Source organism: Aquimarina discodermiae (assembly GCF_040786235.1).
Lineage (GTDB): Bacteria > Bacteroidota > Bacteroidia > Flavobacteriales > Flavobacteriaceae > Aquimarina.
Window position 1 is genome coordinate 1 of record NZ_JBFMKP010000013.1, and the last position, 115,343, is coordinate 115,343.

At 32.8% G+C, this 115,343-nt stretch carries 95 protein-coding genes, 2 tRNA genes and 2 pseudogenes (1 of these 99 running past the window's edge); 40 read left to right on the forward strand and 59 right to left on the reverse strand.

Features of this window, described 5'->3' with window-relative positions; all coding sequences use genetic code 11:
* Positions 1-681 precede the first annotated feature (681 nt).
* A complete protein-coding gene (locus ABW636_RS09650; RefSeq protein ID WP_367589768.1) occupies positions 682-1,293 on the forward strand; it encodes a DEAD/DEAH box helicase in 612 nt (203 codons plus the stop codon).
* A 39-nt stretch (positions 1,294-1,332) separates the two neighbouring features.
* The gene (gene thiE, locus ABW636_RS09655; protein WP_367589769.1) at positions 1,333-1,983 is read left to right on the forward strand and encodes a thiamine phosphate synthase; all 651 of its coding nucleotides are present in this window, start codon (positions 1,333-1,335) and stop codon (positions 1,981-1,983) included.
* Positions 1,984-2,142: 159 nt separating this feature from the next.
* On the opposite strand, the gene ABW636_RS09660 is transcribed toward thiE, so the two are convergent.
* From ABW636_RS09660 to ABW636_RS09800, 29 genes are all read right to left on the reverse strand, one after another.
* On the reverse strand, positions 2,143-2,901 hold the full coding sequence (locus ABW636_RS09660; RefSeq protein WP_367589770.1) for a DUF481 domain-containing protein: 759 nt from the start codon (positions 2,899-2,901) through the stop codon (positions 2,143-2,145).
* A 117-nt stretch (positions 2,902-3,018) separates the two neighbouring features.
* Positions 3,019-3,276 carry a hypothetical protein gene (locus tag ABW636_RS09665; RefSeq protein ID WP_367589771.1) on the reverse strand — a complete coding sequence of 86 codons (258 nt, stop codon included), beginning with the start codon at positions 3,274-3,276 and terminating at the stop codon, positions 3,019-3,021.
* A gap of 14 nt (positions 3,277-3,290) precedes the next feature.
* Positions 3,291-4,736: a nicotinate phosphoribosyltransferase gene (locus ABW636_RS09670; protein WP_367589772.1), complete on the reverse strand. Its 1,446-nt coding sequence runs from the start codon at positions 4,734-4,736 to the stop codon at positions 3,291-3,293.
* Positions 4,737-4,840: 104 nt separating this feature from the next.
* On the reverse strand, positions 4,841-5,821 hold the full coding sequence (locus ABW636_RS09675) for a hypothetical protein (protein WP_367589773.1): 981 nt from the start codon (positions 5,819-5,821) through the stop codon (positions 4,841-4,843).
* Between the two features lie 222 nt (positions 5,822-6,043).
* The gene (locus tag ABW636_RS09680; RefSeq protein ID WP_367589774.1) at positions 6,044-6,772 is read right to left on the reverse strand and encodes a metallophosphoesterase family protein; all 729 of its coding nucleotides are present in this window, start codon (positions 6,770-6,772) and stop codon (positions 6,044-6,046) included.
* Between the two features lie 3 nt (positions 6,773-6,775).
* A complete protein-coding gene (locus ABW636_RS09685; protein WP_367589775.1) occupies positions 6,776-7,687 on the reverse strand; it encodes an ADP-ribosylglycohydrolase family protein in 912 nt (303 codons plus the stop codon).
* The gene (locus ABW636_RS09690) at positions 7,684-8,226 is read right to left on the reverse strand and encodes an RNA 2'-phosphotransferase (protein WP_367589776.1); all 543 of its coding nucleotides are present in this window, start codon (positions 8,224-8,226) and stop codon (positions 7,684-7,686) included. The genes ABW636_RS09685 and ABW636_RS09690 overlap by 4 nt, the downstream gene beginning before the upstream one ends.
* 145 nt (positions 8,227-8,371) lie before the next feature.
* Complete coding sequence (locus tag ABW636_RS09695; protein ID WP_367589777.1) at positions 8,372-8,830, reverse strand: O-acetyl-ADP-ribose deacetylase; 459 nt, start codon at positions 8,828-8,830, stop codon at positions 8,372-8,374.
* Between the two features lie 3 nt (positions 8,831-8,833).
* Positions 8,834-9,310, reverse strand: coding sequence for a macro domain-containing protein (locus ABW636_RS09700; protein ID WP_367589778.1), 477 nt, complete (start codon positions 9,308-9,310; stop codon positions 8,834-8,836).
* Entirely contained in the window at positions 9,307-9,852 is a 546-nt protein-coding gene (gene ybiA / locus ABW636_RS09705) for a riboflavin biosynthesis intermediates N-glycosidase (RefSeq protein ID WP_367589779.1), read from the reverse strand. The genes ABW636_RS09700 and ybiA overlap by 4 nt, the downstream gene beginning before the upstream one ends.
* Positions 9,849-10,796 (reverse strand): ADP-ribosylglycohydrolase family protein, encoded by a 948-nt coding sequence (locus ABW636_RS09710; protein WP_367589780.1) that lies wholly within the window; start codon positions 10,794-10,796, stop codon positions 9,849-9,851. The genes ybiA and ABW636_RS09710 overlap by 4 nt, the downstream gene beginning before the upstream one ends.
* Entirely contained in the window at positions 10,793-11,254 is a 462-nt protein-coding gene (locus ABW636_RS09715) for a nucleoside 2-deoxyribosyltransferase domain-containing protein (protein WP_367589781.1), read from the reverse strand. The genes ABW636_RS09710 and ABW636_RS09715 overlap by 4 nt, the downstream gene beginning before the upstream one ends.
* On the reverse strand, positions 11,251-12,072 hold the full coding sequence (gene prs / locus ABW636_RS09720; protein WP_367589782.1) for a ribose-phosphate diphosphokinase: 822 nt from the start codon (positions 12,070-12,072) through the stop codon (positions 11,251-11,253). The genes ABW636_RS09715 and prs overlap by 4 nt, the downstream gene beginning before the upstream one ends.
* Before the next feature lie 112 nt (positions 12,073-12,184).
* Entirely contained in the window at positions 12,185-12,865 is a 681-nt protein-coding gene (locus ABW636_RS09725; protein ID WP_367589783.1) for an NUDIX hydrolase, read from the reverse strand.
* 105 nt (positions 12,866-12,970) lie between these two features.
* Positions 12,971-14,071, reverse strand: coding sequence for a slipin family protein (locus ABW636_RS09730; RefSeq protein WP_367589784.1), 1,101 nt, complete (start codon positions 14,069-14,071; stop codon positions 12,971-12,973).
* Positions 14,072-14,501: 430 nt separating this feature from the next.
* Complete coding sequence (locus ABW636_RS09735) at positions 14,502-14,711, reverse strand: hypothetical protein (protein ID WP_367589785.1); 210 nt, start codon at positions 14,709-14,711, stop codon at positions 14,502-14,504.
* A 279-nt stretch (positions 14,712-14,990) separates the two neighbouring features.
* On the reverse strand, positions 14,991-15,182 hold the full coding sequence (locus ABW636_RS09740) for a hypothetical protein (protein ID WP_367589786.1): 192 nt from the start codon (positions 15,180-15,182) through the stop codon (positions 14,991-14,993).
* A gap of 254 nt (positions 15,183-15,436) precedes the next feature.
* Positions 15,437-15,613: a hypothetical protein gene (locus tag ABW636_RS09745; RefSeq protein ID WP_367589787.1), complete on the reverse strand. Its 177-nt coding sequence runs from the start codon at positions 15,611-15,613 to the stop codon at positions 15,437-15,439.
* Between the two features lie 205 nt (positions 15,614-15,818).
* Positions 15,819-15,902, reverse strand: a tRNA-Tyr gene (locus tag ABW636_RS09750).
* Positions 15,903-15,908: 6 nt separating this feature from the next.
* Positions 15,909-15,981, reverse strand: a tRNA-Cys gene (locus ABW636_RS09755).
* 1,021 nt (positions 15,982-17,002) lie between these two features.
* Positions 17,003-17,530: a tetratricopeptide repeat protein gene (locus tag ABW636_RS09760; protein WP_367589788.1), complete on the reverse strand. Its 528-nt coding sequence runs from the start codon at positions 17,528-17,530 to the stop codon at positions 17,003-17,005.
* A complete protein-coding gene (gene prfH / locus ABW636_RS09765; RefSeq protein WP_367589789.1) occupies positions 17,511-18,230 on the reverse strand; it encodes a peptide chain release factor H in 720 nt (239 codons plus the stop codon). Before prfH ends, ABW636_RS09760 begins: the two co-directional genes overlap by 20 nt.
* Positions 18,227-18,817: a hypothetical protein gene (locus ABW636_RS09770; protein ID WP_367589790.1), complete on the reverse strand. Its 591-nt coding sequence runs from the start codon at positions 18,815-18,817 to the stop codon at positions 18,227-18,229. The genes prfH and ABW636_RS09770 overlap by 4 nt, the downstream gene beginning before the upstream one ends.
* 16 nt (positions 18,818-18,833) lie before the next feature.
* The gene (locus tag ABW636_RS09775; protein ID WP_367589791.1) at positions 18,834-20,225 is read right to left on the reverse strand and encodes an RtcB family protein; all 1,392 of its coding nucleotides are present in this window, start codon (positions 20,223-20,225) and stop codon (positions 18,834-18,836) included.
* A gap of 856 nt (positions 20,226-21,081) precedes the next feature.
* Positions 21,082-22,470 (reverse strand): RtcB family protein, encoded by a 1,389-nt coding sequence (locus ABW636_RS09780; protein ID WP_367589792.1) that lies wholly within the window; start codon positions 22,468-22,470, stop codon positions 21,082-21,084.
* Positions 22,471-22,587: 117 nt separating this feature from the next.
* Positions 22,588-23,646: a nucleotidyltransferase domain-containing protein gene (locus ABW636_RS09785; RefSeq protein WP_367589793.1), complete on the reverse strand. Its 1,059-nt coding sequence runs from the start codon at positions 23,644-23,646 to the stop codon at positions 22,588-22,590.
* Between the two features lie 53 nt (positions 23,647-23,699).
* A complete protein-coding gene (locus ABW636_RS09790) occupies positions 23,700-24,434 on the reverse strand; it encodes a nucleotidyltransferase domain-containing protein (protein WP_367589794.1) in 735 nt (244 codons plus the stop codon).
* A gap of 85 nt (positions 24,435-24,519) precedes the next feature.
* Positions 24,520-26,973, reverse strand: coding sequence for a M48 family metalloprotease (locus tag ABW636_RS09795; protein ID WP_367589795.1), 2,454 nt, complete (start codon positions 26,971-26,973; stop codon positions 24,520-24,522).
* A 94-nt stretch (positions 26,974-27,067) separates the two neighbouring features.
* On the reverse strand, positions 27,068-27,364 hold the full coding sequence (locus ABW636_RS09800) for a hypothetical protein (RefSeq protein WP_367589796.1): 297 nt from the start codon (positions 27,362-27,364) through the stop codon (positions 27,068-27,070).
* 133 nt (positions 27,365-27,497) lie between these two features.
* Between ABW636_RS09800 and ABW636_RS09805 the strand changes: the two are divergent.
* A pseudogene (locus ABW636_RS09805) lies at positions 27,498-27,770 on the forward strand (helix-turn-helix transcriptional regulator); the annotation flags it as partial.
* Here ABW636_RS09805 and ABW636_RS09810 read toward each other — a convergent pair.
* The 12 genes and pseudogenes from ABW636_RS09810 to ychF all read right to left on the reverse strand — a co-directional run bounded on the left by ABW636_RS09810 (position 27,741) and on the right by ychF (position 43,083).
* A pseudogene (locus tag ABW636_RS09810) lies at positions 27,741-27,947 on the reverse strand (DUF1826 domain-containing protein). The pseudogenes ABW636_RS09805 and ABW636_RS09810 overlap by 30 nt on opposite strands.
* Positions 27,929-28,210, reverse strand: a complete 282-nt coding sequence (locus tag ABW636_RS09815) for a hypothetical protein (RefSeq protein WP_367589797.1) — start codon at positions 28,208-28,210, stop codon at positions 27,929-27,931. The pseudogene ABW636_RS09810 and the gene ABW636_RS09815 overlap by 19 nt, the downstream one beginning before the upstream one ends.
* 476 nt (positions 28,211-28,686) lie before the next feature.
* Entirely contained in the window at positions 28,687-29,262 is a 576-nt protein-coding gene (locus ABW636_RS09820; protein WP_367589798.1) for a hypothetical protein, read from the reverse strand.
* Positions 29,249-29,503 carry a hypothetical protein gene (locus ABW636_RS09825; RefSeq protein WP_367589799.1) on the reverse strand — a complete coding sequence of 85 codons (255 nt, stop codon included), beginning with the start codon at positions 29,501-29,503 and terminating at the stop codon, positions 29,249-29,251. The genes ABW636_RS09820 and ABW636_RS09825 overlap by 14 nt, the downstream gene beginning before the upstream one ends.
* Positions 29,504-29,555: 52 nt before the next feature.
* Positions 29,556-30,422, reverse strand: a complete 867-nt coding sequence (locus ABW636_RS09830; RefSeq protein ID WP_367589800.1) for an AraC family transcriptional regulator — start codon at positions 30,420-30,422, stop codon at positions 29,556-29,558.
* Positions 30,423-30,517: 95 nt separating this feature from the next.
* On the reverse strand, positions 30,518-31,240 hold the full coding sequence (locus tag ABW636_RS09835) for a mechanosensitive ion channel family protein (RefSeq protein WP_367589801.1): 723 nt from the start codon (positions 31,238-31,240) through the stop codon (positions 30,518-30,520).
* 161 nt (positions 31,241-31,401) lie between these two features.
* Complete coding sequence (locus ABW636_RS09840) at positions 31,402-34,077, reverse strand: DNA gyrase/topoisomerase IV subunit A (protein WP_367589802.1); 2,676 nt, start codon at positions 34,075-34,077, stop codon at positions 31,402-31,404.
* A gap of 43 nt (positions 34,078-34,120) precedes the next feature.
* Entirely contained in the window at positions 34,121-35,986 is a 1,866-nt protein-coding gene (locus tag ABW636_RS09845) for a DNA topoisomerase IV subunit B (protein WP_367589803.1), read from the reverse strand.
* 271 nt (positions 35,987-36,257) lie between these two features.
* Positions 36,258-38,135, reverse strand: a complete 1,878-nt coding sequence (locus ABW636_RS09850) for a M61 family metallopeptidase (RefSeq protein ID WP_367589804.1) — start codon at positions 38,133-38,135, stop codon at positions 36,258-36,260.
* Between the two features lie 335 nt (positions 38,136-38,470).
* Positions 38,471-40,546: a tetratricopeptide repeat-containing hybrid sensor histidine kinase/response regulator gene (locus ABW636_RS09855; protein WP_367589805.1), complete on the reverse strand. Its 2,076-nt coding sequence runs from the start codon at positions 40,544-40,546 to the stop codon at positions 38,471-38,473.
* A 440-nt stretch (positions 40,547-40,986) separates the two neighbouring features.
* A complete protein-coding gene (locus ABW636_RS09860) occupies positions 40,987-41,874 on the reverse strand; it encodes a DMT family transporter (protein WP_367589806.1) in 888 nt (295 codons plus the stop codon).
* Between the two features lie 114 nt (positions 41,875-41,988).
* Complete coding sequence (gene ychF / locus ABW636_RS09865; protein WP_367589807.1) at positions 41,989-43,083, reverse strand: redox-regulated ATPase YchF; 1,095 nt, start codon at positions 43,081-43,083, stop codon at positions 41,989-41,991.
* Between the two features lie 235 nt (positions 43,084-43,318).
* Between ychF and ABW636_RS09870 the strand changes: the two genes are divergently transcribed.
* The 4 genes from ABW636_RS09870 (at position 43,319) to ABW636_RS09885 (ending at position 48,619) form a co-directional block, all read left to right on the forward strand.
* Complete coding sequence (locus tag ABW636_RS09870; RefSeq protein ID WP_367589808.1) at positions 43,319-43,834, forward strand: hypothetical protein; 516 nt, start codon at positions 43,319-43,321, stop codon at positions 43,832-43,834.
* Between the two features lie 152 nt (positions 43,835-43,986).
* The gene (locus ABW636_RS09875; protein ID WP_367589809.1) at positions 43,987-46,920 is read left to right on the forward strand and encodes a TonB-dependent receptor; all 2,934 of its coding nucleotides are present in this window, start codon (positions 43,987-43,989) and stop codon (positions 46,918-46,920) included.
* A gap of 173 nt (positions 46,921-47,093) precedes the next feature.
* The gene (locus ABW636_RS09880; RefSeq protein WP_367589810.1) at positions 47,094-48,332 is read left to right on the forward strand and encodes a mechanosensitive ion channel family protein; all 1,239 of its coding nucleotides are present in this window, start codon (positions 47,094-47,096) and stop codon (positions 48,330-48,332) included.
* A 14-nt stretch (positions 48,333-48,346) separates the two neighbouring features.
* Positions 48,347-48,619 (forward strand): DUF3817 domain-containing protein, encoded by a 273-nt coding sequence (locus tag ABW636_RS09885; protein ID WP_367589811.1) that lies wholly within the window; start codon positions 48,347-48,349, stop codon positions 48,617-48,619.
* A gap of 15 nt (positions 48,620-48,634) precedes the next feature.
* Here the strand turns inward: ABW636_RS09885 and ABW636_RS09890 are convergent, their stop codons facing one another.
* A complete protein-coding gene (locus ABW636_RS09890) occupies positions 48,635-50,680 on the reverse strand; it encodes an HD family phosphohydrolase (protein WP_367589812.1) in 2,046 nt (681 codons plus the stop codon).
* A gap of 355 nt (positions 50,681-51,035) precedes the next feature.
* Here ABW636_RS09890 and ABW636_RS09895 point away from each other — a divergent pair, with 355 nt between their 5' ends.
* The 7 genes from ABW636_RS09895 to ABW636_RS09925 all read left to right on the forward strand — a co-directional run bounded on the left by ABW636_RS09895 (position 51,036) and on the right by ABW636_RS09925 (position 56,820).
* Positions 51,036-51,761 (forward strand): tail fiber protein, encoded by a 726-nt coding sequence (locus ABW636_RS09895; protein ID WP_367589813.1) that lies wholly within the window; start codon positions 51,036-51,038, stop codon positions 51,759-51,761.
* 362 nt (positions 51,762-52,123) lie between these two features.
* Positions 52,124-53,302, forward strand: a complete 1,179-nt coding sequence (locus ABW636_RS09900) for an acetyl-CoA C-acyltransferase (protein WP_367589814.1) — start codon at positions 52,124-52,126, stop codon at positions 53,300-53,302.
* A 99-nt stretch (positions 53,303-53,401) separates the two neighbouring features.
* Positions 53,402-54,154, forward strand: coding sequence for a C40 family peptidase (locus tag ABW636_RS09905; protein WP_367589815.1), 753 nt, complete (start codon positions 53,402-53,404; stop codon positions 54,152-54,154).
* A gap of 17 nt (positions 54,155-54,171) precedes the next feature.
* A complete protein-coding gene (locus tag ABW636_RS09910; protein ID WP_367589816.1) occupies positions 54,172-54,696 on the forward strand; it encodes a GNAT family N-acetyltransferase in 525 nt (174 codons plus the stop codon).
* A 77-nt stretch (positions 54,697-54,773) separates the two neighbouring features.
* Positions 54,774-55,355, forward strand: coding sequence for a TetR/AcrR family transcriptional regulator (locus ABW636_RS09915; protein ID WP_367589817.1), 582 nt, complete (start codon positions 54,774-54,776; stop codon positions 55,353-55,355).
* 55 nt (positions 55,356-55,410) lie between these two features.
* Entirely contained in the window at positions 55,411-56,160 is a 750-nt protein-coding gene (locus ABW636_RS09920; protein WP_367589818.1) for an SDR family NAD(P)-dependent oxidoreductase, read from the forward strand.
* 237 nt (positions 56,161-56,397) lie between these two features.
* Entirely contained in the window at positions 56,398-56,820 is a 423-nt protein-coding gene (locus ABW636_RS09925; protein ID WP_367589819.1) for a DUF2147 domain-containing protein, read from the forward strand.
* Positions 56,821-56,969: 149 nt separating this feature from the next.
* Here ABW636_RS09925 and ABW636_RS09930 read toward each other — a convergent pair whose 3' ends face one another.
* The gene (locus ABW636_RS09930) at positions 56,970-58,079 is read right to left on the reverse strand and encodes a linear amide C-N hydrolase (protein ID WP_367589820.1); all 1,110 of its coding nucleotides are present in this window, start codon (positions 58,077-58,079) and stop codon (positions 56,970-56,972) included.
* Between the two features lie 340 nt (positions 58,080-58,419).
* Between ABW636_RS09930 and ABW636_RS09935 the strand changes: the two genes are divergently transcribed.
* Positions 58,420-59,121 (forward strand): DUF4386 domain-containing protein, encoded by a 702-nt coding sequence (locus ABW636_RS09935; RefSeq protein ID WP_367589821.1) that lies wholly within the window; start codon positions 58,420-58,422, stop codon positions 59,119-59,121.
* A gap of 67 nt (positions 59,122-59,188) precedes the next feature.
* Here the strand turns inward: ABW636_RS09935 and ABW636_RS09940 are convergent, their stop codons facing one another.
* Positions 59,189-60,439 carry a cystathionine gamma-synthase family protein gene (locus tag ABW636_RS09940; protein WP_367589822.1) on the reverse strand — a complete coding sequence of 417 codons (1,251 nt, stop codon included), beginning with the start codon at positions 60,437-60,439 and terminating at the stop codon, positions 59,189-59,191.
* Positions 60,440-60,636: 197 nt separating this feature from the next.
* Between ABW636_RS09940 and ABW636_RS09945 the strand changes: the two genes are divergently transcribed.
* Positions 60,637-61,092 (forward strand): Lrp/AsnC family transcriptional regulator, encoded by a 456-nt coding sequence (locus ABW636_RS09945; protein WP_367589823.1) that lies wholly within the window; start codon positions 60,637-60,639, stop codon positions 61,090-61,092.
* Between the two features lie 18 nt (positions 61,093-61,110).
* Here ABW636_RS09945 and ABW636_RS09950 read toward each other — a convergent pair whose 3' ends face one another.
* Together ABW636_RS09950 and holA are read right to left on the reverse strand one after the other, a co-directional pair.
* Entirely contained in the window at positions 61,111-61,653 is a 543-nt protein-coding gene (locus tag ABW636_RS09950) for a GNAT family N-acetyltransferase (RefSeq protein ID WP_367589824.1), read from the reverse strand.
* Positions 61,654-61,731: 78 nt separating this feature from the next.
* The gene (holA, locus tag ABW636_RS09955; RefSeq protein WP_367589825.1) at positions 61,732-62,736 is read right to left on the reverse strand and encodes a DNA polymerase III subunit delta; all 1,005 of its coding nucleotides are present in this window, start codon (positions 62,734-62,736) and stop codon (positions 61,732-61,734) included.
* A gap of 26 nt (positions 62,737-62,762) precedes the next feature.
* Between holA and ABW636_RS09960 the strand changes: the two genes are divergently transcribed.
* The 4 genes from ABW636_RS09960 (at position 62,763) to ABW636_RS09975 (ending at position 67,473) form a co-directional block, all read left to right on the forward strand.
* Positions 62,763-63,215: a type I restriction enzyme HsdR N-terminal domain-containing protein gene (locus tag ABW636_RS09960; protein WP_367589826.1), complete on the forward strand. Its 453-nt coding sequence runs from the start codon at positions 62,763-62,765 to the stop codon at positions 63,213-63,215.
* A gap of 84 nt (positions 63,216-63,299) precedes the next feature.
* On the forward strand, positions 63,300-64,292 hold the full coding sequence (locus ABW636_RS09965; RefSeq protein WP_367589827.1) for a glycosyltransferase family 2 protein: 993 nt from the start codon (positions 63,300-63,302) through the stop codon (positions 64,290-64,292).
* Positions 64,293-64,394: 102 nt separating this feature from the next.
* Positions 64,395-65,261, forward strand: a complete 867-nt coding sequence (locus ABW636_RS09970; protein WP_367589828.1) for an OmpA family protein — start codon at positions 64,395-64,397, stop codon at positions 65,259-65,261.
* Positions 65,262-65,382: 121 nt separating this feature from the next.
* Entirely contained in the window at positions 65,383-67,473 is a 2,091-nt protein-coding gene (locus tag ABW636_RS09975) for a DUF5723 family protein (protein ID WP_367589829.1), read from the forward strand.
* Positions 67,474-67,553: 80 nt separating this feature from the next.
* Here the strand turns inward: ABW636_RS09975 and ABW636_RS09980 are convergent, their stop codons facing one another.
* Together ABW636_RS09980 and ABW636_RS09985 are read right to left on the reverse strand one after the other, a co-directional pair.
* A complete protein-coding gene (locus tag ABW636_RS09980; RefSeq protein WP_367589830.1) occupies positions 67,554-68,174 on the reverse strand; it encodes an L-threonylcarbamoyladenylate synthase in 621 nt (206 codons plus the stop codon).
* An 18-nt stretch (positions 68,175-68,192) separates the two neighbouring features.
* Positions 68,193-70,520, reverse strand: a complete 2,328-nt coding sequence (locus tag ABW636_RS09985) for an ATP-dependent helicase (RefSeq protein WP_367589831.1) — start codon at positions 70,518-70,520, stop codon at positions 68,193-68,195.
* A 324-nt stretch (positions 70,521-70,844) separates the two neighbouring features.
* On the opposite strand from ABW636_RS09985, the gene ABW636_RS09990 reads away from it, so the two are divergent.
* From ABW636_RS09990 to ABW636_RS10010, 5 genes are all read left to right on the forward strand, one after another.
* Complete coding sequence (locus tag ABW636_RS09990; RefSeq protein WP_367589832.1) at positions 70,845-71,132, forward strand: hypothetical protein; 288 nt, start codon at positions 70,845-70,847, stop codon at positions 71,130-71,132.
* Positions 71,133-71,347: 215 nt separating this feature from the next.
* Positions 71,348-73,996 (forward strand): Ig-like domain-containing protein, encoded by a 2,649-nt coding sequence (locus ABW636_RS09995; protein ID WP_367589833.1) that lies wholly within the window; start codon positions 71,348-71,350, stop codon positions 73,994-73,996.
* A 202-nt stretch (positions 73,997-74,198) separates the two neighbouring features.
* Positions 74,199-75,491, forward strand: a complete 1,293-nt coding sequence (locus tag ABW636_RS10000) for an amidohydrolase (protein WP_367589834.1) — start codon at positions 74,199-74,201, stop codon at positions 75,489-75,491.
* 18 nt (positions 75,492-75,509) lie between these two features.
* Positions 75,510-77,078, forward strand: a complete 1,569-nt coding sequence (locus tag ABW636_RS10005; RefSeq protein ID WP_367589835.1) for an FMN-binding glutamate synthase family protein — start codon at positions 75,510-75,512, stop codon at positions 77,076-77,078.
* Between the two features lie 27 nt (positions 77,079-77,105).
* Complete coding sequence (locus ABW636_RS10010) at positions 77,106-77,624, forward strand: DUF7935 family protein (protein WP_367589836.1); 519 nt, start codon at positions 77,106-77,108, stop codon at positions 77,622-77,624.
* A 104-nt stretch (positions 77,625-77,728) separates the two neighbouring features.
* Here ABW636_RS10010 and ABW636_RS10015 read toward each other — a convergent pair whose 3' ends face one another.
* The 3 genes from ABW636_RS10015 to ABW636_RS10025 form a co-directional block, all read right to left on the reverse strand.
* A complete protein-coding gene (locus ABW636_RS10015; protein WP_367589837.1) occupies positions 77,729-81,547 on the reverse strand; it encodes a S8 family serine peptidase in 3,819 nt (1,272 codons plus the stop codon).
* A gap of 79 nt (positions 81,548-81,626) precedes the next feature.
* A complete protein-coding gene (locus ABW636_RS10020) occupies positions 81,627-85,193 on the reverse strand; it encodes a S8 family serine peptidase (protein ID WP_367589838.1) in 3,567 nt (1,188 codons plus the stop codon).
* A 305-nt stretch (positions 85,194-85,498) separates the two neighbouring features.
* Entirely contained in the window at positions 85,499-88,765 is a 3,267-nt protein-coding gene (locus ABW636_RS10025) for a S8 family serine peptidase (protein WP_367589839.1), read from the reverse strand.
* A gap of 186 nt (positions 88,766-88,951) precedes the next feature.
* On the opposite strand from ABW636_RS10025, the gene ABW636_RS10030 reads away from it, so the two are divergent.
* From ABW636_RS10030 to ABW636_RS10050, 5 genes are all read left to right on the forward strand, one after another.
* Entirely contained in the window at positions 88,952-89,548 is a 597-nt protein-coding gene (locus tag ABW636_RS10030; protein ID WP_367589840.1) for a pseudouridine synthase, read from the forward strand.
* Between the two features lie 278 nt (positions 89,549-89,826).
* Positions 89,827-90,195, forward strand: coding sequence for a hypothetical protein (locus ABW636_RS10035; RefSeq protein WP_367589841.1), 369 nt, complete (start codon positions 89,827-89,829; stop codon positions 90,193-90,195).
* Positions 90,196-90,275: 80 nt separating this feature from the next.
* On the forward strand, positions 90,276-90,935 hold the full coding sequence (locus tag ABW636_RS10040) for a hypothetical protein (RefSeq protein WP_367589842.1): 660 nt from the start codon (positions 90,276-90,278) through the stop codon (positions 90,933-90,935).
* Positions 90,932-91,873 carry an HTTM domain-containing protein gene (locus ABW636_RS10045; RefSeq protein WP_367589844.1) on the forward strand — a complete coding sequence of 314 codons (942 nt, stop codon included), beginning with the start codon at positions 90,932-90,934 and terminating at the stop codon, positions 91,871-91,873. Before ABW636_RS10040 ends, ABW636_RS10045 begins: the two co-directional genes overlap by 4 nt.
* Entirely contained in the window at positions 91,870-93,015 is a 1,146-nt protein-coding gene (locus ABW636_RS10050; protein WP_367589845.1) for a serine hydrolase domain-containing protein, read from the forward strand. The genes ABW636_RS10045 and ABW636_RS10050 overlap by 4 nt, the downstream gene beginning before the upstream one ends.
* Positions 93,016-93,035: 20 nt before the next feature.
* On the opposite strand, the gene ABW636_RS10055 is transcribed toward ABW636_RS10050, so the two are convergent.
* Genes ABW636_RS10055 through ABW636_RS10065 form a run of 3 tightly spaced genes read right to left on the reverse strand, consistent with a single transcriptional unit; the run spans position 93,036 to position 95,647 of the window.
* Positions 93,036-93,728 carry an HAD family hydrolase gene (locus ABW636_RS10055; protein WP_367589846.1) on the reverse strand — a complete coding sequence of 231 codons (693 nt, stop codon included), beginning with the start codon at positions 93,726-93,728 and terminating at the stop codon, positions 93,036-93,038.
* Positions 93,729-95,420 (reverse strand): energy-dependent translational throttle protein EttA, encoded by a 1,692-nt coding sequence (gene ettA, locus ABW636_RS10060; protein WP_367589847.1) that lies wholly within the window; start codon positions 95,418-95,420, stop codon positions 93,729-93,731.
* Positions 95,421-95,470: 50 nt separating this feature from the next.
* A complete protein-coding gene (locus ABW636_RS10065) occupies positions 95,471-95,647 on the reverse strand; it encodes a CAL67264 family membrane protein (protein ID WP_229809227.1) in 177 nt (58 codons plus the stop codon).
* Positions 95,648-96,054: 407 nt separating this feature from the next.
* Here ABW636_RS10065 and ABW636_RS10070 point away from each other — a divergent pair, with 407 nt between their 5' ends.
* Positions 96,055-97,683 (forward strand): acyl-CoA carboxylase subunit beta, encoded by a 1,629-nt coding sequence (locus ABW636_RS10070; protein ID WP_367589848.1) that lies wholly within the window; start codon positions 96,055-96,057, stop codon positions 97,681-97,683.
* Between the two features lie 6 nt (positions 97,684-97,689).
* On the opposite strand, the gene ABW636_RS10075 is transcribed toward ABW636_RS10070, so the two are convergent.
* From ABW636_RS10075 to ABW636_RS10090, 4 genes are all read right to left on the reverse strand, one after another.
* Positions 97,690-98,613 (reverse strand): patatin-like phospholipase family protein, encoded by a 924-nt coding sequence (locus ABW636_RS10075; RefSeq protein WP_367589886.1) that lies wholly within the window; start codon positions 98,611-98,613, stop codon positions 97,690-97,692.
* Between the two features lies 1 nt (position 98,614).
* On the reverse strand, positions 98,615-99,508 hold the full coding sequence (locus ABW636_RS10080; protein ID WP_367589849.1) for a patatin-like phospholipase family protein: 894 nt from the start codon (positions 99,506-99,508) through the stop codon (positions 98,615-98,617).
* 8 nt (positions 99,509-99,516) lie between these two features.
* On the reverse strand, positions 99,517-101,625 hold the full coding sequence (locus tag ABW636_RS10085) for a M1 family metallopeptidase (RefSeq protein ID WP_367589850.1): 2,109 nt from the start codon (positions 101,623-101,625) through the stop codon (positions 99,517-99,519).
* Positions 101,626-101,788: 163 nt separating this feature from the next.
* Positions 101,789-104,914 carry a fibronectin type III domain-containing protein gene (locus ABW636_RS10090; protein WP_367589851.1) on the reverse strand — a complete coding sequence of 1,042 codons (3,126 nt, stop codon included), beginning with the start codon at positions 104,912-104,914 and terminating at the stop codon, positions 101,789-101,791.
* A 201-nt stretch (positions 104,915-105,115) separates the two neighbouring features.
* Here ABW636_RS10090 and recG point away from each other — a divergent pair, with 201 nt between their 5' ends.
* The 8 genes from recG (at position 105,116) to ABW636_RS10130 (ending at position 112,326) form a co-directional block, all read left to right on the forward strand.
* Positions 105,116-107,218 carry an ATP-dependent DNA helicase RecG gene (recG, locus tag ABW636_RS10095; RefSeq protein ID WP_367589852.1) on the forward strand — a complete coding sequence of 701 codons (2,103 nt, stop codon included), beginning with the start codon at positions 105,116-105,118 and terminating at the stop codon, positions 107,216-107,218.
* Positions 107,219-107,283: 65 nt separating this feature from the next.
* Entirely contained in the window at positions 107,284-108,330 is a 1,047-nt protein-coding gene (locus tag ABW636_RS10100) for an adenylate/guanylate cyclase domain-containing protein (protein WP_367589853.1), read from the forward strand.
* A 344-nt stretch (positions 108,331-108,674) separates the two neighbouring features.
* Positions 108,675-109,169: a hypothetical protein gene (locus ABW636_RS10105; RefSeq protein WP_367589854.1), complete on the forward strand. Its 495-nt coding sequence runs from the start codon at positions 108,675-108,677 to the stop codon at positions 109,167-109,169.
* A 132-nt stretch (positions 109,170-109,301) separates the two neighbouring features.
* On the forward strand, positions 109,302-109,712 hold the full coding sequence (locus ABW636_RS10110; protein WP_367589855.1) for a hypothetical protein: 411 nt from the start codon (positions 109,302-109,304) through the stop codon (positions 109,710-109,712).
* A 12-nt stretch (positions 109,713-109,724) separates the two neighbouring features.
* The gene (locus tag ABW636_RS10115; protein WP_367589856.1) at positions 109,725-110,414 is read left to right on the forward strand and encodes a DUF4386 domain-containing protein; all 690 of its coding nucleotides are present in this window, start codon (positions 109,725-109,727) and stop codon (positions 110,412-110,414) included.
* A gap of 129 nt (positions 110,415-110,543) precedes the next feature.
* On the forward strand, positions 110,544-111,014 hold the full coding sequence (locus ABW636_RS10120; RefSeq protein ID WP_367589857.1) for a hypothetical protein: 471 nt from the start codon (positions 110,544-110,546) through the stop codon (positions 111,012-111,014).
* 280 nt (positions 111,015-111,294) lie between these two features.
* Entirely contained in the window at positions 111,295-111,852 is a 558-nt protein-coding gene (locus tag ABW636_RS10125) for a hypothetical protein (RefSeq protein WP_367589858.1), read from the forward strand.
* Positions 111,853-111,918: 66 nt separating this feature from the next.
* The gene (locus ABW636_RS10130) at positions 111,919-112,326 is read left to right on the forward strand and encodes a GNAT family N-acetyltransferase (protein WP_367589859.1); all 408 of its coding nucleotides are present in this window, start codon (positions 111,919-111,921) and stop codon (positions 112,324-112,326) included.
* A gap of 105 nt (positions 112,327-112,431) precedes the next feature.
* Here the strand turns inward: ABW636_RS10130 and katG are convergent, their stop codons facing one another.
* Complete coding sequence (gene katG / locus ABW636_RS10135; protein WP_367589860.1) at positions 112,432-114,657, reverse strand: catalase/peroxidase HPI; 2,226 nt, start codon at positions 114,655-114,657, stop codon at positions 112,432-112,434.
* 302 nt (positions 114,658-114,959) lie between these two features.
* On the opposite strand from katG, the gene ABW636_RS10140 reads away from it, so the two are divergent.
* Positions 114,960-115,343, forward strand: partial view of a sigma-70 family RNA polymerase sigma factor gene (locus tag ABW636_RS10140; RefSeq protein ID WP_367589861.1) — the 5' portion only. Its footprint extends 174 nt past the window's final position; only the first 384 of its 558 coding nucleotides appear in the window; its start codon is at positions 114,960-114,962; the stop codon falls past the right edge of the window.

A 115,343-nucleotide genomic window follows, 5' to 3' on the forward strand; every position in this document is an offset into this window, starting at 1 on the left:
GATTTAACCGAAGAAATCACAGAGTATCAATACTCGATAAAATAGTAGAGCGATGTGTAATGCATCAGCCTGTTACTATCAAACAAGTAAAAACCATTGCGAACTAAATGGGTAACCCTATTGTTTAATTGTTATTGTTTTCATCTCATTTCTTTTTCATCGTTAGAAATTCAATGAGTCTATTGGTAAAAAACCATACCATTAGAAATGCTAAACATTCTAAAGTAAAACTTCCAAATTTGAAAAATAGTTCTGTAAAACAGATAGAAAAAGTAAGACTTCCTCCTATTCTGGTTATAGTTTGAACACTCGCTATGCCTGGAAAAAACTTTTTTAAATAATTCATCTAATACAGTATTTTGGTTACTATTTGAAGTTGCATCTAGATATTCGTATCCAGATTGAGTGACTAAATTAGACTATGTATTACTTCAACACAATAGGTTTTGCCCCCATTTGTCATAAGTGTTTTGACTACTATATTTAGAGTGATTTACCGATGTATAAAAAAGAGAATATTGAGATTTCACCTTTTCTTTCTCTTCTTATATTATATACAATTTGCGAATAAAAATTTCGCATAAAAAATCAAATACTCTATTCTCTACATATTCCATTTCTAGGTGGTATATTTGGACATTAGTATAAATCGTGCGCTAAGTAATCATCTCCTTAATCATTATGCCTTTTAAAAAGTTACACCCTCATATACAAGAGAAGCTAGAGTACAAAGAAATAACGACACCTACTCCTTTTCAGAGCAAGAGTATTCCTGTAATAAAAAGTGGTGCTAATATTTATTGCACAGCTGCAAAAGATAGTGGTAAAACAACTACACTCATACTTACAACCTTACAAAAACTAAAATGTGAGGCAATAGGAAATGCTCCAAGGGCCGTAGTTTTAGTAGAAAATAAGGAAAGAGCTATGGAGTTATACGATGCTTTTTTATCGTATACAAGACATACTTCGTTACGAGTATATGTAGGGTATGAACAACTTCATGTCGATGTTCAAAAATCAGAAATTTTTATGGGTATAGATATATTTATTTCTACGCCCAAATCAATGAATAAATTGTTTTTATTAAATGGAGTAAGCATCTCTGAATTAAAGATATTCAGTATAGACGATGCAGAGTTTCTAATCCATAATCTAACATATACTGCTCTTATTTCGATTACACAAAGTATTAAAAAATGTCAGTTTATACTATATTCAGAAAAAATGCATCCAAAATTAGAACGCTTTAAGTCTTATTTTATGGAATACTCTAAAACAATTAATATATAGATATTACTGGATTTATAATCTATAATAAATTAATAGAACGTGATAATACCTAAACTGCATTATATCTCTCAAGGAAGTTCTCCAAAAGAACATATAGAAAATATCCAAAAAGCGTGTACATCTGGTTCAGAATTAGTGCAATTACGTTTAAAAGATATTTCAGAAAAGAAAATCTTAAAGTTAGCCAAAGAGGCTAGAGAAATTACTGCTCATTTTCAAACCAGGCTAATTATTAATGATCATTATAAAATAGCAAAAGAGATCAAAGCAGATGGAGTACATTTAGGAAAAACGGACTCCTGCCCTACTATCGCTAGAAAATATTTATATACCTGGCAAATTATTGGGGGAACGGCAAATACTTTGGAAGATTGCGAAGCATTAATCGCTAAAGAAATCGATTATATTGGCTTAGGCCCCTTTAGATTCACAACTACCAAAGATAATCTAAGTCCGGTTTTAGGTGTACATGGTTATACTGCAATTATGGCCTCTTTGCAAACCAAAACACCAATTATCGGTATTGGAGGCATTACTATAGAAGATGTTACAAACATATTAGAAACGGGTATTTCTGGAATTGCTGTTTCCGGAGAAATTACCCGTAACTTTAATAATATTAAAACTTTTCATCAATTATTAAAGGCATCCTCTACAGAAGAACAACGCCATACATTTGATAAATCTTAGATCGTAGGGTATTGATAAGATGTTTATACTGTGATTAGTAAATCAACCAAAATTCTATAAAGATCAATCAATTTTATTGTAATATCTTGTTTCCGATTGTATCGTTATATATCATTAATATCAAATAATTCTAACTTTTTACTCCTGTACATCTATTTCTTAGTTAAAAGAATAGGTTAATCCATTCGTTATTTTGTATTGTTCTTTAGGAACTTCTAGAGCAGGCATTGCATCATAGAGATAAGTAAACCCTAAATTAAAAGCTAGATTCTTGAATATATTTATGACCACCGAGGTATCATTAGACAACCTATAATCTTCAAAATCTCTATAGAGCGGTTGGTAGTACGTGGTACTAACAATGGCAATATCGTTTTTAGGAAATAAACTGAAGGATACGTAGGTGCTATTGCGAAAATCTCGATGAATTACATCTTCTAGGTTATTATTAATTCTTTCATATTCGAACATGGACAATATTCCCATAAAAAAATTATAATCATCAGATTTTGAAACTTTAAAACGAACTCCTGTACCTAATAAACCTCTAAACTCTATGGCAGAAATTTCATCATATTGGCTTTGAGCAAATGCTTCAAGTGCAAAACGATTACTAAACCTATAATTATATCGTATATGCTGTGTCCCTTTGCTTACCAATTTACTATTATTACTCTCTTTAAAATTGATATCGTTTACTACAAGTACTAAGTTTTTTTCGTACAAATATTGTATGTGAACTTTATTTTTAAAATTGAAAATTCTGTTTTTGTTCTTGGTTAGGTCAAATGATAAATTCGCATAACCAGACCAACGAGAAGTATCACTTACTTTACGAATAGATTCTACGTTTACTATTTGCGCATTGACGTTATAATCAACTAATGCCAGAAGTAAAATAAAAATTATTTTTTTCAAAATTCAAATCCAAAATTTATTGGGCGAATTTACTGCTTTAATAATTAAACTTAAATTATATTCGATAGCGAATTACAAAATAAAACAACAAAATTGAGATAGTTTTTTATACAATAATTATAAAACCTTGGCTTTACTATTTTCATTATAAAATCCAAAAACAAATACAACCGAATTAGCATAAACAAAACTTTCTAAATTATGATCATACTTAATCGGTGCATTAAGTTTTTTCATGACTCCAATTACTCGATACAATTTGGTTCTAGAAATTCCTAATCGCGAAGCAAAATATTCCAGCGAACCTGTTGCTTGCAATCGAATCAATTGATCTACTCGCTCAATAATTTCAATATGCTTGATAATAATATTCACTTTAAGTTTGACTTTTAACTAAGTAATCGTTTTCTGATTTGATTTAAATTATCATCAACAATCAATTTACCATCTACAAAAATCGTTTGCAAAAGTCCCTTACTTTCTTCTTCTTTAGAAACTTGATCTTTAAAATTGATTTGCTCATTTTCATTGAATAATTGGATTAAACCTTTTGCAGATTTCTTTGTCCCATCGTCGGTTATTGGGTCTTTAAAAATCTCACGACCCTCACCTTTAATTTCTACGTAAGTAGCTTTCATAGCAAATCCAAAAGTATCTCTTGTATTGTATTGATAGGTAAAGCTTCCTATACCTAATACAATATTTGTAGAGGCAAACCCTTTTTGCTTTAAACGCTCACAGATTTGTGTAGCTCTTTCGATAGTAATACTATCTCCGTAAATAGCACCTATTTTGGGGTTCAAAACCTTATACCCCTGGCTATTTACCGTTCCTCCAAACTCATCCCAAAGAAGTTCAATTACTCCTTTTGCTATTGTGAGGTTTTCATGTTCACATCCACATATGATATCTACCGGATCTCCAGAGTCAGGTCTAATTACCAGCTTACCTTCACGCTGTAATATTTCTTCTTTTAATATGGGTAAATATTCTGTTAACACTTTCCATAAATCCCATGTATCAGACACCACCGATAATATTCCTGTAGGATACGTTTCTAATAACCTTCTAAAAGTCCCTATTTCATCATCTTTACTACCTGCACACATTACACTGTGTTCTGTAGCATTGACACTACCAATAACCAATTCTTTGGTTACATCTGCATTATAATATGTTTCATAAGCTTTAGCCACCGGAAGTGTATCACTACCAGAAAAAGCCAACGCATGCCCCATTCCGCTTAATATAGAAGATTCGGTTCCAGACATTCCTCTCATAGAAAAGTCATGTCCTTGCCAGTTCACAAATTCTAGGTTGTTTTGATCTGTTTCTAAAGCATATTGTGAGAGTATTTTTCTATATTGTTTGGCGATAGTAGCAGAAGTACAGGGTTGCCAAATGATAGTAGATAATAATGTTTCCAGATAATTTGTCAACCAAAAGAATTCTGGTTTGGTATTAACCAAAGTAAACATAGGTACTCTTATGGGTACTTCGGTTCCTTCTGGTAACGCTTTTATTTCTATCGGTAAATATCCTAAGTCGTGTAAAGCTTCTATATGTGTAATATCATAATCTACCCCCAAATAATTGTCAACATATTTTTTGTATTCTGAAACTACTGTTTGTTTAGGTTGATTAAAGAAATCTTGATTAAATCGCTTAATTAAATACTCTTTAACGAAGTATTGAAGTCCAAAAAACACTACGCTATCTACTCCTTCTACTCTGCTCTTTCTTGGTGTCCAGTTAGAGTATACTAATGTTGTACCTTCTGGGTATTGTTCTTTGTGGCCTAATTTGTATCCGTCTGTTAGCAATAATGGGTTCATACAATATTATTTTGCGTTATTTATACACAAAAATAATTCAATTTTACAACATGCACAAATAATAGGAGATTTATGTTTCTAATGTGACCACCTTCACTTCAATATTACCTATCATACTTTTCTTCCAAATAACTCTTAATTATATTCTGAAACTCTTTGATTTGTACTTTTTTCTTTTCGCTAATTTTACCCTCTTCAATACTTACATAATAACCATTACCCAAATTTTCGAAAAAACGTATCCCTTCTTTAGGATATCCATTATCGTTTGTAATAAGATATCCCAATAATATAAAGCTAACAGGTTGTATTTGATTTTTAGTAACCTCCGGTTCTTCTTTATTGTCCTTTAAAAATTTAGTAAAAACTTCTAAAGTGGTATTTACACTGTATATATCCAGTTTACTAAAAATATTAAACAACTCTTGGTGTTCTTCATATAATGAATAATTTGATTCATCTAGAACTTGGTATGAAGATCCTTTAAATATCTCATTTTCTTTATACAATCTTATGGTACTATTAGAAGGAAATACCGATTCATTATGACTAACATTTTGTGCTCGAACCAAAACCGTATCCATCTGCTGAAGCTCTGCAGTAATTAAATTATTTTTTAAAAATACCTTAATAACAGCATCTTTATCTTGTAGGGATTCAATTTCGAATTCTTCTTGGTTTAGTACAACAGTGATTCTATTGTAATAGTGTACCCCAAAAAAATCTATATAAAAACCTTTATATTGACCATTATCAAATTGCTCACCAATAATCTTATTTTTGGAATAATTATATTTTACTCCACTAAATATATAATCATCTTTATAGATTGATTTAATATTTAATTTTAATCGATTGTGATCATCAAAATTATTAGTAAGCATTTGTAAAACATCTGAAGAGTAATTATATTTCTTTATTCCTTTTTCATAATAATCCACAGTAAAAAATTCTACATTTTCCTTTTTAAAATAACCATTATATGGTTTATCATCTTTATAAATCCCAGTGTAAAAATCTTTTGGAGATTCATTTATTATATATGAATTATCTGTTATTGTTGTATTATTTTCTTGTGCCTGCATAAAATTATAATTGAAAATCCCCATAATAAAGCATACTAAAACTTTACATAGAAATATATTACTAGAAAGTAGGTTCATGCTTTTATAAAATTTTAACCGATTACATTAGTTTTCCAAAAAACTAAATTACAAATATTTATTTCTATCTACCTCACTGTTTTCAGGTATACTTCATAGAATAATTCGAGAATTCTATAGATAAGAATTAAGCATTCAATACTATTAGTTTCTACCTTTTTCGGTGGGATATAATGAAGGTAATGGATCACTCTGCCAAAATTCCTTAGTATCAATATCCATAATAGTTAACTTACCTTTGAAACCCGCACCGGTATCCATATTCCAAAGCTTATAAGCTTTCATAGGAGTAATTTGATTATAATTTGTAGTTGGAGTATGACCTATATAAATCTCTGAATAATGTACGAATCTTTTTGGGAGGTTATTTTTTAAGTCTTCTTTATATACTTTTTCGGCAAGGAGAGCTGCTTCCCATAGTGTACGATCCCAATAGTAATTGGACTCATATTCTTCTCTACCAACTCCATGCATTGATGTAAACCCGGCATGTACAAACAATCTATTTTTATTATCGATGTAATAATCTTTTAGATCATTGAAAAAGTCTTTATGAGTATCTTTTGTTAAAAATCTCGATTTTATATAACTATCTATGGTTTCCTGCCCTCCATGTGCCAACCAAACCGGGTTTGTAGCTCCCTTGTTCAACCATAACCCACACCAAAGGTCATGGTTTCCTCTTATGAAGATACATTTATTGGATAGTGAGAGCTCTATCAATTTTTCTATAGTTTCGGATGACTCACTCCACCCATCTACATAATCTCCTAAGAAAATTAGTGTGTCTTCTGGCATTACATTAGCTCTTTCTAATACTTGAAGTAAAGCTTTATATCCCCCATGCATATCTCCTATAACTAGTGTTCTCATGATTTACAATTTATTTCCTAGCTTTTCTACATTCGTTCTAATCCACGGGTACTCTTCTAATGATCTTAACTGATCTAATAAGTTTTTAGGTATATTATCAATACCTATATAAGATCCTACAATATGACCTGTCATAGAACAGTTTGTATCTGTATCTCCTCCACTTTGTAGTAACTCATCAAAAATAGAATTAATAAGCTTTTCTTTAATTTTATTTGCTGCAAAGATTGCTAATGGGACAGAATTAACAACATATCCATCGTTTCCATATTTACTAGTTACTTCGGATATAGTAATAGTATCCGGAAGGTCATTTAACTCTATAATTCTATCTCTTACTCTGGAATCTGGTAAGTCTTTTATTATTAATTTCATAAGACTTATGCCGACACTCCAATCACCTTGAATAATATATTTTATAGCCATTATGATAGAAAGTGCTCCAACATAAGCCTCTATATTTTTGTGTGTTATAGAACAGATTTCTTCGATTCTTTCTCTTGTAATATGATCAAAAAAAGCAAGTGGAGCAACTCTCATAGCAGCTCCATTTCCTGCAGCATATTCTCCTCTTCTCCCAACTTGACTCCAGTGTCCCCCTACTTGTAGTTCTTGTAATGCCTTTAAAGTAGAGCCTCCTAACCCACGTATTTTTCCACTTGAAAACAGTGTAACAAAATATTTGGTTAATATATTTGGATTAAGGTCTTTATCTTCATAGATAGCTTGACAAGTAGCTATAGTTAATTGGGTATCATCCGTTATAATCCATTTTGGTTCTTCTTTTTTAGGTTTTCCAAAAGGGTAATAGACGTTATCATCAGGCATTGCAAGATTCTCATATCCACTTCCCTTGGCATCCCCTATGGCTCCCAAATAAATAGCTCCTAAGAATCTGTCCTTTTTAGATATCATTTAAACTCAATATATTCTGGTAAAACATGATCTGTTAACCATACTTTATTATCAGACTGAAAGAACTGAATACCATTGGTATGCATATCTCCTGATTTAACCTTAAGAATTATAGGTTTTCCTCTTCTTGCTCCAACTTTAATGGCAGTTTCTATTTCTTCGCTAAGATGCACATGATGCCTACTCATTTTAAGCAATCCCTTTTCTTTTATGGCATCTATGAATTTTACAACGGTACCATGATATAAAAACTCGGGAGGCTCCTTAGGGCTATACCCCAAATCTATTTCTATAGAATGTCCTTGATTAGCTCGTATACTAGTATAATCTTCATTAAAAGCGAATCGCTTTTTATCATTTGTAGCCACTATTTCTCTTAACAAGTTAATTTCCAAATTAGGTTGATACTTTTTTGATTTTGAAATTAGTTCCTGAACATTCGCCCAACCATTTTTATCTAATTGCAATCCTATTTTATCAGGGTTATGCCTTAGAACAAGGCTTAAAAATTTACTTATGCTTTTATAATTTGTTTTCATCTGTTTATTTAATTGTTTTAGAAGACACATGGAACCGCCAATAATCATGTTGCTGTTTATCTAAAGTCATGTTATGGCTTGTTTCATTTTTCTTTTAATAATTTGTGATAGATGTTATAGTTCTCTTTATCAAAACAAACAAATATTATTTCTTGTAGTTTATTAGCTTAGCATCTATAAAACTTCTCACCGTTTGTATAGCAATTTTGGCCGCCAATTCTTTTGGAAATCTATAAATTCCTGTACTAATATTGGGGAATGCTATTGTTTTAATTTCATTTTCTATAGCAATCTCTAAAGAGTTTTTATAACACCTTGCTAGCAATTGTTCCTTTTCTATACCTCCATGATTCCAAACAGGGCCAACGGTATGTATTACGAATTGACTGGGTAAATTACCAGCGGTTGTAATTATAGCTTCTCCAACTTTACACTTTCCTTGTTTTGCAACAATAGCTCTACAGCCTTCTAAAATTGAAGCACCTCCTTTACGATGAATAACACCGTCTACTCCACTTCCTCCTAACAAAGATGAATTTGCTGCATTGACAATAGCATCTACTTCTATAGTTGTAATATCGGCTTGAATTACTTTTAGGTTCATTTTTTATTCAAAATCGTATACAAAGACATCTAGGTCTTTTTGCATTAGTGTTTCTTTAATAATAGGTTCTATCTTATCCCATTTTCCACCAGCTAATCCACAACCAATTCTAGGCATATGTATACTTGCTTCAAGCTTTTTAGCCTCGATAGCTATATTTTTTAAACACCTTCTAACAGCTTCATAACGAATAGGAACTCCATTGCTACCCATTTTCATTCCTTGCTGTGCAATCATGTTACCAACATAAATATAATCTGTAACCTGAATCAATTGAGTTGCTCCCAGTTCAAAGTTGTTCTTTGCTCGGTTTCGATGCCACTCTCTATAAGATTTTTCAGGTTGCGGCCACCTTTTGGATATGGCTAAGACAAAACCTTTTCCCCAACCACCAAGATTATTACATACATGAACGATAATCTTTATTCCTTTAGTCTGAGGAACTGTAGCATCTCCTTTTAAATATTTGATTTCTTTCATTTTAATTCATCCCTCACCTCCATTAAAACAAAACCTAATAGATTCTGTCCTCTCCACAAGTTTGGGTTTTGTGCTTTTTCATTATCCTGGCTCATTCCTATTCCCCAGATTCGATCTCTTGGACTAGCTTCTACCAAAACTCTTTTCTTAGTATTTAACAAGAACTCCTTTAAATCTTGATGTTGAGAAAATTTATGTAAGTTGCCTTGTTTAACAATTTCATACTTGTGTTGGTCCCATATCACTGGATCAAAGTTTTTTACTTTTCTACCGAATTGTTTTGCTTCCATGAGATGGTTACATGCAATTATTTGCTCAAAAACCTCATTATCGTCGAAGATTCTTGCTTTTTCTGCCATCATCCAATGTTCTGCAGTTTTATAAAGTATACCTTCAACTTCAAAAGCAGATTTCCACCATTGGCTGAAACAATTTTTACCAATACTTCCATCTTTATTAGGAGTATGGCCCCAGAAAAAAAGATACTTTATACTTTTCCCTTTATTAAATTGTTCTTGTGTATGTTGTAATGAATATTTCATTGTAAACTATTCTTAAATCGCTCGATTAATACTGCTATATCTTCAAATCGAACTAATTGTTGTTTCCAGTTTTCTGGAATATCCTGGTAACCAAAATATAATCCTGCCAAACCTCCAGAAATTGCAGCAGTAGTATCTGTATCCTCTCCTAAATTTATAGCTTTAAGTACAGTTTCAGAATAGGAATCTGAGTTTAATAAACACCAAAAAGAGGCTTCTAATGATCTTAACACATATCCGGTTCCTTTTATGTTAAATCGATCTTGTTTAGCAATATCTTCTTCTAAAATTCTTCCAAAAAGCTGAATCTCTTTTGGATTAAATTTATGTTGAACGGTAAAATCTAAAATTGGTTTCTTAATGGTTAAATAAGCATCAGATTTATCTTTTCCCTTTAATAATTGTAACACATATTCAACATAAATAAAACATGAAAAGACAGATCTTAAATGACCATGTGTAATAGAGGATACTCTTTTAATAACATCGTATCTTATATTTATATCCATTTCATCCTTTAGATAATATACCAAAGGTAAAATTCTCATTAAGGAACCATTACCATTAGAATATTCATCTAATCCTCCACACAAATCCGGGGTCATACCTCTTTTAAACTGATATATCGCATCTTTGGTAGTAATACCAATATCAAATACATATCCTCTTGGAGTCCATAAGTTATTGTAAAACCAATCTGCAAATTTTGAAGCTATATCATTAAGATTATATCCATTGCAAAGACTATCCATTAAACAAAAAGTTAATGAGCTATCATCAGACCAAGTTCCTTCGGGTTGATTATGTGTCCCATAACCAATCATATCTCTAGCAGGTTTTTTATCCATTTGGTTTCGATCTAAAAACTCATAAGGAACGCCCAATGCGTCGCCAACAACTAACCCAAATATTCCTCCTTTTATCTGATCTAAAACTGTTCTCATTTTATTTTCTTTCTAATTTCATTTACTAAATCCTCTAATTCTTCTACTTGCTCTATCCTATACCGTTCACAAACAATATCTACATTTCCTTTTCTCCAAAAACCATCTGGACAACAAACAATTAGTTTTTGGCTCTTGGCAAATAAGCCTAATTCTAATAATGATATTGGAGACTTTGTAGATACATCAAAGTACATAACAATGATATCTGATCTCTCTAATGCTTCTAACTCCCAATTTACTTGTTCATTAAACTGTGGAGAATCAATATCTTGTTTCCAACTTTTATCCCAGCTATTCCTTCTGGGGTTCACTAGGACAACCTCTTCATTAGATAAACTTTCTATAATCCTATCTTGCCAATTTTGCGCAGTACCCCCTGCTATACTACCCGCCAGAAAAACACTTGTTCTATGATCAAAAACTAAACTTTCCGGAGCTTTAATAATTGTACTCACCTTACTTCTATTTGGGTTATTCTTTCATCATTTATATCTCTAAAAGAGTTGGTTGTAAAAACATGATTAAATGCTTCTGATAACTTCTCTATTCCGTTACTAAAAATCCCATGGCTAATAACTAAACTTAATTTGCCAGCATTTTTTTTCTTTAAAGCTTCAGCTAAACCTAAAAAAGTTCCTCCGCCATCACATATATCGTCTACAATTACACAATGTTTGCCTTTTAAATCTTCTTCGTATACTCTAAAACCAGATAATTGCCCTGTTTTAACGTCTCTTCTCTTAGAACATTCAATTACTTCTACTCCACCTAAAAATTCTGATACTTTGTAAATCTTCTTCAAAGCTCCTCCGTCTGGTGCAACTAATACTATTTCTTCATTTAAAGTTTGCAAACATTGTTGCACAAACTCATAATTCTGAATCACCTTTACATTATTCAATAATGCTGGAGTAACTTCAGAATGTGGGTCAAAAACAGTTACTCTATTATAGTTTTGAGCATTAATAATGTCTGCATAGACTTTTACACTTAAAGATTCTCCCGAAACCATCAACCTATCTTGTCTTGCCGCGGGAAAATATGGGATAAAAGCATTGATAACCTTTACATCCATTCTACGTAAAGCATCAGTCGCAATCAACAATAAGCCTAAGTCATTGAAGGACTTTATACGATGTGTAATAGTTACTGAGTCTTCGATATGCTGCTCTTTTATTTTAATATGAGGTTCTCCTCCATTAAAAACAAAAGCTTCAAAATCAATTGACTTATCATATGGAGTAAAAAACGGATCTAAATGTAAATACTGCATTATTGTGTTATTTTTACGCAAATTTAGGTTTCAAGAATCACACTACCAAATATTTTGCGTAAAAATTACAATATATTAATATACAACCTCTAACCAGGTTTGTTAAAGTTTACTATTTAATATCAAAAAGAAAGCCATCCTTTTGATGTTTGAAGTATTGTTTTTTATTGAATTTGAATAGATTAGCAGGCCTTCCCCTACCTTCGGATACTTTTTCATCCAACTCCTCAAGGATATCAAAACTAAGAATTTTTTTTCTGAAATTTCTTCTATCTATTTCTTTTTCAAGAATAGTCATATAGAGTTTTTCGAGCTCAGAAAACAAAAACTTATCATCCAGAAGATCAAAACCTATTGGTTCATACGTTAATTTATTACGTAGTCTTTGTTTTGCTTTTTCTAAGATTGTCTTATGATCAAATGCAAGATCTGGAAGTTTTTGAATATCAAACCAAGCCACATCATTTGCATCTGTATCTGCTTTAATATGGTGATGTTCTGGTTTTACTAGTGCAAAATAACTTACACTAATGACTCTATTTCTTGGGTCTCTATTAGGTTCTCCAAAAGAGTATAACTGTTCCATATAATCAACAGTCACATTGGTCTCTTCTTTTAATTCTCGTTCTACAGCTTGTTCCAAGCTTTCATTTTCCAAAACCAATCCACCAGGTAATGCCCAGGAATCTTTAAAAGGAGCTATATCCCTTTTGATTAATAATACATTAAGTGATTTGTCCTTATATCCAAAGACAACTGCATCTACTGCTACTTTAATTTTTTGGCTTATCATATATACAAAATTATGAATTTGGAGTTTAATATATAGTCAATTCGTATATATTATGCTTCAATAAAAATGCACCAGTCATAAAAACTGATGCATTCTAATGTACACCTACCTATTCACAGAGAATATGTCTTTTAATTGTTTGATCATACCACCGTCACCAGAGACACTAATCTCACCAATCTTATCGGCAATTTTCTCTACATACTCCATTTCTTTAAGTTTGTAAAGCATTTCGTTCTCTTCCATAAGTTTAGCTGTATTTAGCAAACTACGGGTATAGGCTGTCTCTTCACGACGAGTGATACTATTAGCCTGAGCTTTCTTTTGCGCTACCAGTACTTGGTTCATGATTTCTTTCATATCCCCTGGTAAAATAATATCTCTAATACCACAATTCAATACTCGTACACCTAGTTTTGTAGATTGATTTTTAACATTTTCAAGTACCGAACTCGCAATACTTTCTTTATGCTCTAATAGCTCATCTAATGTGTAGTTTCCTACGAAAATTCTCAAGACTAACTGCATAGCGATATACAATTGCTTTTCATAGTCCTTATTATCCAATAAAGCCTTTTCTATATCAATAACTTTATACTGTGTATAGAAGTTAATACGTACTCCCGCTTTATCTTTAGTTAATAGTTCTTGGCCCGCAATTTCTAATTGTAATTGACGTAGATCTGCTTTGGCAATCTTTATCGAGGTATCATTTCGCCAAAAACGATAGGTCCCGCTTTCCAAAGTTTTTGTATACACATCGTCTACAATCAATACTGCTTTTTCATACGCAGCTACTTCAAAAGCTCTGATATACTTGGTCAATGCGTAGTTACTAAACAGGGTTTTATCAATTTTTTCGGTGATATAGATTTTGGTTAAATCCACACGGGTGAATTTGTAATCTTTTAAGCTATTCCAAAGTGTATAACGACCTGAGCCAAATACGCTTTTAAAATTTCCGTTTTCATACACCAAAACAACCTCATTATCCTTTACTTCAATCACGTGTAACATGGCTTCTAACTCTTTGTCTTGTAGTAAGATTTCTAGTGCTACTGGTGTTGCAAATGGCTTGGTAAGATCATGCTGTATTACCTTTTCATTAAATCCTAACCAATGGATTCCTTTGGTAATTACACGATTGTAATCTCCTTTTTTGAAAACCAAACCTACTTTTCCCGCATTAATTCTTACTCTTTTCATTTGTTCTTTTTACTTTTTTAATTAAACATTTAGTTAGATGACAATTTCTGTAACGGAGACTTTGCCTACTTCAATCCAGAACTACGGGTATGGTACTGTCTCAAAGTATATTTTGGACGTGGCCTCTTTTTCGTTTACACTTCAAAGAAGTCGGGCTATTCGCTGCATCTTTTAACCTTAGTGCCTTCGAGAACCTCAGGCTACCATCTATAAAAGGATATGCCTGTCCTAAGTTTGTCGAAGGACTGCTATCCCTCACGTAATTTTAGTTCTTTAAAAAAACGGTGAAGACAAATCATCTTTCCTGTACGGAACTATTGGTTTGCTATGCTATCCATAACTAGTTTTAAGAAATGAGATAAAAGCGTATAGCATCTTCATATAATGATATACTTCTAAAACCTGAATTCTAAAAAGTAGTTATTGCTAATCATAGCGCTACCCATATTTCAAGGTACATTCGAGACTGTCGGTATAGCAAATATGCCATAACAACTGATCTGCCATCACAGTTTTTGTCATATTTAATAGCATGACCTACCATGGCTAGTTTTAAAAGATAACCAAGCTTTGTAAAAGAGGCATTTTCAGTGCCTGTTTCGCTAGAGCCTAAATCTAGTGCGTCTACCAATTTCGCCATATCCATAGGATAGTGGGACTCGAACCCACAGGAAACAATCTATTACTCTAACCAAACTGAGCTACAATAGCCATAAAGATTTACTTTATGCTAAAGACGGGATTCGAACCCGTGACCTATAGAATCACGACTATTTTTGGTGATAGTCAAACCTTCAAGTCAAGTTGAATATGAAGTGATAATACAAACGTTGTAATACCTCATACAATGGTGTTATACAGAAACACACAACAAGACTTACTTGATATTGTCGTTCTGGTGAAGACCAGTTTTTTTTATTTAAAGTATTTCATTTGGAAAAGTTTTTACTATTTCTGCTTCCCCTTCTATTTCAAAAATATCGACACAGCATCCACATCCTTTGTTTTCAGAAATAAATACCAATAGATGACGATATTTATCAATCCAATTATAGAGAATATCTTGATTGTTTCTTTCTACAATTACAATAAACTCTTTTCTTTTTATCATCTTAATTATTATTTATACCCTGCTACCTTACATTTCTCCCTTACCCATTGGTAGCAGGGCACTGTTCCAAACCCTAATCTCTCCCAAAAATTGGGTTTGTTTTAATCCACATTGTGGAGTTTAATTCTCAGAGGCTTGCCTCGAAATGTAAAAACTGTTTTTCCTCTGGATGCCTCGTGAACTTGCTCCGAGGTAGTTGACTTACACTACAAAGGTGAAATCATACTACGCATGTTTTTGCGTAATATGATTAATTATTTATAAAAAATTCGATGTATATCATTTTTACTTTTTACCCCTCCATAATCAGAAGGGTACAAAGCTTTGCTCATCGATTCGATATAGTTTGAAGCCCATTTTGATAACACTCTAGTAATCATACCCTTCAAGCTTTTCTTTTTTACTTTGGTAATAGTAAACTGTGTTTCCATAGTACTTCAATAAATTAGTTAAACATTTGTTTTAAAATTGCAGGAATAGCAAGACTTGAACTCACATCTCAATGTTCTATCCATTTGAACTATATTCCTATTTGTTGGTATTTATTGTACCGATCCCGCCAAAGCGGGATGAACATCCAAGAGACAGTTGGCTGTACTAGCTTTTTGTGCTACGGTACTTTGCTAATTAAAATTGTGGGAGGTATAGGAATCGAACCTATTCAGCCTTTCGGCAACAGATTTACAGTCTGCCCCAGCTCTCCAACTCTGGCGAACTCCCAAAAAGAGACAAGGACAGGATTCGAACCTGCAAAAAACGGTTTTGCAAACCGTAACCTTCACCTTTCAGCCACCTTGTCTTTTTTAATTCAGAATTCAAAATTCTGAATTGATTCTTGTGTTTGGTTTTCAATATGTCAATGAACTATATCCATAAAAAAAGGCGCCTTGTTCGGGCGCCTTCTTATATATCGATGGTTTTATAAGCTATATTCTTATAATCATCTTTTCTATAAAACAGACACCTTTTATGTTCACATCAGAACAATACACTCTTTGTTTGGTAAAGAGACGGCTTAGCATATGTTGTGAATAAATCGGTATCATTTTTATTGTTTTGTATTAATTATTATAAGGTAATCTTATTTATCTTTTTATGTTTCGATTGCTATGCAAAGATGAAAACATTTTTTTAATCTGCAAATATTTTTTTGATTTATTTTATTGATTATCAGTTAATTACATCTTAAGTTAGGGTATAGAGATTCCTGTCCGTTTTTCAACAGATTTTGGATTTTTTGGCAATCGTCTGTCTCCCTGATGCTTACTTTCCAATTATTAATTTTTATGTCCTAATTAACTTTTATACATTTTGATAAAAAATTATAAAAAAAAGCGTCCAATTTCTTGGACGCTTTAGGTTATATCTAGTTTTTGTTTTAAATCACTTCATAAAAATGCTTAAAAATAGCTACACAACGTCCCGTTTATAATGGATAATTTCTTCATCCATCGATAATCACACTGACAAAGCAGTGGTTTTGATGCGGTATGTATTCTTTTTTGTATCATTTTGTTATACAAATATCATTAGTTTTATAACTAAAATCCAAATTATATTTAGAATTACTAACTAATTTATATACATTCTAATAAGGAAATTTGATCATTAGAAATACCGCTGTTCCTAAACAATTATAACCCTATAGAATGTTTTATACCATTTACACTTTAAATCTACCGGAATAAAATGTTCTTTTTTTACCTCAGTTTCATATTAAAAATAAACCGTAGCCCTGCTATGCTTGATTTTTCTTCTTCACTGAAACAAAAAAATCTTAATTTTCTTTTCCAGTAAATTCAAAATATAAATGGTATTACTTATTTCTTCTTAGATTTTTTAGAAGTTTTATTCCTTGATTTCTTTTTATCAGGCATTTTACCCTTAATCCTGGATTTCTCTTCTTTCAATTCATTAATAAAATGATTGTTATACGTATTTTCTTTAGCTCGTTTTATGAACTTTAAAGCTTTTTTATATTTTTTTTTGTGTTCAAAAAGAACAGCTTTCTTAAGATACAATACCGCTTTATCTGTTCCTTTTAATGTCAATGCAAAGTCAACTAACTTTTCTGCTTCACTATAGTCCTCGTTCCATAACAAAACATTGACATACTTAGGATATACATCTACAGCATACATGTCTTGTGCTAGCGCTTGTTGAAAGTATTCTTTTGCTATTTCAAAATTTTTAAGTTGCTCTGCATAAACCTGTCCCATTAGGCCTAAGGCAATAGCATTATTTTCATCATATGACAAAGCATAATGTAAAGACTCCACAGTTTCTTCTAAATTATATGGGTATGCATCCAATGCCTGAAATAAATATTTATCTAATAGATTGCTCATTTTTATTTTTTAACTCGTTTTGCAAATCCTGTTTTAATTGATTTCGCTTGTTTTTGAAAGTTTTTACTTTTTTTACTTTTTTAAAGTCGGTGCCTTTAAATATTTTAATAGGATTTCCTCGTTGTACACTCAAATTATTTTCCCATTGGTCGGTTATTGATTGTTTAAGTTTGTTTAATTCACTTTCCAGCGCTTTTTCTTTTAATCGCTCTATAGCAATCTTTTTGTTTTGATGCTGAGATCTATTATCCATTACTACAACCATAGTTCCTGTAGGTTTATGAATTGCTCTTACTGCAGAATTCACTTTGTTTACATTTTGACCGCCAGGACCAGAACTTCGCATTGTTTGAAAAATGATCTCTTTTTCTGATATCGCTTTTAATTTAAAAGTTTCTAATTCGTAGATTCCTATAAACCAATTTTTTCGCTTATGATATTTACGAAAAGTTGATGTTCCGATCCATTGTATGGTACCTATCCAACAATTAGTGAAAGTTTCCAATTCCTTTCCTTTTAATTGAACTGTTACCGATTGCACCGTTCCATTTTCTGGGCCCGGTATTCTTTGAATAATAGAATAATCAAACCCTGCATTTTGTACTTCTGCTAAAAAATATTTAAGAACCTTGGCAACAACCCAACAACATTCTGTTGGGCCTCTACCCGCTGTTATTTGTAATGTTTTTTGATTCTTCATTTTTCCTTCATTTTCGAGATTAATTTCAATAATTCACCTCTATTTTTCTTGTCTTTTATAAATTGTGGAAGTTTATCTATTAGCATCATTCCGTAAGGTTCTATGGTACGTTGTCTTAATTTTGCAAAAACAAAATTTTCAAGGTATTCTAGGTGTTTATCATTTAATGCCCAAAATATATTTCCTCTAAATTCTTCAATAAACCAATAGAGGAATTCAACATTTTCCCCTTTTTGCATCCAATCATATACCGACTCAACTTTTGGAATATATCTAATCTTTTCCTTGCAGCCCTTACAAATTACCTCTACTTCTTTTTTGATTTTAACAGTAGGTGTTGATTTATAATGAATAACTTCTGGGCAAAACGGACAGTTTCTATTTACGTTATAGATAAATTTTTCAATTTCCTTTATTTCAACATAACAGTTATTGCATTGAAATTCATAACTATCACGATAAATTATTTGATCATCAAATTTTCTAAGCAACTGAGCTTTCTTATTACAATTAGGACAATGAACATTAATTATATCCTTGAAATAATCCAGCCATTTAATAGTTGATCTAAATCTATTTGTCTTCATTTTATTAATCTTTAATTTACTTGTCCATTCGAACAATTTTGGGAGTAAATGTTCCCAATACCTCTACCAATTCCTTTTGATTTGCCATAACTGTATTGATATCTTTGTATGCCATAGGTGCTTCATCAATTCCTCCTCCAATTAGTGAAACATCATTCGCTTTAAGTTGCTTTTTGACCTCACTTCTTGTTAAAGTTTCTTTACATTTTCTTCTTGAAAGTAAACGTCCTGCCCCATGGGATGCAGATTGTAAACTTCCTTCATTACCTAACCCTCTCACAATAAAACCTGGTGCAGTCATTGATCCTGGAATTATGCCCAATTCGCCTCTGGCAGCAGGAGTTGCTCCTTTTCTATGCACAATACATTCCTCTCCGTTCACTTCTTGTTTCCATGCAAAATTGTGATGGTTTTCAATTTTCGCTACTGGTTTTGATCCCAATAGCTTTGAAATTCGGGCATGAATATCATCATGGCATGCTTTTGCATAATCACCAGCTAGGTTCATTGCTAACCAATACTCCTGACCATCATGTGTATTCAAATCCAACCATGCCAGTTGTTGTACATGTTTTGGCAATGGACATTGTTTTGTCGCCAAATACGTATAGTGCTTTGCAATATTGGCACCTAACCCTCTGGACCCACTATGTGATAAGAGCCCTAAATACTCCCCTATTGGCAAACTCCATTCATTATCGGTTTCTGTAATAGATACAATTCCAAATTCTACAAAATGATTCCCTCCTCCAGAGGTTCCCAATTGTTTGTATGCTTTGTCTTTTAATCTTTTTACAAATGGAATCGTATGAAACTCATCTCGTTCAAAGATTTGGTGATCATGTTTTACTTTATGAGTCTCATACATTCCGAACTTGGTATGTTCTGAAAGTATATTCTCTAGTTGATGCTTCTTTCCTTTTAGATAAGAAACGGCTATCGGATATATCGTAAGACACATTCTACAACCGATATCTACTCCTACTCCATAAGGGATTACAGCATTTTTGGTAGCTAGAACTCCCCCTATAGGCAATCCATACCCAGTATGCGCATCTGGCATTAATGCTCCTTTGGTTGTAACCGGTAATTTTAAAGCATCAAACAACTGATACTTAGCCTGATCATCAATTTCATTCTCTCCATAAATTTGAAAAGGAGACCGAACAGTTTTTAAAGCATGTCTTTTTACTTCGACAGGATTTAATAGGCTCTCGGCAATCTTTCCCCAAATACCATCACCTTGATATGCTTCGGGGTTGAGTAACACTTTTTTGGCTTCTATTAATATTTGTTCTTTTTTAATTCGTTTATGATATCGATTAATATGACCCAAAGTCACATTAATACTATTGTTTTTCGGAAAGCCTAATTTGATCAAGTCTTTTCCGCTTAGTTTCTTTCCCATGATATTTAAAAATAGGGCGCTCCCTTTTTCTACTAGTGTTTCAAAAGGCTAGGCTTTTGGCTGTATCTTTTCTCAAACTCTTAAAAGCTTTAGAAAAGGATGACGTCTTAATCCTTAACGCAAATAATAAAGTTATAAATGATGAATTTCGTCTTTGAAATCTTCAATATCAATCTGATAAGCTTAGTATGACCGCTTATCATATGAAAACAGAAAATCCGAAACTTTTTGGGCTTCGGGCTTCTTTATATATCTAATGAAAGATTATTTATCGGTGAAGTCCCGAAGCATACTCATAATAAGACCTTGTCTTTTTGGAGGAGTAGTATGTAGCTTTATTAAAGTCATTGTACTTCGGTTTTATAGGTTATTAATTTTCTTTTTGCCTTTGACCACACTTCGATAAACTTAATGTGACACTCGGGTTAGCAATTGTTGTATTGCGGTGCAAATATGATACCTATTTTTCAATTACACAACAAAAAAAACAAATTAATTTGCTGAATACCAATGTATTATACATCAATTAGGGTAATAGAACCCCCCGTCCGTTGTTTTAACGGATATCGTTTTTTTTGTAATCAACTGTAGTTCTGAAATTTATCTTTCAAATGACATTTGATTTGATATAAGTAGATTTCTGAAAAAAGATCATAAAAAAAGCGTCCAATTTTATGGACGCTCTTGCTTTTTATATCTTATTATAGTTTTTCTACCTATATTCTTGATTTAAAAACAGCTTTTCAGCGTCCTTTTTATGTAAACTAAATAACATCATAGGTATTAAACTTATTTTTTTGGTTCTTAATTATATTGCAAATATGACATAATTATCCAATATTATCCAAATTTCCCATTACTTTCTTCTTCTCTTTCTTCGCCATGGGGCATTCTTTTGCCAGTCTCCAGCCATAATACAACCATAAGGCACTACTTCATCTATCACATTTCCTAGACCAAACTCATCCATTTGGTTTCTTACGGTTTCTGCATTTTTATATGCACTTGGTAATTCGGTAACATCGATTTCATTAGAAAAAAAGCGTATATCTAATCCTTGTGTTTCTTCATGAAATACTTCTTCATTGGTGCGACCCTCTTTAGTTCTTCTATGTTGTGTTCTACTCATATTACGCCCTGCTCCATGTGGTGCAAAGCCCAGATTATTTGTTGTAGTTTCTCCGTTAACAATCAATACAGGTTCAGACATATTTAAAGGGATCAATCTCGGTCCTGTAATATCTGGCATAAACTTAGGATCTAATGGAGTTGCTCCTTTGGCATGGTAGAACAGATCTTTATCCTTAAACACAAAATTATGCTCGTTCCAAAAACGATTTTGAGCTTTAATTTGCAAAGCTTCTAATGTTGCATTATGGATTACTTCGTGATTCAGTTTAGTCCATTTTCTTATGATTTGTAACGCTTCCCAATATATTTGTCCTTCTTCTGTATCAAAAGGAATCCATGCATTTTGTTTCAATGTTTCTGGTGATAATTCTTTTCTAAAACGTTCAGCAATTTTCATCCCCTTAGTATATAAGTTTGCTCCGGGACCTCTGGATCCATGATGAGTAATCATCATAGTATTTCCTGTTTTCTTGGATTTACCAACAAACAAAAAATGATTTCCATCTCCTTGAGTTCCTAGATGTGATCTTGCTGCCTGGATCATCTTTTTATTATTGAGCATATAATTGCCTTCAAAGTCTTTTAATAATTCCTCTGGAAATCTATACTGTGTATTTCTATCTCTTCCTCCAGGACCAAAATGCGTGTTTTGATGAGCAGCATCCAACACTTTTTTAGGATTCATTTTACCAAAATCTGTTAGCATTACAGAGCAACAAATATCTGCGCTATGCATCCCTGGGTGAATTGCATTTTTGGCAACTGCCACCCCTCCCACAGGTATAGTCCCATTAGGACCTGTAGGGCAGGCATCGGGCATAATCGCTCCGTTCACCAAGGTTGGAGTTTTCATCAATGTATTCATAGATGCTACTACAGATTTCACATTTGTTTCTTCTAACTCATTTTCGGCTTTGATGTTGATTGCAAAAGAAACGGCCTCTTTATGTAAATCGATAATTGGTGGCGATTTAAATTGTGCCAGATATGCATGCATCGCTTTTCCTTCTAATTGATTTGTATTAATATGATCGATGGCCTCTGGAAACCATTTTCCTGACTTGAAACCTAAATCGATTAGTGTTTTTCCCGTTATATTTATTTCTTTACTCATACTACTTTTTCTGAAGCTCTGCCGACTCCTCGTTCGACAGAGCAATTACTAAACCAATGTTATTTTTTTAATTCTTGTACAAATATTTAGCTTAACTACGTAATCTTTTTGCGTGGATTAAAATTTCTTATAAAATTCTTTCCTTATAATAACCAATAATTGATTAATTACATTTAGATTCGGACTGTCGATTAAATCAGATTGATCATAAAAAACTTCTAATTCTTCTTTGATTTTTTCTGCTTCATTAACAAGGTCATCATATTCAAAATTTCCATTTTTGATTTTTAATAAGTAATCTCGATCTATTCTTATAACATTTACCAACTCTTCTTTAGCAATTTCTTCAGCCATATGCAGTAATCGAAAAGTGTGCATCATATTTTTGGTATCATAATTCTTCCCATGTTCAACATTGTTTTTATATCGTTCTTCATTTCTTTTTTCAACCCAAGTCCAATATTCCTTATACTTTTTACAATATGATGAATACCCATCAACATTAAAGTAAAGTAAAGCTATAGGTACTTCTTCTTTTGGAACAGAACTTAAACATACCTCGTTGGCATTTTCTCGAGCTATACCTTGATATTCTTTATCTTCCTCATAAAATAGATTATAACAATCTTTCATATGAGGGATCTTTACCAATCCACAATTCCGTGCTTCAAGCTTTTTGACTTCAAGAAACTTTTTAAGTGCTAGAGATTGTTTTTCGGTTCTGACATAACAAAAATCCAAAACAGACCTCCTGTCTTTTTCCACCGGATTTACAATCTTTTTATTTAACCCTCTTGCTTTTTTGATTTGTGTATATGCATAATTTGCAAAAGTATTTTTACACAATTTAGACAGAAAATATTCTATTTTGATTTGATCAAAAATAGGGTCTTTATATAGTACGCAATCTTCGGGAACATTTAATAGTTCAAGAATATTAGGGTTATTTTTGGATAGTAGTTCTATAAATTTTCTAAGCTCATAGTACACAATATCGTTAGTTTCGTTATTTATTTGTCCCACATATTCTAATGAGTAGAATTGTTTTTTTGGCAATATAAAAACACCTCTTATATCGGTATCCGAATTAGCAGTAGCCAAACCATACGCTCGGCTTCCACTAATGCATTCAAATATTATTGATCCTGAAGCTTTAAGTTCTTCAATTGTTTTCATCAGTTTATTTTATTGTTTTTTAATGGTCAGATAGAATTCGCTAAAGAATCATTTCATCTTGTTATTTCCTTAAATAGAAAGTTATCTATTCTCTCACTATCCGGCTTTCCAGATGGTAAAGATTTGGCATATTTTTCATTAGTTGCTATAGTTTCTGAAGCAAAACTTATAACTTTTTCATTTCTAGAATGAAAATAACTTTCATCATTTTCAGATTTTATAGTCATCAAATTTTTGATTTCCTCTTCAATATCAATTGATACTAGAGACAACATTTCACTAAAAACTACTGGAGGTATGGTTTCATGCTCTACTATCCATTTACCTGCTAAAGCTGTTCTTAAAGCATAGAATAAATTTTTTAGTTTTATAGTTGAACCAGACAGCTTTTCTTCATATTTCTTGCTCATACTCAAATAATGATACATACTGGCAACTGGCGAAAAGCAATCCTTTGCTATACTTCTTAATTCATAAACTAAATCATTATCTCCTTTGTATAGTATGGGTGAAAATAGATGTTCTATGGCCGGAACATTTGATTTTTTAAGTAATCTAAGGCTTTTACGTAGTTCCCAACCTACCGCATCAAAATCTCCATCCAATATATCTATAGTATCTCTCTTTTCTGCAACGGTTAAATACCATTCTAATGAATGTGTATATAAAAAGCGTACATCATAATCACTATCTGGTGAAGCAAAACCCCAAGCTCTGCTTCCTGATTCACAAGCATAATTTATCTTTACATTACGGTCTTCTTCTATTTGTTTAAGCTTTGTTCTCATTTCTTTTTGAATTATAAAACAAAGGTTAAATCAATCTACGCAATATTTTTGCGTAGTTAAGTTAAAAAAAGAATTACAACATTTTTTAGCAATGCTTGAGATAAAAATTGAAAAGAGTTTTAATACGAATAATCATCTCCTGATATACAAATTCTCCTTGTTCATTTTGTTTAGAAAGGTAAGTATGTAGTCCACTTTTGTTGATTAGATTAGACGTAGTTTCAAAATCACTACCATTTTTTAGTAATGTAAGCAAACAACCACCAAGGTCGTTAGTAACCAATAAGCCTACTCGATCTGCAGATATTTCCATCAAACGTGAAGTAGCTAATAATTCACTTTCTTTATCCTCTGAAGTGAATTTATCGGTAATTTTTTCGCCATATTCTATTGCACTTTGTCCTTTTCCTACGACATTTGTGACCTTATCTACTCCAGAAAACAACTTGGTGTAATTTGTCATATCTATAAATTTACCAGCAAAACTACCCACGGTGCTCACCATAGGAAGTGCAACCAATAGAACACCTGCGGCACTCATACCTTTGTTCTTTGCTCCACGCCAAACATCTTTAGAAGTAAGTCTTGTGTGCCCAAAAAGAATATGAGTTAATTCTTGCGCAAGATTACATTTTAACTCATTTCTTGTAAAATAAAAAGGGGTATCTTTTTCTAAATGCGCTTTACCAAGAATTAAAAAATTTGGAGTAGCTTCTACTCCAATAATTCCTCTAGAAAAATCGCCATTACCTATATAACATTCGGGCATGTCCATTTGTAATTGACCTGCCAGTTCTTCTAAAACCTGATAGGCTTGTGGGTAATTTGTAGCAGATAGTTTTTCTGAAAAAGAGGTTACTTGTTTATAATCAGGAGGTGTTACCTGGGCTATAAGATTAGCAAAAGAATCTGTAAAGGTTTTGGCTTCTTTAAAACAATCTGGTACTACCAGATCAAAAAGTGTCTTTTTATTATATGTCGTGATTGTAGTATCATTGCTATTGGTCGTAAAAGTATTCCAAGTATCAGACATGAGTAATGAAAGTATTTCTTGTGCCTTTTTTGATTCGACTCCATTTGCAACTAACTGAGTCAATCGATCTGGAACCATGGGCTGTAATGTTGCCAGTTCTAATAACTCCTTTTTATTGGACTGCTTTAGACTTACTTTAATTTCTGATAGTTCTTCTAATAATCGAATTCGTAAAGGATTGCAATCCTCACCATTCAATACATCTGTTTTTGCATCCGAAATCAGTTCTAAAATACTGTCATCTTCAAGACTTTCTAATACATACTCATAAAAAGGTATCGCTTTTTTATATTGTTTGGTGTCTTTTAAATAAGTAAGATGTTGTATACGATATTGCAGAGCATTTTTTGGAAGATTCTTTTGATTGAGTACTCCGGCAATAGCTGCATCATAGAAAACATCAAGATTTTGTAGTTTGAAATTACTATTTTGAAAGGTTAATAACTGCAGAAAATTATATTGCTCTACTGGTAAAATATTCCAGCTTCTTAATACATTGAACAAAGTGTTTCCAAAAGTATTTGTGGTATACATACTATCCAGAAAATCTTGAGATATAAAAAGTTCTTTTGCGCATTGTTTTTTAGGAAACTGAAACACTAACATGGATTTTAGTGTTGTTGTAAGTTTGTCATCTTTAGACGTCTTAAGCTCGTACAGTTTTTTTATGTAATTGAGATGTGCCTCTTTACTATTATATTTATCAAAAAGTAAATCAGTATAAAGTTCTACTCTTTTTTCTGCTACTTCATTATACAAATGCTTGTAATAGGCAAATAAGGAATCGTTAAATAATTCTGTTTCAAAAGAAAATGATGATGCCGTAATCTCATCTTTTCCTATTTTTTCTTTAAAATCTAATGAGTTTCCAGTGACATCGTATATCGAAAAGGACTTGCCATCAGATTCAAAAATCAAATTTCTCATAGAAGTTAAAACAAAGTAGTATTGCTTTTTTTTGTGAACTTCAAAAAGAGAACTTTTTAGGTTGGTAATCCCAAGGCAGAGCAAGTATATTTCATTATTTTTAGTTTGCGCTAATAAATAATTTTTTTCTAATGCTGAAAGTGAAGTAATAAACTCCATTTTATTCTGCAAATGAAGTTCTAAAAAACTATCATCTAATCTTTCATTAATATATTTTAGTACATGCGCTACCAGTTTGGATTTGGTCTCAAAAAGATCAATATCTTTTACTTCTTTTGATGTGGCATGTTCATCTTCTTTTATTTGTTGATATTGTATGGTTATTTTATTGTCTGTAGCAATAAATTGAAATAAGTTATATTCTAATCTACCTTTTTTATCATCTTTTACAATGTCCGTCTGTACATAAATCTGATGCTGATCAACCCAGGTACGATATTCTCTTTTTGTATTTTTTTCAAGATATTCTATTATATATTCCTGAAATACAACACTTTGAAATTCACTATCGATATATACGATATAGGGATTTATTTCTTGTAACTGTTCTTCTGTTTTTCTTTTAAAGAAATTGCGCATTTTGGTTGATTTAAAACAGTTACAATATAATAATGTAAAGCAAAATATACTACGTCATATCAGAAAAAAAGGCATAAAAAAAGCGCTATTAGCGCTACTTTGATGGTAAAATTTTAATCACTTTACCATACACATTTTTTGTCCATCCATTTATTCGACCGTGATTGTTTCCAATCAATAAACCTCTTTTAGGATCTTTTCCTTTTACTAAATGAGTAAAACAATTTCCTCTCACCTTGCAGTATACAATATCCCCTTTTTCACAATCTTCCCAACTTATCGGATGTAAGATAACTGGTTGTTTGGATTTTAAAATAGGTAACATAGAATTACCAGGTTCTTTAGAAACTATACGTTCTCCACTTAGTAGCTTTTGAATTTTCCAATTCATTTTCATAGTATTTAAATTAAACATAAATTCAAAGACTACTAACTAGTAACAATAAATAATGAACTACTTTTATATGCTGCAAATATAGAAGGAATTACGATTTTTACAAAACATACTATCTTATAAATTGAATATGGCTCAGAATAAGAATGCACTTATACGCTATAAAACCATCGATAAATGCTTGCAAAACAACAATCGGCAATGGACACTTGATAATCTAATAGAAGCATGCTCTGATGCTTTGTATGAGTATGAAGGAAGAGATATTAATGTAAGTAAACGTACAGTACAACTGGATATCCAGATGATGCGAAGTGATAAATTGGGGTATAATGCACCTATCGAAGTTTATGATAAGAAGTACTATCGATATCTAGATGAAGACTACTCTATTACAGACATTTGTTGATCCAGAATAGAGACTTCCTTTTAAAATAGCCACATCACCAGTAGCTACTTGTTGTACTAGACTTTCGTCTAATACAATATCTTTATTAGACTTACCATTCATATAGGCTTTTCTATCGACTGCACAATCGGGTAATCATAATGTACCTGGACCTATATAGGTACATAGCATCCTGAGTTGATTAGTACCTGAGTGAAACCTAGGACAATATTGTTATCTACTGCGGCCAATATAATACGAAAAGAAGATGTTTTGGTAACTTGTCTAAATAGTTCTAAAAGACTCAGAACGTCTTCTGAAAATCCCTTTTGTTTGGGAATCACATTAGCAAAGTAATTACAAAGACAAGCAGTAATTTCTTCTTTCGTACCACTTGCCCTAAAATCGATTGATTGTTTGACTGCCTGAGTAAGTTCTATTTTCAATACTTCCATCTGGTGTTGATAGTCACTAGATTTTTTGTTTTCAAAGGTAAAAACGTCATCTTTTTCAGATTCTAAAATTTCTCCTTCCTGCTCAAAATTATTTTTGCATTTCCATAAATATTTAGTTTCTCTTGTTGGAATTTTATTTAAACTAAGTTGCTGATTACCAATATATTATTTTACTTCTCCAAGAAATCATGATGTTAATCCAGTACCAGTGGTAACAATATCGAATACGCTTTCTTTTTTTAAGTTTAGTAACAACTTGTGACTAAATTCTTTTTTAGAAAAACCTGCTTCTTTCATAGCTAATTACATTTCAATTTTTTTAATAGCATACAACAGTTTGTATAAGAGCAGTAGCGAGTTTTACACAAATCAGTCTTTCAGTTTTGAAATATACTTAATTTTAAAAAAATAATGGTTCAAGTCTGTTCTTAAGCGCTATTGCTTTTATACTTTGTTGTACAATTTATTCATAAACCTTAAAAATTAATACCAGCTTCAATAGCAAAACCTAAAGTACGATTTAGTGCCCTAGAATTAGATAGCTTACCTATTATTTTACCTCCTATAACAAGTCCAAAATCTGGAAAAGCAACATATAACAGTCCTGTATTAATATTACCTTCAATCAAAAAATTTGTGCTTTTCTCTCCTGTAATACGTTCAATTGCTTCCAATCCTGGCGAAACTCCAACCCCTAGATTAAAATAAAACCCACTCCCTAGATATTCATAGCCATCAAACCCCATACCTAAAGAATAAGTATCTATATTTTTAATATTTTTATTCTCTAAAAAATTTTTATCCATATTTGTTTTACCAAAACTTAAGGTTATTGGTATTTGAAACTCGTCAGTGTTTTTTTTAAACTCACGGTATTGCACTGACCAGCTATTGTAATATTTGCCAAAAGTATGTTGATAGGTAATCATATGCAATTGCTGCAAATCAGATTCAGATAAATCCAACTCAGGTATATTTTGAGCTGATAAGATCTGTGAAAATAATAGAAACAAGGCAGTGTAGCCGAAATTTATTGAATTAAGCAAAGTCATAAGGATTAATATTTTTTGTTAAGCCATAAACTACTTTGTCTTCTTCGCTTTGATGAGTGTCAAAAATTCTATCCCAAAGGTCATATCTTACTTTAGTTTTAAATAGTGGTTCTTTTCTATATCCGATGGTTTTTCCAAAATCTTGTCCTTGAAAATAATTTATAACTTCGGGCAATTTGTAAAAACCAACAATGCTCAAGAAGCCCAGATACCAATGCTTGTCAAATTTGTAATTTTTCATACTACAAAAGTAAGACTGGCTTTATACTGTTTGTTTGTCCGTTTTGGACAATTTACATTACGGGGATATAGATTTCTGTAATCAAATCTTTTTTGGCGATTTTCTCGTGGTGATTAACATAAAACTCCAAAATTGGCTTGTCGGCAAATTCTAAACAAACATTGGTTAACCAATTTTCATAGATACGATTGTAGGTGTTTTTCAACTCTTCGTTCGCACCTTTATGAATGAATTTGACGTATTTTTGGATTGTATGTGTTTTTGTTCGGCACAGATTTTCTATTGCAAAACTTAATGGCTTTCTAAGAATTAGAGCCACATTTGTTCTGCATCTAAAATCATCTGTAATTTCGTCATCATCTATCGTTTCCGAAAAAAATATACTTTCGTTTGAGAGTAGTTGCTTGTGCGTACAATACTCAATAAATGTGTCCCAAGTTTTTTCAATCGCTTTTAAATTTTGTGTATTGCCTTTGTGTTCTAAATAGAGTACATCAAATTTAGGAAGTGTTTCTATGGTAAATGGTAATGGTTTTATTCTGTTTTCGTCACTAATTTGTTCAATTGGTTTATGAATCTTGTTAGTGTTTTTTCTAAAAGCAATAGGCGAACAATCAAATTTATTCTTAAACGCCTTACTAAAAGAAGCTATATCAGAAAAACCGACGTTTATTGCGATATCAGAGACTTGTTCATTAGTATATTTTAAATATTCTGCCGACTTTTCTAATCGAATTCTTTTAATGTATTTACCAATTGTTTCGTGATGCAATGATTGAAAAATGCGATTTATGTTTCGATACGAATAATGACTTATTTCTTCAATTTTTTCGATTTTTATTTCGTCTTTGAAATTTTCATCTATGAAACTAACTAGATTACCATATCGTTCTATTTGTGTAATGCTTTTGGGGTTCATTTTAATGTTTTACAACAATTGGATAACACACATATATGTTATTCCTATTACACATAAAATATTCTTTTATAATTAGAAATATAATACAAATCTAACTATGAAGTTACCACCTTACGTTTTGGGATTGGCATTTCTACATTTTCCTCAAGAAAACGTTTATGTACTTTTTCTTTTAGTTTACATTTCATCCTAAACTCTTTAAAGGGTTCAGAAATCCAAACATACGCCCTAATATGAATATAAGATTCGTAAATATCAATTACTCTTACCTCTGCAGCATTATTATCATCATCTACAGTAGAATATTCTAATTTTTCTGCTTCTTCCAAAATAATTTTCCTTACTAAATCGATATCTGCATTTAGTCCTACTTTTAAATTATTAAAACTTAGTACTCTACTCTCTTCGATAGTATGATTTAGTATTGACTCTGTACTTATAATAGAATTGGGGATAATTAATCGTTTATTTTCAAAAGTATTAATAACCGTATGTCTTAGAGTAATATCTACCACAATACCTACTCTTTCTTTGTCTAATTTGATGTAATCCCCTATTCTAAAGGGTTTAAAAATTACAATAAATACTCCTGCAATTAAATTAGAAATTGCAGCTTGTGCCGCAAAACCAATAATAGCCGCCAAAATACCAGCTCCCGAAAAAATAAGTGTGGCCTGACGACGTAAAAAAGGAACAGTACCTATAATAACAATAAATGCAAGCAGAAAAAACACAAACTTTATAGAGTTCTTGGCAAATTTAAGACTGGTAACATTCGTACTTGCTATGGTTTGATTTTTATTTAAAAATAAAACCATTAGTTTTCTAAAAACCCAAGAAAACAACCAGCTAATAAACAATATGATAAAGCTATACAAGATAACCCCCTCTATGTCATTTACATCTATATATTTCCTAATAAAATCTGTCAATTGTTATAAATTTATAGTTTGACAATTAATTCTTAGGTAACCAAAAATCAAAACAAAGAAGTCTGCTCTCCATCACCATCCTCGTCCTCTGACTGTATATCGTTTGGATCAGACTCTTTCGTTACTGTCGGTTCTGTCGTATCTGTAGATACATTTTCTTCTTCTATAACTTCTATATCTTCTGTGGCAACGGGCTCTGGCTCTTCATAAGGAAGTGACTCCAGGATATTTACCTGTCTTACCTTATGAGTTGTTAATTGATTTCCTAACGCCTTAATTCCTTTTACCGCAATAAACTCTTCTAAATTAACTTCCTCATTTGGACGAGGGTCTTTTCCTCTAATCTTATTAAATACAATTTCTGCAATGGGTCTATAATCTGTAGAAATCACTTCTAAAAACGATTTTTGATGCTCTGTAATAAAAGTTTCTTCTCGATCGGGGTTTTCTATTAAAAAACGCTTTACATAATAGCGCTCCTTTTCTCCGTCCCAATATATAGCCGAAATGGGTTTTTTAGGGTTCCATTTTTCTAAAACAATCATATCAGAATTAAAATGCAGCGTCATTTCTGGTACTATTGTTTTTATAAACCCTTTCTGGCTAATAATTAACAAACGATCTTCTCCTCTAAACTCTCCTAACAACTCCCCTCTACCGTCTACATTAATACGTTGTACAGAATCGTCGAACCATATTTTACGAGGCTTTAAGGTAGAAACTCCTTGTTCTTTAAGTTCGATACGTTTAATATTATATTTGGTAACAATATTACCTTTTACGCCTCTTCCTTTTATCAGTAAATCTGCAAAATCAAGGTCGAATTTTAGTTTTTTAATACTTCCCGCTTGGCGTAATAAAATAGTAATCACTTCTGCTTCTCCATTAGGATTGGCAGAAAAATAAGAGACTTTAGACGATTTTTTTCCTTGTGTCAAATCGTATTCTTTATCTCTGGTAACACCGGTAACAGCAAATCGTTTTACATATGATGCTCCTCCTCTACCATCTTGATAAATCATATTATAAATGGTGCGTTTATCCTTCTTCTTGAAAACGGCAACATGAATTATTCCTTTCCCAACAAAGGTTTTGGAATCGACTTTTGTAATCATCATTTTACCATCTGTCGTAAAACAAATAATATCATCGATATCAGAGCAATCGGTAACGTACTCATCTCTACGCAATGATGTACCTACAAAACCTTCTTCTCTATTTACATATAGTTTTGTGTTTCGAATAACTACTTTGGTCGCTTCAATATCATCAAAAATCTTGATTTCTGTTTTGCGTTCTTTCCCTTTACCATAGGTAGTTTTTAATCTCTTAAAATAATCTATCGCATACGTTATGAGATTATCGAGATGATGTTTTACAGTAGCTATATCTTCTTCTAACGCTTCTATTTTTTGTTGCGCTTTATCTATATCAAACTTAGAAATACGTTTGATTCGTATTTCGGTAAGTCTTACAATATCTTCTTCTGTAACTTTTCTTTTAAGGTGTTTAATATGAGGTTGTAATCCTTTATCTATTGCGTCAATTACACCTTCCCAGGTATCTACTTCTTCTATATCCCTGTAGATTCTGTTTTCTATAAAAATTCGTTCTAAAGATGCAAAGTGCCATTGTTCTTGTAATTCATTTAATTGAATTTCAAGCTCCATCTTTAACAGCTCAACTGTATTATCTGTTGAGCGACGTAACATTTCTGAAACACCAATAAAATTAGGTTTGTTATCTTCTATCACACAGCCTAAAGGAGAGATCGATACTTCACAATTTGTAAAAGCATACAATGCATCTATGGTCTTATCAGGAGAAATCCCCGAAGGAAGATGCACCAAAATCTCTACAGTTGCAGCTGTATTATCTTCAATTTTCTTTATTTTGATCTTACCTTTATCATTGGCTTTAAGGATAGAATCTATTAAAGAAGTCGTTGTAGTAGAGTATGGTATCTCATTAATAATCAAAGTGTTTTTATCATATTGAGATATCTCAGCTCGTACTCTTACCTTTCCTCCTCTATTACCATCATTATAATTGGTTATATCAGCAATACCTGAAGTAGGAAAATCGGGTAAAATTGTAAATCGTTTCCCTTGTAAATGCTTTATTGAAGCATCTATAAGCTCTATAAAATTATGCGGAAGTATTTTGGTACTTAATCCAACTGCAATACCTTCTGCCCCTTGTGCAAGTAATAATGGAAACTTTACAGGAAGGTTTATAGGTTCTTTTTTTCTGCCATCATACGACAATTGCCAATCTGTAATCTTTGGATTGTATACTACATCTAGCGCAAATTTTGATAAACGAGCTTCTATATATCTTGATGCCGCCGCCCTATCTCCTGTAAGTATATTACCCCAGTTACCTTGCATATCGATCAACAATTCTTTTTGACCTACTTGCACCATTGCATCAGAAATACTAGCATCACCATGCGGGTGGTATTGCATGGTATGTCCTACAATATTGGCTACTTTATTATAACGCCCATCATCAAGATCCTTCATAGAATGAAGAATACGTCTTTGTACGGGTTTAAGACCATCTTCTATTGCCGGTACTGCCCGTTCTAGAATTACATAAGAAGCATAATCTAAAAACCAGTCTTTATACATACCGGTAACTTTGGTAATTACCTCTTGTGGCTGATGATTCTCTGAAGCCGAGTCGTGATGTAGTTCTTCGTTTTCGTTTTCCAAATCCATATAAAATTTATGGGCTTTTTAAGTTTTTGTTTAAACTTTTACTTTATAGATTATTATTTTCTTCTACCGTATCCAACTCTACCTTTAGATTATCGATAATAAACTCTTGTCGTTGTGGTGTATTTTTTCCCATATAAAAAGATAATAGCTCCTCTATAGACTTTTCTTTATCCAACATTACTGGGTCTAATCTTATATCATCACCAATAAAATGAACAAATTCATCTGGAGATATCTCACCAAGTCCCTTAAATCGAGTAATCTCTGGTTTTCCTGTCAATTTATTGATAGCGTCCTTTCGTTCTCTCTCAGAATAACAATAAATCGTTTCTTTTTTATTACGCACCCTAAATAAAGGGGTTTGTAATATATATAAATGCCCTTCTTTTATAACCTCTGGAAAAAACTGTAAAAAGAATGTAATTAATAGCAAACGAATATGCATCCCATCTACATCGGCATCTGTAGCAATGACAATATTATTATAACGTAAATCTTCTAAAGATTCTTCTATGTTCAATGCAGCTTGTAAAAGATTGAATTCTTCATTCTCATAAACAATCTTTTTGGTCATATTGTAACAATTAAGCGGTTTTCCTCGCAAACTAAATACCGCCTGAGTATTAACATCTCTTGATTTGGTTATAGAACCACTTGCAGAATCTCCCTCTGTGATAAACAAGGTACTCTCGAGGTTACGATCTTTTTTACTGTCTGATAAATGAATTCTACAATCTCTAAGCTTTTTATTATGTAAACTAGCTTTTTTTGCTCTTTCTTTGGCTAATTTTCGAATTCCCGATAAGTCCTTACGTTCTCGTTCTGCCTGTAGTATTTTACGTTGTAGACTCTCTGCTGTATCCGTATTTTTATGAAGAAAGTTATCTAGTTTTGTTTTTATAAAATCATTAATATAGGTACGTACCGTTGGCAACTCTCCCCCCATATCTGTGGACCCTAATTTTGTTTTTGTTTGACTTTCAAAAACCGGCTCCATTACTTTAATACTTATTGCAGATACTATCGATTTACGTACATCACTGGCTTCATAATTTTTGCCATAAAACTCTCGAATAGTTTTTACTATAGCCTCTCTAAAAGCTGCTTGATGGGTACCCCCTTGCGTGGTATGTTGTCCATTCACAAAAGAATGGTACTCTTCACTATATTGTGTTTTACTATGTGTAATGGCAATTTCTATATCATCTCCCTTAAGATGGATAATATTATACAGTCTATCTTCCTCATTAATATTATCAGAAAGTAAGTCTTTAAGTCCGTTCTCAGAAAAATATTTTTCACCATTAAAAATAATAGTCAACCCTGGATTTAAATACACATAATTTTTAAGCATTTTTGCAACGTACTCTGTTCGATACTTATAATGCTTAAAAATGGTATTATCTGGTACAAAGGATACCTTGGTACCTCTTCGTCTAGAAGTTTCATCTAAAGTTTCTTGATTAGTCAGGTTTCCTTTTTCGAATTCGGCAGAAGCAGATTTACCATCACGGGTAGATTCGACTCTAAAAAACGTAGACAAAGCATTAACGGCTTTGGTACCTACCCCGTTTAACCCTACAGATTTTTTAAACGCTCGAGAATCATATTTACCCCCTGTATTCATTTTTGAAACTACATCCACTACTTTGCCCAAAGGAATTCCTCGTCCATAGTCTCTAACAATCACTTTATCTCCTTGAATAGAAATCTCGATAGTTTTACCGGCCCCCATTACATATTCATCGATAGAGTTATCGAGTACTTCTTTCAATAAAATATAGATACCATCATCGGCAGAAGAACCATCTCCTAGTTTTCCGATATACATTCCGGGGCGCATTCGGATATGCTCTTTCCAATCGAGGGATCGTATATTATCTTCGGTATATTTGGTTTCCTTACTCATAAAATCTCGGGTAGAATGCTTGCTAATATAATATTTCGCTTACTAAATTGAAATAGGACCAACACAAAGTAATTAACAAATCTCTAACTTAATTTGTTGATTAATTAGAAATCAATAAATTACATCTATTTTCTTTATTTCTAAAACCAAAATATTATTCCTAATTGCAACTTTACTATAATATAAAAACTACCATCAAATGTATGTAATGGTAGTTTTTACTAGTAAATTATTTTTAACCAATTATTTAATACCCAATGATGTATTTTAATTAGCCTTTTAGCCATGCATTTCTAAGCTCTGTCTGTTTCTGGGTCGCTTTTTTATTTACCATCAATACTTTTGCCTGTGTAAATGATTGGGCAACCTTTGTTTTGATCACAATTTCTTCTCCTGCTCTATTTAGTTTAATCTCAAGGTCATCTCCTTCTTGCCACTGAAAAGTAGCTCCTAAAACATTATTAGCATTTTGGATGGTTAATTTTTCTCCATTTATCGCTACAATATCATCATTTGGTTTAACTCCATTATCTGCCCAAAAACTATTATCCAATACCAACTCATTAAAGAATATTGTTCCTTTTTCCTGATCCCCAGCTACAATCATTGCTCCAGAATTCTGAATATAATTGGTTCCTACTTTTTCTGAAGAGACTGAAAGCCCGACTTTTTCAAAGAATTTTTCATAAGATATGGGGGTTTTTCCTTCAACATGTGTTTTTAAGAAATCGCCGACAGAGGGATATGTCATTTCTGTAAGTTCATCTATCAATCTATCGTCTTCGAAAGGTTTGTTTTTACCGTATTTTAATGACAATTCTTTCATTAAAGACAAAATACCACGACTACCATTACTCTCTTCTCTCATTAAAATATCAATGCACATTCCTATCAACGCTCCTTTTTCATATACATTGATGTAATTAGAAGCATATGGTTGTTCCAAAATGTTTTCGCTCATTTCTGTAAAACTCATAGTATCATCATAACTTGCTGCTCCTCTTATTTTATCCATTATTTTATCATAAAAAGCTCTTTCTTCTACAATCTCCTGATTCACTTGAAAAAGAGTAGCAAAATACTCTGTAACTCCTTCATACATCCATAAGTGCTTAGAGAAAGTTGGCTCATTATAGTCAAAATAATGCACATCTTCAGAATGTACACTAAGGGGTGTGACTATATGAAAAAACTCATGAGACACAACATCAATCATTGATGATGCCAATGTTTCATCTGGCATTTGTTCTGGCAAAACCACTACGGTAGATGTATGGTGTTCTAATGCTCCATAACCAGTAGGTGAATTTTGTTCTCCTGATGCCAGGTATAAATAAATATCATACCGAGGTGTACTATCGATATCTCCCATATATGCCTTCTGCCCTTTCATCATTTTAAAAACCGTTTCCTTTATTTTGGTAGCAGTATGAACCTTGTTAGGAGAAAATACACTTAATACTATTTTGATATCTCCAACCATAAATTCTTCTACATCAAGATTACCATACATCATAGGGTTGTCGGTAATCTCAAAATATCGATTTGCAGCATATTTATCTATGGTAATAGCTCCATCTTTACGATTTTCAGAGCTAGTTTTTTGTAAAGCAGAAGTTCTTTTCATATTGCTGGGAGCAGCAACTTCTAATCTATATTGATTATTTTTTAATAAATCAAAATACCCTATAAACCCATGTAGGTTCAAAACAAAATTTTCGGGTTCTATATTGGTTCCTGATGGAGAAAATGGAGTTCCCAAATCCGAACCTTCTATGTCAAACGTATCATTAACCAAATAGTTTATTTTATCTAATTTCTGAGCATTAGGTATTACCCAAGTATTTTCATCTATTTTTTCAACTTTAAGTACATTTCCTTCGTAATCAATAGCTTTGAAATCATCTACAAATTTCCCAAAATCACTTACTGCATAGGTACCCTGAACAACTTTTGGCATATAGTACTTTATAGTATCGCTGGTAATTCGTCCTGGATTTATAACAACAGGAACTTTATCATTTTTTATCTGCATCAAATCGATAGATGCGTCTATTGGTAATGTTACTGCTAAATCATTAATTGTGTTTTTTGTACCACAACTCACTAATAATGCACCAATAAAGATTTTGGATACTATTCTTCTCATTCTATTTTTTTAACTATTTATTATTAAACCAAAAAACGCCTTCTGTTTTAGTTTTAGTATTGCAAATATACAATTTGAATGTACTTTATCTGTTTTTATTAATAATTTAGTATAACTCTATAGGCAATCCAATTTCTAATTAGCACCTACCCAACAAACAATCTTAACAAAATAAATAATATAAAATTAAGACGAATACTGTATCGGTTTATAGTAAACTTTTATAAAAGATAGGAGAAGGAAACAAACTGGTACATTAAACGCTATAAATGTAGCACCATATCTATACATAAACCCAACGAATTGTTATACAATCAATTATTTTATAACAATTCTTATACCAAATGTTTTGCAAGAATAGTTTTAAGATCGTTCTTATTAAGAGGTTTATTTATAATATCATTCATCCCAACGCTCATACATTCGGTTTCGACTTCGCTTAATTCTGAGGCTGTTAATGCAATTATTGGTGTCTCTTGATCGAACTCTCGTATTCTTCTTGTAGATTCCATACCATTAAGATACGGCATATTAAGGTCCATTAATACCAAATCGAACTCTTCCTTTTTAACCATTTGTAAAGCATTAAACCCGTTTTCTACAATAACACAATCATATCCTATTAAATGCAACAGGTTTTTAGTAACAATTTGATTTATCTTATTATCCTCTGCAACTAATATCTTTTTATATACACTGTTTATTGGATTATTAGTACTACTAATATCTTCATTATCTTTTTCATCAATGATCTCTAATTGTAAATCAAAATAAAAACGAGTACCTCTTCCTTCTTTATTATCTAGAAAAATATCGCTTTCCATCATTTTAAGTAGATTTTTCACAATAGAAAGCCCTAACCCTGTCCCTTCTGATTTATTAAATTCTCGTCCAATCTGAGAAAATTTTTCAAAGACAAATTCTTTTTTATCTTCAGGAATCCCAACTCCATCATCTTCTACTTCATACCGAATAGTAATAAATTCTTTATCTATTGAAAGAATTTTTATTCGAAGCCATATCTTTCCATTTTCAGTAAATTTTGATGAATTCCCTATAAGATTAATTAAAACTTCTGAAATTTTAAGCGAGTCCACGTTTAAAATATCCGGTAATTCATCGGGAATTTGAAGTATTAACTCATTATTTTTATTTTTTGCCTGATACTCGAAAGAATGCAGTAAGTTTTCTGAAAGTAATCGTAAATTGGTAGGTGTTTTTGCCAGTTTCTCGTTTTTAGATTCGATTTTACCAATTTTCAATACCTTATTGATAAGATCTAGTAAATAGTCTCCAGAAAACTTAAGTGATTTTAATAATTTCTCATGCTTTGATGTAATATCTTTATCCTCTAGTAACAATGTTGTGATTCCTACCACTCCATATAACGGAGTTCTCAACTCATGACTAACTGTAGAAATAAACTGTGACTTTACCTCTGTAAGCTTTTCTGCCTTTGATTTAGACAATAATAACTCTTCGTTCTTTTCTTTTAAAACTGCTGTTAGCTTTTTGTTAGAACGAAAACTAAAGTATAAAAAGATAAACGCTCCAAGCATACATAAAAAACCGATCCCAGAAATTAAATTTATAAGCTTACTATTTTTATTTAAAATTGCCTGATACTCCTTTTCTTTCTTAATATCTTCAAGTTCTTTTTTATAACCATCGATAATAAAATTCATTCTTGTAACTTCGATCAAATCTGCTTTCAACTCTAAATTCAGTTTTTGAACCGCAAGAATATCTTTATATGCTTTTCTGTAATCTCCCAGATTATCATACATTTTAGCTCTTGTTTCATGTATCGTTTTTGCTAATCTAGGTAACTTATTAGTTTTGGCAATTTTTAATGCTTCATCAAAATGTTTGTATACCTTTTCATATTCATTCTTACCTAAAAAATATCGAGCTTTTAAAAATTGAATTTCACAATTTGCATTTATATCTTCTCTTTTTACCTTAGAAAGTAATTCTTCTGACTTAACCAGATAGGGATATGCTTTATCAAACTTATTAAGGTCTAGGTATGACCATGCAAGATTAATTGTGGCTGGATGTTGATTATATTTTTCAAATTTTGACCCTAGTGCGAGTGATTTATTATAGTAATCAATCCCTGTTTCTTTATTTTCTGTTAAGTATACAGATATGTTACCAAGCCCATTATAAATGTATGCCGTTAATAATGAATCTCCATTTCGTTTTGCATATCTCAAAGATTCTTTATAATTTTTTTCAGCACTCTGGTAATCAGAAATTGATTCATAATTTGCAGCCATTATATAAAAGCCTTTACTTTTATAATAATCGCTATCCAATTCATTGGCATAATCAATCATCTTTATAGCATATTCCAGAGATTGTTTAACCTTATTTTCGTCAAACAACAAGCTTAATGATTTATTCATCAATACCTCTAAACTGTCATTAGTAACATTTTTTACATCTTTTTGCGATTGAACAAAAAATGAAAAAAACGCTATAAAACATATTGTAATACTAGTTTTATTTGAAAGAGCCCTTACCAAAAACAAAAATTATATTGTTTAATTATTAATTCAATTATACTTTTAAAAATAACATTTTAATTTTAAATGTACTTAAACAAAGGTTACAATTTGAGTCACATTAACTAATGATTCATTACATTCTTTAATCAAATTATATTATTATTATTCTTTTTTAGGTGTTCTACAGGCCTATTCTTATACATAGTAGAAACAGATATTGTAAGTCATATCCCTATTTTAACAACTTGTTGATCAAGTATGTTTATTGAATTTTTGTCTTCTTTAACCCAAAATTGTTCAGATTCATAAACTAAATAAATATCCAATGACAAATCATCTTATTTTTTTCTACTATAGTATATTCCAAAAATCACCACAAGTCCCCCAAAAACCTGTAATAAAGATAAACTCTCATCTAAAAAGAAATATGCTAATATTATTGTAGAAATAGGACCTATACTTGCTACTATCGAAAAATTAGAAGCCCCTAGTTTTTCGATAGCAGATGAAACCATGAAAGATGGTATAATTGTAGAAAACACTGCCATCAATAGTGCCAATATATAAACTTCGATAGGGTATGCTACTATATTGCCTCTATCCCAAATTAAATATTGAACTATAATACATAAAGAAGCTATAATCATTGCATACGAGGTAAATCGTACCGTACCAAATTTAGGAATAAGCCAACCACTACCAACAATATACATAGCATACGTCAAAGCACTTAGAAAAATTAAGAAACCACCAATAGCAAGATTAGAAGTTTTGAAATCAAGCTCTCCCCAAAAAGAAACAACCACTCCAAAATAGGTAATAATTATTGAAAAAATCTGTTTATTGGTAATATATTTTTTCAAAAATATTCTTGAAATAATCAGCACTAATGTAGGGTAAACAAATAAAATAATACGTTCTAGTCCTGCTTTGATAAACCGAAGTCCCAAAAAATCGAAGTAACTTGCCAGATAATATCCTATAAAACCAAAAAAAAGTAACCAAAGATAATCTGACGGATTAACTTTTAAGGATTTAGAAGGTTTTTTGATAAATGCTATTGCAATATAAAATGGTAGTGAGAATAGCATTCGAAACAATAACAAATGCTCTACACTTGCATGATATCTATATGCCAGCTTTACCATTACTGCTTTTGCAGAAAACAACACCACCCCTACTATAGCCAATATAATGCCGGATGTAACAACTCTGGAGCTTTGCATTAGAAAAAAACGATTATGACTACAATCATAAAAAAATAATTTATAAAACTTCCTATATTCAAAAAAACCTCTTAGAAACATCTAAGAGGTTTTGGGTATATATACTAATATATCTTATACATTAAATAAGAAATGCATAACATCTCCATCATTTACAACATATGTTTTTCCTTCTACTCCAAGCTTACCTGCTTCTTTTACTTTTGCTTCACTACCAAATTTTACAAAATCCTCATACTTAATAACTTCTGCCCTAATAAATCCTTTTTCAAAATCTGTATGAATTACTCCAGCTGCCTGCGGAGCTGTCGCTCCTATATTTATTGTCCAAGCTCTTACTTCTTTCGCCCCAGCAGTAAAATAAGTTTGCTGGTTTAACAGTTTATAAGCAGCACGAATCAGCACAGAAGAGCCTGGTTCTTCTAAGCCCATATCCTGCAAGAAAAGTTGTCTTTCTTCATAATCTTCTAGTTCTGTAATATCGGCTTCAGTACCTACAGCTAGTACAATAACTTCTGCATTTTCGCTAGCTACGGCCTCTTTTACTTTATTTACATATTCATTTCCATTTACAGCTGCGCCTTCATCAACATTGCAAACATACAAAACGGGCTTATCAGTAATAAACTGTAATGGTTTTACATAAGCTTCATGGTCATCTTCAGATACTACTATAGCTCTTATAGAAGTTCCTGCTTCAAGACCATCTTTTAATGCCAACAAAACCGATTCTTCCTTTTGTGCTTCCTTATTTCCTGTTTTGGCTGCCCTTTTTATTTTGTCTAATTTTTTTTCTAACGTTTCAAGGTCTTTTAACTGTAACTCTGTATCAATAGTTTCTTTATCTCTAATTGGATCTACAGAACCATCAACATGCACTATATTATCATTGTCAAAACATCGTAATACATGTATAATTGCATCAGTTTCTCTAATATTACCTAAAAACTGATTCCCAAGTCCCTCTCCTTTACTAGCTCCTTTTACGAGTCCGGCAATATCGACTATCTCTACGGTGGCGGGAAGTACACGTTCTGGATTTACTAATTCTTCTAATTTTTCTAATCGGGGGTCTGGTACATTTACCACACCTATATTAGGCTCTATAGTACAAAATGGAAAATTTGCACTTTGTGCTTTTGCATTTGATAAACAATTAAACAATGTTGATTTTCCAACATTAGGTAATCCTACGATTCCTGCTTTCATGTTATGTATATTATGATGATTAGAATATCTTATAATAAATATCCTAAATTTTAAGAGTGCAAAGATAACAGTATTCCTTATTAGTTAGCAAATACAAAGCCCTTAAGATGCAATTTTATACATTTTTTTAAGTAACATTACCCTCTACGATTCTTTGGGAACTATTTTTTAAGTTATAAATTTCTATTTATAATTTTTTATTTTTTTGTAATTTTAAGTACAAATAACAAGTCAAATGAAAAAAATTAAAACTTTAATTACTGTAGCATTAATGGTAGGTACTACAGTAAGTTACGCACAAACAGACCAAATTGAGGACAAAGAGAATTCATCAGAAGAAATTGTAACCAAAACTATAAGAATAAAAGGTGCAAACGGTGAAGAAAAAGTAATAAAAAAACAAGAGGTTATTACTAAAAAAAGTAAAATAAAGCTAAATCCCGATGATGACAGCAAAACCAATCAGGCAGCGGTGTACACAGACGAAGAAGTTTCGGTTCAAAAATCCATGGCAACTACAAACATGGGAACCTATACAATTACACCAGATACCAAAGGACATGTAATGACATTTTCTGACATTCCTGAAAAAAAAGCAAAAGTAAGACCACTTAGTAACAGTTATTATGTTGTTAATTTTGGAGATAAGGATAATTGTATCGGGCATTTTGACGCCGATAAAAACTTTGTTTTAGAAATGTATAATGAAACAATCGATCAGGTAATTGCTAAAGTATACAAGGCAAATTAACCTCTTGAATAGTATAAATAATAATGCGGAAAAACCAGGTTATTTAGCTTGGTTTTTTTATTGATAATTCAAAAAAACTGTTAAAAACAAATGAAAATAAGCGTGTTTTTAGATATATTGTAGGTCAAATCATCTTAAATTAAAACTATTATATGAAACAAATCACAATCATTTTATTCGGCTTATTCACCAATCTGTTCTTTGCACAGCAAACGGTCACAGGTGTAGTAAAAGACTCTGACGGTTCTCCTTTACCCGGGGTAAATATTATCGAAAAAGGAACTAATAATGGATCAACAACAGACTTTGATGGTAAATATAGTATTGAAGTAAATCCAGAAGGAACCTTAATTTTTAGCTATGTAGGTTTCAACACACAAGAAGTAGCGGTAGGATCACAACAAACTATAAACATAACTTTATCAAGCGGTTCAGAATTAGAAGAAATTATTCTGGTTGGTTCTAGGGCTTTACCAAGGAGTAACACTACCACTTCGCTTCCTGTTGATGTGCTACCAGCCAAAGAATTGGCATCTACGGGGCAAATAACATTCGACAAAGCATTACAATACAAAATACCTTCTTTTAACACGGTACAAACCCCTGTTAATGATGCTACCTCCTTATTAGATCCATATGAAATTAGAAATATGGGACCAAGTAGAACTTTGGTACTAATAAATGGTAAACGTAAAAATCTAAGTGCATTATTATATACACAAACCTCACCAGGAAGAGGTGAGACCGGCTCTGATATTTCGGCAATTCCTACCGACGCGATAAAACGGGTAGAAATATTAAGAGATGGAGCTTCTGCACAATATGGATCTGATGCTATTGCTGGTGTAATGAATATTATCTTAAAGGATAATACAGATGAAGGATCAGTAACATTAAGAACCGGAATAACTTCTGAAGGAGATGGAGAAACAATAGGTATAAGTCTTAATAATGGTGCAACTATCGGTGAAGACAAAGGCTTTTTTAATTATACGGTAGATTTTTCTAAGGTAAATCTTGCTAATCGCCCAGGTGATGTAGATGCACTTGGTGAGTTTTTAGATTTTGGTGGAACAAGAGTTGGAGAAAGACAGGAAGATATTAATGCTTTCCTGGCCAGGCATCCAGATGCAGGAAATATTAATGGATCTCCTGAAACATCTGCAGCAAAATTTTTGGTAAATGGAGGGTACGACATCAATGAGAATACAGAAGTATATGTTAACGCTGCTTATGTCTATAAAAAAGTGAATAGTTTCGCTAATTACAGAACCCCTTACTGGAGAGACATTCAAGATTTCCAATATTTGGGTAATTTTTTCCCTGGGGTTAATCCATTAAATACTGGAGTTACATATACAGATAATAATGGAAATACATTTAACGGTAACGGATATGACGGATATGTACCTACTTTTGAAGGTGACCTGAATGACTATAATGCTACCATTGGCTTTAAAACAGAGAAAAACGGATGGAATTATGATCTAAGTTATACTACCGGAGGTAATTCACAAGATTATACTGTAAATGACTCGCACAATCGTAATGCTGTTTTTGCTCCTAGTTTTGATGATACCAATGAAAATGGTGTTCCGGACCTTGGAGAAGAATTTATTCCTGTTGAATTGTATAGAGAAAATAGTCCTGTATCCTTTGATCCAGGAGGTACGGTATTTAGACACAGTGTAGGTAATATCGATGTTGCCAAACTGATTTCGGATCAAGTAAGTATAGGTTTTGGAGCAGAGTTTAGAACTGAAACTTTTGAAATTATTGAAGGAGATTTGGCCTCATACGATGGTGGTGGTGCCGATTCATTTGCGGGTAACAGACCTGAAAATTCTGGTAAATTTAATCGCTACAATTTTGGAGGTTATTTTGATATCTCTGCCGATATAACTGAAGATTTTCTGGTAAATGGTACCGTACGATTAGAAGATTATAGTGATTTTGGAGAAGCTTTTGTCTGGAAACTAAGTTCCCGATATAAATTTCTGGAGGATAAACTTACACTTAGAGCTTCTATATCTACTGGTTTTAGAGCTCCTACATTACACCAAATATATACACAAAGAGCACAATTTTCTTTTATTCCTGGTCAAGGAATCCAGGTTGGTGGATTAGTAAATAATGTTTCACCACAGGCAAGGTTATTAAATATTCCGCAACTTGATGCAGAAGAGTCGACCAATATTACCGTAGGTATTGGAGCAAAAATCAATAGAAATATCAATTTTACAATTGATTATTATAATATTGCTGTAGAAGATCGAATTGTACTAAGTACAGAAATAGGAGCTTCTGACACCGGAGGTACTCCGTTAGATCAAGTTTTAGAAGATAATGACTTGTCTGATGTAAGTTTCTTTGTGAATGCTATTGATACCAGAACATCCGGTATCGATGTCGTTGCTAATTATAAAAACATAGCGTTAGGTTCTGGAGAACTTGGCTTTAGTTTATCTGGTAATTATACCTTTCAAAATGAAAGAGATGGAGATGTAAAAAACCCTTCATTGGTAGCACAAGCCGGTCAATCTGTTGTTAATGATACACAAGAAGCATTATTCTTTACCTCCAGACCAGAGTATAAAGCAATTTTAGGTGCTAATTATGATATTGGTAAATTTAGTTTTTCATTAAACAATACCCTATTTGGTCCTACTAAATTTAATAACCAAGGTTTACAAGATGTAGAAACACTATTAGATGCTACTCCAGCAGCAGCAGACACAAATGGAAGCTCAGATCTAAGTGTTGAGTTTCTAACCAAAGTAGTGACCGATCTAGGTATTAATTATAATGCTACCGATAAAATAACGATAGCTTTAAATGTAAATAATATATTAAATGTATTACCAGAAAGAGAGTTTAAAGCACTAACAGCATCTGGTGAAAGAGTTTTAAATGGTGCAGTAACACCTGCAGGCTTAGCTAGTGGTATTCCAGCTGGTATATCTGTAGAAAAGATAGTAGATAACTTAATTACTTTTAATCAACGATATTCTCAAATGTCATATGATGGTTATCATTTTAGTCAATTAGGTACTTTGTTCAACTTATCATTGGTATATAAACTGTAATATAATAGTGAACTCTATATTTTAGAGTCAGCTTATTCATACTAATCACATCGCTTTGTTTATGTTAAACAAAGCGATGTTTTTTATAATTAACTTTTAATACAAAAAATCTTTTCCTTTATTTGCATGACTAATAAATATCACCGTTGATTATACTATTTACTATATAGCCGATGAAAGATTTAACTCGATTTTTCTATCATTTTTTTACCGCGAGAGGGTTTTCTGAAAATACTTCAGAATATTTAAATTTGAGTATAGGTATTGGAGTTCTTATTTTAATTCTTCTGGTTTTAGATCTGATACTTAAAAAAATATGTATTGCCATTTTTAAAAAGTACGCTTCTAAATCCAAAAATCTCTTTGATGACTATTTAGTAAAGAACAAAACCTTTGATTATATAGCACATATTGTTCCGTTATCTCTTACTATTTGGATTGTTCCGATGCTATTTTCTTCATTTCCTACTGCAGAAAAGTATTTAAAACCACTTTTTGATATAATGACCATTTTACTGGTTATATGGATATTAAGAAGTGTATTAAAAACCTGTAGAGATTTCTTAAAATCATTAGATTCATTTAAAGACAAACCTATAGACAGTTATGTTCAGGTTTTTATGATTTTTGTATGGTTTATAGGTGGGATTTTAATATTTTCTTCCCTTACAGGAAAATCAATATGGACATTTTTAACAGCTCTGGGAGCTATGTCTGCTGTGATTCTTTTAATTTTTAAAGATACTATACTAGGTTTTGTAGCAAGTATCCAGGTAGCGGTAAATGATACTGTAAGAATCGGAGACTGGATCACTATGGAAAAGTACGGTGCAGACGGTGATGTTATAGAAATCAACCTATCATCGGTAAAAGTTCAAAATTTCGACAAAACCATAACGACCATTCCTACTTACCATCTTACTTCTGAGTCGTTTAGAAACTGGAGAGGAATGATGGATTCTGGAGGAAGAAGAATTAAAAGGTCTTTATTATTGCAAACCACCAGTATTCAGTTTTTGTCTCATGAAGAAATTGAAAAAATAGCCGAAATAGAACTTATTCGTGATTATATCAAAAATGCTCAACAAGAGATTGATACTTTTAACAACTCTGAAAACATTAACAAAAACACTCTTATTAATGGAAGAAATCTAACAAACATGGGGGTTTTTAGGGTGTATGTAGAGTATTACTTAAAAAATCATCCTAATATCAATAAGGAAATGACAATTATGAGTCGTCAATTGGCTCCTACTTCACAAGGAATACCCTTAGAGATTTATGCCTTTAGTAATGATAAAGAATGGAATAATTATGAAAAAATAATGGCAGATATCTTTGATCACCTATTGTCTGCAGTTCCTTATTTCAAATTAAAAGTATTCGAATTAAACTATACATCAGAAAAGTAGAAAAATTTATATTTATGATCCCCACTTTTAGAATCATCAGTTACTTAGAAGGTATTTCATACCTACTTATTTTATTCGTAACCATGCCGTTAAAGTATATGTTCGAATCTCCAGAGCCAAATAAAATTATTGGGATGGCACATGGTTTTTTGTTTTTAATATACATCGTATTCGCTTTTCTTGTTAAACCAGAAAAAAAATGGGACAATAAGACTTTACTCATTGTATTGATTTGCTCTATTATTCCTTTCGGAACCTTCTGGATGGATAAAAAATACTTAAAGTAGTATTTGTTAGATGTATTACTCTGGATACTCAATCCTAAGATGGTAAATATTGGTTAATTTACGCTTAAACACTTTTTTTACTTGCTGTATTTCTTTAAAAGTAATATTAGAGTTTAAAAATTGACCGTTTTCCATTTGCTTATTGACAATTTTTTCGACAAAAGTATCGATCAAACTACTTGTTGGATTCTTAAGGCTTTTTGAAGCGGCTTCTACACTATCACTCATCATCAAAATAGCAGTTTCTTTTGAAAATGGTTTTGGTCCGGGATACTGAAAATCTTCTATGTTTACATGTTCATTATTTTCTTTTTCCTTGGTGTAAAAATAAAATACTGTACTTGTACCATGATGAGTTCTGATAAAATCTATAACCCTATCTGGTAAATTGTATTTTTTTGCTATTTCAATACCATGAATTACATGATTAATAATAATTTTTGCACTTTCTTTTGGAGATAATACATCATGAGCATTTCCAGAAGTAGATTGATTTTCTGTAAAATACGTAGGATTCACCATTTTACCAATATCATGATAAAGCGCCCCTACCCTAACTAGCATAGAGTTAGCTCCGATTTCGTTGGCAGCTGCTTCTGCAATATTAGCAACATTAAGAGAATGATGAAAAGTTCCAGGAGCTTTATTTGATAACTCTTTAAGTAAAACAGAGTTTGTATCACTTAATTCTAACAATGACACGTCAGATATCAAACCAAAGATTTTTTCATAAGCATAAATCAAAGGGTGTACGATAAGTGTCGCCAATCCACTAATTACAAACAAACTCACTGTTAGCCAATCTATCTTAGTGATTGTTCCTTCATGAATAATATGAAATGAAATATATGCTAAAATATAAATGCAAGTAATTTGCCCTACAGAAATAAATAAGTTTGCTCGTTTAAAAGATTCTGAAATAGTTAAAATCGTTACGATTCCTGCTATAATTTGCAAAAACATATATTCATAACTGTTAGGAACTACAAAACCTAATATAAGTACCGTAATCACATGTGTAAATAAACCTAATCTAGAATCAAAAAACGCCTTTAAAACCAATGGTAAAATACATAAGGGAACAGCATAAATATAATCTGATCTATATTTTACCACCAAGGTGGTAATCAATACCATAAAAAGAACATTAAAAAAAATAAAAGTTACCTGTGTATTATTGGCATATATATCGGGCCTGTACTTTCTGATAAATAATAATAACATCATTAAAGCGAGAGAAACTAAAAGACAATACCCAAAAACGATCCAATAGAAATTTTTATCGCTCCAGACTTGAGATTCATATTCTGCCTTAAGTGAGTTTAATATCTGTAAAGTATCTCCTTCTACTACTTCTCCTTTTGCAATGATCCTACTTCCTTTAGAAACTCCTCCTCGTGTTGTAAGTACTTTGGCCAGTTCTGTTTCTAACGTACTCTCTGTTAATTTTGTGTTTAATCGTACATTAGGCTTAATCAAGTCATAAAATAAAGCCACATAATTACTTTTAAACTTTACAAATTCACTCTTTTCTATTCGAGTATTAATAATTTTTGTTACTTCATTGGGAGTTAAAACCTGACCATAGGTTATAGCTTCTGCTGTATTTCCTTTATTAAGAAACAATTGTCTATCATCATCATAAGAATATATTTCCTGTAAAACTCCATACCGGTAAATATCATTTAACAATATTCTACCAAAAAGCAGCGCCTGATCATTAAAACTGGTTTCCTTTAAACTAGACAAATAGGTAGCGTAGGCATTATTATAAGACTCTTTGGCCGTATTCGCTACGATAGTATCATACTCAAAATAAGGTATTACGCTTTCTTTGATTTGATTTTTTTCGGACTCTATTTCTTCAGCCGTTTTGGCTATAGCAAAATCAAATGGGGCATATAAATTTTCATATTGCCACGGTTTACCTTTGCTAAATTCGTATTTAAATATTCCGCCTTTCGGAAACAAATAAACAATTAAAGCTGTAGTACATACAAAAAGGAAAATCCTGTAAAATGAGGATTGTTTACTATAAACTTTGTTAAAAAAACTTTTCACAAGTAAGGTTCTATTATTTAATCAAAAGTACTAAAAAATAAGTCAGAATAACTACCTGGAAATATTGAGTAGTCAATAACATCAACACAAACACACCAATAAACACTATCAAAAGTTCTTTATACCTTGTTAAAATAATAATATCAAATAAACCCTAAAAACAGACTAAAATACTTGTTCATTTCCCTTCGTTTTTCATTGTAAAAAATTTCCGTAACCATTACTATGCACCAATTTTACTGCTTCAAACGAGAAAAAAGCAACTTCGCATTTTTAGACTATTCTTATAATCTATTTGGTATTACTTTTTGAAAATAGGCTTCTGCCCTTTTTTATTTTTATAATCATAAAACTTTTGATAGCTTTAACATTACTTAGTGACAACATGAAAATGGATAAAAGTAAAGATACCTTAAAAGACTATTTTAAAACTGGTAAAAGACCTACACAAGAGCATTTTGCCGAATTGATTGATAGTATAAACTCACCTTTAATTGGAGAAATGAAACTACTTAGTTTTTCTAAAGTTCCGAAGGGATGGGCAAAATGTAATGGACAATTACTTGCCATAAATGAACATTCAATTTTATTTAGTTTAATTGGCACTAATTATGGAGGTGATGGCATTAACACATTTGCCTTACCAAATAACGCTTCTCAAAACTATGTAATTGCATTAGAAGGAAGGGTTCCTAACGTTTTGGATGAAGTTTCAGATGAAGCAAATGAAAATTATAATTTAGGACAGCTCACCACTACCGAAATATATAATGAGGTTGATAATGATGGATTTAATGAGTTTCGTTTTCGTTTATTCGATCAGCAAAACGAAGTTATTTTAAGTAGCAGCAAACGCTATTTATCAAAATCATCTGCTTTTGATGCACTTAAAAATGCTGTAAATTATTTTTTAAATGTTCCCGATAGCCTACAAATAAAACAGTCATCAAAAGGAAAGTGGTTTTTTAATATTGTAGATAATTCAACTAAAATTTTAGCCCGTCGAATTGAATATTTTGAAACAGAACAAGCGTGCAAGGAAGAAGTACTAAGAGTAAAAGAAATTTTAAAGAATGATTAAAAGGTTTCTTTAATAAAGTTACTGTCTAACATGTCAATTACACCTATCTATCTTGTTTACAGCAATAAATTCAAATATTCTTGATTGATTCGTAGATTATAGTACATATCTATACCAAAAATAACGAGGGTCAAATAATGATATAATTACTACGACAAAACATATAAAAGCACTCCTTTTAGAGTTTGCGGTTTATAAATAACGTAATTATCTGAATCCTAATAAAATCACAAAAAAAATGATTACAAGCTGCATAAAAGTAACTTTATAGGCAGAAATTCTTGTTAGTAACTTAGCTATGAAGATCCTTTAAAAATCACTAAATTCGCAAGACCACAAAACAATCGTAAAAAACAACAATAATGAGCAAAGAAGTAGTAATTGTATCTGCAGCACGTACCCCAATAGGAAGTTTTATGGGGAGTTTATCTACCATACCGGCAACTCAATTAGGAGCCATTGCCATCAAGGGTGCATTAGATAAAATCAATCTCGATCCAACGCTTGTACAAGAAGTATTTATGGGTAATGTTGTCCAAGCAGGAAATGGTCAGGCACCAGCAAGACAAGCTGCTTTGGGAGCAGGTATTAGTGATAACGTACCTTGTACTACAGTTAATAAAGTATGTGCTAGCGGAATGAAATCTGTGATTCACGCTGCACAGGCAATTGCTTTGGGAGATGTAGATATTGTTGTTGCAGGTGGTATGGAAAACATGAGTTTGATTCCGCATTATGTAAGATTAAGAGCTGGACATAAATTTGGACCACAAACGCTGGAGGATGGTATGCAAAAGGATGGTTTGGTAGATGTATATGATCAAAATGCTATGGGTACTTGCGCCGATCTTTGTGCTAAGGAACATAATTTTAGTAGAGAAGACCAAGATGCATATGCTATTCAATCATATGAACGATCTGCAAATGCATGGGCCAGTGGCAAATTTGATAATGAAGTAGTTCCTGTATCAGTACCCCAACGTCGAGGAGAACCTGTGGTAATTTCTGAAGACGAAGAATACAAAAATGTAAAGATGGAAAAAATCCCTGCTTTACGTCCTGCTTTTTCCAAAGACGGAACAGTTACAGCTGCCAATGCTTCTACTATAAACGACGGCGCAGGTGCAGTGGTGATGATGAGTACAGAAAAAGCAAAAGAACTAGGGCTTACTCCATTGGTTAAAATAAAAAGTTATGCCGATGCGGCTCAAGAACCCAAATGGTTCACCACTGCCCCAGCCAAAGCATTACCTAAAGCACTTGAAAAATCTGGAATTGATATTAAAGATGTGGATTTTTTCGAATTTAATGAGGCTTTCTCTGTGGTAGGTTTGGCTAATTTAAAAATACTTGGACTTACAGATACAAATACCAACGTTAATGGAGGTGCAGTTTCTCTTGGTCATCCACTAGGATGTTCTGGTGTTCGAATCCTTATTACTTTAATAAATGTATTAGAGCAAAACAACGCCAAAATAGGAGCTGCTGCTATTTGTAATGGAGGTGGTGGAGCATCAGCGATGGTTATTGAACGCTTGTAATAAAAATGTTGATTGCTAAATAAGTTTTTAGTGCATTCGTAATCTTTAATCACCCATTGTCCAACTACTGGTTTTATTACCTGATTTTATATATAATTCATGCAATACGGCATCTGCAATCTAAGCATTGTTCCTTTACGTCTAGAACCTCAAGATCCTAGTGAAATGGTATCTCAAGTTCTCTATGGAGAACATTTTAAAGTATTAGAAAAACGTAAAAAATGGAGTAGAATTCGTTTAGCTTTTGATCAGTACGAAGGTTGGATAGACAATAAACAATATAGCGAGATTACAGAAAATCAATACAAAGACTTTGATAAATCACCCCTTGATTTGGTGGGTGATATTGCAGAATTTGTAAGTTGTGAAAATAACCAACTAATGGTAGTTTCATTAGGAGCATCATTAAAAGCATTACATTATTTTAATCATCAATATGAAGGCTCTAGAATAACTCAAAAACTAGGGAAAAATAATATCATCAATACGGCACTTTTGTTTCTTAATGCTCCATATCTATGGGGTGGTAAAACTGTTTTTGGTATTGATTGCAGTGGTTTCACACAAATTGTTTATAAACTTAATGGCTACGCTATACTACGTGATGCATCCCAACAAGCTACCATGGGAGAACCTCTAAGCTTTATAGAAGAAAGTGAACCTGGTGACCTCGCATTTTTTGATAATGAAGAAGGAAGAATAACACATGTAGGCATCATGATGAAAGATAATTATGTGATACATGCACATGGTAAAGTACGTATTGATCGAATAGATCATACAGGTATATATAATGTTGAGAAACGTACGCACACTCATAAATTAAGAGTGATTAAACGAATAGCGCTGTAATGTAATAGGATTCTATAATGAAAACTAAGGTAAATATCATAACTGTGCAGCAAAGTGATAATCAAGCATTGTTAGATATTGGTTATAAAACTTTCTACGAATCGTTTGGACCGCCCATTAATAAGGAAGAAGATATCCAAGACTATTTGAACAACAACTTTACATTAGAAAAAATTAATAAAGAGTTACAAAATCCAAATTCTGAGTTTTATTTTGCCACTATAGATACTCAAATTGTAGGGTATCTCAAAGTAAATTATGCAAATGCGCAAACAGAAAATGTTGCAGGTAATACACTCGAAGTTGAACGAATCTATATCATCAAAGGATTAAGAGGCAAAAAAATTGGCTTATATCTTTTAGAAAAAGCTATATCTCTGGCCAAACAAAAATCAGCAGAACTTGTTTGGTTAGGAGTATGGAAAGAGAATACAAGAGCCATTAAATTCTATAAAAAAAATGGTTTTGTAACTTTTGATGAACATCAGTTTGTTTTAGGAACAAGCATACAAACAGATTTTATGATGAAATTAGAATTGTAAATCTAAAAATTTTATGATTTTAATAACAACAATAAAACACTATTTGTTTTATATTTGAAACAATCATTTCAGTTAAGATGCCAAAAACAGAAACATTTAATAGAGAACATGTGTTGGAGAAAGCAACAGAAGTATTCCATAAAAAAGGATATAATGGTACTTCTATGCAAGATTTGGTAGATGCCACATCTCTTAACAGGTCGAGTATTTATAATTCATTTGGTAATAAATTAAATATGTTTATCGAGGTGCTCTCCTATTATCAACAACTCAATAATAGTGATTTTAATCAAGGACTCTCTAAATCTTATAATGCAAGTGAGGCCATCAAAATTATTTTCAATATAAATCTATCAAGAATTTTAAATGATAATGATCGTAAAGGATGTTTGATTGTAAATTGTAAATCAGAAATGACCAATCAAGAACCATTAATTACTTCTTTTATGGAAAAACATCAAGATAGAATGGTCGCAGTGTTGGAGGATATAGTAAGTAAAGGACAAATGGAAAAAGTATTTAACGAAGAACAAACGGCTAACCAATATGCGTTGTATTTGTTTACTGCTATCCAGGGATTACAGATGACTGGAATTTTAAATAAGAGCAAAGAAGATCTTACTAACTTGATTAATACAATTCTTAAAGTCTTAGAATAATTTTTTTACTTAATAATGAAATGATCGTTTCAAATATAAATTTAAAAAATAGAAAATGAAAAAATTACAAAACAAAGTAGCCGTTATTACTGGAGCAAACAGTGGTATAGGCCTTGCAACCGCCAAATTATACCTAGAACAGGGTGCAAAAGTAGTTCTATCTGGTAGACGTCAGGAAGCTCTTGATGAAGTTAAAAAAAGCTTAGAAGGTGAATTTATTACGGTTAAAGCCGACGTTTCTATTGCAGAAGATAACAAAAAACTCATCGAAGAAGCCACCAAAGCCTTCGGGAAAATAGATATTTTATTTCTTAATGCCGGTATTGCCCCTTTGTCTCCTACCAATGAGATAACAGAAGAGCACTATGATACTGTCTTTAACACCAATGTAAAAGGCCCTATCCTGGCTACAAAAGAAGCACTGCCGCACATAAACGACGGAGGTACTATTGTATTTACCAACTCTATTGTTACACAAAAAGGGTTTGATGGTCTAGGTATTTACTCTGCTACAAAGGGAGCACTAAGAGCATATCAAAGAGTACTAACTTCTGAGGTAAAGTCAAGAAAAATACGTGTTAATTCTATTGCACCGGGCCCCATAGAAACTCCTATATATGATAAAATGAATCTTCCGCAAGATGTAGTAGAAGAAATGGGAAAAGGTTTTGCTCAACAAGTACCGTTAGCACGTTTTGGAACTGCCGAAGAAGTAGCCAAATCAGCACTATTTTTGGCATCAGACGACGCATCTTATATAAACGGAGTAGAATTAGAAGTAGATGGTGGATTAAGTCAGATATAGGATGATTCAATGAAAAATCAAACTATTAGCAAGAAAGTTAATAGTATTTAGTCAAATACCTTCTCATAAAATCATGTTTTTGAGAAGGTATTGTTATTTCAGTGGTATATTTCACATAAACTATTAACACATATAAAGCTCTTATTTACAAACGATTACCGTTATTTCTATCAATTTTCACTACTATTTATAATATTTTATTTATAATACTTACTTATAAATGACTATTTTACAAGAATGAAATGGTTCTTATTTATTGCATTTTCTTTGCTTATTGGTTATATATCAATCAGTCCTGAAACCTATATTGGAAAATGGCAAATCACAGGTGGATCTATTATTGAAATTTATAGAGATGGAGATACGTTCTACGGAAAAATATATAAACGCGCAAAAAAACCTTTATCAAATTTCAACGGTTTAGACAATAAAAATCCTATTAAAGAACTGAAAGGAAGGCCATTAGTAGGTATGAATGTTCTGGAAAATCTCAGTTTTAAAGATGGTGTTTTATCAGGAGGAACCATTTACAATGCCGATAGCGGTAAAAGTTATATAGTAAAAGTTTGGATCGATAGCGATGATATCAATATATGTTATATCAGAGCCTATAAAAGTATCTTGTTTAAAACTTTTACTGCCAAAAGGGTAATGCCATAATCTCTATAATTGAATAGAAAGATTCTACATTATACAATAGAGATTGTTTTAAACCTTGCGTAGTTATTATATTCAAGTCTTATTACAAAAGTCATTTGTATAACATAGAATTTGTTTTCTATTTCAATTTGTAATCATCTATTAATTTATTAGAAACTTGAATACTCGCTACTCTTCTTGGGTGAGGTATATTTTTTTGTCTCATTTATATTCCACTCGCCAGTAGAAATTGGTATGGAAACAATATCTGTAACTTCAAAATCTATTAAAGTTAGATCAAGTTTTTTCAATGCCTGATTATCAAATGTTTTATAATAATATACTAAATTGAGGTGATCTCGTAGTACCGACCATTGGGTATAATCCAAAATTCTATTGGAAGTTTCTTCGACTACAGTACCTAGAGGTACCTGGATATTCTGAATGATAACATCAGATAGGCTAATAGATTTTTGAATATCTTCTGGAGCATAGATTGATTCAACAAACTTGGTAGCTCTTACAAAGCGCGAAATAGCACTGGAATCAGCCGGAAGATCAAAAAGTCCTGGTAAATCATTTGGCTTTTTCTGATATACAGTCAAACTTTTATATTTATCCAGCTTTTTCAACATTTCAGGATATGCAGGTTCATTTGTCAATACACCATTAGGTACTTCATAAAAACTTGGACTACCATTAGTATATTCGACGACTAGTGCTGGACTATCTACATCAGAATCTATAAATATATAGTGTGCTGGGTAATTCATTAAAAACTTACTTGGACAAACTACATTAATTGTACTTAAAGTAGATTTAACTTCTGAAACAGTTGCACACATTCCTAGCACGTAACCAACTACATCCAAAAACATTAAATTATTCCCTGAAACAGACTCTTTTTGATATTGACTTCCAGATAACCATAAAGAAGCAGCAGATAGCCCCTTTTCATTTACCCCATCCAAAAATATTGGAGAAATACTTTCAACCTTAAAAGGAATTTCATTAAAAATACATGGACCAACATCTATAGCTGCAAAACCATATTTGTTTGTCCAATTAAGTGGTTTTTGAGGAAATAGCCTAAAATCCTCTTCAAGCTTTTCAATAAATGATGATCGTATTGGAAATTCTCTCTTTCTAGGATAAATAACCATATTAGGTTTTAGAGTAACTGGAAATGGTTTTGTTATTGTGCCAAAATCCATTGTTCTTGCCGATACTTTCTCTTGAAAATTCTCTCTACTTTGTTTTCTTAATAAGTTGGTACACATAATCTATTTTTGTTTGGTTTTATTCAGTTTATAGTAACCTGCTAAAATCTGAAAGGGGTAAGAGAAACAGGTATGGGATTCTCAAAAAACGGAAGGGTTTAGATAATTAACGTATGAATTATATTAAATATCTAACTTCAATAATCACACATTAAATTACTAATTTATTATGTTATACAAATACTTTTTGTATAAAATTAACTAAATCATAAGTGATAAAATTTTAAATCATAAGAGCATACTTACCTATTAAAATCCATTGCGAAGGCAACCTTTGGTTATATACAAACGTCTATTATACTAGACATCAAAAACAACTATACTAACCAAAACAAAACCAATGAAAAAAACTGCCATCATTATTGGGATATTATTCTTAATACAATTTGTTCTAGGAGTTCTTTTAAATCAATTTTTAATCGGGCCTATCACCTTTGACCCCGATTATCTTGTTATTGCATCTGTCAATACGTCGCAATTAATTATTGGTACTTTTATAAGTATACTAAGTGGCGCTTTAACTGTTTGGATTGCCGTCAAATTATTCCCTTTTTTTAAGCCATTCAGTCATACCTTAGCATTAGTATATGTTGGGTTCTCTGTTGTAAGCTTTACCGTTACCCTTATTGATATTGTAGGAGTATTATCTCTATTGTCTGTAAGCATAGAATATACCAACCCAGAAATGCAAAATGCCGATTTCTTAAAAACAATAGGAACTATATTTTACGCAATTCGAGTTTGGACTCATTACTTGGTTTTGCTGATTGCTGCATTAAACCTTACCGTATTTTATAGTGCTTTATTTATTTCTAAATTACTCCCTAGATTTATTTCAACCTGGGGTTTACTAGCCGTATCATTAATGTTAGCTGCGTTAATTTTAAACATTTTCGATGTGATAACTTTTGAAACCGAAATGATGTTATTCCTTCCGTTGGCTATAAATCAATTAGTTTTGATCGCATGGTTATTAATAAAAGGTTTTTCAGAGTCAAACAATTTTAATACTTCGCATACGACAAAACTGGATATACAATAAGAGTTTTTATCTACCAGAGATTGTTTTAACAATCTCTGGTAGATAAACGTATACAGCTATAAACTCTTTATACGTTGTTAAAAGCTTGTTCTATATCCCAAATTAAATCTTTAGTATGCTCTACTCCTATTGATAACCGAACCAATTGATCAGTGATATTCATTTGCGCTCGTTGTTTTTCATCTACTCCTGCATGAGTCATTGTTTTTGGATGTTCTGCCAAACTTTCTGTACTTCCCAAGCTAACAGCTAATTTCATCAATTTCAAGTTATTTAAAAATTTAAACGCTTCGGTTTCTCCTCCTATAATATCAAAAGAAACCATAGCTCCTGGTGCAGAACACTGTTTTTTATAAGTAGAATAGGCCTTAGTACCCTTCTCTAACACTCCCAGATAATAGACCTTTTTTACCTTAGGATGTTTCATTAAATAATCTGCTATTAATTGAGCATTACTAGTTTGCTGATCCATTCTAACTTTTAATGTCTCCAAGCTTCTAAGCATCAACCATGCCGTATGAGGGCTTACCATATTGCCCAAAAAAGTTCGTAATGTTTTTACACGTTGCATTAGTATTTCATCACCCAGAACCGCCCCTGCAATAAGATCACTATGTCCACCAATGTATTTTGTCGCAGAGTATACTACCAAATCTGCTCCACATTGTAAAGGGTGTTGCCAAAGTGGTCCCATATAGGTATTATCCACAGCTACCAATATTCTTTTCTCGTTTGTACTATATTGATTCGCAATCTGACTAAATTCTTCAATATCGACAATACAATTGGTTGGGTTTGCTGGTGTTTCTAGATAGATCATCGCTAATTGATCTGCATATCCAGAATCATCAATTAATTGAATTACTTCTTCTTTACTTTGATGCGGCATGATACCGATCGTATGAACCCCTATTTTATCCAAGAAATGTTGAATAAAATGGTCAGTCCCGCCATACAACGGATTACTATAAACCAATAGGTCTCCAGGTATAAGAAACTCTAATAATACAGTACTAATAGCAGACATACCACTTTCAAAAACAGCACAATCATCTGCTTTATCCCATAAACATAACCGATTTTCGAGAATTTCGAGATTAGGGTTATTTATTCTACTATAAATAAGCCCTAGTTCTTCTTTTGGTGATTTCTCTCGCAAACCATAAGCCAATTCGAAAAAAGCTTTCCCTTCTTCCGCTGTTTTAAAAACAAAAGTTGATGTTTGAAAAATTGGACATTTTATAGCTCCTTCAGATAGCTCGGGTTTATATCCATAAGTCATCATTAAACTTTCTGGATTAAAATCATGTATATTCATTTTGCAATTTTTTAATCAATTAATAATCAAGTAAAAACGCTCTTAATCAAAGCTTTACGCGTATTGTATAAAAATAAAATATAAAGAATATAAATCCAATTAAACATATATAATAAGAATAAAAAACTATTATATTAAAATTAATAGAATATTATCCTATTTTTATGCTTAAAAAATGAATAATTAAGGAAAATATTATGGACAAAATCGATAAAGAAATAGCACTTCTACTTCAAAAAGATGCCAAAATAACTATCAAAGAAATTGCAGAACGCTTAAATCTTACAACCACACCAATCTTTGAACGTGTAAAAAAACTAGAGAAAGAAGGATACATAAAGTCATATAAAGCAATACTGGATAGAAAAAAAATAGGATTACAACTTATGGTATTTTGCAATATTACCTTAGATCTTCATCAAACAGATTATTTAAAGAAATTTGAAAAAGATATACAACAATTTCGAGAGGTAGTAGAATGCTATCATATTGCAGGAATGTTTGATTATTTAGTAAAAATTTATATCAAGGATATGGAGCACTATCAATATTTTTTATCAAATAATCTAGCTTCGTTAGACAACATTTCTAAGGTACAAAGTTCCTTTGTTATGACAGAAGTAAAAGATTTTTCGTATGTTAAGATTCCGTAAAAAACACGATTAATCCATTTATCGGTTATCAAATAACGTATGAAAAGTTTGTCTTGTCATTTCATATCTATTTACTGATTGATAAAAATTAATCCAACCTGGGGTGGTCATATAATTTTTTATAAATGTAAACCCTACTTTCGGAAGTACTTTATTAGGTGCAGGATTTAAAGCATAAGGCTCGCAAATAAGTTTTTTAAGATTAAAGTTCCTAAAGTAAAAAGGAATTGTCTTTTTTAATAACGTTACTCCTACCCCTTTATTTCTTAGATTTTCTTTCCATAAATGTAAATGCATAGTGGCTGTTTCACCAAATACAATTTTATTGATATTAGAATGTCCTACCGCTTCATTATTTATTTCCCAAATTATGTAATAGAACTCCTTTACCTCTATAGACGTTTCAATTTCAAGTCGTATTTTTTCGATCCAATCTTTACGGCTCGGTAGCTTATTTTTGTCAGCTCCCATTCCTTTAAGAAAAAATGATGAAGCATTCCTAAAGTAATCTGCAATTACTTCGACATCCATTTGCTTCATTTCTCTAACCGAAACATTCATACTGCATCACTTTTTTAATTGATCATCAACATATTTACAGAATGCAACCCGTAAACAACTTATGTACAACAATATAAATTATCTCATGATCTTTACTAATAATTCTTTTAAAAGATCCCCTTGCGGCAGGTTTGCAGCTCCTACTCCTTTACTTTTTACATCAGCATCTCTAAGACATGCTATAATACTACTTACTTTTTTCATAGGATAATTACGAGCCGCTTCAGAATAATCTTTTACAAAATAAGGGTTTATCTTAAGCTCTGATGCCACATTTCTTTGTGACTTATCAGACAAACCATGATACTGCAGCACCTGAGAAAAAAAACTATATAATAAAGAAATAGTAACTACCAAAGGGTTATCCTTAGGGTTTTGGGTAAAATAGTTAATTATACGATGTGCTTTAATACTATCTCTGACACCTATTGCTTTGCGAAGTTCAAAATTATTAAACTCTTTACTGATTCCAATATTTTCTTCGATGTGATGAGCTGTAATTTGTGAACCTGAAGGAATGATTAATTTTAACTTTTCTAATTCATTATTAATTTTCCCTAAATCTGTTCCCAAAAATTCGACCAACATTTGAGACGCTTTTGGTTCTATTGCATATTTAGCTCCTGCCAATACTCTTTTGATCCAATCTGCTACCTGATTTTCGTACAACTTTTTACTTTCAAAAATCACCCCATTTTTCGATACCGCCTTATATAGTTTTTTTCTCTTATCGATTTTCTTATACTTATAACATACAACCAGTACGGTCGATGGTTGTGGGTTTTCTGCATAACTCACCAATTTCTCAATCGTTCTTGATAATTCCTGAGCTTCCTTTACAATCACCACTTGTTTATCGGCCATCATGGGAAAACGTTTTGCATTGGCGACAATATCATCAATACTTACATCTCTACCATAAAGAATCATTTGATTAAACCCTTTCTCCTCTTCTGCCAGTATATTTTTATCAATAAATTCTGAAATCCTATCAATGTAATACGGTTCTTCACCCATCAAGAAATAAATAGGCCTAATATTTCCGTTTTTAATATCGCTTACTATTTGTTTTACTTCATCCATTCAGAAAAAATCATCAAATTTGTGTTATGCAAAAGCTAAATTTTCCAGAGTATCGCTTTAGGTTCAAAAGTAGCGAAAATAAAGTTTCTATTTTTGACCGTATTCGTAAAAAATTCTTTATTCTCACGCCAGAAGAATGGGTAAGACAACATACATTACAGTATTTAATAGAAGAAAAAAAATATCCTGAAAGTTTAATTAATGTTGAAAAGCTAGTAAAGGTAAATGATCTTAATAAGCGATATGATATCATTATTTACAATCCTGACGGTAGTATTCATCTCATTGTAGAATGTAAATCTGCAAATGTCAAAATTACACAAGAAACATTTGATCAAATAGCCAGGTACAATCTCGCCCTGGATGCAGATTATTTAATGATTACCAATGGTATAAACCATTACTATTGCCAAATGAATTATACCGATAATTGCTACGTTTTCTTGAAAGACATACCTAATTATAAAAGGAATTATTAGACCTGATACTTTGACTGTTCTTTTTATAAAAATTATTTCTTTTACATTACTCTATTTCGAATCAAACTTCTTTACTTTGCAGCCGTGAACATTGCTATTGTCATATTAAACTGGAATGGAAAATCTCTGCTAGAGCAATTTATGCCTTCGGTGGTCAAATATTCTAAAGAAGCTACAGTATACCTTGCTGATAATGCATCGACAGATGATTCTATAGAATTTGTAAAATATACATTTCCCGAAGTAAAAATAGTTAAGAATGAAGTTAATGGTGGATATGCCAAAGGATATAATGATGCTTTGGAAAAAATTGATGCAGATGTTTACTGTTTATTAAATAGTGATGTTGAAGTTACACAAGATTGGTTAGTTCCTATAGAAGAAAAGTTTACTACAGATTCTAACATTGCAGCAATACAACCCAAAATTCTTGATTACAAAAAGAAAACTCATTTTGAATATGCAGGTGCAGCGGGTGGCTATATAGATCGATTGGGTTACCCGTACTGTAGAGGTAGGGTTTTTGATACACTAGAAAAGGATATGGGTCAATATGATGACACAACTACCATATTTTGGGCCAGTGGTGCTTGTTTGTTTATTAGAAAGCAAATATTTGAAGAAGTAGGAAAACTAGATGAAGATTTTTTTGCTCACCAGGAGGAAATCGATTTATGTTGGAGGATTTATAACCAGGGATATAAAATAGTATATACAGGTGCATCTGTTGTATATCATTTGGGTGGAGCGACACTACAAGTAATGAATCCGAAAAAAACATTTTTAAATTTTAGAAATAGTTTATTCCTCCTTCTCAAAAACGTGCCAGGAAATAGTGTATGGTTTTTATTATTTATGAGAATGATATTAGATGGCATCGCAGCTTTAAGATTTATTTTAAAAGGTAAATTTCTGCATTTCATCGCTATTTTTAATGCACATATGAGCTTTTACATGAAATTTGGACTTTTTATAAAAAAACGGAGAAATCTTTTTAGAAGAGGGAAATATTATTCCCTTTTTTCCGTTGTATGGCAATATTTCATTTTAAAACGAAAGCATTTTAATCAATTATAAAAAGGATATAATAAATTATTGTTAATGACCTTACAAAACGTCACATTTTTAATAATTTTGAGTTATATAACCACAAGAACAAAAGACTAAACAAATTTTCTGATGAAAAAAGTAATGATTATTGGGGCTTCTCTAGCAATTTTATTCTCTTCGTGTGTTTCACAAAAGAAATATGCCGAGCTAGAAGCCAAGAAAAAAGAAACTGAAGATTTATTAAACACTGCTACGGTTAAGCTAAATAGCTGTCTAGAAGAAAAAGCTAGCGCTAGTTCACAACTAAAAGTATTACAAGACCAGGTATCCAATTTAAAAAATCAAAATTCTGCTCTATTAAATAACGTAGGTAATTTAGCTACACTTTCTGCCAAAGAAGCCGAAAACTTAGAAAAATCTTTGGAAAGTATTAAAGAGAAAGATATGCAAATAAGAACGATGCAGGATGCTATCACCAAAAAAGATTCTGTAACACTTGCTTTGGTAACAAGCCTTAAAGGAGCACTGGGTAATCTAGCCGATGAAGATATCGAGATAAATGTAGAAAAAGGAGTTGTTTATGTATCTATTTCTGACAAATTACTTTTCAAGAGCGGAAGCTATAATGTTTCTCCTCGCGCAAGAGAAGTACTTGGTAAAGTTGCAAAAGTAGTTAATGACAAACCAGATATCGAGTTTTTGGTAGAAGGACATACAGATAATGTTCCTATCAAAAATAAGGTGCTATTAGATAACTGGGATCTAAGTGTAAAACGTGCCACTTCTGTTGTAAGAGTATTACAAAAAGACTTTAAAGTAGACCCTAAGCGCATGACAGCCGCTGGAAGAAGTTATTACATACCTGTTTCTGACAATAGTACCTCTGCAAATCGTGCTAAGAACAGAAGAACTAGAATTGTGGTTTTACCAAAATTAGATCAATTCTATAACATGATCGAAGATGGTATGAAAAAAGCCACTCAAGGAGGAAATTAAACACATTTCTCAAAAAAATTAGTGAAAAAGATCGCTTAAAAGCGATCTTTTTTTATTCCTTTTACTAAATCCTAAAATATACTATTATATTTACTCCTCTATAAAACCCTAAATAAAAAAAATGAAAAAAAATTTTACCTTATTACTTCTGTTAGTAGGTGCTTTATCTGCAGAAGCTCAATCCTATATTGGATTTTTAACCGATAACTATAGTGGTGTTCATAGCGTTATAAGTAATCCCGCAAATATTGTTGATTCAAGATTTAAATCTGATATTAATCTAGTAGGTGTCAGTGCTTTTGTTACCAATGATTATTATGCCGCTAAATTTGGAGATGCTATTAAAAGTGATTACGATTTTGAAGATGATGCAAAAACATTTGCTTTAGAAAGCAATAATATTCTAGGAAATGTAGATATCCTGGGACCATCGTTTATGTTTAACATTAATAGCAAAAACAGCATCGCCGTTTTTACAAGAGTCAGAGCATTTTATGCTGTTAATGATATCAATGGAGAATCTATAGAAAGGTTATTTGAAGATGATCTTAGTATTAATGGTAGTTTTTCTATTAATGAAGGAGATGCTGCAGTCAACGTTCATGGTTGGGCAGAATTTGGTGTATCGTATGGACGTGTATTGATGAACAAAGATCAACATTTCTTAAAAGGAGGTATTAGCATCAAATACTTACAAGGTCTTGGAAATGCCTATGCCCAAGGAGAAAATTTATCTATTGATTTTAGTCCAAATAATTTATTTACAGGTAATGGAATTGTTACAACCACTGGTGAAGTTGCCTATGGATACAGTGAAAATCTTGAAGAAGATCAAGATAATCTAGAATTGGTAAAAGGAGCTTCTGGTTTTGGAGCTGACTTAGGCTTTACTTATGAATGGAGACCTAAGCATGAAGAATATAAATTTACCAATAGTAAAGGAGAAACATATGATTTAAAAGATGTCAATAAATATAAATTAAAATTTGGATTGTCATTAACAGATATCGGATCAATATCATATGATGATGGTGTAGAGGAACGTTATAATTTTGATAATGTAATAAACGAAAATAGTTTTGAAAGCATTGAAGACCTTGATGATATTAGTAATTTCTATACTACCATAGCTACCGATGGAACTAGCAAAGCTGTTTTGCCAACTGCATTACACCTAAATGCAGATTGGAATATTAATCAGCTATTTTATGTAAACCTAAATACAGATATCGCCCTTACATCAAAAACAAAAGTTAATACCAGTAGCATAGCCAATGTGGTTTCCTTAACACCAAGGTTTGAAAGTAAATGGTTTAGTTTTTACTCTCCTTTAAGTATTGTGCAGTATAGTGGTTTTCAATGGGGGGCTGGGCTAAGAGTTGGACCTTTATATGTTGGATCAGGATCTATTATATCTGTATTAGTTAGTGATGAATCTAAAGCAGCAGATGCCTATGTAGGGCTTAAAGTACCAGTATATCAATCAAGACCCAAAGACAAAGATGGAGATGGTGTTTTAGATAAAGTTGATGAGTGCCCCGATACAAAAGGGCCAGAAGAAAACTATGGTTGCCCATGGCCAGATACCGATGGTGATACAGTACTAGACAAAGACGATCAATGTGTGGATGAAGCAGGAGAAGTCGAAAACAATGGTTGCCCATGGCCTGATACCGATGGTGATACGATTTTAGATAAAGATGATCAATGTCCAAATGAAGCTGGAGAAATAGGTAATAATGGTTGCCCTTGGCCAGATACCGATGGTGATGGAGTATTTGATAAAGATGATAATTGTCCTAATGAAGCAGGAACGGTTGCTAACAATGGATGCCCAGAAGAACCAGAAGTTACAGAAGAGGTTCAGAAGACTCTAAATGAATATGCAAAAACAATTCTTTTTGATTCTGGAAAATCTTCTATTAAATCTGAATCAAATGAAGTACTGAAAAGCATAGTTAGTATTCTTAATGAATATGTAACAGCAAAATTCACCATAGAAGGTCATACAGATAGTGCTGGTAGTAATAGTCTTAATCAAAGGTTATCTGACTCAAGAGCCAACGCTGTTAAAAATTACCTAGTTCAAAACGGTATTGACCAATTTAGGTTATCTGCTATTGGATATGGAGAAGACAGACCTATTACCTCTAATAAAACAAGAGCAGGAAGAGCTCAAAACAGACGTGTAGAAATTAATCTTGTAAAGTAATAATATACTACAGATAATTAATAAAAAAATAACCCCTGAGAAAAATTCCCAGGGGTTATTTTTTTATTAATTATTAAATTCTAAATAATATCTATAGGACCTTTTCCCTCTCTTAGTAATACTGGTTCTCCATTGGTAAGATCAATAATGGTCGAAGGAATATTACCTCCATATCCACCATCAACTACAATATCTACCAAATTACCCCATTTCTCGAGGATTAATTCGGGGTCTGTGGTATACTCTATAACTTCATCTTCATCATGAATAGAACTAGATACAATAGGGTTCCCTAAGCCTTCTACTATCTCCATACAAATCGCATTATCAGGAACACGAATACCAACCGTTTTCTTTTTTTTAAAAACGGTAGGTAGATTATTATTACCAGGTAAAATATAAGTATAAGCTCCTGGTAACGTTCTTTTTAATAGTTTAAAAGTAGTTGTATCTATTTGTTTTACATAATCAGAAAGATTACTAAGGTCTCTACATATAAACGAGAAATTAGCTTTGGCCAATTTTACTCCTTTTATTTTTGCTATGCGCTCTAAAGCTCTATTATTAGTAATATCACAACCTAATCCATATACAGTATCTGTTGGATAGATAATCACCCCTCCTCTTTTTAAACAATCTACGATTTGTTGTACTTTTCTGGGATCTGGATTATTATCATACAGTTTTATAAACTCGGCCATGTTCAAATATTATGGATACTATACTATTTTTAGTTTTGCAAACCGAAGTAATAATTTTTTAATTCCTCCTTTATCAAAATTAATTTCGGCTTTTTTGTCCTGCCCTACCCCTTCTATTCTGAGTACTTTTCCTATTCCAAATCTCATATGTTCTACCATTGTTCCTGGGCTAAGATCTCCTTCAGAAAGGATGCTACTACTTTGGTTTTCAGACCCATTAGTAATTGGCCTTAATTTTCTAAGCTTTTGTAATTGCTCTTCTGTAGGCTTATGGGCCAATGGTGGCGATCCAGATATTGGCTTTTTAAGTCTAAGTTTACTCTTATCAACCTCACCAAATATATCAGAATCGATCAGGGGTTTAAAACGATAACTTTCTATTGGAGTTATATATTCTATATATTTCTCATCAATTTCTTCTATAAATCTACTAGGCTCGGCATCTACAAGTTTACCCCATCTGTAACGAGATTGTGTATAAGTAAGGTAAGCTTGTTTTTCTGCACGTGTAAGTGCTACATAGAACAAACGTCGTTCTTCTTCAAGTTCACTTCTAGTATTCATACTCATTCCTGAAGGGAAAAGATCTTCTTCCATACCCACGATATACACATATGGAAATTCTAACCCTTTTGCCAGGTGAATCGTCATTAAAGCAACTCTATCATCATCTCCTGTATCCTGATCAAGATCTGTAGCCAGTGCAACATCCTCTAAAAACTCTGCTAGTGACCCTCTGGTATCGGCCAACTCTTTTTGTCCTTCAACAAAATCTCTGATACCGTTTAAAAGTTCTTCTATATTTTCTATTCTTGCTATTCCTTCGGGGGTACCATCTTTTTTAAGTTCCTGAAGTAATCCAGTCTTTTTAGCAACCATTTCTGTCAAAACAAATGCATCAGACGTATCATTAGTAATTTGAAAACTCTTAATCATAGTGATAAAGTTTTCTAATCTGGTTTTGGTACCACCATTAATTTTTAGGTTAATACGATCCAGGTTTTCTATAACTTCGAAAACAGAACGATCATAATGATTCGCTGCAACCATTAATTTATCAACAGTAGTCGCTCCAATTCCTCTTGCAGGATAGTTAATGACACGTTTTAAAGCTTCCTCATCTTTAGGATTTACAATAAGTCGCAAATAAGCCAATACATCTTTTATTTCCTTTCTTTGATAAAAGGACAAACCTCCGTAAATTCGGTACTTAATATCACGTTTTCGTAACGCATCTTCTATCGCACGTGATTGTGCATTGGTTCTATATAAAACAGCAAAATTTCCATTATCCAATTGATGCTGCATTTGATTCTCAAAAATCGAACTGGCAACATATCTACCTTCATCGGCATCAGTAATTAATCGATTGACCATTATTTTTGGTCCATCATCATTGGCTGTCCAAACGACTTTATCCAGCTTAGTCTTGTTTTTATCTATAATAGAGTTTGCAGCTTCAACGATATTCTTTGATGACCTGTAATTTTGCTCTAATCGATATTGTTGTACGTTATCATAATCTTTCTGGAAATTTAAAATATTATTGATATTTGCCCCTCGAAAAGCATAAATACTTTGCGCATCATCTCCCACCACACAAATATTTTGAAATTTATCAGACAACGCTCTTACAATCAAGTACTGTGAATGGTTTGTATCTTGATACTCATCTACCAATATATATTTAAATCTATTTTGATATTTGGCTAAAACCTCTGGAAAACGATTTAATAACTCATTTGTTTTTAGTAACAGGTCATCAAAATCCATTGCTCCTGCTTTAAAACATCGATCCACATAATGTTCATAAATCTCTCCCATACGTGGCCGTTTTGCCATCGCATCTGCTTCTACAAGTTCAGAATTTTGAAAATATGCCTTTACCGTAATCAGGCTATTCTTGTAAGATGAAATACGAGAATATACTTGTTTGTACTTATAGATATCCTTATCAAGCCCCATTTCTTTAATGATAGAGGCAATTAATCGCTGTGAATCCTGTGTATCATATATTGTAAAATTAGAAGGGTATCCTAACTTATCAGCTTCAAACCTAAGAATCTTTGCAAATATAGAATGAAATGTACCCATCCATAAATTTTTTGCTTCAGATGAACCCACAATATCAGCGATCCTTTTTTTCATCTCACGAGCTGCCTTATTTGTAAATGTTAAAGACAGTATATTAAAAGAATCTATCCCTTTATGCATCAGATATGCTATACGATATGTAAGCACTCTGGTTTTTCCCGAACCGGCACCAGCAATCACAATCATAGGTCCATCTATTTGAAGTACCGGAGCCCGTTGTGCATCATTTAACTCTGCAATATATTCTTCCAAAAGTAATCGAATTTAAAAAGTCGAAATTTAAGCAAACATAGACTGTTATGGAAACCTATTGAAGGTTTTTTGTAAACATATTATAGTCAATAACTTTTACAGAAATCATACCTAGTTTAATATTTAATCTATTCTATTCAGGGAAAAAACACCTCAATCAAACTTAAGCAATAGAGCAATTAATCAACAGTCAATTTCCTACATTGTTAATATCTTTTTTGTAAAAAATATAGATAAAATGCACAAAAATAAGATAAAACGCATTATATTTATAGTGTCTAAGTTCAAGTAATTTGATCTATTAATTAACCTAACCTCATATTTATGGCCCCTAACATGAATGTACAATTGGTACAAAAAGAGCAAATAGAATTTTTAAAATTTCCTAAAAAAGATGTCCTAGAGAATAAGAAAGATCAAATTGATCGTTTTTTAAAGTTACAAAGAGCGCTCTCTTTAGGTAATCTAGAACATCAAAAAGTAAGAATTGTCTTTGTAGATGATAATGGTTTCAAAAAAGTTGAAACTACGATATGGGGAATAACTGATAAGGAAGTTATTCTAAAGCGTTCGATGATAATTCCGCTTAAAAGAATCATTAGTATATCTTAATTCATTTTTAATTTTTATAAATACCATATCTCCTTAGCCAAGAGATATAATTAAAGTGAGTTGTTAAAGCTCACGAAATGAACAAGACGTATTTTAGTCTCTTCTAAATACGTCTTTTTTTATATTTTAAATAAAAAATATAACATACAAATATGTACTAAAATTAGTAATATCAAGTTGTATACATACCCTAATTAAGATTTAGTCAAGTCCAAATGAAAACAAAATTACCTCAGATTCTTACCCTAGCAATTGCTATTATATTAAGTTACAGCACGCAGGCACAATTAAAATCACCTGTATTGATCGCAAAAAATCAGGAAAATTTTATTAATAAGATCATGCATCCAAAAAAAAGTAAACCTGCTAAGGTTAAACTTTCTAATAATCAATCCTACAGTTTTACCACAAATACAATAAAAAAGTCTTCTAATAGTCTTGTTATTACTGGTGGAGTAAATAATGAAAAAAGATCTACTTTTTCTTTTATCAAAACCAATAAAAAATTAGACGGACGTATTATTTTGTATGATACCAAAAAAGCCTTTGAAGTATTTTCTAAGGATAATGGAGCAGTGTTTTTACAAGAGGTAGATATCAATACTTTGGTTTGTACATATTATGAGCGAGTAGATACTCAAGAATTTGAAATTAAGTCTAAAAGTACCTTGGCATCTAGACCCCCCGTAGCCTTAGAAAGCTTACCGGGAGCAGAAGGAGTGATTTACATTGATTTTGATGGAGAATTGGTAACGAATACGAGTTGGGTAAATTCTGGAACTATAGATGCACAATCTCCTAATTTTTCGGATGCTAAGATTACAGAAATATGGAAAATAATGGCCGAAGATTTTCGTCCATTTAATATTAATGTAACTACTAGAAGAGATATTTTTGAAGCCACTCCTCGAAACCGTAGAATTATGTGTATTTTTACAACTACCAAAGACGCTGCTCCTGGTTCTGGTGGAGTTGCTTATCTTAATTCTTTTTCTTGGAATCATACAGAAGAACCATGTTGGGTATATAATTTAGGTACTAGATCTGCTGGAGAAACAGGATCTCACGAAGTAGGTCATGCAATGGGATTAAGACATGATGGTAGACCAGGAGAAACCTATTATGCAGGACATGGGCGATGGAGTCCAATTATGGGTTGGAGTGCTAATACAACTTTGGGACATTGGAGTATTGGAGAATATCCCAATGCTAATAATGATGAAGATGATATTGCCATTATAGCCAATGACAGAAATGGAGTTGGTTTTCAAGAAGATGATCATGGTAATACTATTGCTGAAGCTACCCCTATAAAGGTTGCTAATTCTGGTAATGTAAGTGCAGACCAAAATTTTGGACTTATTTCTACTAGAAATGATAAGGATATTTTTTCTTTCGCTATAGAAACTGGTGATGTTTCTTTTTCTTTTCAACCTAATCCAGATTATCCCAATTTAAATATTCAGGCCAGAATTTTGAACGAATTGGGTGAAGAAGTAGCCTTTTCTGATCCAAACGGACTTAACGCTTCTATCACAAAAAACTTAACAGAAGGCACATATTATATAGAGATCGACGGTGTAGGCGAAGGTAATTTAACCACAGGATACTCTGATTATTCTTCCCTAGGTAATTACTCTATATCAGGAAGTTATACACCTGGAGATAATTTAATGCCTCCTTTATCAGATTTTACAGCTACTCAAAACTGTTTAGAGGTAATATTCGAAAACAGATCCACCAATATTGTAAATTCGTATTTGTGGGATTTTGGAGATGGTCAAACTTCTACAGAAGAAAACCCCACACATACCTATGATACAAGTGGTACCTATAGCGTATCACTAGTTACCACAAACAATTCTGGTAATAACAAACGAGAAAAAGTAAACTTTATAACTATTACCACTCCTAATCAACCGGTTATAAATGATCAAACTATATGTATTGGTTCTTCTACTACGTTAGAAGTTACAGGTAATAGTGATTATAAATGGTATACCGATCCGTTAGGAGGTACAAGTATTGCTTCTGGTGCGACCTATCAATCACCTATACTTACTACTAATACTACATATTATATAGAAGGGATCATTAATGGTTGTGCAACAAGTACAAGAACTCCTGTAAACATTAAGGTTACAGAAAATCCACAACTCCCTACGGTTTCTGATCAAAATATCTGTATGGGTCAATCCAGTACACTTATAATAGCAGGTAATAGTGAGTATGATTGGTTTGCCACACCTACAGGAGGTACAAGTATTCATAAAGGAACATCCTTTACAACACCAAACCTTATCAATTCGACAACTTATTATATAGAATCTAGTGTTCCCAATTGTAAAAGTGCTACTAGAACAGAAATAACCGCAAATGTTATAGAAGCTCCTGAATCCCCCATACTAATGATGGATGAAAATGATAATAGCTTATCTGTTTCTCAAGATTACTCTTCTTATCAATGGTATTATAATCAAACAAAAATTGAGAATGCTGTTCAATCTACATATACTCCAACAGAAAAAGGAAATTATTACGTCGAAGTTTTTAATGAAGGAGGATGTAGCAGTATATCTGACTCTTTCGATGTAGAAGAAACCATTCCAGATATATTAAATGAGGGGATAGACTTACATTCTTATTATCCAAACCCAGTTGTTGCTGCAGAAGAATTTCTATACATTAATGGACTTACAGCTGAAGATCATAATATTAGCATTGTGAATCTTAGAGGGCAGGAAATGCTAAACCCTTCAATATTGAATATAGGGCAACAAAAAATAGATTTGTCTGCACTACCCAGAGGTTTATATATTATATTAATAAATAATGAACCTTTAGGAAAGGTAATACGTAAATAGTATGTAATTTACTGAAATACGTAATAACCATCTATTATACTGCTAGGTACAATAGATGGTTATTGCTTATTTATGAGGATTTTTATATCAAAACTTTCATATAGTTTGACATCATTTTTTCTGTTTGCTAATTATAAATATTGTTTATATATTTTAAAGTAAAAATATACATACCCAAACTCACTATCATAAAAACAAGTGTATGAGAACTAAAACACACATCTTTCTATCCTTTTTTTTGCTACTATGTACGATTGGAGTATCGCAACAAATTGATCCTCAAATAAAAACTTCTTCAGAAAAAGTCGAATCAAAAGTAATTGAATGGAGACGAGATTTTCATCAAAACCCAGAACTATCAAATCGAGAGTTCGAAACTGCAAAAAAAATAGCTAAACATCTTAAAAATCTTGGTTTTGAAGTAACAGAACAAGTTGCAAAAACAGGTGTTGTTGCTATTTTAAAAGGAGCTAAAGAAGGAAAAACTGTTGCATTGCGTGCTGATATTGATGCACTACCAGTTACCGAAAAAACTGAGGTACCGTTTAAATCTATCGTTAGAACTACATTTTTAGATACAGAAGTAGGTGTAAGTCATGCCTGTGGGCATGATACACATACAGCAATTCTTATGGGGGTTGCAGAAGTGCTTTCGCAACATAAAAATATAATAAAAGGTACTGTAAAATTTATATTTCAACCTGCAGAAGAAGGCCCTCCTCCTGGTGAAGAAGGCGGGGCTAAACTAATGATAAAAGAAGGTGTTTTAAAAAACCCTGATGTAGATGCAATATTTGGATTGCACATCAATTCTGGAACAGATATAGGAAAAATTCGTTACAAACCGGGAGGAACTATGGCTGCCGTAGAACGCTTTGTTATTAATGTTCAAGGAAAGCAAACTCATGGATCAGCACCATGGTCTGGTGTAGATCCTATCTTGATATCTGCAAAAATAATAGATGGATTACAAACGATTATAAGTAGAGAATCTCCTCTGGTAGAAGAAGCAGCAGTAATTACAGTAGGAAAAATTACCAGCGGAGTTCGTTTCAATATTATTCCTGATAGTGCAGAAATGATAGGAACGGTTCGTACATTAGCCCCCGACATGAAAGCCATGATTATTAAACGAATGAATGAAATGGTACCCGCTATAGCCAAAGCATATGGAGGGAAAGCCTCTATAACATTTCAAAATAACACTTCTATTACTTATAACGACCCTGAATTGGTCAAAAAAATGCTTCCAACCCTACAGGGAATTGCGGGTAAAGAGAACGTAATTCTAACAAAAGCATCTACCGGAGGAGAAGATTTTTCCTATTTTCAGGAAAAAGTTCCAGGATTTTACTTTTTTCTTGGCGGAAAATCTCCAGATACCAAAATTGCACCCTCACATCACACTCCCAACTTTTATATTGACGAACGTGGTTTGTTATTAGGAGTTAAAGTAATGTCACAACTCACAATTGATTACCTCAACGCACAATAATAGTTAGTACTACATCTTATGGAAAACATACTTAATTTTTTAACGGCATTACCATGGTGGGCATGGGTGTTAGTTCTATTTGTACTGATCGCTATCAGAGATGTGTTTTTTAACCGAAAGCATACCATTAGTCATAACTTTCCTATAGTAGGACATTTACGATATTTGTTAGAAAGTATTGGGCCCGAGATAAGACAATATTTTGTTGCAAATAATAGAGAGGAATTACCTTTTAACAGAATCGAAAGAGGTTGGGTATATGCATCTTCTAAAAATGAAAATAATTATGAAGGCTTTGGAACAGATAGAGATATTTATCTACATCAACATATTTTTGTAAAAAATAATATGATCCCGTATAAAATGGATCAAAAGCACCCAAACAGGGATGACAAAACATTTCTTGCCTGTGCAAAAGTAATGGGCGTTTATAATCAACGTAAAAAACCATATCGACCAGCTTCTATTATTAACGTTTCTGCCATGAGTTATGGTTCGCTTTCTGCACGTGCAATAGAATCACTTAATATTGGTGTACAAAAAGCATATGCATACCATAATACAGGAGAAGGCGGGCTTTCTCCATATCATAGTAATGGTGGTGATGTTATTTTTCATTTTGGTACTGGCTATTTTGGTGTTCGAGGAGAAGATGGAAATTTCTCTATGGAAAAAATGAAAGAATTGGTTACAAAAAATCCTTTTATTAGAGCAATAGAAATAAAATTATCTCAAGGTGCAAAACCCGGAAAAGGAGGTGTCTTACCAGGTGCAAAAATAACACCAGAAATAGCAAAAATTAGAGGTGTGAAAGTTGGAAAAGACGTCTTATCCCCTTCTGCACATACTGCTTTTAGCGACATTCCAGAATTATTACAATTTATAGAAGATATTGCTCATGAAACAGGATTACCAGTAGGTATTAAAGCAGCCATTGGTAAAACAGAACAATGGGAGCTTTTGGCCAAACTTATGGTAGAAACCAATCGAGGGCCTGATTTTATAACTATCGATGGTGGTGAAGGCGGTACAGGAGCAGCACCTCCAAGTTTTGCAGATCATGTTTCATTGCCTTGGGTATATGGTTTTACAGCTGTCTATAAAATTTTTCAAGAACATCAACTTACCGATAGGATTGTTTTTATAGGTAGTGGTAAATTAGGATTCCCGGCAAAGGCAGCCATGGCATTTGCAATGGGTGTTGATTGTATCAATGTAGCCAGAGAGGCTATGATGAGTATTGGTTGTATTCAGGCACAGATTTGTCATACCAATAAGTGTCCAAGTGGTATCGCAACTCAAAGTAAATGGTTACAAAAGGGAATTGATATCCCTCTAAAATCTGATCGACTGGCGCAATATTTTAAAACCTTTAGAAAAGAATTTATAGAGATCACTCATGCCGCCGGTTATGAACACCCTTGCCAGTTTACTATGCAAGACATTGATCTTAATGTAGATGACGGGGAACTTACTAAAACATTGGAGCAATCTTTTAAATATATAAAAACTCCCGTTGACTATACTTGTGCCCAAGATCTAAAAGATTGTACGTATCTTGGCGGAAATTATAAGAAAGTATTATAAAACTATAAAAGAAAATTCAATTTTAGAATGAAAATAGAATTCATACCTTTGGTGATATCCTTATTTCCTGCAACTTTAATAACTGTACTTGCTATTTACTTTTTTAAGTTACATACTTCGAATGAAGATAGACGAAGAAGGTTTCTTTTGCATAGAGAAAGTCAAAAACAATCTTTTCCGTTAAAACTACAGGCATATGAACGTATGGTTTTATATTTAGAAAGAATATCACCTGGTAATTTATTGATTAGAACTACTCCGGTAAACGACGATAAAAAAGGATATGAATTTTTATTAACGAGCACTATAGATCAAGAGTTTGAACATAACCTAAGTCAACAGATTTATCTTTCTGAAGAATGTTGGAATACCATTAAAGCGGCCAAAAATGCAACTATTGGACTTATTAGAAAAGTGTCATTAAAAGAAGACATTGACTCTGTAGATAAAATGAGGGAGACTATACTTACTGCAATTATAGAAAAAGGTACTCCTAGTGATGCCGCTATTTCTTTTATAAAAGAAGAGATTAGTGAATTCATATAATGGTATTTGTATAAAGGTATTATAAGAAAAGTAACTCTTATAAAGTATAAAAACCCCAAGGCCTTGAAGGCTTTTGGGGTTTTTAACATAGTATACTTGTCTATTTATTCTCTAATAATCACTTTTTGGATGGATTGATATACTCCATTTTGCTCTAATTTGATCAAATAAATACCGTTACTCACTCCTACTGTAGGCATATTCAATATATGAGGCCCTTTGGGTACATAACCAGATGTTAGTTGATCAATATATTTTCCATCGAGGCTATAAAGAGAAAATTTGAAACTCCCTTTTTGTTTTTGGTTAAATAAAACCTCAACATGGTTCTCTTTAGTTCCAACGATAAAAGAATCTGTTTCACCAGAAAGTAAATCGGTATATGCTTTTACATTTGCATTTCCACAAGGTCCAATAAGTTTCCAGGGGCCCCATGGCCCTCCTGTTCCTGGCTCATTATTTTGAGTCCACCATTTATTTTCATAGATACTTCCATTATGAGATACCTTCACTCCTCCTGTAGATGGGTAAATTCTTCCTGGATCCCAGGGAGCTATTCCATTACAATTTCCAGAATTAGTCTCTCTTATTGTAATACTCACTTGATCACTAACTGTAGCTCCTTTATCATCAACAACAGTTACGCTAATTGTATAGTCTCCAAAAGCAGCAGGTAACCAACTAATGTTATTTCCTGATGTTAAGGTTACACCATTCACTTCAAATTGAATACTAGAAATAGTACCGTCTGGATCGTTTGCATTTGCTGAAAACGTGATTGTAGATAGTGTCTCTTGTTCTATAACCTGGCCATTGGTAGGTTGTGTTATATTAACCGTGGGAGGCTGATTACTCGAATTTTGTCTAATGGTTATATCTACCTTATCTGTAGCTGTAGCTCCTTTATCATCGGTAACTATCACCTTGATCGTATAGGTTCCGAAAGCAGTAGGTAGCCAACTAATGTTATTCCCTGATGTTAAGATTACACTATTCGCTTCAAATTGAATACTAACTATGGTACCGTCTGGATCGTTTGCATTTGCTGAAAGCGTGATCGCAGATAGTGTTTCCTGCTCTATAACCTGGCCATTAGAAGGTTGTGTAATACTAACCGTAGGAGATTGATTACTCGAAGTTTGTCTAATGGTAATATTAACCTGATCTGTAGCAGTAGCTCCTTTATCGTCGGTAACCATAACTTTAATAGTATAATCTCCGAAAGCAGTAGGTAACCAACTAATGTTATTACCTTGTGTCAAGGTTGTACCATTCGCTTCGAACTGAACACTGGCTATTGTACCGTCTGGATCATTTGCGTTTGCTGAAAGCGTGATCGTAGATAGTGTCTCTTGCTCTATAATCTGGCCATTAGAAGGTTGTGTAATACTAACTGTTGGAGACTGATTATTAGAAACCTGTCTAATAGTGATATCAACCTGATGCGTAGCCGTAGCTCCTCTATTATCGGTAACGGTTACCTTGATCCTATAAGTACCAAAAGCTGTTGGTAACCAACTAATGTTATTACCTTGTGTCAAGGTTACACCATTTGCTTCAAATTGAACACTGGCTATGGTACCATCTGGATCATTTGCATTTGCAGAAAGTGTGATCGCAGATAATGTTTCTTGTTCTATTACCTGACCATTGGTTGGTTGTGTAATAGTAACCGTTGGAGGTTGATTAGCATCAGGGTTACAAACACCTATTTTAGACCAAACATTATGTTTACTAGGGACATGATTTTTTTCTGCATGCCATCTGTTCGAATAAATATTTCCTCCATAGGATACTTTTGTTCCACTACCGGTATAGGTACGAGGTTCCCAGGGTTGAACTTCTCCACATGGTGTAAAAGTGGTACGAACCTCTAGCGATGATGAATATGAAGAATATATTCCTGTATTTACCGATCGTATTTGTACTTCATAGTTGGTATTAGGATACAAATCTTCTAAAGTGATTGTTCTTCCTAAATTTGCCTCTATAGACAACCAAGTGTTTTCGTTTTTCACTTTATATCTAAGCTCGAAGGTAACAGCACCTTTTACGTTATTCCAACTCAAATCTAATTTGGTTTCGCCAATAGTAGAGGTAGCTAATACCGGTGCAGAAAACAGAGATGGTTTTGTTATAAATGTAGTAGTTAAAGAATATGCAGCCCCTCCATTAGTCTTGACCTGAACGTCATACCACTCTCCATCCTCTAAATTAGTTAACTGTTTAGAAGTGCCTGTTACAGTAATAGTTGTCCATGAAGTTTCCGAAGACTTTTTATAGCGCAAATCAAAGCTCGTTTGTTGTGTTAATGATTCCCATTTAATTAGAGCTGAGTTTTCTGTGATATTTGATGCTCTTACAGCAATTGGTATATTTTTATTCTCTGCTACTCGTAATGCCTGATACGCATTAAGCCTACCAGTACCTAGTTTGCCTGCATAAGAAGGACTTCGATAATCTATAAAATCTGTTGTACCTGTTAAAATGGATCTTACTTCATCTGCATTAACAGTACCATATGCTTTGGATACAATCAATGCTGCAACACCAGATACATGTGGAGTTGCCATAGATGTCCCTCTTAAAGCTCCATAGTTGCCATTTAATAGTGTACTAATAACTCCAGATTGATCTTCACCACCAGGAGCAGCTATACTTGCATCGACATGATAATTAGAATAGGAAGCTCTTTCATCTTTATTATTTGTAGCCACTACTCTAAGTATTTTTTCAGATGCTTTATAAGAATCAAAAAATTCTGAATTATTATTTCCCATAGAAAAAACCACAAGTCCTCCATTCATTGCTTTTCCTACTCCTCCTGCATTGTTAATAAAATAATCAATAGCCTCTTTTATTGGTGTTGCATTTTGGGACGGGCCACCACTCCAACTATTTTGGGATATTACGGCTCCGTTATCAGCAGCATATACAAAATATTCTGCATTAGACCCTGGCCCGATAATTCCACAAGACATAAGTCGTACTCCGTCATTACTACCCGAACCTCCTGCAACACCTGCTACGCCAATACCATTATTTGTCTCTGCCGCAATTGTACCTGCCACATGAGTACCGTGACTTGAGGTAGGTGACAAAGTACCGGTATTATTTACAAAATCATAACCATGAATATCATCAACATATCCATTGTTATCATCATCGATATTGTTTCCTGGTATTTCTCCGGGATTCACCCACATGTTTCCTTCTAAATCCGGATGTGTTGAATCTATTAATTCATCTCCTACGGCTACAATTACTCTGGCATCTCCTTTTTCGATATTCCAGGCTTGCTCTAGTTTTATATCACTACCAACAATACCTTCTTCTTGTCCTGTATTATTATAATGCCATTGATCAGTATATCTGGGATCATTAGGAGCTCCAGAAAAGTCCATCTTATTTGACGATGTTTTCTGGTGTTTTCTTAAGTTTGTTGGCTTAAGAGTTGATTTTGTTGTACCCCCTATGTGCGTTTTATACACATAACTCGCCTTCTCTATTTCATCGAGTTTTCTGTAAGCTTCTATAACCTGATTTAGATCCTGATTTTCATCAAACTCTATTTCATACCATAGATGCAATCCAAAAGCAATATGTTTTTCTTCAAATTTACCTGCAGGTCTAAACACCCTTTTCATAGTTGTAACCCTATAATTTCTATTTTGTTGATCAACTCCTCTAAAACCAGTTTCAACGTAATCCTGTTTTTGCGACCTGTTTAGTTTTCCTTTTCCATTAGATCGATTTAGAAGCATTCTTTGTAGGTTCGTAGTTCGATCTTGTTTAAATTTTACTTGCACTACTCCTTTAATGGGATCTAACTTATTTGAGTTTTGCTGAGTATATCCTTTATTAGCTAAAAACAGCATAAAGGAAACTACCAGTATCGGTAATATCGATTGCATTTTTTTCATGGTTAAAATAGTTTTAAGAATGAATTTGTATGGTTAGTATTTAATTAGATAGCATAGACTATCTTTTAATGTTCGTCTATTATTTTCTGATCATAATTTTTGCTGTTCTTTCTTTTTCTTTGGATTTCATTTTTATAAAATAAATTCCATTTGAAAAATTAGTTAGATCACATCGTACATGATAATTTCTTGCATCTATTTTATTCGCAGTTAAAGAAGTACAGTATTGTCCGGTAATTGTGTACAACTCTACTTTTACGGGGCTCGTTGATGTCATATGTATCAATATGTCTACAAAATTCACGGCTGGATTAGGAAAAACAGAAATCACCCTTTCATTCCCTTCTATTTTTGCATTCTTAATACCTGAAGAACAAGTCCCTATAAGCTCCCATGGTCCCCATGATCCTCCTGTACCAGGCTCATTATTTTGAGTCCACCATTTGTTATGGTATATGTTTCCGTTATACGATACTTGTACCCCACCTGTCGAAGGGTAAATGGTTGATGGATTCCAGGCAGAGACACCATTACAATCTCCTCCCGAAGTCTTTTCTTTTATAGAAATTGTAATTTGTTGAGTTGCAACGGCCCCTTGATTGTCGGTAACAGTAACTTTAATAGTATAGGTATCAAAAGCCACAGGAAACCAGCTTTTATTATTTCCTGAAGATAAAGCGCTTCCATTAACTTCGAACTGAATACTTGAAATAGTACCGTCTGGATCACTTGCATTTGCCGATAAGGTAATCGCAGTAAGTGTCTCTTGTTCTATCTCCTGTCCATTTATAATATTCAATATAGAAACTGAGGGAGGTTGATTACTTGAAGTTTGTCTAACAGTAATACCAACCTGTGCAGTGGCCGTAGCCTCTTTATTATCGGTAACAGTTACCTTGACCGTATAGACTCCAAAAGCTGTGGGTAACCAGTTAACATTATTTCCCGATGTCAAAGCTGTACCATTTACCTCAAACTGAATCTTCTCGATGGTACCATCAGGATCTTTTGCATCTGCAGATAGTTGAATTGCAGCTAACATCTCTTGCTCAATAACTTGACCATCTATAATATTCAAGATAGAAACCACAGGGTTCTGATTAGTGGTATCTTCTTTACGTTTGACCGTTATTCTTACCTCATCGGTCGCAATGTCCCCCTTATCATCGGTAGCCGTGACTTTTATGGTATATATTTTAAACTCGGTAGGAGTCCAGTTCCTATTATTTCCAGAAGGTAATAGAGTTCCATCAACTTCGAATTGGATTTTACTAATGGTACCATCACTATCTGTAGCATTTGCTGATAAACGTATTGCTGTTAAGGTCTCTTGCTCAAAAATCTGATTATTATTAGGTTCAGTAATTTGTACAGATGGAGGAACGTTACCAGAATCACTACATGTATCTATTTGCTCCCAATGCGAAGTTGTACCCGGAATATTGCCTTGTGTCCACCATTTATTTTGGTAAACCACTCCCTGATATGCCACTTTTGTACCGGCATCATTATATACTTTTGTACTATCCCAAGCATCAATTCCGTTACACCCACCACTTCCATTATCTTTGGTCAAAAAAGAAACAGATTCAGAAAAAATTGACGATGTTGTATTGTTTATGGCCTGTACTTGTACCTCATAAAAGCTATTAAATACAAGGTTTGATAGCGTAATGCTATTGTTGGTTGTTACGGAAGCGTTTGTCCAATTAGTAGCTGTCGTTTCTTTATATCGAAGCATGTATTGGGTAGCGCCCGCTGTTGGGCTCCAGTTAACAATCGCACTTGAATCTGTAATAGAAGAAACGTTAATAGCTCTTGGTACTTCTAAATCCAAGGTGGTAAATGAAACACTAGAAGTATAAGATGACATTTTTGTCAAACTCTCTGCTCGTAACTGTATTTCGTAATTACTACTTTTTTGTAAACCCTCTAGCTTAATTGTTGTATTACTGGTATTTTGCTCTATCCAGTTACCATTTGTAGTTTTATAGCGAATGGTATAGCGTAAAGCATTATTTACTTTATTCCAGTTTAATTGCACACTGGTAGCTCCTATAGTAGAGACAGACAAACCTTTAGGTATAGCTACTGATGCATCACCGGCTTGTAATGCTTTTAAGGCATTTATTCTACCAGAACCTAATTTACCAGCATATGACATGTTTATATTATCTACAGGATCTGTATTAGTCTCTATAATTTGTTTTAATTCTGTTGCAGATAGTTTTCCTTTATATCTAGATGCCACCAAGGCAGCAACTCCAGATACATGCGGGCAGGCCATAGAAGTACCCTGTTGATATCCATACCCTCCCGGTATTGTACTTAGCACTCCTGCTGTAGTACCACTAGTATTTTGGTCTCCTCCCGGTGCTGCAACATCAATCCAGGTACCATAATTAGAGTAACTTGCTTTTTTGCCCGAATTGGCTAACGACGCTACTGAAAGTATAGGCTCGTAACGTCCTGGAAAAAAATTACCTTCTATTCCATTATTTCCTGCTGCAAAAATTACTATTCCGCCATTCATAGGTGAATTATTACCTCCAGCATTTGCAATAAAATAATCAATAGCAGCTTTATCTGCTTCTTTTATTGTGGCGGTTATCACTCCATACCCCCAACTATTTTGTGAAATAACAGCTCCGTTATCGGCAGCATAGATAAACGCTTCTGCAGCTCCTTTTATATCCAATCCAAATATCGAAGTTGCCATTAACCGAACTCCGTCGTCTGATCCTGATCCTCCAGCTACCCCTGCTACTCCTACTCCATTATTGGTTTCTGCTGCCACAGTCCCTGCTACATGGGTCCCATGACTACCTGCAGAAATTGTTCCTGTGTCATCTGCAAAATTGTAACCATGTACATCATCTACATACCCATTATTATCATCGTCAATTCCGTTTCCGGGAATTTCACCTTCATTTACCCATAAATTACCTTTTAAATCAGGATGGTTAACATCAAAACCTGTATCTTCTATAGCAACAATAACAGACTTATCACCTGTTTCTATTTCCCAGGCTTTTTCAAGATTAATATCATTTCCTGATATTGCATCAGGAGATTGTCCTGTATTGTTATAATGCCACTGATCTCTATACCTGGGATCATTTGGCGTTCCTATCAAATTTCTATTATTATCGGTATATTTTGAATCTATCAATACCGGAATTGTTGATTGTGGTTCATTAGTGCTATCCGCAAACTGGATCTCATATACAGGTTCTGCAATTTCTACAGAGGTAGCCTCTTTGTATGCCTTTACCACTTGATCTACCTCTTGGCCACCATCATATTCAATTTCATACCAAAGATGTAATCCATAAGCTCTATGTCTTGCTTCATGCTTTCCTGCGTGTCTAAAAAGCCTTTTAATCGATCTTGCTTTAAAAGTCTTATTTCTAATATCAATATCTTTTAGCGGCGCTCTTAGATACTCACTCTTACCAGCCACTTTGACCCCATTTCTGTTCAGTTCTCTTTCTATTTTATTTACCTGATCCGAGTTAAACTTTACATGAAATACTCTGGTAAACTGCCCTTTTTTATTGACTTTGTTTTGAGAATATCCATTACTAAACGATAACAAGGTGATACTAATCATCAGCAATGTGGTTAACAATTGTATTTTTTTCATCAATAGTGAGTTTTAAGAATTAATGTTGTTTAAATGACTTTGGTGTATTGTACGATAAAATGTCGCCCTAATAACTATTAATCAAGACACCCACATAACCGCTTATATTTTAATTAAATACATCTATCTACGATATCATGGTATCGATATTGGCATCCCTAATATGTTCCTTTAAATCAAAAAAGTATATAATTTTGTTTTTGGACAAAATATCAGAGATACCTTGTAATTCTTAACTAAGCTTTATTAAAACGATATTTGCTTTTTTTGAATTACTAATATCATCACCATGATCATACGGTGTATCATTCTGTTATGATCACCTTTTTGGTAGTTCTATACGTACCTTTGGATTCGAATTTGACAAGATATATTCCTGTATTTATACCAGAGATATCTATATCTAATGAATGTAGTCCTTTTGACAAAAATCCTTCCTTTAATTTCTGAACATACCTGCCTTGTAGGTCGTATAAAGAAAATGCAAAACCTCCTATTTCTTTTTGATGCAGTAAAATTTGCATTTGGGTATTTTTAACAGCGATCAAAAACGAATCATTTTTATCATTTAACAGATCATTATATGCTTTTGATGCAGTAAGAGAACAAGGGCCTATAAGCTCCCACGGTCCCCATGATCCTCCTGTACCGGGTTCGTTATTTTGTGTCCACCATTTATTTTGGTATATGTTTCCGTTATGCGATACTTTTACGCCACCTGTCGAAGGATAAATAGTAGCAGGATTCCAGGCAGTAACTCCGTTACAATCACCTCCTGTTATCAATTGTTTTATGGTAATAGTTATCTGATCTGTAGCTGTAGCACCACTATTATCTGTTACTGTCACTTTAATCACATGATTTCCATAATTAGAAGGAAGCCAGCTTACATCATTTCCTTCAGGAAGTAATACATCATTTACACTAAATTGTATTTTATCAATAGTACCATCAGGATCAGAGGCAACAGCCGTCAAAACAATTGCTGTTAACGATTCTTGCTCGATAACCTGACCATTTGTAGGGTTGGTAATATTTACTGTTGGTGTTGTTGGTGTCTGATCTTCCTGAAAAACTGTGATACTAATTTGATCTGTTGCGGTAGCCCCTTTATCATCTGTAGCAGTTACTTTAACAGTATATGTACCAAAAGCTTCGGGAGTCCAGTTTACATTATTACCACTTGGTAATGCAACATTATTAACTTCAAAGCGAATGGATACAATAGTACCATCGACATCATTGGCATTGGCTGATAACGTAATCGATGATAATATTAACTGCCCAATAATTGCATTATTATTGGGAGCAGTAATATTTACTGTAGGTGCCTGATTCTCGTTGGGATCTCCACAATCTCTAACCTTACGCCATACTTCATGAACACCTGGAATATGATTAGCTTCTGCCCACCATTGATTTTCATAAATAACGTCTTGATAGGCCACTTGTGTTCCTTTGGTTCTATATTGGCTCGGTTTCCAAGGTGCTATGTCTCCACAAATGGAAGCTTTGGTAGTAAATGAGGCTATAGTAGAAAATTGGGACTCAATGCTGGCATTGGTAGCTTTTACCCTAACATTATACGTTGTCTTTTGCACAAAATCATACAAACGAACCTGAGTCCCTTGATCTACCAGTAAACTATTCCAATCTGTTGCTCCTTCTTCCTGATACTCTAAAATATACCCAGAAGCTCCTGAAGTAGCACTCCAATTTATGGTAACATTAGTTTCAGTAATCTCTGCAAAACTAATTCCTGAAGGGGCAGACAATGATCCTATAGCCGTAGTAAATTGAAGTACATAAGAGTAAGGTGATGTAGCTGTCTTTACTTGTATTTCATAGTGTTTTCCTTCTTCTAGGTTATTCAAAGATATCGTGGTAGAAGTTGAAGAAACAGTTGTCCAGTTAGTATTGGATACTTCCTTATATCGAATGGTGTACTGCTGTGTTCCAGCAATCGCATTCCAACTTAGAGAAGCACTATTCTGTGTAATATTAGATACTTTTAGTCCAAGAGGTACTCCTTCTCCGTTACCTACTTGTAGTGCTTTATATGCATTTACTCTTCCTTTCCCTAATTGATTTTCGAACCCCGGATTAAGATGATTTATTGGATCACTGGTTTCTTCTAGTATTCTTCTTAATTGATTTGCAGTAATATTTCCATAATTATTAGATACTACCAGAGCTGCTACTCCAGAAACATGAGGACAAGCCATAGAGGTTCCTTGCTTATACCCGTAGCTTTCTCCTGGTACTGTACTTAAAACACCTCCTTGCCCTCCTCCTCCTGGTGCGGCAATATCTACCCAAGTACCATAATTAGAGTAACTTGCCTTCTGATCTTTATTATTTAAAGCAGATACCATCACCACACCCTCATGTGTATTGGGGTAAGTAACCAAATTTATGTTATCATTGGCTGCAGAAAAAAATACAATTCCACCATGCATTGGCTTTCCTGCTCCACCTGCATTTGCTATAAAATAGTCTACTGCAGCCTTGTGTACGTTTATGGCTTCATCTGTAAATCCTCTAAAGCTATAACTGTTTTGAGAAATAACCGCTCCGTTATCAGCCGCATATACAAAAGATTCTGCACCACCGTTTGTTCCTATTCCTATAACGGCGCAAGCCATTAATTTCGCTCCATCATTATTACCAGAACCCCCTGCAACACCTGCAACACCAATACCATTATTAGTTGATGCAGCAACGGTACCCGCCACATGCGTACCATGATCTCCTGCAGGAATAGTACCGCTTCCATTATTTAAAAAGCTATAACCATGTATATCATCTACAAATCCATTATTATCATCATCTACACCATTTCCAGGAATTTCTCCTTCATTAACCCATAAATTTCCTTTTAAATCAGGATGATTAATATCAATACCACTGTCTTGTATTGCTACAATAACACGATTGTCTCCCTTTTCAATTTCCCAGGCTTCCTCTAGGTGTATATCCTTTCCTACCGTACCATTCTTCTGTCCTGTATTGTTATAGTGCCATTGATCTGTATACATAGGGTCATTAGCAGTAGTAATAAAATTCGTAACTGAAGATTTTTGAACAGTAGCAGTAGTACTAGTAATTACGGCAGATTCTTCTATGGGTGAAATCTCATATAACTCATGGGCAACCTCTACGGTGTTCGAGTTTTTGAATTGTCTAATAGCATCTTGAGTAGTTACAGAAGCATCATAGGTTATCTGATACCAAAGATGTAATCCATGTGCTCTATGCTTTGCTTCATGTTTTCCGGCAGGACGAAAAACTCTTCGATAAGAGTTAACCTTAAGTTGCTCTCCGATTCTATCCACTCCGGTAATTCCCAATTTGGCATAACTATCACCTTTTGACTTTACTTTTTTAGATTGATTTTTGGATGCCATCATCGCTTTATCCAATCTATATGTTTGATCAGGTTTAAATTTGACACAGACTGTATTAATATACTGTCCTTTACTATTAGTTTTAAATTTTTGTTGTGCCGCTACATTAGTAATATTTAAGAGAAGTAAAAGTAATACAACGATCGAGTAATATTGTTTTTTCATTATTAAGTTAATTTGTGAAGTTAAGTTCATATAAAATGATCAAAACAAATTACTTATCAAAAAAAAATAGCCCAATGACATTAACTAATACACAAGCAGTTCTTTTTTAAAGCCGTATGCTATTTTTTTATACATTTTCTTTTATAAATATTCCTTTTACTTACTTTTGAAGTTTATTGAAATTGCATGAAAATTAACAACCTAAAAAAGGAGTTTTATCACTTTATGATGTATAAACCATATGGTTATTTAAGTCAATTTGTGAATAACGGGCAGAAAAAGAATTCGAAAAAACTTCTTGGAGAACTTCATGATTTTCCAGAAAACACTATGGCTATTGGCCGATTAGATGAGAAATCGGAAGGGTTATTGCTATTAACTACCGATGGAAAATTAAGTAATTATATCTGCAGTTCTAAAATTGAAAAAGAATACTATGCACAAGTGAACGGAGATATTACTAAAGAAGCTCTCGAAAAACTTAAACAAGGTGTAGAAATTGGTTTTGATGGAAAAAAATATCAGACATTGCCTTGTAATGCAAGAAAATTAAATACGTCTCCCATATTTCCAGCGCGATCCAAAAAAATACGAGATGATAGACATGGTCCCACTAGTTGGGTAGCGATAACACTAACCGAAGGAAAATTTCGACAAGTAAGAAAAATGACTTCTGCTGTTGGATATCCAACCCTGCGATTAGTAAGAGTTAGAATTGGAACTATTTATTTAGATAAAATGACTACTGGCGAAGTAAAAAAATGGGATGGATTATGTGAATAAATTACTTATATATGATAAGTATAGATATAGTCTCTGTTGATTATACGTAAATTGTTTCTTACCAAAGCATATTCTTATATATTGTTTTGATACATAAAATGGTAATATTATCTAACTCAAAAGTATCTTCTTCAAATACATACTATTCTCATAACACAATTACCGGTATTAGATGTATTTTCTACACAATAATAATTTTAACCATATTTTTACATTTTCGATATCGACTAAAACCTTAATTATCATTATTTTAGACTAAATCTTAAAACCACTTGATTATGAAAAATATCAAAACCTTAGGGGTAATTGGGTTGCTAGCTTTTTCATTTATTTTTATGAGTTTTAGCAACAAAGGAGAGGATTTGTATGGTACATCTTACACAGTGAACCATGTCTCTGCAGAAAATGAATCTCCAGATCAAGCACAAGTACTTAGAGCAACTTTAAGGCTTACTGTTAGAGCTACCAGAAGAGCAATTGCTTATACCAGAGAGGTAGCCAGAGTACAACTACCAGGAATTAGAGAAGTCACTCGTCAAGCTTCTACATGGACCATCTTCGCGATTGGTACTGTAGAGCAACACAAAGAGAATTACTTAAAGAACATTGCAGAGTATAAGAAACAAAAAGTTCGTTCTTTAGGTTAAAAATCTTCCTTATTTATTAATTTTTATCAGGCAAATGTCATCATTTTGCAACATTTGCCTGATTTTATATCTATTTACTTATGAGAAAAATACTTTCATATGTAGTACTCATTGTATTTGTATTTTACTGGGGTTTCACACTAGTTTTTGTAAGTCCAAATAATTATATCAATATTTCTTTTCTTGAAGGAGAAAAAATTTTTAATACGTTCTTATATCAAAAATGGGGCTTTTTTGCACCTCCTCCCAAATATAACGATCGCCTATACTATACATTTCAAAATAAAAATGATGCTACAAAAAAATACACTTTTGAAGTAATGGCACCTTTACAGCATATGAAGTCGGACAATGCTCCATTTAATTCTGGAGAAGATATATTGGATTATGTTTTATCAAGCACTATGCACAGTATTAACGACGGGCTAATTGCTGTTAATGAAGCTATAGACTATCAAGCCGATGTCAATAAAATTGACAAAGACCAGGCTAATTATAAAGAAAAAATAGCTCGAGGAAAACGATTCATTCAAGAAACTTCGTATTTCAAAACCTTAAAAAACTATTCTTTTTTTATTGCTAAAACAAATCGTCTTAACATTGATGATTACTACATCACCATAGAAATGGCACAGATAAAAATGCCAAAATTTGCAGATCGCAAAGAACTTGGCAAGGAAAACTTATATAATGAAAGTTTGATATTTAAAAGCGATCAATTTACACTAAGCTCACGATGAATACATTCAACAAAATAATCGACGACCTAAGCACAGAAAATAGATTTGGCTATTATGCACCCTTTTTTAGAGTGTTTATTTGCCTATACCTAATAAAAGATATTATTGTAACCTATGGATTTACCGATTTATTATATACCGGTAAATCATTTCTTGTGTCAGAACCATTACCGTTATTAGAATATTTTAATATTAGTTCTGATCTTTTGCGAGATAACTTCTACATCTTTCTACTCTTGTATATTGCATTAATTGTTTTGTTCTTGTTTGGTATAGGAAAGCGTTTTACTGCACTAACCCTGTTTTTTTGTGTCGAGTTAATGCAAAATATGGCTTGGTTAACTCTTAATGGAGGTGATAATATTATTAAGTTTGTAATTCTATATTTCGTTTTTATAGATTCTTACTCAAGATTTAGTAACAAACCCATTTCCTACAAAAATGAAGAAAGCAAAAAACTTGGGAATTTTCTTTCTAATGTTGCAGGGTACTCTATTTGCATACACTTATGCTTAATTTATTTTGTATCTGCCATGCACAAGATTAACTCAGAGGTATGGTTTAATGGTGTTGCTACTTATTATATATTAGGATCAGAGCGTTTTAGGGGTACAGGGTTAAATCTTGCTCTAATAAAAAATGGTTTTTTTGTTACGCTTTCCACTTATGGTACCATTCTTATTGAACTTATATTTCCATTTTGGATATGGTTTAAAAAAACCAGAAATGTAATGATCATACTGGCTATATCGTTGCATATGGGTATTGGTTTATTTATGATGTTATACGATTTTCAGATTATATTTGTACTGTTACAAGGTTTTTTCTTAACCAACAAAGAATGGCAAACTATAGTTTCCAAAACAATGAATTTTGTTTCGAGATATAAACTGCGGTTAAATGCTATTATAAAAACTAACCCGGCAACCTCTAAATGACCATATTTTTAATTTTACTTGGCGTAATCTTATTCATTTCATTAGTAATATGGGGTATTTGGATCTATGAAAATAGTCTGCCAAAATTAGCAATAAATGCTATAGACAATGAAGAACAAACCATAAACGATATATCAGATTGGTTACAATACTTATCTGATAAACAAAAATTTAACGGTGCTATTCTTTATTCGAAAAATGGCACTATAAAATTAGCAAATGCGTATGGTTACACTTCGAGTAAAAAAGATGAAAAACTAACCACACAATCTGTTTTTAGACTTGCCTCTGTATCCAAGCAGTTTACTGCATTTGGCATCATGGTACTTAAAAAAAAGTATCAGGTTGATTATGACGATCTGGCGACTAAATATATTGCTGACTTTGGATACCCCCAAGTGACTATACGCCATTTATTAAATCATACATCGGGTATTAAGGTAGATTATATCAAACTAGCTAAACGAAAAAAAAGAAATAAAGAATACATTCTAAGTAACAAAGACGCAGTAGATCTTTTATGTTCTAATATCAATAGTAATACCAATGCTCCCCTTCACCAGTATTTTTATAACAATAGCAATTATATTGTATTGGCACGAATTATAGAAGTTGTAACAAACATGTCTTTTGAAGAGTATATGCAAGAATATGTTTTTATTCCTTTGCAATTAAAACAAACCCGAGTATGGAACTTGTGCTCTAAACACAGTAGAGATCCTGATACTATTACCATGGGTTTTGAGGCCTTCCTAAAGAGTAATCCTGTAACAATAGAACCCAATTGGATAGATGGTGTAGCTGGAGATGGTGGTATTTTTTCATCGATACAGGATTTAGTAGCATGGGATAAAATATGGTATAATAACCCTATTCTAACTCCTCTGGAAATGCAAGAAGCGTTTACGCTGCCACAATTAAACACTCAAAACCCATCCAATTATGGATTTGGATGGGTTATTGATGGTGATAATGTATGGCATAACGGGCAATGGCTTGCTTATAATGCCTTTATACTAAGAAATACCAGGCAAAAAACTTGTTTTGTTTTATTAGATAATTCATCTAATACCAGATTTGATAAGGTTTTAAATACAATACTACCCAATATCATACCTATAAAAAACAATGCTATCCCTTAGGTATTTTTTACTTATAAGTACTATAAAACTTGCAATAGCTCACTAGCTTTCGAAAAACTTCTAAAATTTGAATGTGTAATCTCTTCATCAATCATTTCGTGTACCCAAGTGGTATGAAACGGAATATGAAAAGCATGACCACCAATATTTAAAACTGGTAAAACATCTGATTTTAATGAGTTTCCAACCATCAAAAATTCTTGAGGTGTAATATCCAGATGTTTTACAAGTTTTTTATATTGTTTTTCTGTTTTATCAGAAACGATTTCTATGTGATGAAAATACTTTTCTAAACCAGATGCAATTAATTTGCGTTCTTGATCAAGTAAATCTCCTTTGGTTGCCATTACTAATCGATACTTTTTGGATAGCTCTTCTAATGTTTTTGCTATCCCATCAATTAATTCTATCGGTTCTAAAAGCATTGTTTTACCTTTCTCAATCAATTTTTGAACCAAATCTATCTTCATATCTCCTTTTGATATAATGATAGCCGCTTCTATTAATGAAAGTGTAAAAGGCTTGATACCATATCCATACAAAGGTAAGTTTTGCATCTCGATATCAAAGAGTAACTTATTTGCCTCTTCTTTAGACATATATTCTTGCAAGAGGTCACAAAACTCATCTTCCGCTTTTCTAAAAAAGGGTTCGTTTACCCACAACGTATCATCTGCATCAAATGCAATAACCTTTATTTTTGATAAGGGCATCTAGCGAACTAATTTTTTGTATTTAATTCGTTTTGGCATCAAATCACCACCCAAACGTTTCTTTTTATTTTCTTCATAATCAGAGAAACTACCCTCGAAGAAATATACCTGAGAATCTCCTTCAAAAGCCAAAATGTGTGTACAGATTCTATCCAGAAACCATCTATCGTGAGAAATAACTACTGCACATCCTGCAAAATTCTCTAACCCTTCTTCTAATGCTCTTAAGGTATTTACATCAAGATCATTGGTAGGCTCATCAAGTAATAATACGTTTCCTTCTTCTTTAAGTGTCATTGCCAGGTGCAAACGGTTACGCTCTCCTCCTGATAGTGTAGCAACTTTTTTATTTTGTTCGCTTCCGCTAAAGTTAAAACGACTTAAATAGGCTCTAGAATTCACTTGTCTACCCCCCATCATAACCATATCCTGTTCATCGCTAAAATTTTGCCAGATGGTTTTCTCGGGATCAATATTACTATGACTTTGATCTACATACGCAATTTTAGCTGTTTCACCAACATCAAAATTACCTTTATCAGGCTGTTCTTCGCCCATGATCATTTTAAAAATAGTTGTTTTACCAGCACCATTCGGTCCAATAACTCCAACAATACCAGCCTGAGGAAGTTTAAAGTTTAAATCTTCATAGAGTAATTTATCATCAAAAGCTTTATTTACACCAGAGGCTTCAATAACATTAACTCCAAGTCTTGGTCCATTCGGAATATAAATCTCTAGTTTTTCATCTACCTGCTTTTGATCTTGACTCATTAGCTTATCGTAGTTACTCAAACGAGCTTTTTGTTTCGCTTGTCTTCCTTTTGGAGCCATACGAACCCATTCTAACTCTCTCTCTAATGTTTTTTGGCGTTTAGAAGCTTGCTTTTGCTCTTGTGCCAATCGTTTAGCCTTTTGATCTAACCATGATGAGTAATTTCCTTTCCACGGAATTCCCTCACCTCTATCCAGTTCTAATATCCAACCTGCTGCGTTATCCAAAAAGTAACGATCATGCGTTACAGCTATCACCGTTCCTTTGTATTGTTGTAAGTGATGCTCTAACCAATGTACTGATTCTGCATCCAAATGGTTGGTAGGCTCATCTAGTAATAATACATCTGGTTCTTGTAATAAAAGACGACACAATGCTACCCTTCTTTTTTCTCCCCCAGATAATACTCCAACTTTCTTATCAGAATCAGGAGTACGCAATGCATCCATTGCAATCTCTAATTTGGTATCCAATTCCCATGCATTACTTGCATCGATTTGATCCTGTAAATTAGCTTGCTTATCCATCAGCTCCTGCATTTTATCAGGGTTTTCATAAACTTCTGGTAAGCCAAACATATCATTAATCTTATTATACTCATCTAAAACAGCAACCGTTTCTGCTACTCCTTCCTTAACAACTTCTAGTACTGTTTTTTCTGGATCTAATTTAGGCTCTTGTTCTAGCATACCTACTGTATAACCAGGTGCAAAAACAACATCGCCTTGATAGTTCTTATCAACACCAGCAATAATTTTTAGCAAAGTAGATTTACCAGAACCATTAAGTCCTAAAATTCCTATTTTTGCTCCGTAAAAAAAACTTAGATATATATTTTTAAGAACAGGAGTATTCGCACTTTTATACGTTTTACTCACTCCCGACATCGAAAAGATCACTTTTTTATCGTCTGACATAAGCCCTAATAATTGTTTGTATTAATATGTTTTTTTAAAATATTAAAGAGTTATACTCTACCTTTTAAAGCATTAAAAACCCAGGCAATTGCAAAAAAGCCAATCCCAACGGCCGCAAAACCATATCCAGATACATCTCTATATCTAAATGCTCCTAATGCAATCAATGCCAACCCAACAAGTATCATTATAAATGTTGCCCAAGCCAGCACAGTGTTTTTATTCATTTTCATAGATCATTATTTAATTTAAGCACCTTAGAAAGGTACATTTATATAAAAGAAAGTGCAAATATCGGTATTTTATCGTCAAAACATAGATTTTTGAAGAGTTGTTAAACCTTAAAAGAAAAAATCTACTAGAATTTGTGTATATGACTTTTTACAAATGGTTATCGGTAAAGTATTAAATCTGCTACAATAGTAAAGAAAACAAAGCCTTAACTTCCTTTACACACCTGTTAAAATTGGAAACTCTCCCTTGCATTATAAAAATTATTTTAGAAGTTTCCCAAAGAAGATATCATAACATAAAAAGGGTATCATTAAGTGACATAAAAAAAGTAGGTTTAATTTTTTTGTCATTATTCTTAAACGTTCTGTTTTTTGTATTTTCGTGCAAATAACGAGCACCCATGGATATCAACTTCAACAAAAACGAAGATCACAACAAATTATTAGTATCTACATTACGTCAAAAGTTCGCAAAAATAAAGCTAGGAGGAGGCCAAAAGCGTATTGACAAACTTCACGCAAAAGGAAAAATGACTGCGAGAGAGAGAATCGATTATCTTTTGGATAAAGATGCCAAATGTATCGAAATAGGTGGGTTTGCTGGTGAAGGTATGTATGAAGAACATGGCGGGTGCCCCAGTGGTGGTGTAGTTGTAAAAATTGGCTATATAAGTGGTAAACAATGTATCGTTGTTGCTAATGATGCAACAGTAAAAGCTGGTGCCTGGTTTCCTATTACTGGTAAAAAAAACCTGAGAGCCCAGGAATTGGCAATAGAGAATAAACTACCAATTATTTATTTAGTAGATAGTGCTGGGGTATATTTACCTATGCAAGATGAAATTTTTCCAGACAAAGAACATTTCGGAAGAATATTTCGTAACAATGCCGTGATGAGTAGTATGGGAATCATTCAGATTTCTGCTGTTATGGGAAGTTGTGTAGCAGGAGGTGCCTATTTACCTATCATGAGCGATGAAGCACTTATTGTGGATAAAACGGGAAGTATATTTCTAGCTGGAAGTTATCTTGTTAAAGCCGCTATTGGAGAAAGTATTGATAATGAAACGCTAGGAGGTGCCACGACACATTGTGAAATATCTGGAGTAACCGATTATAAGGCAAAAGATGATGCTGATGCGTTAGATACTATCAAAAATGTATTTTCTAAAATTGGAAATTTTGAAAAAGCAGGATTTAATCGTAACAAACCATCTCTTCCTAAACAGAATCCCGTTGAAATCTACGGTATTTTGCCCAAAGCTCGTAATGAGCAATATGACGTTATGGAAATTATATCCAGACTTGTTGACAACTCTGATTTTGATGAGTATAAAGCTGGATATGGTCAAACTATCATCACCGGATATGCTCGCATTGATGGATGGGCGGTTGGCATAGTTGCTAATCAACGTAAAATTGTAAAGACCAAGAAAGGAGAAATGCAATTTGGTGGTGTAATCTATTCTGATTCGGCAGATAAAGCAACCCGCTTTATTGCAAACTGTAATCAAAAGAAAATTCCATTAGTGTTTTTGCAGGATGTAACGGGCTTTATGGTTGGAAGTAAAAGTGAACATGGTGGTATTATAAAAGATGGTGCAAAAATGGTAAATGCGGTAAGTAATAGTGTAGTTCCTAAGTTTACTATCATTACAGGAAATTCTTATGGTGCTGGTAATTATGCAATGTGCGGTAAGGCGTATGATCCTAGGTTAATTGTTGCATGGCCAAGTGCCGAATTAGCGGTTATGGGAGGAACACAAGCTGCCAAGGTGTTATTACAAATTGAAACGGCTTCTTTAAAGAAAAAAGGGGAAGAATTATCTACAGAAGAAGAGAAGGCATTATTTGACAAAATTAAGGGTAAGTATGATTCGCAAACCTCTCCGTATTATGCCGCTGCACGATTATGGACCGATGCTATCATAGACCCCTTGGATACTAGGAAATGGATATCTATGGGAATAGAAGCTGCAAATCATGCTCCTATAGAAAAGAAATTCAATTTAGGAGTTATACAAGTGTAAGAAATATTACCCAGAAGTATCTAAATCTTTTAATTTATTTTCTTCTGCTAGTTTATGTTTTTGTTCGGCATATGCATACCCCTGTTTCCACCAATTACGCATTAGTTTTTTGTCAAAAATCAATGAGTTTTCTGTAAGCTTAGACGGTGTATAATATAGGTTTAATGAAACATCTTTGTTAATAGCTGCAAATTTACCCAATAACGTATCATGTCTTTCTACCTGATCCAAAACAAAGCCATATAAATTCACCATCAAAGAAAATGGGTTTTTGCCTAAAATCTTATTATGTTCCATGTTTTCGGATTCGAGAATAATAGCATCAACTTCTGTAGCACCTCTTCTTATAGCTTCTCGTATTGGAACCATGCAACCAAATCCTCCATCTGCATATTCGCATCCACCCTTGGTAACCAAACTCATAAAGGGCACATAATTACATGACATCCAAATCCAATCGCAGAAGTCTTCATAAGAAAAATCATTAATAGACTTATATTCTGTTCTGTTTTTTGTAAGATTAGAAACTGTAACTACGATATCATCAACTTTTCTACGAGCCAATCTAAACTCTGCTTCAGAAAAATTTCTGCGTATGGTTCTTCTCAGGTTTTTACTTTCTCCAAAAGTTCTCTTTCTTTTAATAAATTGCCATAGCGAAGAAAAAAAGTTAATCGATACAAACTCCCTATTTCCTTTTCTTCGTACTACAAAGGGATTAACATTAAAAATAGTATGCTGGTTTACATTGGTATAGATATCATGCATTTTATCTATATTTCCTAAGGCCAATTGAGGAATCAAAAGGCTACCTGTAGAAGTGCCCAAAAAGAGATCATATTTTTTACCTTGTTCCTTAATAAGGTATTGCGCAACACCACCAGCATAGGCTCCTTTACTTCCTCCTCCCGAAATTACCAATGCTCTCATATTATAATGGATTAGACCTGTTTTTCTTTTTCGCAAACGTATATCCCTTTGCCCACCATTCAGTCATTTTTTCTTTGTCAAAAATTAATGAATTAGTTGTGAGTACTGTAGGTGTGTAATATAAATCTATTGCTACATCATGCTCTTTGGCTTTAAATTTACCAATTCTAATGTTTTGGTTTTCAATCCTATCCATCATAAAATCTACCATATTAGTAATCAAAGTAAAAGGGTTTTTGGTCGGCATTCTATTCAAATAATTTACTTCGGTTTCTAATACAATCACATCTAGATGTTTGGCTCCTCTTTTAATAGCCTCTTCTATAGGTACCATAGAGCCTAAGCCACCATCAACATAATCGCATCGATTTTTTCGGACCAAACTCATAAAAGGTGGATAATTACATGATATCCAAATCCAATCCAAAAAATCCTGATAACTACATTCTTTTAACGATTTATATTCTACTTTATTAGTCGAAAGATTGGTAACGGTAATTACAATTTCGGCATCATTATGTTTTAAGGTATTAAAATCATCTTCAGAAATTGCTTCTTCTATCAACTTTCTAAGATTACTGCTATCTCCAAAAGATTTATTTCCTTTTAATAAATTATAGAGTACACTAAAATGATTGATTGTAATACTGGTATAGCGTTTCTTTTTTTTAACAATAAAGGGGCAACTTTTAAAAATTGAAGACTGATTTACAGAAGTATACAATTGTTTAATTTCTTCTATTTTAGACAGTGCTAAATGTGAAACAAGGAGACTTCCTGTAGAAGTTCCCAGAAACATATCATATTGATTACCTAAGTCCTGAATTAAATATTGTGCAACTCCTCCTGCAAAAGCTCCTTTACTTCCACCTCCAGAAATTACCAATGCGCGCATATTTTATATTATGGGGTTAACTTTTTCTTTAAAAAATCTTGTTGATTTTTTGGTAAACGTTCCCATAAAGCTACATATTTCTTTTTATATTCTTCATTTTTAAGTACGGCATCTACTAATTTTCTACAGAAACTTCGAAAACGCCAATTGTGATGCACTGCACCTTCTGCCAAATGTTGTAGAGATTGATCCGAAAAAGCTTGTAAACTCTCTAAATAGGTAAATGCATTTTGTCGAACATTAAAACTGTATTTAGGGGATGTATAACTGGATAGTTCCTGATAATATTTCTGATGCTGATCTGTTTGATACCCTTGTGTGCTTAATGCCAACACCAACCATAGTGTTCTAATATTTTTATTATTAAATCCTATAATTTCTTTGGTCGTATCGAGGTATTCTTTTCTTTTTTGTGGAAAACTGCTCCATAAATGATAAATAGCAGGTTCTATAGTAGCATATGATGCATCTTTTAATAAGGATTCGTATTGTTCTTGTAAATCTTTGGGTACTGTACTAAGCGTATTTGCTATTGCCTGACGTACAAAAACATTGTTGGTTTCAAACGCTTTGTCATAAAGTGCTATTACTTCTGGATCTCGATTACCACTTAATTGATATACCGCTTCCTGTCCAATATAATCGTTAACAGGAAAACTAAGAGCTTCTGATAGTTCTTTCCATTTTCCGGCAATTGGTTGTGTCCTTTCTTTGGCAAGGTTTAGATAGTCTTTGATAAACTTTGATTGCGTAAGAATATCTAATGCTTCTTGTGATGGAAATTTAACATTATCTAACCACAATTTTTTATAATCAGATAAATCCATTCCACTTACCGAAGATGCCACAGCAATAAAATCGTTAGTCGTGACATTTTTAAACTTATGTTTTTCTAAATAATTATGAACACTAATTTTAAAACTTGCGTCACCAATTAAATTTCTAAGCGCATGTAATGCCCATGCCCCACGCTGATAAAATGTTAACGAACTTGCCTTAGGATCTAGTAAAGAAGTAGCGTTATCTGTTTTTGATAGTTCTGTTAATTGCTCTGCGCTTTCATATAGTTTAAACAAGAAATAATCTTCTCCAAAAATTTCTTTTTCTGCCAACAAAGCATAATATGTTGCAAAACCTTCCTGTAACCAATGATGTTTCCCTTCTGTTGCTGTAACCAAGTCACCAAACCATTGATGTGCGAGCTCATGAGCATTTACATTTATGTAATTCTGATCCACAAACCCTGTTTCGTCTACAATAAAACTATCAGAAAAAATGGTAGTTCCTGTATTTTCCATTCCTGCATATAAAAAATCTTTTACCGGTATTTGTTTATAATTTTGCCATGGATAATCAAAACCAATTTCTTCTTCCAGGAAATCAAATATTTTTTTACTGTGTTTATAAGTAAATTCAAACTTATCTTTATCTTTTGGGTAGTAATACATTTCTAATGGAGTTCCGCTTGAAGATACGTCTGCCACCTTATCATACTTACCTATCGCAAAAGCTACCAGATAGCTACTCATAGGCTGTTGCATATCATACTGCCACTTTTGAATAGAATCATTTATCGGAACTACCTTTTCTAATGTACCATTGGCGATCACTTCAAAATTTTTATAATAGCTAATAGCTAAGTCAAAGGCTACTTTTTCGTTCATATCATCAAAACTAGGTAACCAGTTCGAAGTATATTTTCCTTGACCTTGGGTCCAAACCTGATCATTACCCTCTATATCCTTAACGAAGTACAATGCCTTTTTGGGGGTTGCATCATATGCTATTGTTACAGAATAGCGGGTATTGGGTTTAAAATCACTTATAATTCCTATTTTTTTAGAATCATATATAAAATCAATTTTGTTTTCTTCTAAAACCACTTTGTTAATATTCATCTTTTGAGCATCTACAAATACGGTATCAATTGATTTTAGAACATTAAATATATAGGTTACTTCTCCAGCGACAGTTTGAGTTTTTGGTGTTATCAGAATATCAACCTTGGCCTCTGTAAAATCTACATGAGGTTGTTCTTTAGCTATTGTTAGCGTTTCTTTTTGTGCATGCGATACAATTGAAAATAAAATAATACATACAGGTGTTAAAAATCTCATACTAATGATTCATCAAATGTTTTGCCAAAATAACGAAATAAGTCTGTTAATGTGACACACCCTTCCTAATTCTTTGTGATATAAGTAAGATCAATTATTACTAAAAATAAAGAGGCTGCATACTGCAGCCTCTTCTATAATTTTATATACACTATTTCTGTCTTTATTCCTTAACAAATCTTCTGAAATAGTTTTCTTTATTATTTCTGATTTGTAAAAAGTATACACCACTGTCTAACTCTTGTATCCCAATTTGCGATGAATTATCTGTTAGTATTCCTTTTTTAACAATTGCCCCTGTAATGTTAGCAATACTGTATGGCGTATTTTGCATTGATTCTGAAAGAGTAACTGTTATATCCCTTCCTCTACTAACTGGATTAGGATACAATACAACATTATTCGATGTTATAAAATCTTTACTTACATCTTCCAAAGTACTTACTTTCAACACTTCACTTTGTTCTGAAGCATTGCTTACTGCATCATATGCTATCACACTGATACTATATTCTGTGTTAGCATTGAGTCTTGTTAAGGTCGTATTGGTCTCTGTAATACCATATACAACTGTTTTTCCATCTACCAATACATCATATCTGGTTACTGCAACATTATCTGATGATGCCGTCCATGAAACATCTATAGTTGTCGATGTGATATTAGAAGCTGTAAGATTGGTGGGTGCTGTAGGAGCTTGATCATCGGGATTAGAAGTAAAAGATCCTGTAAAAACACCTCGCCCATAAGTCGATGCCAGGATTACATTATCATAATGACTTCCTCCTTTTGCCCAATAATCAAAAGAAGTAACTCTTACATCACTCATCCCATTTTGCGATCGTACCCAATTCGGGTTGGTAGTATCAAAGTTTCTTGTTTTCCAAACTCCTAATTGTGTTGCTAGAATTACTTCTCTCCTATCCAATGGGTTTTGTAAAATATCTCTAACAGGAATATTGGGTAAATCCCCTTCTTTGTTCATCCAGGTTTCTCCACCATCTACAGAAGCCCATACGCTTACTACACCATAATTATGAATAGTAACTAATATATCATTATCGGTTGCACCATATCGTATAGAAGATATGGAACCTAAAAATGGATTAGAAATTTCTACCCATGTGGCAGTACCTATTCCTACATCGGTCAATTTGATCATTTTTCCATCTTTTAATCCCACTAACCAAGTATGATCTGTATAAGGTGATGCAACAAACGCTGTAGGCGAATCAGTTAATAATGAATTGGTAATGTCATCATTTTTATTATTTGCTACATCAATGGTTTTAATTTTATTATTAGATGATCGAACAGAACTATTGGCTAATAAGAAGTTAGCCTTATCATCATATCCCATAGCATTAACAAAATCACCAGAAGACTCTTCCAATAAAGTTTCATCTTTAATATCATCAAATGAACCATTCCAGGGTAAATACACTTTTAATATTTGCCTATTATATATTGTAGTGGTTATTAAATATTCTCCATCTTTATCCACAAAGGTATATCCTCCATCTCCACCGCTTACTTGTACCGTACCATTGGCTCCACTTTTTGGATTTATAAACGCCTGAGTTCCGTTATCTTGTGCTCCTGCAGAAAAGATTTCACTTCTGTTCGCCACTCCATTAGGTCCTATAGCGCCCTTTACAAATTGAGTAGTTATATACCCTTTAACCCTGCTTTGAATTGCATCTGGATTATTTTGTGTTTTAGATAAACTATTGGCAAAATTAACCCCTCCATCGTTACCAAAAATTGCCTGATCGGTATTGCCTGGTCTAAATACCATGGCATGTTGATCTGCATGAACCAAAGGAACTTCTAATTTATCTAATCCAAAAAATTCACTATCTGTCCATTTAGAAATCTGATCCCAACTTGCTCCATTATCAACTGATCTAAATAGATCTATTCCTCCAACATATAAAATTGAATCATTGGTTGGATCAGATTCAATCATTAAGTTATAAAATCCTTGAAATCGTGTAAAACCAAACCTCGAAATTATTCTATCCACGTCTACGGGTAAATTAGTCTTAGAAAGATTTTCTTCAGAGTTAAATCCATCGGTAGTCACATAAATCTGTTCAGATTTTGAACCCCTTCCAGCGCTAAGAGCATATAACTTATTAGCATTATAACTTGATACTTCTAATTCTAACCTGTCTGCATTAGGAAGTGGAGAAACAGGAGCTTCTAACCAATTTTCACCATCTATAGAACTAAAAATACGTCCACCTTCAATATCTCCTAAAATCTTAACCCCCACGGTAGACATCCATAATTTATTATCAGCTCCTATTTCAAAATCATTAGGAATATAAAATGTCGAATTACCAAACCTATCTACAAACTTTAAATTATCAGACTCTAAACGATTCCACGTTTCTCCATTATCAATAGATCGATATATCCCACTTGATTGTGTTCCTAATACTTGAAATGGATTAAATAGAGTGTGTAAACCTGATCCTACACCAACAAATATTTCAGTTCTATTAAGTGCTATATTTTCCCAGACAACTATATCATTTATATAGAAAATCCCTGAAAGAGAAATTCCTAGATCACCATCATCAGCCGGTAAAATATTTAAGGGTTTCCAATTAACACCACCATCTACAGATTTATATATTCCATTACCCACTACATCTCCATTAGTATATTGTTCTCCTGTTCCTAAATACCAAATATCCGAATCTTTGGGATCGACTGCTATTGTAGTTACATTAAGGTTTCCTGGAACTCCTTGTACCATCCTCCACTCTGAATCCTCTAAGGTAATATCATCATTTACCCATAGTCCACCACTTACACCACCAGAAAAAACTCTTTTATAATTAGGATCATTAGGATCAAATAGTACTGCTCGTGTGCGTCCCCCTACATTATTAGACCCTCTTGATATCCAAGGATTATTCACATCATCACCTGGAGCTCTTTTACTTCTGATTTTTCTTTCTAACTGTTTTCGCAATTTTTCTACGACTTCAGGTTCAGTTCTTCCTGTAGCAGGATTTATGGTTAGTTCCCACATCTGTTCATAATACTTATCAGGTGGCAAACGAAGTTCCTTTCTTTCTTGTTTAGAAAGATATTTGGTTTCTTTATAAGGACTGTTTTTTAAGTATTCTGAATGTTGATTCCTTAATTCACTTATCTTATCATTTACTATATTTGTATCCGCTATTTCGTTATCTCTTGTTAATTGTATTATAGAGAACATACAAATAGACAATAAGCTAATTCCTGCTAGGATTGGGTAGGCATTTTTTTTCATAATATTAGATCATTTGTGTAATTACATCGGTATAAGTTTTTTATCTTATTTATACACTTAAGTAAACTAAATTTAATAAAACTCGTTTTTTATTCGTTTTCAAATTGTATAAACGGTTTATATAAATGTATAAAAGGTAGAAATAAATGTATAAACGGTTAATGACTTTATGATTATCTAACAAACAGTATCTTCGTCCTAATGAATCCTTCTATTTTACAAACTCCTATTGATTACCTTAAGGGTGTTGGCCCGTCAAGAGCAAATCTACTTCGGTCAGAATTAGGGATTCATACCTATCAGGACCTTATCAATCTTTTTCCTAATCGTTATCTTGATAAAACGCAATATTATAAGATTAATCAATTACAACGTAACTCTTCCGAAGTACAAATTGTTGGGAAAATCGTGCATATCAAAACAGTTGCACAAAAAAGAGGAAAACGACTTGTTGCCAAGTTTATAGACGAAACCGGCGAAATGGAATTGGTATGGTTTAGAAGACATAAATGGATTCAGGAACAAATAAAGCTAAACACTCCCTATGTAATTTTTGGAAAGACCAAATATTATAATGGGTTTAGTATGCCTCATCCAGAGATGGAGTTACTCTCAGAGCATCAGCAAAACCTTAAAATTGCCATGCAACCCATATATCCTTCGACAGAAAAGTTAGCCAACAAAGGGATCTCCAATCGTGTAATAAGTAAGATGATGCAACAATTGTTTGTAGAGACTAAGGCCAGGTTTTATGACACATTAACCAAAGAGATTCTAGATGATTTAAAGCTTATATCAAAGAGTGAAGCAGTCTTCAATATTCATTTTCCAAAAAATCAAGAATTACTTGCTAAAGCACAATATCGTCTTAAGTTTGAAGAGTTATTCTACATACAATTACAATTAATTACTAAAAAACTAATTCGAAAACAAAAGATAAAAGGATTTCCTTTTCCTTTGGTAGGTGACTATTTTAATACGTTTTATAAGGATCACCTCCCTTTTGAGTTAACCAATGCTCAAAAAAGAGTGATTAAAGAAATTAGAAATGATATTGGTAATAGTGCACAGATGAATCGATTATTGCAGGGAGATGTGGGTTCTGGTAAAACTATTGTTGGATTAATGACTATGTTATTGGCTATCGATAATGGTTTTCAAGCTTGTCTAATGGCTCCTACCGCGATTCTGGCTAACCAACACTATCAAGGAATCAAAGAACTCACCAAAGATCTTGATATTAATGTAAAACTCTTAATGGGGAGTTCTACAGCCAAAGAACGACGTGAAATTCATGCTTCATTAGCAGAAGGGGATTTACATATTCTTATTGGTACGCATGCCATTCTAGAGGACAAGGTACAATTTCATAACCTTGGTTTGGCTATTATAGATGAACAACATCGATTTGGAGTAGCGCAACGTGCCAAATTATGGCACAAAAACACCTACCCGCCACATATTCTGGTGATGACCGCTACCCCAATTCCCAGAACCTTGGCCATGAGTTTGTACGGAGATTTAGATATTTCTGTTATTGATGAACTTCCTCCCGGTCGTAAAGCAATCAAAACAGTACATCGTTATGATAGTAACCGTTTAAAAGTTTTTAAATTTATTGCAGATGAAATACAAAAGGGAAGACAAATTTATATCGTTTACCCCTTGATACAAGAGTCTGAAGCTATGGATTATAAAGATCTTATGGACGGGTACGAAAGTATCGCTCGCTCTTTTCCCTCTCCCACCTATCAGATTTCTATAGTGCATGGTAAAATGAAACCTGCCGATAAAGACTATGAGATGGATCGCTTTGTAAAAGGAGAAACGCAAATAATGGTGGCTACCACAGTTATAGAGGTTGGTGTAAATGTACCCAATGCCAGTGTTATGATTATAGAGAGTGCCGAAAGATTTGGTTTGTCCCAGTTACACCAATTACGTGGTCGTGTGGGCCGTGGTGCTGAGCAAAGTTTTTGTATTTTGATGACGAGTTTTAAATTATCTGCAGATAGTAAAACCAGGTTAGAAACCATGGTTCGAACAAATGATGGATTTGATATTGCCGAAGTAGATTTAAAACTACGTGGCCCGGGTGATATTATGGGTACACAACAAAGTGGTGTACTAACGCTAAAAATTGCGGATATTGTAAAAGATAATGAAATTTTAAAAACGGCACGTCATTATGCAGTTAAAATACTGAATGAAGATCCGTCCTTATCACTAGAAAAAAACAAAGTACTTTTATATACCTACCAACAAATGGCCAAACACAAAAATATCTGGAATTACATTTCGTAATATCAACACAACATTGATCTTATAAATGACTAATAAATTATATCGACAACCATACATACTGTTCTATGAAATTTAAAAATAAACGTAGATGGCAAATCATTCGACAATATGGTATAGGTTGGACATTGGCATTTATATTTTTAAGTATTGTAAGAGGTGAGGGAACTCGAGAGTTAGGATCTGTTCAGTTCGAAATTTGGCAATCTATAGTTACCTCTATTATAGGAGGGCCATTGTTAGGTTTTATTTCCGGGTATGTTCAAATATTAATAGAAGAACGAAGTTATGGAAGAATATCTTTATTAAAACTATCCTTATTGCGACTGATATATGTTTTGCTTTTTCTACTCTCTATAATAGCCCTATCGTATGCCATTTTTGCAAAGAACATAACATTTTTCAAATTTGCATTCGAACCCGGTAGCTTAGCTATCTATTTATATATAATATCCGTCGATATTTTTATGTTTGGATTACGACAGGTCAATTTATTTCTTGGTAGTAATAATCTTTGGAAACTTTTTAGCGGTAAGTTTTATTCGCCAAGAGAAGAAGAACGTATTTTTATGTTTCTAGATCTTCAATCTTCGACACAACATGCTGAAAAACTAGGGCATATCAAATATAGTAAGATGATTCAGGATTGTTTTAATGATTTAGGAGTTGTTGTAGAAAACGAAGCAGAAATATATCAATATGTAGGAGATGAAGTGGTCTTGACATGGAAACTCAAAGAAGGGTTAAAAAACCAAAATTGTTTAAATGCATATTTTAATTTTAAAAAACGATTAGATCAAAAAAAAGATTTTTACTTAAAAAACTATAATTGCACCCCTCATTTTAAAGCAGGAATAAATTTAGGTATCGTTACGGTAACCGAAGTTGGTAAATTTAAAAAGGAAATCGCCTACCACGGAGACACAATTAATACGGCAGCAAGGATTCAAGGTAAATGCAATGAGTTTAATCAAGAGCTTTTAATATCAGAAAATTTAAAAAATGTGCTTGGTGATACTAATTTCTATTTTGATAAAATTGGTGATATCGCACTTAAAGGGAAAGAAAAACAAGTGCTTCTGTATGGTGTTTATCAAACAAAAAAAACATATTGATTCATTACATACAAGTATTCCCCTATCATACCTACACCTCTCCCTACATTAATTTTACCTGTCCCCAACTATCTAAAAGTTCATCCCCGCTGTATGTATCATCTATCAATATTTTTTATCGACCAGCTATATAAAAAAGACTACCCGAACGATACCTAAACCCTTCCCCGAATTGTTTTATAGTCAAGATATGTAAAATTCTTCCACCGCACCTAAGATATCCGTCCTCGCAACAAAAGTATTGATCATCGGTAAGCTGATTGCTTATTTTTATGCGAGGGTTAATACATGCAAGAATATCCCCTTTATTTTCGTTATTTTTGAGAGACAAAAAATAAATACACATGAAATTAGCCATAACTCATTTACTATTGTTACTTTCCTTAAGTACGTATGCTCAAACAGCAATAACTCCTGAAGATTTGAAAATCATTATAGGTGACTGGCAAGGAAGTATTACATATCTTGACTATAAAACAAATCAACCCTTTACCATGCCTGCAAATTTGGTTGTTCAACAAGGAAAAGATAAAAACAGTTTAGCGCTAAGTCATATTTATCCAAATGAGCCTAAGGCAAATAATTCAGAAAAAATTAAAATTTCTAGAAATGGGTTGCTATTGAATAAAAAAGAAGTCATATCAAGAAAGAAATTAGAAAATAGATCTATTCAAATTCAAACCATGCATAAAGGTAAAGATGATAATAAAACTGCCCATATTCGATATACATATATTCTTGGAAATGAATTGTTTTTGATTAGAAAAGAAGTTCAATTCGATCAAACAGATAATTGGATAAAAAGAAGTGAGTATAATTATACTAAGAAAAAGCAATAGACAATATATAGTACAATTATGACATAGTACTGCTATATTTTCAATCCACTTGGAGACTAAAAACGATAACGATTAAAACGCCATATGTAACAATCTTCCCATCTAATCGTCATCAAAAGAAAAGGGCGAATTATGTCAGAAATATCAAAGTTAAGCTTATACTTTTTACGTGCAATGTATTTGCTTATAGCAGCAGGGTTGATCCTTACTATTTGGCCTGAAATAATTGTTCCTACGCAGAGATTAGCCAATGAAGACACAGTAATTCAATCCTTATTGGGGGCATTGGCGTTACTGGCTGCACTCGGTATTCGGTTTCCCATAAAAATGCTTCCTATTTTAATTTTCGAACTAATCTGGAAATTAATTTGGGTATTTGGTTTTGCATTACCAACCTGGTTGAACCATGGCCTGGATACCTATGCAAAAGAAACTCTTTTTGCATGCCTAATCGGTGTAATATTAGTACCCATTGTTATACCTTGGCGCTATGTCTATAACCATTACATAAAATTAAAACAAACTACTAAACCAACAACTTAATTGTTATAATCAATGATCAACACGAAATATTCTCTTTCTAAATATGCCCGTATAGGTGGAGTTTTATACCTCTTAATAATTGTTCTTGGTGCTCTTGGACAAATAGTTATCAGGGGATCGGTGATCACCATGGATCCTGCCACTACTTATCAAAATCTTGTGGCTTCGAACACTTTATGGCGTATAGGTATTATAGGAGATATTATGATGCATATCCTGGATATTCCGTTAATGATTATTTTATTTCTGTTGCTTAAAAACGTAAACAAATACCTGGCATTACTGGGTGTTTTGTTTAATGTTATACAAACCGCGGTATTAGTCGTTAATAAGATGTCACTTATTGTTGCTACCGTTTTGATCAATAATCCATCGTATACAAAAGCATTCGATGCAGATCAAATACATGCGCAAGTATATTTGTTAACCGACGTACATGATTATGGTTTTGGACTTGGGCTTATTTTTTTCGGATTTGCTTGTTTAACCTATGGTTATTTAATTTTTAAATCAAATTATTTTCCAAATGTTTTAGGTGTTTTAATGGGTAATGCCGGTCTTTGTTACCTGATTAATAGTTTGGTACTCATTCTTGCACCACAATACTCTGAAGATGTATTTTTAGTACTCTTATTTTCTTTAATCGGAGAATTGTCTTTTTCACTTTGGTTATTGGTTAAAGGAGTGAAAACAACAAAATAATATTGAATCTTATACTTTAAAAAATCCTTGATAAAAAACAGTATCTAAAAATATTCATCAAAGATAAAGTAACATATTATGGTTATATGACACTTACTAAATAATAGTAACCATCATAATTTTAATAAAATGAACAAACTTTTATCTATTATCACAACTTTATTGGTATTCGCAGGATTGACTGGTTGTAGTGCTCTTACCGGAGAAGAAATAGCCAGATTAGCTATCAATCAAGTAAGTACCGATGACAATAATCTAATTATTAAGGAAACCTCTTTATCACTTAAAAAAGGAGATGAAATTGCTTTTTGGTCAGAAATGGATATGAAATATGAAGGAGACGTTACTTTACAATTTCAAATAGAAGTGTTAAAAGACGGAGAAAACCTTGGAATATTAGAAATTGACACTACCGAGAAAAATATAACCTTAGGAGAACTTAAAACATCAATCATGGGGAAAACAGACTGGAGTTTTACGGGTAAAAACTCTGAGTTTAAAATTGAAGATGATGGAAACTATACATTTAAGGGAATCCTGGTTGCTACCAAAAATCCTACACTTATTATTAACAAAGCAGAAATTGTATTGAAAATATGATGTATCACTACCATTATATAGAAAAATAGCTCATGTAATGATCAGTGTTTCAAAAGATAATTCTTATAAATTCATAAAGTATATCATGAGTTTTTTAAACACAAATACCTCTAAAAAAACTAATAACAAAACGAATAGATAACACATAAAAACATTTTCCAATTCTTGTAATATAATTGATTCGGTTTCTTTTTTTAATTAGTTTTAGCACATTATTTATTCCATAATTGCTGCCTGCAAATTGGGTGTGACTAATAATGTATAATTAGATAATTTATTTATGAAATTTACAGAGTGTTTAAACGATTTATGGGATTACTTTTTTTTGGGAGATCCTGCAAACTTATCCAAATTTAAACTAGAGAATAAGTTGTCTGATAATTTGATACAAGAATTCACTACAAATGATAGTGGAGACTTGGTGGTTGAAAAAGGAGTGTTAATCCCAATGTCTGGAGTCAAAAACTATCCTTATCATATTTTTTTCACTATTAATACTAAAGATTCCGCATTCAATAATCATGAAAGTGATTTGCAGTTTCGAAAAGAAGGATATATTTTGGAAGTCATTAGTAATGAAATATATCTAATGACTATTCCATATTTACAGCTATGGAATGAAGAAAACGGAATAAAAAATCTTACCTCAAATACTATTCGACCAAAAATTCCTTTAGAAAATGGAATATATACTGTAGAAATTTTAGGAGGTGAAACCAAACAAAGCAGTGGATGGGAACCCACTTTCGAATTCATTTTGACCAAAAGCACTTACGAAACATCATTTGGTGTTCAGGATGTTGGATTCAAGTTTCAAATAGAAAGTAGAGAATATTAACATAACCTGTAACTTTTGTATGTTTTACTACAAACAAATTTGAAATAATACTATTTATAATTAAGCATGGAAATTACAATTTCTGAAACCAGAAACATTGATATACAACAAATAGTACATCTTTATAAAGCAAATAAATGGAGTGCTGCCGAAAAACCAAATGAGCTCTATAATGCACTTATAAATTCGCATACATTAATTTCTGCCTGGAGTGGTGAAGAACTTGTCGGTTTAGGAAATGCTATTTCTGATGGGCACCTTGTGGTATATTATCCTCATTTATTAGTTCATCCTGATTATCACGGACAAGGTATTGGACAAAGAATTGTATCTAAAATGCAGGAGAAATATGGTGATTTTCATATGCAGATACTAACTGCAGATGGTAAAGCAATAGATTTTTATAAAAAAGTAGGATTTAAAAGGGCTGGTGAGACAGCACCTATGTGGATTTATAAGGGAAACGAACACTAGTTCTTAATGATATAAAACAATACACTTTATTGTATTACTACATAAAATAGAAAAGATGACTTGTTATAAGTCATCTTTTCTGGGATGGATGAAATATTTCAAACACTATTTCAAATCAAACCGGTCCAGGTTCATTACCTTGGTCCATGCTGACACAAAATCATGAATGAATTTCTTTTCTGAGTCTTCACATGCATATACTTCTGCAATAGCACGAAGCTCAGAATTCGAACCAAAAATAAGATCAACTCTTGTTCCTGTCCATATAAGTTCTCCCGTGATACGATTACGCCCTTCGAATACATTACCATCATCAGAAATGCTCTTCCAGGTAGTTTTCATATCTAATAGATTTTTAAAGAAATCATTGCTTAACGATTCAGGGTTACTGGTAAATACCCCATGATTAGATAGGTCATGATTTGTATTAAGTACGCGCATTCCTCCTACTAATACTGCCATCTCTGGAACTGTAAGCGTTAGTAGCTGTGCTTTATCTACTAATAATTCTTCTGCAGACGCGCCGTGACTTCCTTTTAAATAATTTCTAAACCCATCTGCAATAGGTTCTAGTACTGCAAACGATTCTACATCTGTTTGTTCTTGAGAAGCATCTGTACGACCTGCTGCAAATGGTACCGTTATCTTATGCCCCTTATTCTTTGCTGCTTGTTCTATAGCGGCACTACCTCCTAAAACAATTAAGTCTGCTATAGATACTTGTTTATTGCCTTCTTGAGCTTCATTAAACTCTGTTTTAACCCCTTCTAACACTTCTAAAACTCTGGTAACCTGAGTAGTATTATTTATACTCCAATCTTTTTGTGGTGCAAGACGAATACGTCCTCCATTCGCGCCCCCTCGTTTATCAGAACCTCTAAAAGTAGATGCAGACGCCCATGCGGTAGTTACCAATTGCGATATGGTTAATCCTGAGGCTAATATTCTTCTTTTCAATTCGTCTATATCTGCTTCACCAATTAATTCATGTGTAACAGCGGGTACAGGGTCTTGCCAGATTAACTCTTCTTTCGGCACATCCGATCCCAAATAAAGAACTTTAGGTCCCATATCTCTATGTGTTAGCTTAAACCAAGCACGAGCAAAAGCTTCTTCAAACTCTACTGGGTTTTCATAAAAACGTTTAGAAATTGGAAGATAAACAGGATCTAATTTTAATGCCATATCTGCCGTAGTCATCATCAGCGATTGTTGCTTAGATGCATCTCCTGCTTTAGGAGCTGTTCTTGCCGAAGAGGCTTCTGTAGGAACCCATTGATGAGCTCCTGCTGGGCTCTTTGTTAATTCCCAATCATATCCTAACAGAACTTCGAAGTAATCATGATCCCATTTTATAGGGTTTGGAGTCCATGCCCCTTCAAGACCACTGGTAATTGTATCATCACCTTTACCAGAACCAAATGTATTTTTCCAACCCAAACTTTGCTCTTCTATACTTGCTCCTGCTGGTTCAGCCCCAACATATTTATCAGGATCGGCTGCTCCATGGGCTTTTCCAAAAGTATGACCTCCTGCTACCAAAGCAACCGTTTCTTCGTCATTCATTGCCATACGACCAAAGGTTTCTCTGATATCATAAGCAGATCCTAGAGGATCCGGATTACCACCTGGGCCTTCTGGGTTTACATATATAAGTCCCATATGAGTTGCTCCTAATGGATTTTCTAACTCTCGCTCACCAGAATAACGTTCTTTATCTCCCATCCATTCGGTTTCAGAACCCCAGTAAATATCTTGTTCAGGCTCCCAGATATCCTCACGCCCACCGGCAAAACCAAAGGTTTTAAAACCCATAGATTCCAAAGCACAATTTCCTGCCAAAATCATTAAATCTGCCCAGGAGATTTTTCTTCCATATTTTTGTTTTATAGGCCATAATAATAGCCTTGCCTTATCAAGGTTTCCGTTATCCGGCCAACTATTTAAAGGAGCAAAACGTTGGCTTCCAGAACCTGCTCCTCCTCTACCATCTTGAATACGATATGTACCTGCACTATGCCAAGCCATACGAATAAACAAAGGACCATAATGACCATAATCTGCCGGCCACCAATCCTGAGACGTAGTCATTAAGTCTATAAGATCTTTTTTTATTTTATTTAAATCTAAACTTTTGAATTCTTCAGCATAGTCAAATTTTTCTCCCATAGGATCAGACTTGGTAGAATTTTGTCTAAGAATATTTAATTTTAATTGATTTGGCCACCAATCTTGATTAGATGTACCTCCTCCAGCGCTTTCATTTTTTGCTCCCCCCATAAATGGGCATTTACTTATATCTCCATTAATGTGACTATTTGTGTTATCCATATTTAAATTGATTTTTTACGATTTGTTACCAAACTTAGCTAAATACCAAAGCAAAACAATAGATAAATTATATATTTAATCTAATAAACAATAAATAATATTTATACTAAAGCATTACCCAAGATTATTTAATGCTCGAAATTGATTCGATCATTTATAAAAATATGAAATAATACAATGAATCACATATCCTTAACATTTAATTATTTAAAATGTAATTTAAAAGTTAAATCAATAAATATCTTATTAATTGTAGTAATTTTAAAGACTGTCCCTAGTATCATTTAAAAGATGTATCAATATTGAAACAAAGAAACCATGCTATGAAAGATGAAGTAAAAAACATTTGGGTAGATTTAAATGAAGAGCTTTATAAGTTTATCAATAAAAGGATAAAAAACGAAGATCTTGCAAAAGACATTCTTCAAGAATCTTTTAGTAAAGCCTTATCAAAAATCGATCAACTCGAAGATACTTCCAAACTAACTTCATGGATTTATCAAATTACTAGAAATACGATTATTGACCATTATCGCAAGTTGAGTTTGAAAACTATTTCAATAAACAACTTCGACATTCCTGAAAATGAAACTGATGATTTCGAATATTCACAATTAAGCAATTGTATCAATCAGAAAATTGAACAACTCTCTTCAAAATATCATCAAGCTATTACCTTAACTTCT

Bases quoted from the DNA above. Each gene is read 5' to 3' on its own strand.
- ABW636_RS09910 (WP_367589816.1), top strand. From the start codon at position 54,172: ATGAAAACTAAGGTAAATATCATAACTGTGCAGCAAAGTGATAATCAA.
- ABW636_RS09745 (WP_367589787.1), bottom strand. From the start codon at position 15,613: ATGGAAACACAGTTTACTATTACCAAAGTAAAAAAGAAAAGCTTGAAG.
- ABW636_RS09815 (WP_367589797.1), bottom strand. From the start codon at position 28,210: ATGGAAGTATTGAAAATAGAACTTACTCAGGCAGTCAAACAATCAATC.
- ABW636_RS09790 (WP_367589794.1), bottom strand. From the start codon at position 24,434: ATGAGAACAAAGCTTAAACAAATAGAAGAAGACCGTAATGTAAAGATA.
- ABW636_RS09740 (WP_367589786.1), bottom strand. From the start codon at position 15,182: ATGATAAAAAGAAAAGAGTTTATTGTAATTGTAGAAAGAAACAATCAA.
- ABW636_RS09950 (WP_367589824.1), bottom strand. From the start codon at position 61,653: ATGAATGTTTCGGTTAGAGAAATGAAGCAAATGGATGTCGAAGTAATT.
- ABW636_RS10055 (WP_367589846.1), bottom strand. From the start codon at position 93,728: ATGCCCTTATCAAAAATAAAGGTTATTGCATTTGATGCAGATGATACG.
- ABW636_RS09850 (WP_367589804.1), bottom strand. From the start codon at position 38,135: ATGAGAAGAATAGTATCCAAAATCTTTATTGGTGCATTATTAGTGAGT.
- ABW636_RS09870 (WP_367589808.1), top strand. From the start codon at position 43,319: ATGAAAAAAATTAAAACTTTAATTACTGTAGCATTAATGGTAGGTACT.
- ABW636_RS09875 (WP_367589809.1), top strand. From the start codon at position 43,987: ATGAAACAAATCACAATCATTTTATTCGGCTTATTCACCAATCTGTTC.
- ABW636_RS09830 (WP_367589800.1), bottom strand. From the start codon at position 30,422: ATGAACCCCAAAAGCATTACACAAATAGAACGATATGGTAATCTAGTT.
- ABW636_RS09770 (WP_367589790.1), bottom strand. From the start codon at position 18,817: ATGAAGACAAATAGATTTAGATCAACTATTAAATGGCTGGATTATTTC.
- prfH (WP_367589789.1), bottom strand. From the start codon at position 18,230: ATGAAGAATCAAAAAACATTACAAATAACAGCGGGTAGAGGCCCAACA.
- ABW636_RS09695 (WP_367589777.1), bottom strand. From the start codon at position 8,830: ATGAACCTAAAAGTAATTCAAGCCGATATTACAACTATAGAAGTAGAT.
- ABW636_RS09670 (WP_367589772.1), bottom strand. From the start codon at position 4,736: ATGAACCCATTATTGCTAACAGACGGATACAAATTAGGCCACAAAGAA.
- ABW636_RS09915 (WP_367589817.1), top strand. From the start codon at position 54,774: ATGCCAAAAACAGAAACATTTAATAGAGAACATGTGTTGGAGAAAGCA.
- ABW636_RS09840 (WP_367589802.1), bottom strand. From the start codon at position 34,077: ATGGATTTGGAAAACGAAAACGAAGAACTACATCACGACTCGGCTTCA.
- ABW636_RS10100 (WP_367589853.1), top strand. From the start codon at position 107,284: ATGAAATTTAAAAATAAACGTAGATGGCAAATCATTCGACAATATGGT.
- ABW636_RS09680 (WP_367589774.1), bottom strand. From the start codon at position 6,772: ATGAGAACACTAGTTATAGGAGATATGCATGGGGGATATAAAGCTTTA.
- ABW636_RS09990 (WP_367589832.1), top strand. From the start codon at position 70,845: ATGGCCCCTAACATGAATGTACAATTGGTACAAAAAGAGCAAATAGAA.
- ABW636_RS09880 (WP_367589810.1), top strand. From the start codon at position 47,094: ATGAAAGATTTAACTCGATTTTTCTATCATTTTTTTACCGCGAGAGGG.
- ABW636_RS10085 (WP_367589850.1), bottom strand. From the start codon at position 101,625: ATGAGATTTTTAACACCTGTATGTATTATTTTATTTTCAATTGTATCG.
- ABW636_RS09935 (WP_367589821.1), top strand. From the start codon at position 58,420: ATGAAAAAAACTGCCATCATTATTGGGATATTATTCTTAATACAATTT.
- ABW636_RS09785 (WP_367589793.1), bottom strand. From the start codon at position 23,646: ATGAAAACAATTGAAGAACTTAAAGCTTCAGGATCAATAATATTTGAA.
- ABW636_RS09940 (WP_367589822.1), bottom strand. From the start codon at position 60,439: ATGAATATACATGATTTTAATCCAGAAAGTTTAATGATGACTTATGGA.
- ABW636_RS10005 (WP_367589835.1), top strand. From the start codon at position 75,510: ATGGAAAACATACTTAATTTTTTAACGGCATTACCATGGTGGGCATGG.
- ABW636_RS10130 (WP_367589859.1), top strand. From the start codon at position 111,919: ATGGAAATTACAATTTCTGAAACCAGAAACATTGATATACAACAAATA.
- ABW636_RS09730 (WP_367589784.1), bottom strand. From the start codon at position 14,071: ATGAAAAGAGTAAGAATTAATGCGGGAAAAGTAGGTTTGGTTTTCAAA.
- ABW636_RS10040 (WP_367589842.1), top strand. From the start codon at position 90,276: ATGAGAAAAATACTTTCATATGTAGTACTCATTGTATTTGTATTTTAC.
- ABW636_RS10120 (WP_367589857.1), top strand. From the start codon at position 110,544: ATGAACAAACTTTTATCTATTATCACAACTTTATTGGTATTCGCAGGA.
- ABW636_RS09650 (WP_367589768.1), top strand. From the start codon at position 682: ATGCCTTTTAAAAAGTTACACCCTCATATACAAGAGAAGCTAGAGTAC.
- ABW636_RS10125 (WP_367589858.1), top strand. From the start codon at position 111,295: ATGAAATTTACAGAGTGTTTAAACGATTTATGGGATTACTTTTTTTTG.
- ABW636_RS09675 (WP_367589773.1), bottom strand. From the start codon at position 5,821: ATGCAGGCACAAGAAAATAATACAACAATAACAGATAATTCATATATA.
- ABW636_RS09690 (WP_367589776.1), bottom strand. From the start codon at position 8,226: ATGAAAACAAATTATAAAAGCATAAGTAAATTTTTAAGCCTTGTTCTA.
- ABW636_RS09700 (WP_367589778.1), bottom strand. From the start codon at position 9,310: ATGAAAGAAATCAAATATTTAAAAGGAGATGCTACAGTTCCTCAGACT.
- ABW636_RS10075 (WP_367589886.1), bottom strand. From the start codon at position 98,613: ATGAGAGCATTGGTAATTTCGGGAGGAGGAAGTAAAGGAGCCTATGCT.
- ABW636_RS10045 (WP_367589844.1), top strand. From the start codon at position 90,932: ATGAATACATTCAACAAAATAATCGACGACCTAAGCACAGAAAATAGA.
- ABW636_RS09775 (WP_367589791.1), bottom strand. From the start codon at position 20,225: ATGGGAAAGAAACTAAGCGGAAAAGACTTGATCAAATTAGGCTTTCCG.
- ABW636_RS10090 (WP_367589851.1), bottom strand. From the start codon at position 104,914: ATGAAAAAAAATGCCTACCCAATCCTAGCAGGAATTAGCTTATTGTCT.
- holA (WP_367589825.1), bottom strand. From the start codon at position 62,736: ATGGATGAAGTAAAACAAATAGTAAGCGATATTAAAAACGGAAATATT.
- ABW636_RS09820 (WP_367589798.1), bottom strand. From the start codon at position 29,262: ATGACTTTGCTTAATTCAATAAATTTCGGCTACACTGCCTTGTTTCTA.
- ABW636_RS09960 (WP_367589826.1), top strand. From the start codon at position 62,763: ATGCAAAAGCTAAATTTTCCAGAGTATCGCTTTAGGTTCAAAAGTAGC.
- prs (WP_367589782.1), bottom strand. From the start codon at position 12,072: ATGCAGTATTTACATTTAGATCCGTTTTTTACTCCATATGATAAGTCA.
- ABW636_RS09900 (WP_367589814.1), top strand. From the start codon at position 52,124: ATGAGCAAAGAAGTAGTAATTGTATCTGCAGCACGTACCCCAATAGGA.
- ABW636_RS09860 (WP_367589806.1), bottom strand. From the start codon at position 41,874: ATGCAAAGCTCCAGAGTTGTTACATCCGGCATTATATTGGCTATAGTA.
- ABW636_RS09795 (WP_367589795.1), bottom strand. From the start codon at position 26,973: ATGCGCAATTTCTTTAAAAGAAAAACAGAAGAACAGTTACAAGAAATA.
- ABW636_RS09925 (WP_367589819.1), top strand. From the start codon at position 56,398: ATGAAATGGTTCTTATTTATTGCATTTTCTTTGCTTATTGGTTATATA.
- ABW636_RS09760 (WP_367589788.1), bottom strand. From the start codon at position 17,530: ATGAGCAATCTATTAGATAAATATTTATTTCAGGCATTGGATGCATAC.
- ABW636_RS10035 (WP_367589841.1), top strand. From the start codon at position 89,827: ATGAAAAATATCAAAACCTTAGGGGTAATTGGGTTGCTAGCTTTTTCA.
- ABW636_RS09930 (WP_367589820.1), bottom strand. From the start codon at position 58,079: ATGTGTACCAACTTATTAAGAAAACAAAGTAGAGAGAATTTTCAAGAG.
- ABW636_RS09710 (WP_367589780.1), bottom strand. From the start codon at position 10,796: ATGAGAACAGTTTTAGATCAGATAAAAGGAGGAATATTTGGGTTAGTT.
- ABW636_RS09975 (WP_367589829.1), top strand. From the start codon at position 65,383: ATGAAAAAAAATTTTACCTTATTACTTCTGTTAGTAGGTGCTTTATCT.
- ettA (WP_367589847.1), bottom strand. From the start codon at position 95,420: ATGTCAGACGATAAAAAAGTGATCTTTTCGATGTCGGGAGTGAGTAAA.
- ABW636_RS10010 (WP_367589836.1), top strand. From the start codon at position 77,106: ATGAAAATAGAATTCATACCTTTGGTGATATCCTTATTTCCTGCAACT.
- ABW636_RS09845 (WP_367589803.1), bottom strand. From the start codon at position 35,986: ATGAGTAAGGAAACCAAATATACCGAAGATAATATACGATCCCTCGAT.
- ABW636_RS09735 (WP_367589785.1), bottom strand. From the start codon at position 14,711: ATGGCGAAATTGGTAGACGCACTAGATTTAGGCTCTAGCGAAACAGGC.
- ABW636_RS10025 (WP_367589839.1), bottom strand. From the start codon at position 88,765: ATGAAAAAACAATATTACTCGATCGTTGTATTACTTTTACTTCTCTTA.
- ABW636_RS09945 (WP_367589823.1), top strand. From the start codon at position 60,637: ATGGACAAAATCGATAAAGAAATAGCACTTCTACTTCAAAAAGATGCC.
- ABW636_RS10105 (WP_367589854.1), top strand. From the start codon at position 108,675: ATGAAATTAGCCATAACTCATTTACTATTGTTACTTTCCTTAAGTACG.
- recG (WP_367589852.1), top strand. From the start codon at position 105,116: ATGAATCCTTCTATTTTACAAACTCCTATTGATTACCTTAAGGGTGTT.
- ABW636_RS10110 (WP_367589855.1), top strand. From the start codon at position 109,302: ATGTCAGAAATATCAAAGTTAAGCTTATACTTTTTACGTGCAATGTAT.
- katG (WP_367589860.1), bottom strand. From the start codon at position 114,657: ATGGATAACACAAATAGTCACATTAATGGAGATATAAGTAAATGCCCA.
- ABW636_RS10065 (WP_229809227.1), bottom strand. From the start codon at position 95,647: ATGAATAAAAACACTGTGCTGGCTTGGGCAACATTTATAATGATACTT.
- ABW636_RS10050 (WP_367589845.1), top strand. From the start codon at position 91,870: ATGACCATATTTTTAATTTTACTTGGCGTAATCTTATTCATTTCATTA.
- ABW636_RS09835 (WP_367589801.1), bottom strand. From the start codon at position 31,240: ATGGTTTTATTTTTAAATAAAAATCAAACCATAGCAAGTACGAATGTT.
- ABW636_RS09920 (WP_367589818.1), top strand. From the start codon at position 55,411: ATGAAAAAATTACAAAACAAAGTAGCCGTTATTACTGGAGCAAACAGT.
- ABW636_RS09905 (WP_367589815.1), top strand. From the start codon at position 53,402: ATGCAATACGGCATCTGCAATCTAAGCATTGTTCCTTTACGTCTAGAA.
- ychF (WP_367589807.1), bottom strand. From the start codon at position 43,083: ATGAAAGCAGGAATCGTAGGATTACCTAATGTTGGAAAATCAACATTG.
- ABW636_RS09800 (WP_367589796.1), bottom strand. From the start codon at position 27,364: ATGAATTGGAAAATTCAAAAGCTACTAAGTGGAGAACGTATAGTTTCT.
- ybiA (WP_367589779.1), bottom strand. From the start codon at position 9,852: ATGAAATATTCATTACAACATACACAAGAACAATTTAATAAAGGGAAA.
- ABW636_RS10020 (WP_367589838.1), bottom strand. From the start codon at position 85,193: ATGAAAAAAATACAATTGTTAACCACATTGCTGATGATTAGTATCACC.
- ABW636_RS10070 (WP_367589848.1), top strand. From the start codon at position 96,055: ATGGATATCAACTTCAACAAAAACGAAGATCACAACAAATTATTAGTA.
- ABW636_RS10030 (WP_367589840.1), top strand. From the start codon at position 88,952: ATGAAAATTAACAACCTAAAAAAGGAGTTTTATCACTTTATGATGTAT.
- ABW636_RS10000 (WP_367589834.1), top strand. From the start codon at position 74,199: ATGAGAACTAAAACACACATCTTTCTATCCTTTTTTTTGCTACTATGT.
- ABW636_RS09825 (WP_367589799.1), bottom strand. From the start codon at position 29,503: ATGAAAAATTACAAATTTGACAAGCATTGGTATCTGGGCTTCTTGAGC.
- ABW636_RS09855 (WP_367589805.1), bottom strand. From the start codon at position 40,546: ATGAATAAATCATTAAGCTTGTTGTTTGACGAAAATAAGGTTAAACAA.
- ABW636_RS09685 (WP_367589775.1), bottom strand. From the start codon at position 7,687: ATGATATCTAAAAAGGACAGATTCTTAGGAGCTATTTATTTGGGAGCC.
- ABW636_RS09970 (WP_367589828.1), top strand. From the start codon at position 64,395: ATGAAAAAAGTAATGATTATTGGGGCTTCTCTAGCAATTTTATTCTCT.
- ABW636_RS09980 (WP_367589830.1), bottom strand. From the start codon at position 68,174: ATGGCCGAGTTTATAAAACTGTATGATAATAATCCAGATCCCAGAAAA.
- ABW636_RS09885 (WP_367589811.1), top strand. From the start codon at position 48,347: ATGATCCCCACTTTTAGAATCATCAGTTACTTAGAAGGTATTTCATAC.
- ABW636_RS10115 (WP_367589856.1), top strand. From the start codon at position 109,725: ATGATCAACACGAAATATTCTCTTTCTAAATATGCCCGTATAGGTGGA.
- ABW636_RS10080 (WP_367589849.1), bottom strand. From the start codon at position 99,508: ATGCGCGCATTGGTAATTTCTGGAGGTGGAAGTAAAGGAGCTTTTGCA.
- ABW636_RS09725 (WP_367589783.1), bottom strand. From the start codon at position 12,865: ATGATAAGCCAAAAAATTAAAGTAGCAGTAGATGCAGTTGTCTTTGGA.
- ABW636_RS09780 (WP_367589792.1), bottom strand. From the start codon at position 22,470: ATGAGTAAAGAAATAAATATAACGGGAAAAACACTAATCGATTTAGGT.
- ABW636_RS09995 (WP_367589833.1), top strand. From the start codon at position 71,348: ATGAAAACAAAATTACCTCAGATTCTTACCCTAGCAATTGCTATTATA.
- ABW636_RS10015 (WP_367589837.1), bottom strand. From the start codon at position 81,547: ATGAAAAAAATGCAATCGATATTACCGATACTGGTAGTTTCCTTTATG.